The organism is Kitasatospora sp. NPDC058190, from assembly GCF_042883685.1.
GTDB lineage: Bacteria > Actinomycetota > Actinomycetes > Streptomycetales > Streptomycetaceae > Kitasatospora.
This window is the reverse complement of the sequence record NZ_JBHVVI010000021.1, coordinates 1-93,603: the sequence shown is the minus strand read 5'-3', so window position 1 is coordinate 93,603 and position 93,603 is coordinate 1. Positions and strand designations below refer to the sequence as shown.

At 72.5% G+C, this 93,603-nt stretch carries 92 protein-coding genes and 5 pseudogenes; 44 read left to right on the top strand and 53 right to left on the bottom strand.

What is annotated here, in order from left to right; genetic code table 11:
- Positions 1–29 precede the first annotated feature (29 nt).
- The 4 genes from ACFVWU_RS13230 to ACFVWU_RS13215 form a co-directional block, all read right to left on the bottom strand.
- Positions 30–3,098 (bottom strand): amino acid adenylation domain-containing protein, encoded by a 3,069-nt coding sequence (locus tag ACFVWU_RS13230; RefSeq protein WP_387619135.1) that lies wholly within the window; start codon positions 3,096–3,098, stop codon positions 30–32.
- A gap of 36 nt (positions 3,099–3,134) precedes the next feature.
- Positions 3,135–3,866, bottom strand: coding sequence for an ABC transporter permease (locus ACFVWU_RS13225; RefSeq protein ID WP_387619132.1), 732 nt, complete (start codon positions 3,864–3,866; stop codon positions 3,135–3,137).
- Positions 3,866–4,786, bottom strand: coding sequence for a hypothetical protein (locus ACFVWU_RS13220; protein WP_387619129.1), 921 nt, complete (start codon positions 4,784–4,786; stop codon positions 3,866–3,868). The genes ACFVWU_RS13225 and ACFVWU_RS13220 overlap by 1 nt, the downstream gene beginning before the upstream one ends.
- A gap of 83 nt (positions 4,787–4,869) precedes the next feature.
- Positions 4,870–5,805: an aldo/keto reductase gene (locus ACFVWU_RS13215; protein ID WP_387619126.1), complete on the bottom strand. Its 936-nt coding sequence runs from the start codon at positions 5,803–5,805 to the stop codon at positions 4,870–4,872.
- 245 nt (positions 5,806–6,050) lie between these two features.
- On the opposite strand from ACFVWU_RS13215, the gene ACFVWU_RS13210 reads away from it, so the two are divergent.
- The 11 genes from ACFVWU_RS13210 to ACFVWU_RS13160 all read left to right on the top strand — a co-directional run bounded on the left by ACFVWU_RS13210 (position 6,051) and on the right by ACFVWU_RS13160 (position 16,928).
- A complete protein-coding gene (locus tag ACFVWU_RS13210; protein ID WP_387619123.1) occupies positions 6,051–7,004 on the top strand; it encodes an aromatase/cyclase in 954 nt (317 codons plus the stop codon).
- Positions 6,997–8,574: a class I adenylate-forming enzyme family protein gene (locus ACFVWU_RS13205; RefSeq protein ID WP_387619120.1), complete on the top strand. Its 1,578-nt coding sequence runs from the start codon at positions 6,997–6,999 to the stop codon at positions 8,572–8,574. Before ACFVWU_RS13210 ends, ACFVWU_RS13205 begins: the two co-directional genes overlap by 8 nt.
- A 26-nt stretch (positions 8,575–8,600) precedes the next feature.
- Positions 8,601–8,894 carry an antibiotic biosynthesis monooxygenase family protein gene (locus ACFVWU_RS13200; protein ID WP_387619117.1) on the top strand — a complete coding sequence of 98 codons (294 nt, stop codon included), beginning with the start codon at positions 8,601–8,603 and terminating at the stop codon, positions 8,892–8,894.
- A gap of 29 nt (positions 8,895–8,923) precedes the next feature.
- Complete coding sequence (locus ACFVWU_RS13195) at positions 8,924–10,576, top strand: FAD-dependent oxidoreductase (RefSeq protein ID WP_387619114.1); 1,653 nt, start codon at positions 8,924–8,926, stop codon at positions 10,574–10,576.
- The gene (locus ACFVWU_RS13190) at positions 10,573–11,841 is read left to right on the top strand and encodes a beta-ketoacyl-[acyl-carrier-protein] synthase family protein (RefSeq protein WP_387619111.1); all 1,269 of its coding nucleotides are present in this window, start codon (positions 10,573–10,575) and stop codon (positions 11,839–11,841) included. The genes ACFVWU_RS13195 and ACFVWU_RS13190 overlap by 4 nt, the downstream gene beginning before the upstream one ends.
- Positions 11,838–13,055 carry a ketosynthase chain-length factor gene (locus tag ACFVWU_RS13185; RefSeq protein ID WP_387619108.1) on the top strand — a complete coding sequence of 406 codons (1,218 nt, stop codon included), beginning with the start codon at positions 11,838–11,840 and terminating at the stop codon, positions 13,053–13,055. Before ACFVWU_RS13190 ends, ACFVWU_RS13185 begins: the two co-directional genes overlap by 4 nt.
- Before the next feature lie 62 nt (positions 13,056–13,117).
- Complete coding sequence (locus tag ACFVWU_RS13180; protein WP_387619105.1) at positions 13,118–13,375, top strand: acyl carrier protein; 258 nt, start codon at positions 13,118–13,120, stop codon at positions 13,373–13,375.
- Between the two features lie 224 nt (positions 13,376–13,599).
- A complete protein-coding gene (locus ACFVWU_RS13175) occupies positions 13,600–14,358 on the top strand; it encodes an SDR family oxidoreductase (protein WP_387619102.1) in 759 nt (252 codons plus the stop codon).
- A gap of 42 nt (positions 14,359–14,400) precedes the next feature.
- A complete protein-coding gene (locus ACFVWU_RS13170; protein ID WP_387619099.1) occupies positions 14,401–15,630 on the top strand; it encodes an FAD-dependent monooxygenase in 1,230 nt (409 codons plus the stop codon).
- A gap of 72 nt (positions 15,631–15,702) precedes the next feature.
- Positions 15,703–16,485, top strand: coding sequence for a cyclase family protein (locus ACFVWU_RS13165; protein WP_387619096.1), 783 nt, complete (start codon positions 15,703–15,705; stop codon positions 16,483–16,485).
- Between the two features lie 2 nt (positions 16,486–16,487).
- Entirely contained in the window at positions 16,488–16,928 is a 441-nt protein-coding gene (locus ACFVWU_RS13160; protein WP_387619093.1) for a nuclear transport factor 2 family protein, read from the top strand.
- A 102-nt stretch (positions 16,929–17,030) separates the two neighbouring features.
- On the opposite strand, the gene ACFVWU_RS13155 is transcribed toward ACFVWU_RS13160, so the two are convergent.
- The 4 genes from ACFVWU_RS13155 to ACFVWU_RS13140 are packed head-to-tail and all read right to left on the bottom strand — an operon-like array spanning position 17,031 to position 22,065.
- A complete protein-coding gene (locus tag ACFVWU_RS13155) occupies positions 17,031–18,266 on the bottom strand; it encodes a nucleotide disphospho-sugar-binding domain-containing protein (RefSeq protein WP_387619090.1) in 1,236 nt (411 codons plus the stop codon).
- A 19-nt stretch (positions 18,267–18,285) separates the two neighbouring features.
- A complete protein-coding gene (locus ACFVWU_RS13150) occupies positions 18,286–19,524 on the bottom strand; it encodes a glycosyltransferase (RefSeq protein ID WP_387619087.1) in 1,239 nt (412 codons plus the stop codon).
- Positions 19,521–20,768 carry a nucleotide disphospho-sugar-binding domain-containing protein gene (locus tag ACFVWU_RS13145; RefSeq protein WP_387619085.1) on the bottom strand — a complete coding sequence of 416 codons (1,248 nt, stop codon included), beginning with the start codon at positions 20,766–20,768 and terminating at the stop codon, positions 19,521–19,523. Before ACFVWU_RS13145 ends, ACFVWU_RS13150 begins: the two co-directional genes overlap by 4 nt.
- 55 nt (positions 20,769–20,823) lie before the next feature.
- Positions 20,824–22,065, bottom strand: coding sequence for a nucleotide disphospho-sugar-binding domain-containing protein (locus ACFVWU_RS13140; RefSeq protein WP_387619083.1), 1,242 nt, complete (start codon positions 22,063–22,065; stop codon positions 20,824–20,826).
- A 204-nt stretch (positions 22,066–22,269) separates the two neighbouring features.
- Between ACFVWU_RS13140 and ACFVWU_RS13135 the strand changes: the two genes are divergently transcribed.
- Positions 22,270–23,025: an NAD-dependent epimerase/dehydratase family protein gene (locus ACFVWU_RS13135; RefSeq protein ID WP_387619080.1), complete on the top strand. Its 756-nt coding sequence runs from the start codon at positions 22,270–22,272 to the stop codon at positions 23,023–23,025.
- Between the two features lie 18 nt (positions 23,026–23,043).
- On the opposite strand, the gene ACFVWU_RS13130 is transcribed toward ACFVWU_RS13135, so the two are convergent.
- The 4 genes from ACFVWU_RS13130 to ACFVWU_RS13115 form a co-directional block, all read right to left on the bottom strand.
- Complete coding sequence (locus tag ACFVWU_RS13130) at positions 23,044–24,198, bottom strand: nucleotide disphospho-sugar-binding domain-containing protein (protein ID WP_387619077.1); 1,155 nt, start codon at positions 24,196–24,198, stop codon at positions 23,044–23,046.
- A 32-nt stretch (positions 24,199–24,230) separates the two neighbouring features.
- Positions 24,231–25,214: a Gfo/Idh/MocA family protein gene (locus ACFVWU_RS13125; protein ID WP_387619074.1), complete on the bottom strand. Its 984-nt coding sequence runs from the start codon at positions 25,212–25,214 to the stop codon at positions 24,231–24,233.
- Positions 25,211–26,629 (bottom strand): NDP-hexose 2,3-dehydratase family protein, encoded by a 1,419-nt coding sequence (locus ACFVWU_RS13120; RefSeq protein WP_387619072.1) that lies wholly within the window; start codon positions 26,627–26,629, stop codon positions 25,211–25,213. The genes ACFVWU_RS13125 and ACFVWU_RS13120 overlap by 4 nt, the downstream gene beginning before the upstream one ends.
- 129 nt (positions 26,630–26,758) lie before the next feature.
- Complete coding sequence (locus tag ACFVWU_RS13115) at positions 26,759–27,910, bottom strand: nucleotide disphospho-sugar-binding domain-containing protein (protein WP_387619070.1); 1,152 nt, start codon at positions 27,908–27,910, stop codon at positions 26,759–26,761.
- Between the two features lie 239 nt (positions 27,911–28,149).
- On the opposite strand from ACFVWU_RS13115, the gene ACFVWU_RS13110 reads away from it, so the two are divergent.
- Positions 28,150–28,896, top strand: a complete 747-nt coding sequence (locus tag ACFVWU_RS13110) for an SDR family NAD(P)-dependent oxidoreductase (protein ID WP_387619067.1) — start codon at positions 28,150–28,152, stop codon at positions 28,894–28,896.
- A 57-nt stretch (positions 28,897–28,953) separates the two neighbouring features.
- On the opposite strand, the gene ACFVWU_RS13105 is transcribed toward ACFVWU_RS13110, so the two are convergent.
- The 3 genes from ACFVWU_RS13105 to ACFVWU_RS13095 all read right to left on the bottom strand — a co-directional run bounded on the left by ACFVWU_RS13105 (position 28,954) and on the right by ACFVWU_RS13095 (position 31,908).
- Positions 28,954–29,682: an ABC transporter permease gene (locus ACFVWU_RS13105; RefSeq protein WP_387619064.1), complete on the bottom strand. Its 729-nt coding sequence runs from the start codon at positions 29,680–29,682 to the stop codon at positions 28,954–28,956.
- A gap of 2 nt (positions 29,683–29,684) precedes the next feature.
- Positions 29,685–30,602 (bottom strand): ABC transporter ATP-binding protein, encoded by a 918-nt coding sequence (locus tag ACFVWU_RS13100; protein WP_387619061.1) that lies wholly within the window; start codon positions 30,600–30,602, stop codon positions 29,685–29,687.
- Positions 30,603–30,693: 91 nt separating this feature from the next.
- Positions 30,694–31,908: a hypothetical protein gene (locus ACFVWU_RS13095; RefSeq protein ID WP_387619058.1), complete on the bottom strand. Its 1,215-nt coding sequence runs from the start codon at positions 31,906–31,908 to the stop codon at positions 30,694–30,696.
- A gap of 224 nt (positions 31,909–32,132) precedes the next feature.
- On the opposite strand from ACFVWU_RS13095, the pseudogene ACFVWU_RS13090 reads away from it, so the two are divergent.
- Positions 32,133–33,136, top strand: a pseudogene (locus ACFVWU_RS13090) (IS5 family transposase).
- An 84-nt stretch (positions 33,137–33,220) separates the two neighbouring features.
- Here ACFVWU_RS13090 and ACFVWU_RS13085 read toward each other — a convergent pair.
- The 5 genes from ACFVWU_RS13085 to ACFVWU_RS13065 form a co-directional block, all read right to left on the bottom strand.
- Positions 33,221–34,795: a PH domain-containing protein gene (locus tag ACFVWU_RS13085; protein WP_387619055.1), complete on the bottom strand. Its 1,575-nt coding sequence runs from the start codon at positions 34,793–34,795 to the stop codon at positions 33,221–33,223.
- Positions 34,792–35,283 carry a PH domain-containing protein gene (locus ACFVWU_RS13080; RefSeq protein ID WP_387619053.1) on the bottom strand — a complete coding sequence of 164 codons (492 nt, stop codon included), beginning with the start codon at positions 35,281–35,283 and terminating at the stop codon, positions 34,792–34,794. Before ACFVWU_RS13080 ends, ACFVWU_RS13085 begins: the two co-directional genes overlap by 4 nt.
- 51 nt (positions 35,284–35,334) lie before the next feature.
- The gene (gene rfbH / locus ACFVWU_RS13075; RefSeq protein WP_387619050.1) at positions 35,335–36,642 is read right to left on the bottom strand and encodes a lipopolysaccharide biosynthesis protein RfbH; all 1,308 of its coding nucleotides are present in this window, start codon (positions 36,640–36,642) and stop codon (positions 35,335–35,337) included.
- Between the two features lie 62 nt (positions 36,643–36,704).
- Positions 36,705–37,676, bottom strand: a complete 972-nt coding sequence (locus ACFVWU_RS13070; protein WP_387619048.1) for an NAD-dependent epimerase/dehydratase family protein — start codon at positions 37,674–37,676, stop codon at positions 36,705–36,707.
- Positions 37,673–38,911, bottom strand: coding sequence for a nucleotide disphospho-sugar-binding domain-containing protein (locus ACFVWU_RS13065; RefSeq protein ID WP_387619045.1), 1,239 nt, complete (start codon positions 38,909–38,911; stop codon positions 37,673–37,675). Before ACFVWU_RS13065 ends, ACFVWU_RS13070 begins: the two co-directional genes overlap by 4 nt.
- Before the next feature lie 159 nt (positions 38,912–39,070).
- On the opposite strand from ACFVWU_RS13065, the gene ACFVWU_RS13060 reads away from it, so the two are divergent.
- Entirely contained in the window at positions 39,071–40,120 is a 1,050-nt protein-coding gene (locus ACFVWU_RS13060) for a methyltransferase (RefSeq protein WP_387619042.1), read from the top strand.
- 98 nt (positions 40,121–40,218) lie between these two features.
- Here ACFVWU_RS13060 and ACFVWU_RS13055 read toward each other — a convergent pair whose 3' ends face one another.
- Both ACFVWU_RS13055 and ACFVWU_RS13050 read right to left on the bottom strand, forming a co-directional pair.
- Positions 40,219–40,824 (bottom strand): response regulator, encoded by a 606-nt coding sequence (locus ACFVWU_RS13055; RefSeq protein WP_387619040.1) that lies wholly within the window; start codon positions 40,822–40,824, stop codon positions 40,219–40,221.
- Positions 40,821–42,035: a sensor histidine kinase gene (locus ACFVWU_RS13050; RefSeq protein WP_387619037.1), complete on the bottom strand. Its 1,215-nt coding sequence runs from the start codon at positions 42,033–42,035 to the stop codon at positions 40,821–40,823. The genes ACFVWU_RS13055 and ACFVWU_RS13050 overlap by 4 nt, the downstream gene beginning before the upstream one ends.
- Before the next feature lie 182 nt (positions 42,036–42,217).
- Here ACFVWU_RS13050 and ACFVWU_RS13045 point away from each other — a divergent pair, with 182 nt between their 5' ends.
- Positions 42,218–42,979: an NAD-dependent epimerase/dehydratase family protein gene (locus tag ACFVWU_RS13045; RefSeq protein WP_387619035.1), complete on the top strand. Its 762-nt coding sequence runs from the start codon at positions 42,218–42,220 to the stop codon at positions 42,977–42,979.
- A gap of 73 nt (positions 42,980–43,052) precedes the next feature.
- Here the strand turns inward: ACFVWU_RS13045 and ACFVWU_RS13040 are convergent, their stop codons facing one another.
- On the bottom strand, positions 43,053–43,868 hold the full coding sequence (locus ACFVWU_RS13040; RefSeq protein WP_387619033.1) for a BTAD domain-containing putative transcriptional regulator: 816 nt from the start codon (positions 43,866–43,868) through the stop codon (positions 43,053–43,055).
- Positions 43,869–45,009: 1,141 nt separating this feature from the next.
- On the opposite strand from ACFVWU_RS13040, the pseudogene ACFVWU_RS13035 reads away from it, so the two are divergent.
- The 5 genes and pseudogenes from ACFVWU_RS13035 to ACFVWU_RS13015 all read left to right on the top strand — a co-directional run.
- Positions 45,010–45,249, top strand: a pseudogene (locus ACFVWU_RS13035) (LLM class flavin-dependent oxidoreductase); the annotation flags it as partial.
- Positions 45,250–45,427: 178 nt separating this feature from the next.
- Positions 45,428–45,949, top strand: a complete 522-nt coding sequence (locus ACFVWU_RS13030; RefSeq protein WP_387619030.1) for a hypothetical protein — start codon at positions 45,428–45,430, stop codon at positions 45,947–45,949.
- Entirely contained in the window at positions 45,946–46,410 is a 465-nt protein-coding gene (locus ACFVWU_RS13025; RefSeq protein ID WP_387619028.1) for a hypothetical protein, read from the top strand. Before ACFVWU_RS13030 ends, ACFVWU_RS13025 begins: the two co-directional genes overlap by 4 nt.
- Positions 46,410–46,679: a hypothetical protein gene (locus tag ACFVWU_RS13020; protein WP_387619025.1), complete on the top strand. Its 270-nt coding sequence runs from the start codon at positions 46,410–46,412 to the stop codon at positions 46,677–46,679. Before ACFVWU_RS13025 ends, ACFVWU_RS13020 begins: the two co-directional genes overlap by 1 nt.
- Positions 46,680–46,703: 24 nt before the next feature.
- Positions 46,704–46,940: pseudogene (locus ACFVWU_RS13015) on the top strand (LLM class flavin-dependent oxidoreductase); the annotation flags it as partial.
- Positions 46,941–47,015: 75 nt separating this feature from the next.
- Here ACFVWU_RS13015 and ACFVWU_RS13010 read toward each other — a convergent pair.
- The 3 genes from ACFVWU_RS13010 to ACFVWU_RS13000 form a co-directional block, all read right to left on the bottom strand.
- Positions 47,016–47,699: a hypothetical protein gene (locus ACFVWU_RS13010; protein ID WP_387619022.1), complete on the bottom strand. Its 684-nt coding sequence runs from the start codon at positions 47,697–47,699 to the stop codon at positions 47,016–47,018.
- A gap of 94 nt (positions 47,700–47,793) precedes the next feature.
- Positions 47,794–48,621 carry a hypothetical protein gene (locus tag ACFVWU_RS13005; protein ID WP_387619020.1) on the bottom strand — a complete coding sequence of 276 codons (828 nt, stop codon included), beginning with the start codon at positions 48,619–48,621 and terminating at the stop codon, positions 47,794–47,796.
- On the bottom strand, positions 48,618–49,163 hold the full coding sequence (locus tag ACFVWU_RS13000) for an RNA polymerase sigma factor (protein ID WP_387619018.1): 546 nt from the start codon (positions 49,161–49,163) through the stop codon (positions 48,618–48,620). Before ACFVWU_RS13000 ends, ACFVWU_RS13005 begins: the two co-directional genes overlap by 4 nt.
- Before the next feature lie 86 nt (positions 49,164–49,249).
- Here ACFVWU_RS13000 and ACFVWU_RS12995 point away from each other — a divergent pair, with 86 nt between their 5' ends.
- Together ACFVWU_RS12995 and ACFVWU_RS12990 are read left to right on the top strand one after the other, a co-directional pair.
- Positions 49,250–50,161: a serine/threonine-protein kinase gene (locus ACFVWU_RS12995; RefSeq protein ID WP_387619016.1), complete on the top strand. Its 912-nt coding sequence runs from the start codon at positions 49,250–49,252 to the stop codon at positions 50,159–50,161.
- A gap of 106 nt (positions 50,162–50,267) precedes the next feature.
- A pseudogene (locus ACFVWU_RS12990) lies at positions 50,268–50,504 on the top strand (LLM class flavin-dependent oxidoreductase); the annotation flags it as partial.
- A gap of 216 nt (positions 50,505–50,720) precedes the next feature.
- Here ACFVWU_RS12990 and ACFVWU_RS12985 read toward each other — a convergent pair.
- The 3 genes from ACFVWU_RS12985 to ACFVWU_RS12975 all read right to left on the bottom strand — a co-directional run bounded on the left by ACFVWU_RS12985 (position 50,721) and on the right by ACFVWU_RS12975 (position 53,196).
- On the bottom strand, positions 50,721–51,368 hold the full coding sequence (locus tag ACFVWU_RS12985) for a DUF433 domain-containing protein (protein WP_387619013.1): 648 nt from the start codon (positions 51,366–51,368) through the stop codon (positions 50,721–50,723).
- Positions 51,369–51,604: 236 nt separating this feature from the next.
- Positions 51,605–52,813: a hypothetical protein gene (locus ACFVWU_RS12980; RefSeq protein WP_387619010.1), complete on the bottom strand. Its 1,209-nt coding sequence runs from the start codon at positions 52,811–52,813 to the stop codon at positions 51,605–51,607.
- Positions 52,814–52,881: 68 nt separating this feature from the next.
- Positions 52,882–53,196, bottom strand: coding sequence for a hypothetical protein (locus ACFVWU_RS12975; protein ID WP_387619007.1), 315 nt, complete (start codon positions 53,194–53,196; stop codon positions 52,882–52,884).
- Between the two features lie 80 nt (positions 53,197–53,276).
- On the opposite strand from ACFVWU_RS12975, the gene ACFVWU_RS12970 reads away from it, so the two are divergent.
- Positions 53,277–54,164: an LLM class flavin-dependent oxidoreductase gene (locus ACFVWU_RS12970; RefSeq protein WP_387619004.1), complete on the top strand. Its 888-nt coding sequence runs from the start codon at positions 53,277–53,279 to the stop codon at positions 54,162–54,164.
- 482 nt (positions 54,165–54,646) lie between these two features.
- On the opposite strand, the gene ACFVWU_RS12965 is transcribed toward ACFVWU_RS12970, so the two are convergent.
- Positions 54,647–54,889, bottom strand: coding sequence for a hypothetical protein (locus tag ACFVWU_RS12965; protein ID WP_387619001.1), 243 nt, complete (start codon positions 54,887–54,889; stop codon positions 54,647–54,649).
- Between the two features lie 320 nt (positions 54,890–55,209).
- Between ACFVWU_RS12965 and ACFVWU_RS12960 the strand changes: the two genes are divergently transcribed.
- Positions 55,210–55,791 (top strand): hypothetical protein, encoded by a 582-nt coding sequence (locus tag ACFVWU_RS12960; RefSeq protein WP_387618999.1) that lies wholly within the window; start codon positions 55,210–55,212, stop codon positions 55,789–55,791.
- 28 nt (positions 55,792–55,819) lie between these two features.
- Here ACFVWU_RS12960 and ACFVWU_RS12955 read toward each other — a convergent pair whose 3' ends face one another.
- The 4 genes from ACFVWU_RS12955 to ACFVWU_RS12940 are packed head-to-tail and all read right to left on the bottom strand — an operon-like array spanning position 55,820 to position 59,596.
- The gene (locus tag ACFVWU_RS12955) at positions 55,820–56,302 is read right to left on the bottom strand and encodes a hypothetical protein (protein WP_387618996.1); all 483 of its coding nucleotides are present in this window, start codon (positions 56,300–56,302) and stop codon (positions 55,820–55,822) included.
- Positions 56,303–56,328: 26 nt separating this feature from the next.
- Complete coding sequence (locus tag ACFVWU_RS12950) at positions 56,329–56,871, bottom strand: hypothetical protein (protein ID WP_387618994.1); 543 nt, start codon at positions 56,869–56,871, stop codon at positions 56,329–56,331.
- Positions 56,868–59,150 (bottom strand): hypothetical protein, encoded by a 2,283-nt coding sequence (locus tag ACFVWU_RS12945; protein ID WP_387618991.1) that lies wholly within the window; start codon positions 59,148–59,150, stop codon positions 56,868–56,870. Before ACFVWU_RS12945 ends, ACFVWU_RS12950 begins: the two co-directional genes overlap by 4 nt.
- Positions 59,151–59,164: 14 nt before the next feature.
- Entirely contained in the window at positions 59,165–59,596 is a 432-nt protein-coding gene (locus ACFVWU_RS12940; RefSeq protein ID WP_387618988.1) for a hypothetical protein, read from the bottom strand.
- Between the two features lie 177 nt (positions 59,597–59,773).
- Here ACFVWU_RS12940 and ACFVWU_RS12935 point away from each other — a divergent pair, with 177 nt between their 5' ends.
- From ACFVWU_RS12935 to ACFVWU_RS12920, 4 genes are read left to right on the top strand one after another with little or no spacing between them, the layout of a single operon-like run.
- Complete coding sequence (locus ACFVWU_RS12935) at positions 59,774–60,787, top strand: ABC transporter ATP-binding protein (protein ID WP_387618985.1); 1,014 nt, start codon at positions 59,774–59,776, stop codon at positions 60,785–60,787.
- On the top strand, positions 60,771–61,670 hold the full coding sequence (locus tag ACFVWU_RS12930) for an ABC transporter permease (RefSeq protein ID WP_387618983.1): 900 nt from the start codon (positions 60,771–60,773) through the stop codon (positions 61,668–61,670). Before ACFVWU_RS12935 ends, ACFVWU_RS12930 begins: the two co-directional genes overlap by 17 nt.
- A gap of 37 nt (positions 61,671–61,707) precedes the next feature.
- Entirely contained in the window at positions 61,708–62,625 is a 918-nt protein-coding gene (locus ACFVWU_RS12925; protein ID WP_387618980.1) for an ABC transporter ATP-binding protein, read from the top strand.
- A gap of 52 nt (positions 62,626–62,677) precedes the next feature.
- Positions 62,678–63,394: an ABC transporter permease gene (locus ACFVWU_RS12920; RefSeq protein ID WP_387618977.1), complete on the top strand. Its 717-nt coding sequence runs from the start codon at positions 62,678–62,680 to the stop codon at positions 63,392–63,394.
- A 4-nt stretch (positions 63,395–63,398) separates the two neighbouring features.
- Here the strand turns inward: ACFVWU_RS12920 and ACFVWU_RS12915 are convergent, their stop codons facing one another.
- The 11 genes from ACFVWU_RS12915 to ACFVWU_RS12865 form a co-directional block, all read right to left on the bottom strand.
- Positions 63,399–64,637, bottom strand: coding sequence for a CynX/NimT family MFS transporter (locus tag ACFVWU_RS12915; RefSeq protein ID WP_387618974.1), 1,239 nt, complete (start codon positions 64,635–64,637; stop codon positions 63,399–63,401).
- A 63-nt stretch (positions 64,638–64,700) separates the two neighbouring features.
- Positions 64,701–65,432: a FadR/GntR family transcriptional regulator gene (locus tag ACFVWU_RS12910; protein ID WP_387618971.1), complete on the bottom strand. Its 732-nt coding sequence runs from the start codon at positions 65,430–65,432 to the stop codon at positions 64,701–64,703.
- 214 nt (positions 65,433–65,646) lie between these two features.
- Positions 65,647–66,480 (bottom strand): HAD family hydrolase, encoded by an 834-nt coding sequence (locus ACFVWU_RS12905; protein ID WP_387618968.1) that lies wholly within the window; start codon positions 66,478–66,480, stop codon positions 65,647–65,649.
- A complete protein-coding gene (gene serS / locus ACFVWU_RS12900; RefSeq protein WP_387618966.1) occupies positions 66,477–67,751 on the bottom strand; it encodes a serine--tRNA ligase in 1,275 nt (424 codons plus the stop codon). Before serS ends, ACFVWU_RS12905 begins: the two co-directional genes overlap by 4 nt.
- A 521-nt stretch (positions 67,752–68,272) precedes the next feature.
- Positions 68,273–69,208: a prephenate dehydratase gene (pheA, locus tag ACFVWU_RS12895; protein WP_387618963.1), complete on the bottom strand. Its 936-nt coding sequence runs from the start codon at positions 69,206–69,208 to the stop codon at positions 68,273–68,275.
- Between the two features lie 132 nt (positions 69,209–69,340).
- Positions 69,341–70,615 carry an iron uptake transporter deferrochelatase/peroxidase subunit gene (efeB, locus tag ACFVWU_RS12890; protein ID WP_387618960.1) on the bottom strand — a complete coding sequence of 425 codons (1,275 nt, stop codon included), beginning with the start codon at positions 70,613–70,615 and terminating at the stop codon, positions 69,341–69,343.
- On the bottom strand, positions 70,612–72,630 hold the full coding sequence (locus ACFVWU_RS12885; RefSeq protein WP_387618957.1) for a copper resistance protein CopC: 2,019 nt from the start codon (positions 72,628–72,630) through the stop codon (positions 70,612–70,614). Before ACFVWU_RS12885 ends, efeB begins: the two co-directional genes overlap by 4 nt.
- 13 nt (positions 72,631–72,643) lie before the next feature.
- Positions 72,644–73,180 carry a copper chaperone PCu(A)C gene (locus ACFVWU_RS12880; RefSeq protein ID WP_387618955.1) on the bottom strand — a complete coding sequence of 179 codons (537 nt, stop codon included), beginning with the start codon at positions 73,178–73,180 and terminating at the stop codon, positions 72,644–72,646.
- Positions 73,177–73,863, bottom strand: a complete 687-nt coding sequence (locus tag ACFVWU_RS12875; RefSeq protein ID WP_387618952.1) for an SCO family protein — start codon at positions 73,861–73,863, stop codon at positions 73,177–73,179. Before ACFVWU_RS12875 ends, ACFVWU_RS12880 begins: the two co-directional genes overlap by 4 nt.
- A 77-nt stretch (positions 73,864–73,940) precedes the next feature.
- Positions 73,941–74,696, bottom strand: a complete 756-nt coding sequence (locus tag ACFVWU_RS12870) for a YcnI family protein (protein ID WP_387618949.1) — start codon at positions 74,694–74,696, stop codon at positions 73,941–73,943.
- Positions 74,697–74,898: 202 nt separating this feature from the next.
- Positions 74,899–75,699 carry a hypothetical protein gene (locus ACFVWU_RS12865; RefSeq protein ID WP_387618946.1) on the bottom strand — a complete coding sequence of 267 codons (801 nt, stop codon included), beginning with the start codon at positions 75,697–75,699 and terminating at the stop codon, positions 74,899–74,901.
- A 229-nt stretch (positions 75,700–75,928) separates the two neighbouring features.
- Between ACFVWU_RS12865 and ACFVWU_RS12860 the strand changes: the two genes are divergently transcribed.
- Positions 75,929–76,567, top strand: a complete 639-nt coding sequence (locus ACFVWU_RS12860; RefSeq protein ID WP_387618943.1) for an ATP-binding protein — start codon at positions 75,929–75,931, stop codon at positions 76,565–76,567.
- 371 nt (positions 76,568–76,938) lie between these two features.
- Here ACFVWU_RS12860 and ACFVWU_RS12855 read toward each other — a convergent pair whose 3' ends face one another.
- Positions 76,939–77,757, bottom strand: a complete 819-nt coding sequence (locus ACFVWU_RS12855) for an LPXTG cell wall anchor domain-containing protein (protein ID WP_387618940.1) — start codon at positions 77,755–77,757, stop codon at positions 76,939–76,941.
- 149 nt (positions 77,758–77,906) lie between these two features.
- On the opposite strand from ACFVWU_RS12855, the gene ACFVWU_RS12850 reads away from it, so the two are divergent.
- From ACFVWU_RS12850 to ACFVWU_RS12840, 3 genes are all read left to right on the top strand, one after another.
- Complete coding sequence (locus ACFVWU_RS12850; protein ID WP_387618937.1) at positions 77,907–78,137, top strand: hypothetical protein; 231 nt, start codon at positions 77,907–77,909, stop codon at positions 78,135–78,137.
- Positions 78,138–78,200: 63 nt separating this feature from the next.
- Positions 78,201–79,502 (top strand): amidase, encoded by a 1,302-nt coding sequence (locus ACFVWU_RS12845; RefSeq protein WP_387618934.1) that lies wholly within the window; start codon positions 78,201–78,203, stop codon positions 79,500–79,502.
- Between the two features lie 144 nt (positions 79,503–79,646).
- The gene (locus ACFVWU_RS12840; RefSeq protein ID WP_387618931.1) at positions 79,647–80,258 is read left to right on the top strand and encodes a TIGR03086 family metal-binding protein; all 612 of its coding nucleotides are present in this window, start codon (positions 79,647–79,649) and stop codon (positions 80,256–80,258) included.
- Here the strand turns inward: ACFVWU_RS12840 and ACFVWU_RS12835 are convergent, their stop codons facing one another.
- Entirely contained in the window at positions 80,259–80,411 is a 153-nt protein-coding gene (locus ACFVWU_RS12835) for a hypothetical protein (protein ID WP_387618928.1), read from the bottom strand.
- A 167-nt stretch (positions 80,412–80,578) separates the two neighbouring features.
- On the opposite strand from ACFVWU_RS12835, the gene ACFVWU_RS12830 reads away from it, so the two are divergent.
- On the top strand, positions 80,579–81,400 hold the full coding sequence (locus tag ACFVWU_RS12830) for an integrase (protein ID WP_387618925.1): 822 nt from the start codon (positions 80,579–80,581) through the stop codon (positions 81,398–81,400).
- A gap of 76 nt (positions 81,401–81,476) precedes the next feature.
- Positions 81,477–81,629 (top strand): hypothetical protein, encoded by a 153-nt coding sequence (locus ACFVWU_RS12825; protein ID WP_387618922.1) that lies wholly within the window; start codon positions 81,477–81,479, stop codon positions 81,627–81,629.
- Between the two features lie 67 nt (positions 81,630–81,696).
- On the opposite strand, the gene ACFVWU_RS12820 is transcribed toward ACFVWU_RS12825, so the two are convergent.
- Complete coding sequence (locus ACFVWU_RS12820; protein WP_387618919.1) at positions 81,697–82,011, bottom strand: hypothetical protein; 315 nt, start codon at positions 82,009–82,011, stop codon at positions 81,697–81,699.
- 202 nt (positions 82,012–82,213) lie between these two features.
- On the opposite strand from ACFVWU_RS12820, the gene ACFVWU_RS12815 reads away from it, so the two are divergent.
- Genes ACFVWU_RS12815 through ACFVWU_RS12805 form a run of 3 tightly spaced genes read left to right on the top strand, consistent with a single transcriptional unit; the run spans position 82,214 to position 84,934 of the window.
- Positions 82,214–83,539, top strand: a complete 1,326-nt coding sequence (locus ACFVWU_RS12815; protein ID WP_387618917.1) for a sensor domain-containing protein — start codon at positions 82,214–82,216, stop codon at positions 83,537–83,539.
- Complete coding sequence (locus tag ACFVWU_RS12810; protein WP_383706327.1) at positions 83,530–84,174, top strand: response regulator; 645 nt, start codon at positions 83,530–83,532, stop codon at positions 84,172–84,174. The genes ACFVWU_RS12815 and ACFVWU_RS12810 overlap by 10 nt, the downstream gene beginning before the upstream one ends.
- 19 nt (positions 84,175–84,193) lie before the next feature.
- Positions 84,194–84,934: a DUF4097 family beta strand repeat-containing protein gene (locus ACFVWU_RS12805; protein WP_387618914.1), complete on the top strand. Its 741-nt coding sequence runs from the start codon at positions 84,194–84,196 to the stop codon at positions 84,932–84,934.
- 69 nt (positions 84,935–85,003) lie between these two features.
- On the opposite strand, the gene ACFVWU_RS12800 is transcribed toward ACFVWU_RS12805, so the two are convergent.
- Positions 85,004–85,246, bottom strand: coding sequence for a hypothetical protein (locus tag ACFVWU_RS12800; protein WP_387618911.1), 243 nt, complete (start codon positions 85,244–85,246; stop codon positions 85,004–85,006).
- A gap of 233 nt (positions 85,247–85,479) precedes the next feature.
- Positions 85,480–85,764, bottom strand: a complete 285-nt coding sequence (locus tag ACFVWU_RS12795) for an alpha/beta fold hydrolase (protein ID WP_387618908.1) — start codon at positions 85,762–85,764, stop codon at positions 85,480–85,482.
- On the opposite strand from ACFVWU_RS12795, the gene ACFVWU_RS12790 reads away from it, so the two are divergent.
- The 4 genes from ACFVWU_RS12790 to ACFVWU_RS12775 all read left to right on the top strand — a co-directional run bounded on the left by ACFVWU_RS12790 (position 85,763) and on the right by ACFVWU_RS12775 (position 87,812).
- A complete protein-coding gene (locus ACFVWU_RS12790) occupies positions 85,763–85,951 on the top strand; it encodes a hypothetical protein (protein WP_387618905.1) in 189 nt (62 codons plus the stop codon). The two genes, ACFVWU_RS12795 and ACFVWU_RS12790, sit on opposite strands and share 2 nt — an antisense overlap.
- 212 nt (positions 85,952–86,163) lie before the next feature.
- Entirely contained in the window at positions 86,164–86,331 is a 168-nt protein-coding gene (locus tag ACFVWU_RS12785; RefSeq protein WP_387618902.1) for a hypothetical protein, read from the top strand.
- A 46-nt stretch (positions 86,332–86,377) separates the two neighbouring features.
- Positions 86,378–87,088, top strand: a complete 711-nt coding sequence (locus ACFVWU_RS12780; protein WP_387618899.1) for a class I SAM-dependent methyltransferase — start codon at positions 86,378–86,380, stop codon at positions 87,086–87,088.
- A gap of 19 nt (positions 87,089–87,107) precedes the next feature.
- Positions 87,108–87,812 (top strand): hypothetical protein, encoded by a 705-nt coding sequence (locus ACFVWU_RS12775; protein ID WP_387618896.1) that lies wholly within the window; start codon positions 87,108–87,110, stop codon positions 87,810–87,812.
- Positions 87,813–87,839: 27 nt separating this feature from the next.
- On the opposite strand, the pseudogene ACFVWU_RS12770 reads toward ACFVWU_RS12775, so the two are convergent.
- The 3 genes and pseudogenes from ACFVWU_RS12770 to ACFVWU_RS12760 all read right to left on the bottom strand — a co-directional run.
- Positions 87,840–88,170 (bottom strand): annotated as a pseudogene (locus ACFVWU_RS12770) (ornithine carbamoyltransferase); the annotation flags it as partial.
- Between the two features lie 91 nt (positions 88,171–88,261).
- On the bottom strand, positions 88,262–89,233 hold the full coding sequence (locus tag ACFVWU_RS12765; protein ID WP_387618893.1) for a pirin family protein: 972 nt from the start codon (positions 89,231–89,233) through the stop codon (positions 88,262–88,264).
- A gap of 165 nt (positions 89,234–89,398) precedes the next feature.
- Positions 89,399–89,902, bottom strand: coding sequence for an SseB family protein (locus ACFVWU_RS12760; RefSeq protein ID WP_387618890.1), 504 nt, complete (start codon positions 89,900–89,902; stop codon positions 89,399–89,401).
- Between the two features lie 216 nt (positions 89,903–90,118).
- Here ACFVWU_RS12760 and ACFVWU_RS12755 point away from each other — a divergent pair, with 216 nt between their 5' ends.
- Complete coding sequence (locus tag ACFVWU_RS12755) at positions 90,119–91,948, top strand: acyl-CoA dehydrogenase (RefSeq protein ID WP_387618887.1); 1,830 nt, start codon at positions 90,119–90,121, stop codon at positions 91,946–91,948.
- Between the two features lie 323 nt (positions 91,949–92,271).
- Entirely contained in the window at positions 92,272–93,585 is a 1,314-nt protein-coding gene (locus ACFVWU_RS12750) for a M18 family aminopeptidase (protein WP_387618884.1), read from the top strand.
- Positions 93,586–93,603 lie beyond the last annotated feature (18 nt).

The window sequence follows — 93,603 nt, the reverse complement described above, 5'->3', positions numbered from 1 at the left end:
ATTTCGGTCCGGGCCGCCTCCGTCTGTCGTCAGGGCCGTGCTGTCGCGGAAGCGTCCTCGTCGGCACCGAAAAGGGCTTCGGGGCCGGCGGCGAGGGTGGCGAGGTAGAGCTCGGCGACGGTGTCGGCGAACCCGCCGGGCAGGACGTCGGTCCGTACGGTCACCCGGAGACGGCCGGTCGGGTGGTGGAAGGCCTCGACCGCCAGCGGTGTGCCCTGGTCCTGGGCGAGGCGGTCCTCGGCGAGCTCGACCGAGCAGCCGGGGAGCGCGAGGGCCGCGCGCTCGAAGTCCTGGAGGAGGTAGAGCGGCAGGGCGATCAGGTTGTGTACGTCGGGCCGGGCCTTGCCGAGTTCGCCGATGGTCTCGGTGAAGGGGAGGTCCTGGTTGGCGAGGGCCTGGTTGATGGTGGGGGTGGGGTTCTGGTGGGGGGCGGTGCGCAGCACGACGGGGTTGATCCGGCTGGTGACGGCCCGGTCGAGGAGGCGCTGTCCGCGCTTGGCGACGGGCGCGATGATGCCGATGTCGGTCTGGCCGGTGAGGCGGTGGAGGACGTGGGTGTAGACGGCGACGTGGTAGGCGAAGGGGGTGTGGCGGTGGGTGTGGGCGTGGGTGTTCCAGGTGTCGAGGTGGGTTCGGGGGATGAGGTGTTCGGTGCCGTGGGTGGGGCCGGTGGGAGCGAGCGGGGTGGCGGGAGTGCCGGGGAGCCGGAGCTTGGGGAGGGTCCGTAGTCGGTCGCGCCAGTAGGTCCTCTGCGGGGTGAGGTCGGGGGTGTGGGCGGCCTGTTCGAGGTGGATCTCGTGGAGGGTGGGGGCGGGGTCCCGCCAGACGGGCGGGGTGTCGTCGAGGCGTGCCCGGTAGGCGGTGTTGAGGTCGTTGACGAGGACGGTCTCCGACCATCCGTCGAAGGCGATGTGGTGGATGGCGAGGCCGAGGAGGTGGGTGTCGCGGTCGGTTCGGGTGAGGGTGGCGCGCCAGTTGTGGCCGGTGGCGGGGTCGAGGGGCTGCCGGAGGTGGTGGTCGGTGGCGCTGAGGGCGTCGTGGGGGCCGGTGGTCGGGGGGAGGTGCCGGATGTCGGGGGCGGTGGGGTGCTCCGGGACGGTGGCGGTGGGCGGGTCGGTGGGGCGGTAGTGGGCGTGGAGGGTCTGATGGCGGTGGTGGAGGTCGGTGAGGGCTCGGGTGAGGGCGGTGGTGTCCAGGGGACCGGTGATCCACCAGGTGAGGAGGCAGGTGGTGGTGGGGGTGGCGTGGGCGAAGTTGGCCTGGCCGGTGGTGAGGGGGATGCCGGTGGAGGGCGCGCCGGTCGGGGGTTCTTCCCGGGGGAGGCCGGCGCTCTGGGTGGCGAGCCAGTGGTGCAGGCCGGCGGGGGTGGGGGTGCGGTAGATCTGGGACACGGGGACGGGGTGGTCGAGGGTCCGGGTGAGGCGGCTGGCGAGTCGTGCCGCGTCGAGGCTGTTCCCGCCGAGGGCGAAGAAGTCGGCGTCGGCGTCCTGGGCTGCGGTGGGGGTGAGTTGGGCGAAGGCGTGGGTGATGTGGTCGAGGGCGGTGCGGGGGGCGTTCGCCGGGTTCTCGGTGGTGTGCTCCGTCGTGGTGTTCCGAGGACTGGGGTTGTGGGTGGCGAGGGCCTTGTGGTCGATCTTTCCGTTGCGAGTGAGGGGGAGGGTGGGGAGGTGTCGGATGTGGCGGGGGACGAGGTAGCCGGGGAGCTTCTGGGTGAGGACGGCCTTGACGGTGTCAGGGGTGACGGGGTGGTCGGGGTCGGTGACGTAGTAGAGGGCGAGGTCGGTGGGCTGGCCCTGGGAGTTGGTGATGGGGGTGACGGCGGTGCGATGGATGCCGGGGATCCGGTTGGTGGTCTGTTCGACCTCGCCGGGTTCGATGCGGTGGCCGCGGATCTTGACCTGACGGTCGTTGCGGCCGGCGTAGTGGAGGGTGTGGTCGGGGCTCCGGTGGCCGAGGTCGCCGGTGCGGTACACGCGGGTGGGGCGGCCGTCGAGGGTGAGGGTGGTGAACTTCTCCTCGGTGAGGTCGGGGTTGTCGAGGTATCCGTGGGCAAGGCCGTGGCCGGCCAGACAGATCTCGCCGGTGGTGCCGAGGGGGACGGGCCGGTCGCCGTCGAGGATGTGGACGGCGCTGTTGGTGAGCGGTGTGCCGATCGGGATGCCGGTCGGGTTGTCGAGGTCCGCTGGGGTGATCCGGTGCGCTGAGACCAGGGCGGTCGACTCCACCGGCCCGTAGCCGTTGGACAGTTCGATCTCCGGGAACCGGTCGAGCAGCCGGCGGATGTGTTCGACCGAGACGGTCTCGCTCCCGGTGAGCACCCAGCGCAGTCCCTCGAAGGCGTCGATGTCCTCGTCCACCACGACGTTGAAGACGGCGGTCGGCAGCACCGCCATGTTGACGCCGTGCTCCTTGACCAGCATGCGCAGCAGCTGCGGCTGCATGATGTCGTCGGTGAGCACCGAGGTGCCGCCGCAGAGCAGCGGGCCCCACAGGTCGAGGATCGGCCCGTCCCACTGGAACGGGAACAGCTGCGGGATCACCGCGGTGCTGTCGTACGGGGCGAAGGTGCAGTGGTCGAAGAGGCGGGCGGTGCCGTGGTGGGGGAGGACGACGCCCTTGGGTGTGCCGGTGGAGCCGGAGGTGAAGCAGACGGCGGCGGGTGCGTGGCCCGGGGTGGCAGGCGCGGTGTGGGTGTGCAGGGCGCCCTGGGGCGGTCCGGGTGCCCACGTGGGGACGGGCCAGGCGTGGGTGTCGTCGGGGGTGGTGAGATGGAGCGGTGCGTCGAGGCGGGTGAGCAGGTCGGCGCGGCGCTGGTGGGGCCACTTGGGGTCGAAGGCGGCGTAGGCGGCGCCGCGCTTGAGAATGGCCAGGAGCAGGGCGACGGTGGTCGGGGTGCGCGGCAGGCCGAGGCCGACGTGGTGGCCGGGGCCGATGCCGCGGGCTTCCAGCTCGTGGGCGAAGTGGTCGGAGAGCCGGTCGAGTTGGGCGTAGGTGAGACGCTCGTCGGCGTGGATCAGGGCGGTGCGGTCGGGGTGGTGGTGCACGCTCCACGCGAACAGTCCGTGGATGGTGTCGGCGCGCTGGTACGGCTCGATCATGTCAGGTGCCTTCTCGGTGAGTGGTCCGGTGCGGGGTCAGACCTGGGTGCGCGAACGCCGGTGGGCGAGCGCGAGTAGGACCGTGCCGAGCGCCAGGTAGCCGCTGAGGGCCAGGAGCTGGACGGTTCCCGGGGTCTCGCCGAGCTGGGTCTGGTGGGCCAGCTGGCCGAGGTGGTAGGTGGGCGTCAGCTTGGCCGGGACCTGCAGCCAGCCGGGGAAGGTGTCGACCGGCCAGAGCAGCCCGCCGAGGATGTTGAAGCCCCAGACGCCGACGAGCACCGGTAGGGCGACGGTTTTCTCGGTCAGCACGAGGCCGCAGGCGCAGCCGAGCAGGCAGTAGACGGTCGAGCCGGCCCAGAGCGCGAGCACGGTGCCGGCCAGGTGCCCCGCGCTGATGCTGATGTCGCCCAGTCGGCTGCCGGCGAGCAGGACGCCGGTGGCCGAGAGTAGGCAGAGCGGGACGACGGTGAGCAGCCGCATGGCGAGGTAGCCGCGGCCGCGGGACGGGCCGGCGGCCAGCTGGCGGTACCAGCCGCTGCTGCGGTCCTTGGCGATGGCGGTGGCGGTCCCGGACAGACCGGCGTAGACCACGCCCACGGCAGCCATTGAAACCAGTACGTAGGTCTTGGAGTCGAGGCCGTCGGGCGGCTGCCGGACCAGTTCGTCGGCGATCAGGAGGCAGGTGGCGATCGGCGAGATCAGGACGGAGATCAGCATGGTCGGGTCGCGGAGCAGCCGTAGGAGCTCCAGCCGGTACAGCAGCGTCATCAGGCGGTCTCCTCGGAGTCGGTGGGCAGCAGTGGGGCGAGCGCCTCGGCCAGGCCCGGGTCGGCGATCCGCAGCCGGGTGAGCTGGAGGCCGGCGGCGTGCACGGCGGCCACGGTGGCGTCGGAGTCCGTGCTGAGCAGCCGGAACCCCTGCTCGGCAGCGCTGGTGGCGGCGGCCACGCCGGGGAGTTCGCGCAGCTTGGCGAGTTCGGCGTCCGGGGAGTCGAAGGTGATGAGCCGACCCTCGACCCGGGTGGCGAGTTCGGCGGGGGTGGAGTCGACGCGGACGGTGTCCGGGCTGAGCAGCAGGACCCGGTCGGCGATCCGTTCGGCCTCGGTCGGGTCGTCCACGGCGAGCAGGACGGTGTGGCCGTCGGCGTGGTAGGCGCGGACGACGCCCCAGAACGCGGCCGCGTCGTCGGGGTGGAGTCCGTCGGTCGGATGGTCGAGGATCAGCAGCTCGGGCCGGTGAGTGAGGGCGACGGCGAGCCGGACCAGGGCCCGGCCGCCCGCCGGGAGCCCCTCGGTCCGTACGCCCGACAGCTCGCCGATGCCGCACAGTGCGGCCAGGTCGGACTGGTCGAGGGGGCGCGGACCGAGCCGTCGGGCCACCGCCAGCACCCGGGCGACGGTGTGGCCCGCGGGCAGTCCGCTGCCGGCTGGCAGTCCGGTGGCCGTCGCGGTGCGGACGGCCTCGGCGGGCGGCAGGCCGAGGACACTCAGGCCGGCCGCCGGGCGCAGTCCCAGTAGCCGGTCGAACAGCGCGGTGACGTCGGCGCGTGAGCCGAAGAAGGCCACGGCGGTGCCGGGTTCGACGGTGAGGGTCCAGGGCGGGCCGGTGAGCCGCACCGCGGCGGGGGTGTTCGGTGCCGCCTCCCGCGACACCTGGGCGCAGCGGCCGGGGGACGGTGACAGGGGCATGGTGCGCTCCCAGGGGTCGGGCGGGTCCGGTCCCGTCCGAGCCGGTGTGGACCGGCGGCCCGGGCCGGGCCGGAACCCTCGGGTCAGGATGCGGTCGGACGATCAGCCAGAAGGGCGGTGAGCGTGTCGAGTTCGGGCCGGTCGAGCTCCAGGTCGCCGGCGTCGGCGTTCTGCCGCAGGTGCTCGTCGCTGCGACTGCCGGGGATCGGGACGAGGTGTGGGTCCTGGGCGAGCAGCCAGGCCAGGGCGAGGGTGGCGAGCGGGACGCCGTGGCGCTGCGCGATCCGGCGGGCCGGGTCGAGCCGGGCGTGGTCGCGGGCCAGGCTGCCGGTGGCGAAGCGCTCCTGGCGGCGGCGGTAGTCGGCCGGTCCGAGCTGATCGGCGGAGGAGAGCGTGCCGGCCAGGAAGCCGCGGCCGAGCGGGCTGTGCGCGACCAGGCCGACGCCCAGCTCGCGGGTGGTGGGCAGGACGTCGTCCTCGAGGCCGCGCGACCAGAGAGAGTACTCGCTCTCCAGCGCGGTCACCGGATGAACGGCGTGGGCGCGGCGGAGCAGGTCGGCTGGGACCTCGGAGAGCCCGATGTGCCGGACCTTTCCGGCCTCGACCAGGGCGGCCAGCCCGCCGATGGTCTCCTCGATCGGGACGGCGGGGTCGGGCCGGGCCAGGTAGTAGAGGTCGATGCGGTCGGTGCCGAGCCGGGCGAGCGAGGCGTCGCAGGCGCGGCGCAGGAAGTCGGGGCTGCCGTCGAAGGCGGTGGGACGGGAGCCGTCGGTGAAGACCGCGCCGCCACGGGTGGCGATCACCGCTTCGTCCCGGCGGCCGGCGACGGCGCGGCTGACCAGGCGCTCGATCTCGCCGCCGCCGTAGAAGTCGGCGGTGTCGAGCAGGGTGATGCCGAGGTCCAGGGCGGTACGGACGGCGCGGACCGCCTCGTCGGCGCCCACCGCTCCGTATCCACCGGTCAGGCCGAGCGTCCCCAGGCCGACCGCGCCGGTGGTCAAGCCCTGACCGGTGCCCAAGGTCCGCTTCCTCAACGCCGTTCCCCCCATTCGGTTCGTACAGTCGGCCGGAACGCTAGGTGCGCCGCCTAGAGATCGGCTGGATCCCGCGAGGAAGCGGGCTGGGGGATTCGGTGCAGGAGTGTTCGACCGCTACTCCAGCGGCTGTGTAGAGCTGGTGGTCAGGGTCGTGGGGAGAAAGGTCGGGGCCGGTCCTCCGGGGACGGAAGCCTCGAGCCCCGCCGCACCCGAGACGGAGGATCCTCGTGACGGAGAAGAGCGAGCCCCTGGTGGCCGAGTACAGCATCGTGGTGAGCGCGCCGGCCCAGCGGGCCTTCGCGCTCATCGAGGACGCGGTCCGCTGGCCGCAGTACTTCACCCCGGTCGTGCACACCGAGCGGACCCAGGAGTCCGCGGACCGCGACGAGCTGAGGATCTGGGGTCTGCAGGGCGAGAACGCGGTCCGGGTCTGGACCGCCCGGCGCGTCTTCGACCGGGCCGGCCTGCGCATCTCGTTCACCAACGAGCCGGCTGTGGCCCCGCTGGCGGCCAGCGGTGGCGTCTGGTTGTTCACCGACGAGGGGGACGGCACCAGCCGGGTGACCGTGCGGCACGAGTTCGCCATGCTGCCGGACGCGGACGTGCCGGCCGAGCGGGTTGCCGAGGAGCTCGGTAAGCACCTGGGCAAGCAGCTGGAGGAGCTGAAGCTCGCCGCCGAACTGGGCGATGAACTCGACCACCTGGTGGTCGACTTCGAGGACCCGTTGTTCATCGGCGGGGCGGTGGAGGACTCCTGGACGATCCTCTACGAGGCCGACAAGTGGCCCGAGCGGCTGGCGCACGTGCACAAGCTGACGATGACCGAGGATGTCCCGAACATCCAGTTCTTCGACATGGACACCACGACGCCGGACGGTCGCGGCCACTTCACCCGCTCGGTCCGGGTCTGCCTGCCGCACGGCAGGATCGTCTACAAGCAGATCACTCCGCCGCCGCTGCTGACCGCGCACACCGGTCACTGGGCCTGGGCGGAGACGCCGGAGGGCCACCTGCTGAGCTCCCGCCACACCGTGACCATCAACCCGGCCAAGCTCGCGCTGCTCGGTGAGGGCACCACGGTCGAGGACGCCCGCAAGTACCTGCGCCGCGTGCTCAGCACCAACAGCATGACCAACCTGCGGCTGGCCAAGACCTACGCCGAGGAGCGCGCCAGTGTCTGAGCCGGTCGGACGCGGGACCGTCCCGCGGGCGTTCGGCACGCGTCCGGAGCCGGTCGTCCTCGACCGGCTCCCCCGCCGGGCGGCCGCGAACTGGCCGGACCGCACCGCCCTGGTCTGCGGTAAAAGGAGCCTGACGTTTCGTCAGCTCGATGTGGAGGTGGACCGGTTTGCCCGGGCCGTCGCCGCCGCGCTGCCCGGCGCCGGGGCGGTGGTCGGTGCCACCACGGTGCTCAGCCCGGAGTTCGCGGCGCTGTACTACGGCATTGCCCGGGCCGGCCAGGTGATCGTCAGCGTCAACCCGTACCTGCCCGCACCCGGCCTGCGGCACGTGCTGGTGGCGTCCCGGACCCGGCTGCTGTTCGCGCCGTCCGCACTGCTCGGCCGGCTGGCCGAGATCCGCGGCCGACTGCCGGACCTGGAGAGGGTGGTGGTGCTGGACGGGCCCGGCGACGGGGCCGGCGCCGAGACCCTGGCCGAGTTCCTCGCCCGGGGCGAAGGGGCCGGCGACCCGGCGCCCGCGACCGGGGTCGAGGGCCCCGGCGGCCTGCACTTCACCAGCGGCACCACGGGCGCGCCCAAGGCCGTGGTGCTGTCGCACCGCAACCTGACCGTGAACGCCGCCCAGATCGCGCACGCCCACCGGATCGACCACACCTCCGTGGTGGCCAACCACCTGCCGCTGTACCACCTGATGCACCTCAACTCGGCGGTGCACGCGGGCGCCACCCAGGTGCTCTGCCCCGGCGAGGACCCGGTCGAGGCCTTTGTCGCCGCCGAACGGCACGGTGCCGTACGGCTGTTCAGCCTTCCGATGCGGCTGGCCCGGCTGGCCGCCGACCCGCGGTTGCCGAAGCTGGGCGCCGGGGCGCTGGAGGCGATCCTGTCCGGCGGCAGCGCGCTGCCGCAGGCGGCCGCCGAGGCGCTGTCGGACCACTTCGGCATCCCGGTGCTCCAGGGCTACGGCCTGGCGGAGACCTCGCCGGTGACCCACACCGGCGTCATCGACGACCCGCGGCCGGGCTCGGTGGGCCCGGTGGTGGCCGACACCGAGTGTCGGATCGTCGATGTGGACACCCGGGTGGCCCTCGGCCCCGGCGAGCGTGGTGAGGTGCAGGTGCGCGGCCCGCAGGTGATGACGGGCTACCTGGACCCGGCGCTGCCCACCGGTGTCGACGCCGACGGCTGGTTCTCCACCGGCGACATCGGCACGGTCGACGAGGACGGCTTCCTGTACCTGGTGGACCGGCTCAAGGACGTGTTCAAGCACGACAACTGGCTGGTCTCGCCCGCCCAGATCGAGGAGGTGCTGGCCCGCCACCCCGCGGTCGCGGACTGCGCGGTGGTCGACCGGCCGGACGGCCTCGGCAACGGTGTGGCCCACGCCTTCGTGGTGATCCGCCCGGGCGGTGCGCCCGATGTGCTCGACCGGATCACCGCCTTCGTCAACAGCCGGGTCGCCTACTACGAGCGGATCCGGCACATCACCGCGCTGGACACTGTGCCCCGCTCGCCGAACGGCAAGATCCTGCGCGCCGAGCTGCGGGCCCGCTCGGCGGCCGGTGCCGCCTGACCACCCCAGACCCGAGAAGAGGAACCATGATCACTCTGATCAACCAGCTGACCGTGACCGGCAGCGAGGAGGAGTTCCGGAGCATCTCCGCCGAGCTCAACGCCTTCATGTCGCAGCAGCCCGGCTACCGCAGCCACACCCTGCTGCGCTCGGTGCGCGAGGCCGGCTCGTACGCCGAGATCGCGCAGTGGGACGACGCCGCGTCGCACCAGGCGGCCGTGCGCACTGAGGACTTCCAGGCGCTGATCAAGCGGCTGGCGCAGGTCATCGCCAAGCCGGCGCCCGGCCTCTACGAGACCGTCACCGCGCACCACGCCTGACCGGATCCGGCCCCAACACAGGAGGATCGATGAGGAATCAGCCGCAGGTGCTCGTCGTCGGGGCCGGACCGGTCGGCCTGACGGCCGCGCACGAGCTGGCCCGGCACGGCCTCGCCGTACGGCTGGTGGACGCGGCCGCCGGGCCGGCGACCACCAGCCGGGCGATCGCCACCCACCCCCGCACGCTGGAGACCTACCAGCAGATGGGCGTGGTGGACGAGATGCTCGACCTCGGTCGGCGGATCGAGGGCTTCACCATGTTCAAGGGCGGGCGGCGGCTGGTGCGGCTGGACGCCGACTACAGCCGCAACCCGACCGCCTACCCGTTCACCCTGAGCATCGACCAGGTCCGCACCGAACAGATGCTGCGGTCCGCCGTCGAACGGCTCGGGGTCAAGGTCGAGTGGGGCGTCCGGCTGGAGGAACTGCGCCAGGACGCCGACGGGGTCGAGGTCGTCCTCGCACACGCCGGCGGCGAGCGGGAGACCGTCCGCACCTCGTGGCTGGTGGGCTGCGACGGCGGCCACTCCACCGTCCGCAAGTCGCTCGGACTGCGGCTGGTCGGCGACTCCAACGACACCTGGCTGCTCGCCGACGCCAGGGTCACGGTGGACCTGCCGGCCGACAGCATCTACTGGATGCACGCTGGGGCCGGCACCCTGATGCTGGTCCCGCTGCCCGGCGACCGCTGGCGGATGCTGGACACCGCCGAGACCGCGTACGACGGCGACGGCGTCGTGATCGCCGCCCGCTTCGCCCGGAAGCTGTCGGCCGCGCTCGGCCGGCCGGTGCGGGTGGACGAGCCCGAGTGGGTCTCCGTTTTCACCGCGCAGCAGCGGATGGTCGAGCGGATGCGGGTCGGCCGGGTGCTGCTCGCCGGCGACGCCGCGCACGTGCACAGCCCGGCCTCCGGGCAGGGCCTGAACACCGGCGTCCAGGAGGCGTACAACCTCGCCTGGAAGCTGGCGATGGTGATCGAGGGCCACAGCAGGGAGGCCCTGCTGGACAGCTACGACGCCGAGCGGCTGCCGATCGGCGCCGAACTGCTGAGGTCCACCCGCAACGCGACCCGGCTGGTGGCGCTGCGCGCTGCCCTGGCCGGGGTGTTCCTGCCGGTGTTCTTCTCGGTGGTGCGGACCGTCACGCCGCTGCGCAGGAAGATCCAGCACAAGGTGCTCAGCGCCATGTCCGGCCTCGCGCTGGGCTACCCCGAGTCGCCGCTGACCACCGCCGACGCTGCCGGGGCCGAGCCGGCCGGCCCGCGGCCCGGGTTCCGGATCACCTCGGTGCTGGCGGCCGCGGAGCCGGGGGAATCCCTGGCCGCGATGGTCGAGGAGTTGCGCGACACCCGGTGGACCCTGCTGCACGTCCCGGCCGACGGCGACGCCGGCTTCGGTCGGGAGGCGCAGGCACGGTACGGCGCGTGGCTGTCGGTACGGACGGTCGGCGGCGGCGAGGACGGCGTCGCCCCGCTGCCCGACCCGAGCGGGCGGCTGCGCCGGGCCCTGGCCGCGCGGCCGGGCTCCTGGCTGCTGGTCCGGCCGGACGGGTACCTGGCCGCCCGGGGCGGCCGGAGCGATCAGCGGGAACTGGACCGGGCGCTCGACGGCGCGCACCTGGTCGGCCGCGGAGGACGGCAGGCGCCGGGTGGCGCGGCGGAGGCAGAGGAGAGGAAGGCATGAACACGCAGGTAGTCGTCACCGGGATCGGAGTGGTCGCGCCCGGCGGCACGGGGACCAAGGCGTTCTGGGAGATGATCACGGCGGGCCGCACCGCGACCCGGGGGATCTCGCTCTTCGACCCCGAGGGGTTCCGGTCCCGGATCGCCGCCGAGTGCGACTTCGACCCGGCGGCGAGCGGACTCGGGCCGCAGGAGGTCCGTCGGCTCGACCGCGCCGCGCAGTTCGCCCTGGTGGCGGGCGCGGAGGCGGTCGCCGACTCCGGGCTGGACCTCGACCGGACGGACCCGAGCCGGATCGGCGTGATGCTGGGCAGCGCGGTGGGTTGCAGCACCAGCCTGGAGCGCGAGTACGTCGTCACCAGCAACCGCGGGGCGAACTGGTTGGTGGACCACCACTACACCGTGCCGCACCTGTACGACCAGTTCATCCCCAGCTCGATGGCGGGCGAACTGGCCTGGTCGGTCGGCGCGGAGGGCCCGGTGAGCATGGTCTCCACCGGCTGCACCTCGGGCATCGACGCGATCGGGCACGCCGCCCAGCTGATCCGCGAGGGCGTGGTGGACGTGATGGTCGCGGGGGCGACCGACGCGCCGATCACCCCGATCACGGTCGCCTGCTTCGATGCGATCCGGGCGACCTCGCCGCGCAACGACGACCCGGAGCACGCCTCCCGTCCGTTCGACAACACCCGCAACGGCTTCGTCCTCGGCGAGGGCAGCGCGGTGCTGGTGCTCGAGAGCGCGGAGCGTGCCCGGCGCCGCGGCGCCCGCCTGTACGCCGAACTCGGCGGCTACGCCACACGCAGCAACGCCTACCACATGACCGGTCTCCACCCGGAGGGGCGCGAGATGGCCACGGCCATCGACGAGGCCCTCGCCCAGGCCCGGCTGGACCCGACCGCGGTCGACTACGTCAACGCGCACGGCTCCGGCACCCGGCAGAACGACCGGCACGAGACCGCCGCCTTCAAGCGCAGCCTCGGTGACCACGCGTACCGCACGCCGGTGAGCTCGATCAAGTCGATGGTCGGCCACTCGCTGGGGGCGATCGGTTCGATCGAGATCGCCGCCTGCGCGCTGGCGATCGAACACTCGGTGGTGCCGCCGACGGCCAACCTGCACGAGCGCGACCCCGAGTGCGACCTGGACTACGTGCCGCTGGCCGCCCGGGACGCCCGGCTGGACGCGGTGCTGACCGTGGGCAGCGGGTTCGGCGGCTTCCAGAGCGCCATGGTGCTGCGCCGGCCGACAGGGGTGGCGGCATGACCGTGCGCACCGTGGTCACCGGGCTGGGCGTGCTGGCGCCGAACGGCGTCGGCCTGGAGGAGTACTGGTCGGCGGTCCTGCTCGGCCGCAGCGGCCTCGGCCGGGTGGAACGCTTCGACCCGTCCGGCTACCCGGCCCAAGTGGCGGGCGAGATCAAGGGGTTCGAGGCCGCCGAGCACCTGCCGGCCAAGCTGCTGCCGCAGACCGACCGGGTCACCCAGCTGTCGCTGACCGCCGCCGAGTGGGCGATCGCCGACGCCGGCGTCGACCCGGCCGGACTCCCGGACTACGGGGCCGGCGTGGTGACGGCCAGCAGCTCGGGCGGCTTCGAGTTCGGCCAGCGGGAGCTGGAGGCGCTCTGGGCCCGCGGGCCCAAGCACGTCAGCGCCTACCAGTCCTTCGCCTGGTTCTGCGCGGTGAACACCGGTCAGATCTCCATCCGGCACGGCCTGCGCGGCCCGAGCGGAGCGGTGGTCTCCGACCAGGCCGGCGGCCTGGACGCGGTGGCCGGGGCCCGCCGGGCGGTCCGCCAGGGCACCGGGCTGATGGTCACCGGCGGCGTGGACAGCTCGCTGTGCCCGTGGGCCTGGATCGCTCACCTGGCCGGCGGCGGGCTCACCACCCGACGGGACCCGCAGCGCGCCTACCTGCCGTTCGACCGCGAGGCCGACGGCTACGTCCCCGGCGAGGGCGGAGCGATCCTCGTGGTCGAGGACGCCGAGCACGCCGCGGCCCGCGGCACGACCCGGGTGTACGGCGAGGTCGCCGGGTATGCCTCGGGCTTCGACCCGCGGCCCGGCTCCGGCCGGCCGCCCGCCCTGCGCCGGGTGATCGAGGCCGCGCTCGCGGACGCCGGGCTCGCGGCCGGGGACGTCGACGTGGTCTTCGCCGACGCCGCCGGCCTGCCGGAGGCGGACGCGGCCGAGGCGGCGGCGCTCACCGAGGTCTTCGGGGCACACGGCGTCCCGGTGACCGCGCCGAAGACCATGACCGGACGGCTGTACGCGGGCGGTGCCCCGCTGGACCTCGCCGCGGCCCTGCTGACCATCCGGGACGGCGTCATCCCGCCCACCGTCCACGTGGAGCACCCCGTCGACGAGTACGGGCTCGACCTCGTGCTGGGCGAGCCGCGGGCCGTCGAGGTCCGCACCGCGTTGGTGCTGTCCCGCGGCAGGGGCGGTCACACCTCCGCGATGTGCCTGACCGCGGCCTGAAGCCACTCACCCGACCGATACGGCAGCCCGGCCCACCGGCCGGGCGGAGAGCAAGGAGCACCATGACCGAGATCACCGTCGACGACCTGCGCCGGATCATGCGCGAGGGCGTCGGGGAGCGAGAGGGCCTCTTCGACGGCGACATCCTCGACCGCGGCTTCGCCGAGCTGGACATCGACTCGCTGGCGCTGCTGGAGACCGCCACCCGGATCGAGCGCGAGTTCGACGTCAGCCTGCCGGACAGCCTCGTCACCGAGGCCGCGACGGTCGGCGGGCTGCTGGCGATGGTCAACGAGGCGCTGGCGGCCCAGGTCGGCTGACAGCCGCTCGCCACGGATCCTCGAGCCGGTTTCGAGGCGGCGCTGACAGCCTCCTGTCCAGCCGGGGAGCACCGGCCCGCGCGGTGACGTCCCCGCGCATCAGCGACATCACGATGCATCGGTCACAGCACGGCGCATCCGGTGACACCCCCGTGCGCCCGGGACACCCACCCAGCGACACCCCGTGCGGTGACACCCGCGCGCGACCAGGAGAGGCGAGCACAGTGCAGAGCGAATCGAGCGCGGGCCGACTCGACGGCCGGGTGGCGCTGGTCACCGGCGCCACCCGGGGCCTCGGCCTGGCCATCGCCCGCCGGCTGGCGGCGGCCGGGGCCACGGTCCACCTCAACTACGCGCACAGCGAGCAGGACGCGGCGGCGGCCGAGGCCGAGCTGGCCGGGCTGCCCGGCCGGGTCGTCCCGGCCCGGGCGGACGTGACCGACCGGGCCGAGCTGGCCGCCCTGCTGAACCGGATCGGGGAGCAGGACGGGCGGCTGGACATCCTCGTCCACAACGTCTCGTCGCTGCACCCGATGACCCCCGGCGAGCCCGACCCGGTGGGCGTGCACGCGGACCTGGCGACCGCGCTGGACCCGTTGCTCCACACCGCCGGAGCCGTGGCCGGGCTGATGCCCGCGGGCGGCCGGATCATCGCGGTCTCCAGCATCGGGGCCCGCGCGGTGGTCCCCCGCTACCTGGCCGGCGGCGTCGCCAAGGCGGCGCTGGAGAGCCTGGTGCGGTACCTGGCGGTCGGGTTCGCCGCCCGGGACGTCGCAGTCAACGCGGTGTCCACCGCCAAGCTCGCCAAGGGCGGCGAACCCACCCCGCAGGAGCAGCAGATGGCCCGGCGCTCGCCGTCCGGCCGGCTCACCGTGCCGGACGACGTGGCCGGGGTGGTGGAACTGCTCTGCGGCCCGGCGGCCGGCTGGATCCGGGGCCAGACGATCACGGTGGACGGCGGGCAGGGCCTGCTCGCGCCATGAAGCCCGCGACGGGCGGGAACCTTTGACGGAGGACTGAGACGGGTGAACGGGATCGATACGGACGTCTGCGTGGTGGGCGGCGGTCCGGCGGGGCTGGCGCTGGCCCTGCTGCTGCTCCGCTCCGGCGCGCGGGTGGCCGTGGTGGAGCGTGCCAAGTCCTTGGAGCGCGAGTACCGCGGCGAGATCCTGCAACCGGGCGGCCTGGCGGTGCTCGAGGCGCTGGGAGTGCTCGACGCGATCCGCCGGCGCGGCGGCTGCGAGCTGACCGGCTTCCAACTGTGCGATCGGAAGCGGGTGTTGATGGACATCGACTACACCCGCCTGCCCGCCCCGCACAACCGGCTGCTGAGCCTGCCGCAACACCATCTGCTGGCCGAACTGCTCGCCGCCTGTGAGGAGTTCGACACCTTCCGGAACCTGGCCGGGCACCCCCTGCGGGAGCTGGTCCAGGGCCGCGGCGGCGCCGTGACCGGCGTGGTGGCCGCGGCCCCCGACGGGCCGGTCCAGGTGGACGCCCGGCTCGTGGTCGCCGCTGACGGCCGCTACTCCAAGGCGCGCCGGCTCGCCCGGATCGACGCCGGCCGGCTGGACGTCTTCAAGCAGGACGTGCTCTGGTTCAAGCTGAACGCCCCGGGCGGGGCCACCGGCAAGGTGCGGATCTTCCGCACCGGCGGCAGCGCCGTGATCGTCCACGACTCCCATCCGGACCGCCTCCAGATCGGCTGGAGCCTGCCGCACGGCAGCTACAACGAGCTGGCCCGGGAGGGCCTGCCGGCGGTGCGGGCGCGGCTGTGCGCAGCGCTGCCCGAGCAGGCCGCGCTGATCGAGGAGCAGCTCGACTCCACCAAGCAGCTGACGCTGCTGGACGTCTTCGCCGGTTCGGCCGAGCGCTGGGCCGCGGACGGGCTGCTGCTGATCGGCGACGCCGCTCACACCCTGGGCCCGCTCGGCGCCCAGGGCATCAACCTGGCCCTGCAGGACGCGGTGCTCGCGCACCCCGTGGTGCTGCGGGCCCTGGACGGTGGCGACGTCGGCGCCGAGGCCCTGTCCGCCTTCGAACGAGCTCGGCGGCCCGACATCGAGCGCGTCCTGAAGATGCAGAAGATGCAGGCCAAGGGCATGTTCGCCGAGCCCAACCCGGTGGCCGACCTGATCCGCCCGGCGGTGGCCGGACTGATCGGCCGGTCCCCGATCGGTGCCCGGATCACCCGCCGGATCGCCTTCGGCAATCCGGACATCCGGGTCCGCACCGATCTCTTCGCGGCGGCCTGACTCCGGGCCGCGGCACCACGACCGCGTCACTTCGCACGATCGACCCATTCTGACCATTCGGGAGTACCCAGTATGAAGATCATCGACATCTCGGTGGCCGTCGACGCCCAGGCCTGGGAGCCGGACCCGGTGACCCACGAGATCATGACCCCGGCCGAGGGCGCCGCGCACATGGCCGAGGAGATGAAGGAGTTCGGCCTGGAGATCTCGCCCGCCGACCTGCCGAACGGCGAGCTCCTCTCCATCGACACCCTGAAGCTGACCTCGCACACCGGCACCCACGTGGACGCCCCCTCGCACTACGGTTCCTCCGTCACGTACGGGGACGGTGTCCCGCGCACCATCGACCAGCTCCCGCTGGACTGGTTCCACCGCCCCGGCTTCGTGCTCGACCTCACCCGGGTCGAGGAGCAGGTCGCCGACGCGGAGTACGTGAAGGCCGAGCTGGACCGCATCGGCTATACCCCGCAGCCGATGGACATCGCCCTGCTGCGCACCCGCGCCTCCGAGTGGATCGGCACCCCGATGTACTTCTCGGAGTTCGTAGGCCTGGACCGCTCCGCCACCGAGCTGCTGCTCGACTACGGCGTCAAGGTGATCGGCACCGACGCGTTCAGCGTGGACGCGCCGTTCGGTGACATGATCACCCGCTACCACCAGACCCAGGACCGGGACGTGCTGTGGCCGGCCCACTTCCTCGGCCGCGAGCGCGAGTACTGCCACATCGAGCGCCTGGCCAACCTGGAGTCCCTGCCGAAGCCGTTCGGCTTCACCGTGGTCTGCTTCCCGTTCAAGGTGGCCGGCGCCGGCGCCGGTTGGACCCGCGCCGTCGCCGTCTTCGGGGACGAGGACTGATCATGGGACAGCTCTTCACCGCACCGGCCGGACTCGTCGAACTGCGGGCCGGGATCGAACAGTTCTACGCCCGGCACTTCCATCTGCTGGACGAGGGCAAGGCGGCTGAGTGGGCCGGGGACTTCACCGAGGACGGCGCCTTCTTCCCGCCGAACGCCCCCGAGCCGCTGCGCGGCCGGGCGGCGCTGGTGGCCGGCGTCGAGCGGGCGCACGCCGAGTACCGGGGGAAGGGTGAGCAGCGCCGGCACTGGCACGGCATGGTTGCGGTGTACCCGCGGGAGGACGGCACCGTCCTCGTGCGGTGCTACGCGCAGATCATCGTCACCCCGCGCGGGGGCCAGGCCCGGCTGCACCTCAGCTGCGTCTGCGAGGACGTGTTCGTCGTCGAGGACGGCGCGCTGCTGATCCGCGAGCGCCGGGTCTCCCGCGACGACCTGGACTGACGGGGCGTCAACCACCCGGAATGGCCCGCCGAAAGGCCCCGGACCACCGCTGGAGCGGGAGTCCGGGGCCTTCGCGCTGCTTCCGCCCGAGCGGCGGACGGGTCAGACGGCGGCCGCCGCCAGCAGCTCGCGCGCCAGCTCGGCCGGGCTCGGGCGGTCGGCGATCTCGGCGCTCAGCGCGGCGGCGGCCGCGCGGTGGCCGGGGGCGTCCAGCAGGGACTCGACCGCGGCCCGGATGGCCGCCTCGTCGGCGGTCCTGCCGTCCAGCGCCAGCGCGGCGCCGCTCCGCGCCATCCGGCGCGCGTTGACCGACTGCTCCACGGTGAACGGCAGCGCCAGCTGCGGGACGCCGACGGCGGCCGCGGTCATGCCCCCGCCCGCGCCGCCGTGGTGCACCACCGCGTCGCACGTCGGCAGCAGCAGACCGAGCGGGGCGTAGCCGAGCACCCGGACGTTGCCGGGCAGCACCGCCCGCTCCTCGTCGGTCAGCGCCGCCGGGTCGCAGGCCAGCAGCACCTCGGCGTCCAGCCCGCCGAGCGCGGCGGCGATCCTCGGCACGAGGAAGGAGCGCGGGCCCAGCAGCCCGGCCAGCGAGTTGCCCCAGATCACGCAGATCCGCGGCCGGCGACCGCGGCCGCCCAGGCCGGCGGCGGCCGCGGCGCCCGGGCCGTTGTACGGGACGTAGCGGACCGGCAGCCGCTCGCCCGTGAAGGGCGCGGCGATCGACGGCGGGCAGGGGTCGATGATCCGCCCGACCAGCTCGGGGCCCATCGGGCCGACGCCGTGCCGCGCGAAGCTCTCGGTGTGGTCCTGCGGGACGAGCGTGGCGCCCGGCTCGTCCTCCGCCGGGCCGACCGGCCCCCACAGGTGGCACAGCGCCGGCCGGCCCAGCACCTGGGCGGCCAGCACGCCTTCGAGGCTCATCAGGTCGTGCAGTACGAAGTCCGGCCGCCACTGCCGGGCGAACTCGACGGTGTCGTCGAGGCTCCGGCGGATCGCGGTGAGGTTGCGCTGCTGGTTCTCCCGCTTGTAGCGGGGCCAGTCGAAGTCCGAGAGCTTCTCCAGCACCCGGCCGGTGACCGGGTGCAGCGGCATGCCGAGGGAACGGTCGGCCCCCTCGCCGAGGGCGGCGAAGTAGTGGAAGATCCGGCCCCGGACGAGCATGTCGGGGCCGTCCAGGAGGGGCACCGGGACGAGGCCGGCCCGGCTGACCGAGCCCGCCTCCTCGGGGCTGCACACCACCCGGACCTCGTGGCCGGCGGACTGCAGGGCCCAGGCCATCGGAACCATCGGGAAGTAGTGCGCCGGGTAGTCGGAGACGGCGAACAGGATGCGCACGGTCGGGTACTCCAGTCGGTTATCGCAGGGACACCCGGTCGGCGGCCAACTCGGCCAGCACCGGGACCAGCTCGTCGGGGGTGGGACGCTCGCTGTGGGCCGCGCCGAGCGCGGCGGCACGCTGCCGGTAGGACGGCGCGCCGAGCAGTTCGTCGACGGCGCCGGTGATCGCCCCGGCGTCCGCCGCGCTGCCGCGCAGCGCCACGCCCGCGCCGGAGGCGGCGATGCGCTCGGCGATCAGCGCCTGCTCCTGCCCGAACGGCAGTGCCAGCTGCGGCACCCCGGCCGCCAGGGCGGTCATCGCGCAGCCCGCGCCGCCGTGGTGGATCACCGCGGCGCTGCCCGGCAGTAGTCGACTGAGCCGGTGCCCGCGCAGCACCCGGACGTCGTCGGGCACCCGGCCGAGCAGTGCGGCGTCCTCGTCGGACAGCGCCGCGACCACGTCGAGCCCGAGCCCGGACAGCGCCCGCAGGATCCGCGGGACGACGAAGGATCCGCGGCCGAAGATCCGGGTCAGTGAGTTGCTCCACACCACGCAGACCCGGGGCCGGCCGTTCGGTGCGGGCGGCGGGCCGTCCGGCCGGGCGCCCTCGTACGGGACGTAGCGGACGGCGAGCCGTTCGGCGCGGGTGCGCGGGGCGACCTGCGGCGGGCACGGGTCCACCACGTACCGCAGCAGGTCGGCCTCGGCGGGGATGCCGAGCCGCTCGCGGGCCGGGGCCGGCAGGTCGGGCGAGAGCGCCTCGAGGCCGTGCGAGGTCTCGTCGGTGCCGGTGGGGCCCCAGAGGTGGCAGACCGCGGGGGCCTGCGCCAGATGGGCGGCGAGCAGGCCCTCCGGGGAGAGCAGGTCGTGCAGCACGAGGTCGGGGCGCTCGGCTCGGGCGAAGCCGGCCACCGCCTGGGCGCGGGTGCGGCCCCGATCGGCCTCGGCGGCCGCGTGCACCGGGGCGTGGGCGGGCCAGTCGAAGCCGTCCAGGTCGTCGAGTTCGGCGCCGGTGAGCGGGTGGAGCAGCGGCAGGCCCGGGTGGTGGACCCGGCCGGCCAGCGCGTCGAGGTAGACGCCGAGCCGGGCCTGGACCACGGTGTCGACGTCGGTGCCGCAGCCCACGGCGGGCAGGCCCAGCGCCTCCACCTGGCGGGCGTGCCCCTCGCCGCACAGCACGGTGACCCGGTGGCCGGCCCGCCGGAGGGCCAGGGCCAGCGGGATCATCGGGTAGTAGTGCCCGGCGTAGTCCGAGACGGTGAGGGCGACCTTCATCGGGCCGCGCCCTCGGGGCCGGCGGCGATCCGCTCCAGGGTCTCCACCAAGTCGGCCGGGCTGGGCCGGTCGAGGTTCTGGTCGCGCAGCTTCTCGGCGCCACGGCGGTGCGACGGGTCCTCCAGCAGCGCCCGCACGCTGCGGCGCAGTTCCTCGGCGTCGGTCCGCGGGCCGGACAGCAGGCGGCCGCCGCCCGCGGCCTCGATCCGTTCGCCGTTGGCCCGGTACTCGGCCCCGAAGGCCACCACGAGCTGGGGCAGGCCGTGTGCGGTGGCGGTGAGCAGCCCGCCGGCGCCGCCGCTGTGCACCAGCAGGTCGGCGGTCGCCATCAGCAGGTGGAGCGGGCAGTGCTCGACCACGGTGACGTTCGACGGCAGCGGGCCGGTCTTGGCGAGGCCGGCGGCGTTCATGGTGAGCACCACGTCGACGTCGAGCCCGGCGAGCGCGTCGAGGATCATCGGGACGGCGAAGGAGCGGGCGCCGTACAGGTGCGGCAGGGTGTTGCTCCACATCACCACCACGCGCGGCCGCTCGGCGGGCCGGGCCATCCACGGGTCCATCCCGCCGGGGCCGTTGTACGGCACGTAGCGCAGCGGCAGCCGCTCCGCGGCGGTCGGCGGGGCGAGGTCGGCGGGGCAGATGTCGATCACCCGGTCGATCAGCGCGCGCCCGGTCGCGGTGATGCCGTGCCGCTCGAACTCACGGCTGTAGTGCTGCGGGACGAAGTCCAGCCCCCAACCGGTCTCCTCGGTGCCGATCGGGCCGGTCAGGTGGCAGAGCGCGGGCACGCCCAGCACCCGGGCGGGCACCACGCCGTCCAAGTGCAGCAGGTCGTGCAGGACCAGGTCGGGGCGCCAATCCCGGGCGAAGTCGACCATCGCGTTGATCCGGCGCCCGGCCTTGCCGGCCTCGGGGCCGCGGATCGAGCGGATGAAGGCGTCGACGTCGAACTCGTCCGGATGCCCGAGTTCGGCGCCGGTCTCCGGGTGGACCAGAGGCAGTTCGAGCTCGGCCGGCGCGGTGCCGGCCCGGACGGCCTGGTGCAGGCCGAGGCGGGCCCACATCAGCATGTTGACGTCCTCCAGGACCGGGACCGGGGAGAGGCCCGCTCCCTCGACGTGACTCTGCTGGGCGGTGCCGCAGACCACCCGGACCTCGTGGCCGGCCGCTTGCAGCGCCCAGCCCAGCGGGACCATCGGAAAGTAGTGCGGCAGGTAGTCGGAGACGGCGAACATCACACGCATGCGCTTGGGGCTCCTGTGTCGTGACGGGGGTTCTACGGGGCCGGCCGGGGCCGGCTCAGGGGATGCCGGCGGCCAGCGCCTCCAGCCGGGGCACCAGGGAGACCGGGGCTGGGCGGGCCGCGTTCTCCCGGCCGATCAGGTCTGCGGCCGCGGTCAGCCCGGGGTCGGTGACCAGCCGTCGGACGGCCTCGCGGAGGTCCTGCGGGGTGCTGCCCGGGCCGTCCAGCACCAGACCGGCACCCGCGGCGGCGATCCGGGCGCCGTTGCCGTACTGCTCGTCCGAGACCGCGATGGCGAGCTGCGGCACCCCGGCCGCCAGCGCGGTCATCGCCGATCCGGCGGCGCCGTTGTGGATCACCGCGTGGCATGAAGGCAGCAGCAGGTGCAGCGGGGTCTGCTCCAACAGTCGGACGTTGTCCGGTAGTCCGCCCAGCCGGGCGGCGTCCTCCGTGGTCACGGCGAGCAGTGCCTCCACGTCCGGGAGGCCGCGCAGGGCCTCGACCAGCCGGGGCACCAGGAAGGAGTCGGGGCCGTACACCTTGGTCACCGAGGTGCCCCAGACCACGCAGACCCGGCGCCGGTCGGTGGGCGGCAGCGGATCGCGGCGCAGCCGGTCCGGCAGCCGGCCGGGCCCGTTGTACGGGACGAAGCGGGTCGCCAGTCGGGCGGCCCTGGTCGGCGGCGCGAGGGTGTTCGGGGTCGGGTCGATCAGGTGGCGGACCTCGGCGCCGGTGCCGCGCAGCTCGAAGTGGGCGAAGTCGGCGTCGATCCGCTCGGGCCGGTAGTCCATCCGGTCCTCGGTCTCCGCGTCGGCGACCAGGCCCCACAGGTGGGCGACCGCGGGGACGCCGGCGTGATCGGCGACGATCCGTCCGTCCAGGCTGGCCAGGTCGTGCACCACCAGGTCCGGCTGCCAGCCGGTGGCCAGTTCCGCGAGCAGCCGCCCGCGGCGCTCCAGCCAGCGGGAGTTGAGCGCGGTGGCCCCTCGCAGGAAGCCGTCCAGGTCGAACTCGTCGAGGCTCGCCATCGGCTGCCCGGTCAGCGGGTGCACCGGCGGGAGCCCGGCGGCCCGGCTGAGGCCCTCGCGGGCCCGTAGGTGGTTGTTCATCCGCGCCTGCACCACGCCGGTGTTCTCCAGCAGCGGCAGCGGGACGAGCCCCGCCTGTTCGGCGGCCCGGGCCACCCCGGACGAACAGAGCACCCGTACCTGGTGCCCGGCGGCCTGCAGCGCCCAGCCGAGCGGCACCATCGGGTAAAGGTGCCCGGTCCAGTCCACCGTGGTGAACAGCACCCGCATTGGTCGGTTCCCCCTTCCGTCCTGATCGGGCCGCACCGGCCCGGGCCCAGCCTCGGGGTGGCGGCTCGAGCACCGCTGGAGGGGTAACTGCGGCTACCTCCAACCGGATTGCAGCAGCCTTCGAGGCGCGCTTCCTAGCGTCGGCCGCGGGTCCGGGCGTCCCCCGCGTGGGCCCGTCCGGGACGCATCACGAGGAGCTGTCACATGGAGATCATCGGACGGGGATTCATCGCTCAACACGTGGCCGCGATCGCCGACCGGCACCCCGGCGTCCGGCTGCTGGCCGCAGGCGTCTCTCGGACCACGACGGCCGGGGAGACGGACTTCCGGCGTGAGCGGGAGCTGCTGGAGGACGCGATCGACGCGGGCCGCCGGGACGGCCGGCAGGTGGTGTTCCTCTCCACCGCCTCCTCCGGGGTGTACGCCGCCGCGGGCTGTGCGGGGCGTGAGGACGAGGCCGTCCCGGCCACCCGCTACGCCCGGCACAAGCTGAGCCTGGAGCGGCTGCTGGCCGACTCCGGCGTGGACCACCTGGTGCTGCGGCTCTCCCACCTGGTCGGTGCGCACCAGCAGCCCTGGCAGCTGATCCCCTCGCTGGTCGCGCAGTTGCGCACCGGGCGGGTGCGGGTCTGGCGCGAGGCGCAGCGGGACCTGCTGGACGTCGACCACATGGTGTGGATCACCGACGCGCTGCTGACGGCGGGCGTGCGCGGCGAGGTGGTCAACGTGGCCTCGGGGCACCCGGTGCCGGTGGAGGCGATCATCGCGCACCTGGAGCGCCGGCTGGGGCTGACCGCCGAGCTGGAGTGGGTGGACCGGGCCGACCCCGGGGTGATCAGTGTGGCGAAGCTGCACCGGCTGGTCCCCGGGGTGCGCGGGCTCGGCTTCGGGCCGGACTACTTCCGCGCCGTGCTGGATACCCGGCTGGCGGCGGACCGCGCTGTGGTGAGCGGGAGTTGAGTGTCCTGGCGGGTCCGTTCAGCGCCGACCCGCGGCCGCCAGCCGGAGGGTCGGCAGCAGGGCCGCCGGGGTCGGCGCGTTGAGCATCTCCCGGCGCAGTCCGGCGGCCGCCGCGCGCGCGTCGGGGGTGAGCAGCCCGGCCAGGTGGTCGCCGAGCGACTCCGCAGTGGCGGTGGCCGCGTCGTCTCGGCGCACCGAGCGGTAGCCGGCGAACTGCTCGGTGGAGAACCGCTGTTCCGGCGAACCGGGCAGGATCAGCTGCGGCACCCCGGCGAAGGAGGCGTGCAGCAGCGTGCCGTTCCCGCCGTGGTGGACGACCGCTGACGCGCCGCGAAGCACCGCCGACAGGGGCGCGCCGGCCACCAGCCGCACGTGCCCGGGCAGGCCCGCGAACTGCTCCTCCTCGCCCGGCCGGACGACCAGCAGCAGCTCCGTGTCCAGACCGAGGGCCGCCCTCATCAACGGGGAGCGGGTGAACTCCGAGCCGCCCGCGAAGTGCTCCGAGCTGGTGGTGGTCCCGAAGGTCACCACCACCCGGGGCCGCTCGGGTGCCGCGTAAAGCCACTCGGGCACCTGCCCGTACGGGCTGTGCGGGACGTACCGGACGGCCGAGCGCCGAGGTCCGTGGACCGGCCAGGTGGCCGGCGGGGTCGGGTCCAGGGTCCACCAGTGCGGGTCGCCCGGGCGGTCCAGCCCGTACCGGGCGTAGAGCTCCCCGAAGGACTCCGGGAGGCGCTCGGTGAGGGTGGCGCCGCGACCGACGATGTCGACGCCCCACAGGTAGCGGACCGGGAGGGCGCCGACCACGACCGCGGCGACCGGCGCGGCGAAGCAGGCCGGGTCCCACACCACCACGTCCGGACGCCACCGCCGGGCGAGTGCCACCAGCTCGTCCAGCATGGCGGCGGCGACCTCGCAGTAGGCCGACTTCGGGTCGTAGCGCACCGCGCCGCCGCTGGTCCGGGCGCGGTCCAGCAGCTCCTGGTTGCGCCGGTCGAACTCGCCTGGCGGGCCGACCGGCACCACCGGCAGGCCGGAGCGGGCGGCGGTGGCGGCCAGCTCCGGCCCGGCCGCGACGCACACCTCGTGCCCGGCCGCCAGCGCGGCCCAGGCGAACGGCAGCATGGTGAAGTGGTGCGTGGGCACCGCCGAGGTGGCGAACAGCAGGCGCATGGTGGGGCTTCCCTTCGGTGGGGTGGCGGGCGTCAGGCCTGCGCCGCGGCGCGTACGGCGTCCACCAGCTCGGCCTGGCGCAGCAGGTCCTGGTCGGAGGCGGCCCAGGTGGCGGGCCGCTCCGGGCCGCCGGCCGCGGCGAGGTCGCGGGCGAACGCGGCGGCGATGTTGCGGAACTGGTGGTCCGCGGCGAGCTTCACGGTCTCGACGCCGTCCGGGCGCTCGATCCGGATGCCCCCCTCGTGGTCGGCCGGCGGGGTGAACGCCCAGTCCACCACCATCCGGCCGGTGCTGCCCCAGACCTCGTAGGCGTTGCGGTAGTGGTGCTCGAAGCCGAACGCGAGCTGGGCGGTGACCCCGTCGGGATTGGCGAGCAGCGCGACGCCGGCCACGTCGACGCCGTCGGGGCCGGCGGTGCGTAGGTGGGCGCCGACGACGCGCAGGTCGTCCCCGAGCAGCAGCCGGGCGGCGCGCACCGGGTAGACCCCGACGTCCAGCAGCGCGCCGCCGCCGAGTTCGGGGCGGTAGCGGACGTCCGCGGCCGGGAGCGGCGGGATGCCGAACACCGCGGTGACGGAGCGGAGTTCGCCGATCGCACCGTCGGCGAGCAGCCGGCGCACCTCGTCGTGCCGGTGGTGGTGGGTGAACATCAGGTTCTCCCGGAGCAGCAGGCCGCGCTCGCCGGCCAGGGCGACCAGCTCGCGGGTGTGCCCGGCCGAGCCGGTGAGCGGCTTCTCGGCCAGCACGTGCTTGCCGGCCCGCAGCGCCCGGGCGACCCACTCGTGGTGCAGGCCGGTCGGCAGCGGCACGTACACCGCGTCCACGTCCGGACGGTCCAGCAACCGCTGGTAGCCGTCGACGACGGGGACGCCGAAGCGCTCGGTGAACCGTTCGGCCGAGGCCGGATTCCGGCTCGCCACCGCGGTCAGTTCCAGGCCCGGCACCTCGGCGAAGGCGGGCAGGGTGCGCCGCCAGGCGATCGAGGCGGTGCCGAGCACGCCGATCCGCACCGTCATCGCCGCACCGCCCAGAGGCTGTGCAGCGAGGCGACCAGGCTGCGCGCCTGGACGTTGACGTAGTGGCTGTGCCGCAGCAGCTCGGTGAGCAGGCCGACCGGCACCCAGCGGAAGTCCGTGGACGCGGGCGGCTCGAAGGACTCGTCGACCTCGATCACCCGGTAGCGGTTCAGCGCGTGGTGGAAGCGCCCTCCCTCCTCGGAGAGCAGTGTGTCGTAGATGATCGACGCCGGGTCGGCGTCCACCGCCATGGCCAGCAGCGGCGGCCAGCTCTCCGGTGGCAGCCCGGTGTAGTTGGAGACCGTGGCCTGCACGGTCGGGGCCAGCTCGATGGTGTCGCGGTAGCCGGGCTCGACCCGGATGTGCAGTAGCGCCTGGAGCTCCCCGGCGACCCGTCGGACGTACATCGCGACCAGGCCGTCCTCGCACGGGGCGATCAGCGGCTGGGTCCAGGAGGCGACCTCGCGGCCGGTGGCGGCCACCGAGACGGCGATCACCCGGAAGTACCGGCCCTCGTCGTGGGCGATCTCGGTGGCGGTCCGGTGCCAGCCCCGGACGTCGTTCAGCGGCACCTGGTGTGCCTCCAGGAAGTACCGGGTCCGGGCCTCGGTGAACCAGCTGAGCAGTTCGGCGTGGCCGAGCGGGTTCGGCCCGGAGGGGTTCAGCGGGTCGGTGCCGGGCGGGGCGAACGGGACGCAGGACAGCACCGTGCGGGCGTCCATGTTGACCAGGTTGTCGTGCGAGAGCAGCTCGAAGAGCTGGTGGAAGGTCATCCAGCAGTAGTCGGGCCCGATCTCGATGTCGTGCTCGATCTCCACCACCATGTTGCGGTTGCGCTTGCCGTGGAACCACGCGCCCTGCTCGGACTGCAGGACGTCCACCAGGACGCGGCTGCCGGGCACCCGGTCGAGGAAGTACTCCAGGTAAGCGGTGGCCGAACCCCGGTGTGCCCGCGTGTAGTTGGAGCGGGTGGCCTGCACGGTCGGGGAGATCTGGAGGAGGTTGACGTTGCCCGGCTCCATCTTGGCGGACATCAGGCAGTGCAGGACCCCGTCGAACTCCTTGACCAGAATCCCGAGGATGCCGATCTCGGGTTGGTTGACGATGGGCTGCGACCACTCCGGGACGGGCCCGTAGTCGGTCTTCACCCGCAGGCCCTCGACGCTGAAGAACCGGCCGCTGGCGTGGGCAAGGTTCCCGGTCCCCGGCTGCGCGGTCCACTGGTCCAGCTCGGCGAAGGGTATCGGGGTGACGGCGAAGGTGTGCACGGCCATTCGGTCGGCGAGCCACGCGTGCACCTCCTCCGTCCGGTGCAGTCCGCGTCCGGCGGCGAGGGCCGAGGCGGTGAAGCGGGCGGTCGGGCTCCATGGTCCGGCCTCGGCGGGCGGCGGGGCCATACCTGCGATGGATGTCACGGGACGTCCTCCCTGGTGCGCGCCAGTGCACGCGGGCGATGGTGAGTCGATGCTGGGGCCGGGGAATCGAGGACCGGTCGAGTGCGGGCGGGTGGATCGGTCGGTCGCCGGCCCGGCCGGCCCGGTCGGTCATCCGCGGATGGCGAACCGCTCCAGTTCGCCGGCCAGCTCGGCCGGGGTGGGCTGCTCGGCGTTGCCTGCGGCGATCTCCCGGGCGCGGGCGGCGAAGCTGTCGTCGGCCAGCAGCTCCCGGCACCGGTCGAGGACGTTCTCGGTGCTCAACTCGTCCGGTTGGAGCGAGAGTCCGGCCTTGACCCCGACGATCCGGCGGGCGTTCTCGAACTGGTCGACCAGCTGCGGGGTGATCAGCTGCGGCAGCCCGGCCAGCGCCGTGGTCATGGTGGATCCGACCCCGCCGTGGTGCACCACGAGGTCGCAGTTGGGCAGCACCAGGCCCAGCGGGAACCAGCCGGCCGCCCGGACGCCGTCCGGCAGCGGCCGCCACATCCCGGTGAGGTCGTCGGCGACACCGACCACCACCTCGACACCGAGGGACGGCAGTGCCTCCGTCCACTCACGGAGCATGCCGCGGAAGTCCCGGCGGCCGTGTCGGGGCAGCACCCCGCCCAGCGTGACGAACACCCGAGGCCTGGCGCGTTCGGTGAACACCCAGTCGGGCGCGCTGCCGGTGCCGTTGTACGGCACGTACCGCATCGGCAGGCCCTCGGGCTCCGGGCCGGTGCGCAGCCCCGGCGGGCAGGTGTCGATCCGCAGGTCGGGGTCGGGCAGTGCGGGCAGGCCCAGCCGGGCCAGCTCGGGGGCCAGCTCCAGCTCCACGAACGGCCGGAACTCGGGCATGCCCATGATGCCCCAGCCGTGCTCGACCCACGGCACCCCGTGCCGGGCGGCCGCGAGCGGGCCGGCGAAGTCGTTCGGCTCGCAGATGACGAGGTCCGGCCGGAACGCCTCGACCAGATCGAGCGTGCGGTCCAGCAACAGGGCCGCCAGCCGGCCCCAGGCCCGCCCGCCGTGCTCCTTGCGGTCGCGCGGGTCGCGCGGTGGGGCGAGGGGCCGGCCCTCGCGGTCGTGCAGCATGAACCGGTCGAACTCCACCGGCGGGGCGAACCCGGCCGCGGACAGGCCGGTGCGGGCGATCGCGTCCGAGAACCCCTCGGGAGCGCTGACCAGCACCTCGTGGCCGAACGAGCGCAGCGCCCAGGCCAGCGGCACCATCGGGAAGTAGTGCCCTTCCAGGGCCGAAGTGGTCACCAGTACGCGCATTTCACGACTCCTCAGGACGGCGATGCGTCCTGCCTATCAGCGGCCCGCATGGCCTCGGCCCGAGCACTGCTGGAGAACGCGTGGAGGCTCGCTCTCGACTGTCTGACGCGCCCCTGACGGGCCTTCACCGGACGGCGGGGACTGGCTAGATTCGCCGGGAAGGCCCCTGGCCCAACGGCCGGGGGCGTGGTTGCGCCGGCCCGGTCCGGGTCGGGCCAGGGGGAAGGACGGACGCGGCCATGGGGCGTCTCACCGGCAAGGTCGCACTCATCTCGGGCGCCGCCCGCGGCCAGGGGGCCGCCGAGGCGCGCCTGTTCGTGCGCGAGGGGGCCAGGGTCGTGCTCGGTGACATCCGGCACGAGGAGGGCCGGGCGTTGGCCGAGGAGCTCGGCTCCGACGCCTGCTACGGCGAACTGGACGTCCGCGACGAGGACGCCTGGCGCGCGATCGTCACCCTGGCCCGGGAGACCTACGGTCGGCTCGACGTGCTGGTGAACAATGCCGGCATCGTCCGCCACCAGCCGTTGGAGCGCACCTCGGTGGCCGACTACCGCGAGGTGGTGGAGGTCAACCAGATCGGCGTCTTCCTCGGCATCAAGTCGGTGGTTCCGGCGATGAGGGCGGCTGGCGGCGGCTCGATCGTCAACACCGCCTCGATCGGCGGCCTTTCCGGGATGCCCGCGATGTCGGCGTACTGCGCCACCAAGTTCGCGGTGGTCGGGATGTCCCGCTCGGCCGCGATGGAGCTCGGCCCGTCCGGCATCCGGGTCAACTCGATCTGCCCGGGGCACATCGATACCCCGATGAACGACCTGCCCAGGCTCAACACCCAGTGGCTGACCCGTGGCCTGCCGCTGCGTCGCACCGGGACCGCCGACGAGGTCGCGGCGCTCGCGCTGTTCCTGGCCAGTGACGAGTCCGCGTACTGCACCGGCTCGGAGTTCGTGGCCGACGGCGGCCGGCTGGCCGGCACCCCGCTGGTCTGACCCGGCCCGGTGACACGAAGGGCCCGCCCAAGCGGGCGGGCCCTTCGTGTCACCGGCTCAGGCGGGGGTCCCTCGCCGGTAGCAGAGGCGGGCCAGCAGGACGAAGCCCGCGGTCCAGGCCAGCAGGACCACCACGTCACTCGGGTGGAAGTCGCCACCCAGCGCGATGTTCTGGCTGATGGAGGCCCAACGGTTGGTCGGCAGCACCTTCGCGACGTCCTTCAGCGCGTCGGGGAACTGGTCGACCGGGATCCAGAGCCCGCCGAGGGCGGACAGTCCCAGCACGGTGGACATCACGGTCGGCCCGGCCGACTGCGGCGAGCTGGCGTAGCCGAGCGAGAGCGCCAGGACGGCGAACGGCAGGCTGCCGATCCAGGTGAGCACGCCGATGCTCAGCCAGGTGCCGAAGCCGAGGTCCAGGTGCTGGGTGTACGAGCCGACCACGTAGACCAGCACGATCGAGGGCAGGCAGAGCACCAGCCCGCTGGCCATCTTGGCGAGCACCACGCCGCGCGCCCCCAGCGGGGTGGTACGCAGAAGGCCCGTCCAGCCGAGCGCCCGGTCGGCGGCGATGTTGCCGCCGTTGGTCACGGTGACCATGAGGGCCGCGTAGCAGGCCATGCCGATCATTGACAGGGTGTGCGCGCGGTCCGCCTCCGGGCCGGGGGGCTGGCCGCCCACCGTGCCGAACAGGAGGTAGAGCGCGACCGGCAGCAGGAGCGTCAGGACCAGGAAGCGCGGGTCGCGCTTGAGTCGCTGGAGCTCGAAGAGGAAGTAGTGCTTCACTGTCAGGCCTCCTGGTTCTCGGCGGCCGCGCTGGTGAGGGAGAGGAAGGCGTCCTCCAGGCTGCCGCCGGAGAGCTCCAGCTCGCGGACCGGGCCGCGGGTGGCGAGCAGCTCGTTGACGGTGGCGTCGGAGTCGGAGGTCCGCAGGTGGGCCCGTTCGCCGTGGATCTCGACGCTCAGCACGCCGGGCAGCCGGTCGAGGCCCTCCGAACTGTCCGTCCCGATCGAGAAGCTGACGGTCCGGGTGGTGAACCGGTGCTTGATCTCCTCGCCGGTGGAGTCGGCGGCGAGCTTGCCGTGGGTCATCACGACGATCCGGTCGGCCGCGGCGTCCGCCTCCTCCAGGTAGTGGGTGGAGAAGAGCACCGTGCGGCCGGTGGCGGCGAAGCGCCGGACGCCCCGCCAGAACAGCTGCCGGGCGTCGACGTCGAGGCCGACCGTGGGCTCGTCCATGACCAGCAGCTTCGGGTCGCCGGCCAGGGCGAAGGCGAACCGGACCCGCTGCACCTGGCCGCCCGACAAGTTGTTGACCTTGCGGTCGAGCAGGTCGGTGAGGTCGGCCGTTTCGGCCAGCAGGTCCAGCGGCAGCGGCTTGCGGTACAGGTTGCGGGCGAGGTTCAGCACCTCCCTGACCTTGGCGCTGTTCGGGTAGGCGCCCTGCTGGAGCATCGCCCCGATCAGCCCCTTGGATACCGCCTCGGCGGGCTCGTGGCCGTACACGCGGATCGAGCCGGAGTCGGGGGTGAGTAGCCCGAGCAGGGTGTTCACGGTGGTGGACTTCCCGGACCCGTTCGGCCCGAGCAGGGCGACGGTGGATCCGTGGGCGAGTTCGAGGTCCAGCCCGTCCACCGCCCGGACGTTCCCGTAGCTCTTGTGGAGTGCGGTGATGGTCACCGCCGCCTCGGTCTGTTGTGTCGGCATGTCAATCACCGTAGGTTTCCGGGCAGGCCGGGTAGTAGGGGTATCAGCCATCGATCGGCCGGGACAAATGTCCCGGCCCCGGTCGCCGGGATCAGGACTCCTGGCTCGGGTAGAAGTAGCTGAGCGGGGTCCGCTTCACCCAGGCCGGGACGGTGCCTTCGGCGTTCACGCCCTTCTGGACGAAGGCCAGGTTGTGGTAGCAGTGCAGGCCCACCACGTGCTGGTCGGTGTACGACGGCCGGTGGCCGCGCGGTTGGTTGGCCTCCTGGTGCTCCAGCCCGTCCAGCAGCTCCTTGAGCAGCCCGATGCTGGTGCCGGTGCCCGCCTGGGTGCCGCTGGTGCCGCCGTACTGCGGCCAGTACGAGGTTTGGATGTCCTCGATCGCGTACCAGCCGCCGGGGCGCACGTACGGGAACAGCACCTGGAAGGAGGCCAGGATGTGCGCGTTCACGTGGCTGCCGTCGTCGATCACGATGTCGAACGGACCGTGCTCCTCGGCGAATCGGCGCAGGTACTCGGCGTCGTCCTGGCTGCCGACGTGGGTGCGGATCCGCGGCTCGTCCGAGCCGGACTTGTCGTAGATGTCCAGGCCGTGGACGATCGCGCGCGGGAAGTAGCCGCGCCACATCCGCAACGAGCCCCCGCCGGCGGCCGGGTCGGAGTAGCCGCCGATGCCGATCTCCAGGATCCGCAGGGGCTCGTGCCGCAGCGGGCCGAAGTGCTGGTCGTAGTGCTGGGTGTACCAGTGCCAGACACCCCACTTGTCGCTGCCGTAGCGCAGCGCGAGGTCCCCGAGGTCGCGGTCGCGTCCGGCCATCGCGGCGTTCACGGTCTGGGCGGCCAGCGCGACCGGGTTGGGGCGGTCGGCCCGGCGCAGCGCCGTGGAGCCGATCCCGAACTCGCTCGGCTTCTCGCTGCTCTCCTCGGCCGCCTCGGCGCGGACGGTGACCGTCCGGGTGGCGATGCCATCGAAGGACGCCGGCCCGTAGACGCTGCGGGCGAGCGGGAGCGCCTCGGTCTCGATCACGGCGTGGCCCTTGGCGGCGTCGCCGCTCTCGTGGTGGGCGCCCCGGGCGGAGACGGTGATCAGGAACTCCGCGGCCTGCTCGCCGTGGACCACCCGCACACCGACCGGGATCTCCCGGTCCAGCGGCAGCAGGTCGCACCGGCCGGCCGTCTCCGCCACCAGGACCTCGGCGAAGGCGGCGAGCCCGTGCTCGTCGATCAGGCGGAGCAGATCCCCCTCCCGCGCCGTCGCGGCGAGGATCAGCGACTCCACGGGGAATGCGGTCGGTTCGGTGGTCATGCGCGCCTCTCCAGGTGTGGGCTCGGGGACACGGACAGCGTTTCGGGCTGTCTTCGGGTCCCGGTTGAGGCCTGCTGGAGATCCGGCGAAGTGACGTGCGGGGTCGTGTCGGGGTGCGACCGGTCGGCGTCCCATAGCCCGTCCGACCTAGGGCCTGTGTGATGTCGTGATCAATATTGCGGTTTCGTGCTTACCCGGAAGCGGGATCCGGTAGGACGTTGTGTGTGACGCGTAGGCAACTCACCGACGAGCAGTGGACGTTCATCGAGCCGTACTTGCCGATCGGCGAGTACGGCCCGTATCCCCAGCGGCTGCGGGATCAGTTCGAGGGAGTGATCTGGCGGTTCCGCTCCGGCGCCCAGTGGCGGGAGATGCCCTCCGAGTTCGGTCCCTGGCCGACCGTCTACGGTCGCTTTCGGGTCTGGAGGGACGCCGGCGTCTTCGAAGCCCTGCTGGAGGGGCTGATCGCGGAGGCCGCGAAGCGGGGTGAGGTGGACCTGTCCCTGGTCAGCGTGGACTCCGCCACCGTGCGAGCCCACCACGACGCCGCCGGGATGCACCTCGACTCCGACACCATGAACGCCCTGGAGAAAGCCGCCGACGAGGCGGACAAGGCCCGACAAAAGGGGGAGGCCCGGAAGGACAAGACGGGCGGGACACCCCAGAGGACCCGGAGCGGGAGGAACGACGACGAATCCGGCGCCGGCGCAAGCTCCGGCTGAAGGCCGCCCTGCTCGGCCGCTCCAGAGGCGGACAGACCAGCAAGATCCACGTCGCCGGCGAGCGCAAGTGCCGCCCGCTGGCGCTCGTCCTGACCGAGGGACAGGCCGCCGAGAGCCCGCAGTTCATCCCCGTGCTGAAGAAGGTACGGGTCCGGGTGCCGGTCGGCCGTCCTCGCACCCGGCCCGACGCGGTCGCCGGGGACAAGGCCTACTCGTCCCGTGGCAACCGCGCCCACCTGCGCAAACGCCGCATCAAGGCGGTCATCCCCGAGAAGAAGGACCAGGCCGCCAACCGGAAGAAGAAGGGCAGCAAGGGTGGCAGGCCCGTCAGCCACGACGCCGAGCTCTACAAGGAACGGAACACCGTCGAACGCCTGATCAACAAGCTGAAGGCCTGGCGAGGCATCGCCACCCGGTTCGACAAGACCCCCGAGAGCTACCTCGCCGGCCTCCACCTCCGCGCCTCAATGATCTGGATCGATGCCCTCCTGCCGACCACTCGTTGATCACAACATCACACAGGCCCTAGGAGTGCGCGCCGCCGTGCCGGGTCGGCACGACGGCGCGCAGGAGGACGGGCGGCCGATCCTTCAGCCCGCTGCCGGACGGGTGGCGGGTGGGCGGCCGGCGGGTGTCTCGGCCTCGCCCGGGCGGACCAGGAAGGGAGCGAGCAGCTCGGGGCTCAGCCCGCGTACCACCGCTATGGCCTGCCGATCCGTCAGGTCCTGGGCGGACAGCTTCTGACGGCCCGCCGCGGTGGTCGCGGTGGGAGTGACCAGCCCGGCCCGGCGCTGGAAGAACGAGCGGCGCAGGTTCCATCCGATGACGCCCGCACCGTCCAGCGCGTACCGGCGGCGCACCAGCGAGCCGCGCCGGACCACCAGGGTTCGCCCGACCACGGTGTGGCCCAGGGCGCGGACCCGGTCCGCCGCGAGCAGCACCGGGAGCGGCAGCAGTACCAGCGGCAGCGGCTGGGCCCACTCCGGGGCGAGCCACAGCCCGAGCGCGGACAGCACCGTCCAGCCGGCCAGTGCCCGGGAGTACCGGCGTCGTCGGGCCGCCCGGGCCGGGCGCTCCAGCGGCGCGCTCGCCGCGGACGGCTCGGAGAGCAGCGCCCGGGCGGCGGCCAGCACCTCGGCCAGCGGGGCCGGGGGCACCAGCAGCGAGCCGCCGCGTTCCGCGCCCCGGCCGACCCGCAGACCGGTGGTGATACCGATGCACCGGGCGCCGCCGGCCAGCCGCAGCAGCAGCGGTTCACTGATCTCGACACCCCGCAGCCGGGTCTCGTCGATCGCTGTGACCCGGCGGCTGACCAGTCCCCGGGAGACCTGGAGCACCCCCGCCGGCGTCCGGACCAGTCGGAACCGCCAGAACACGAGCAGGTGGCCGATCGTGGACAGCGCTGCGACCGTCAGCAGGCAGGCCGCCGTCAGCACCGCGACCCTGGCCGGCACCGCGAGCCCGTCGAGGGCGTCGACCACGGCGGAGACCGCCCCCAGACGGCGCGGGTCGATCCGCGAATCGGCGAACGTGCGCAACACCACGGTCAGCAGCACGCCGGCGGTCAGCGCCCCGGACAGGCCGTAGGGGCCCATCCGCAGCCAGCCCGGCCGCCAGTCGGCCAGCACCTCGCCCTCGGGCTCGGCGGGCCGCGCCACGTCGGTCGGCGCGCCCTCGGGCCCGGCGGGCGCCGGGGTACGGCCGAGCAGTTCGTCACGCAACCCGGCCGCGGCGGCGTGTGAGAGCGAGTCCAGGCGCAGCCCCTCGCCCTTGCGGTCGGACTGTCCGGTGCCGATGGTGATCCTGGTCAGCCCGAGCAGCCGGTGCACCGGAGGGGCACTGAGGTCCACCGAGCGCACCCGGTCGCGCGGGACGCTCACCACACTGCGGCGCAGCACCCCGCGCCGGACCATGATCTGACGTGGCGTCATCGCGTATCCGGTGGTGATCCAGCGCAGGACGCCGAACAGCAGCACCAGGGCGGTCGCCCCGAACGCCCACAGTGGCCGGTGCTCGCCCTTCCCGCCGAGGAAGACCACCATGAACAGTCCCGGCAGCGCGCGGATCAGCTCCTGCACCGGGTGGATGATCAGCATCCGGCGGTCGAGCCGGTGCCAGTGCTCGGGGGCGACCGCCGCGGTCGGCCGGGTGGTCTCCTCGGTCACGTCGCGTCGTCCTCGCTGCGCTGCGCCGCCTCGGTCAGCGAGTCGACCAGGCGCTGGGCCTCGGCCCGGTCCAGGCCGTCGATGCGCAGCGGTCCGGCCGCCGACGCCGTGGTGACGGTGACGTTGGCCAGGTCGAACAGCGCCTCCAGCGGGCCCCGGTGGGAGTCCACGGTCTGGATCCGGGACAGCGGCGCGATCCGCTGCTCCTGGCTGAACCAGCCGTACTGGAGGTACATCGCCTCGGGCGTGGCCTCCCAGCGGTGCACCCGGTACCGCCAGCGCGGCATCACCGCGAGGTGCGCCGCCGCCAGCACCGCGACGGCCGCCAGGGCCCAGCCGGGCACCGGCCCGGCCAGCGTCGCGGCCGTCGCGCCGGCCAACGGCGGCAGCCAGGCCAGGGCCGCCTTGGCCGTCCAGTAGCGGACGGCCCGTGGGCTGACCAGGTGGCGCGGCGGTCGCAGCACCGGCTCGGCGTGCGTGGGGATCATCGGGTCTCCTCGGTCCGCCGGTGCCGGGCAGCCGGACGCACCGGCATCGAATCAGGCGTGCTTCAGGGCGAACTCACGGACGGAATCCGTGACGTAGTCCAGCATTTCAGAGGTGAGCCCCGGGTACACCCCGACCCAGAAGGTGTGCTCGGTGATGATGTCGCTGTTGCGCAGGTCGCCGACGACGCGGAACTCCCGGTCCCGGTAGGCCGGGTGACGGGTCAGGTTGCCGCCGAACAGCTGGCGGGTGCCGATCCTGCGGGACTCCAGAAAGTCCACCAGGCCGGACTTGGTGAACGGCGCCTCGGGGTCGACGGTGATGACGAAGCCGAACCAGCTCGGGTCGGAGCCCGGGGTGGGCTCGGGCAGCAGCAGGCCCGGGACGCCGTCCAGGGCGGTGCGCAGGTGCTGCCAGTTGCGCCGGCGCGCCGCGCTGAACGCGGGCAGCTTGCGCAGCTGGCTGAGCCCGAGCGCCGCCTGCAGGTCGGTTGACTTCAGGTTGTAACCGACGTGCGAGAACGTGTACTTGTGGTCGTAGCCCTTGGGCAGCGTGCCCAGCTGGTACTGGAAGCGCTTCAGGCAGCGGTTGTCCTCGCCGGGCTCGCACCAGCAGTCCCGGCCCCAGTCGCGGAACGACTCGACGATCCGGGCGAGCGGCAGGTTGTTGGTCAGGACGCAGCCGCCCTCGCCCATGGTGAGGTGGTGCGCCGGATAGAAGCTGACCGTCGACAGGTCGCCGAAGCTGCCGCAGGGCTTGCCCTGGTACAGCGAGCCGACCGCGTCGCAGTTGTCCTCGATGAGGAACAGGTCGCGTTCCTTGGCCAGTTCGGCGACCTCGGCCACCGGGAACGGGTTGCCCAGCGAGTGGGCGATCATGATCGCCCGCGTCTTGGGGCCGACGGCTGCCTCGATCTGTGCCAACGAGGCGTTGTAGGTGCCGAGTTCGACGTCCACGAAGACCGGGACGAGCTGGTTCTGCAGGATCGGGTTGACGGTTGTCGGGAAGCCCGCGGCGACGGTGATCACCTCGTCTCCGGGCTTCAGCCGCATGTCGTCCAGCTGCGGCGAGGTCAGTGCGCTGAGGGCCAGCAGGTTGGCGGACGAGCCGGAGTTGGTGAGGTGTGCCTTGCGCATGCCCAGGGTGCGGGCGAAGGCCGACTCGAAGCGGCGCGAGTGCACCCCGGCGGCGATCCGCATGTCCAGGGCGGCCTCGACGAGCGCGACCCGGTCGTCCTCGTCCAGCACTGCACCCGAGGACAGGACCGGGGTCACGCCGGGGACGAACTCCTGATCCTGCGAGCGCTCGTGGTGGTACTTGCGCACTTCCTCGAGCAGCAGGTCCTTCGATCGGTCGGTCATGCCTGCCTCCATCAAGTGGGAAGTTCCTCGGGCGGGTCGGCGACATCGCGGTACCGCACCGCTCAGAGCGTGCTGTCCGGACCTTGAGAAACCATTGAGTGTGGGCCGAAAGCGACGGACTGCCAGAGGTCGGCGAGCGACGCGGTGACGGTCCGGCGCGGGCGCCAGCCGAGCAGCCGCGCGGCGAGCGAGACGTCGAGCTGCTGCCAGTTCATCGAGCGGCTGCGGGTCTCCTCCTGCTCGCCCCGCTCCACCACCCGGGTCGGTACCCCGCTGATCCGCACCAGTTCGGCGACCAGCTCCCGGACTCCGGTGGACTCGCCGCTGCCGATATTGACGACCCGGCCGACGGCCTCGGCGGCACCGGCCGCGCACAGCACCGCCGCGCCGACGTCCCGGGCGTCGACGAAGTCCCGTCTGGCGATCAGCGGGCTGAGCTCCAGGACAGCCTCCGTGTCGCCGAGCCGCGCCTGCGCGAGGGCGGCCGCCACCAGGCCGGGCAGGCTTCCGGTGGGCGCCCCGGGGCCCAGCACATTGGAGATGCGCAGCACCACCGCCGGGACGTCGCGGGCTGCCAGTACCGTCCGGGTGCCCCGGAGCTTGGTCCGGCCGTACGGGGTCTCCGGGGCCTCCGGGCGGTCCTCCGCGATCGGCTCCCCGGCCGGGGTCGGCCCGTACTCGTGCACCGAGCCGAGCTGGACCAGCCGCGGCGGGGCAGGCCGGGCGGCCGCGGTCGTGACCAGGGCGGTCACCAGCTCGGCGTTGTCCCGGGCCATCCGGTCGGGGTCGGGCTGCCAGACCGTGCCGGCCGCGTTGACCACCAGGTCCGGCCGCTCCCGGTCGAGCAGCGTGCCGAGCGCGGCGACGGTGGGCTCGGTCAGGACCCGGTAGCCGGTGTCCGGCGGCGGCGCGACCGCCCCGGCCGGCCGGCGGCCCACCGCGAGGGTGCGGTAGCCGTCCCCGGCGAGGGCGGCGCAGACGTGCCGTCCGACGAAGCCCGTCCCGCCCAGGACGAGCGCGGTGCGGGCGCTCACCGGGCGGCGCCCAGGTCGAGCAGCTGCGGCACCAGCTCGGCGGGCGTCGGCCGGGCCAGCGCCTCCTCCCGCAGGGCCTGCGCCCGTTCCCGGTGCACCGGCTCGGCCAGCAGCCGGCCCAGCCGGTCGGCGACCGCCGCCGGGTCGGCGGCGAAGCCGTCCAGCTGGAAACCGGCCCCGGCGGCGGTCAGCCGGGAGCTGTTCATCCGCTGCTCGGCGGAGAACGGCAGGGCGAGCTGGGGCACCCCGGCCGTCATCGCGGTCATCCCGGTACCGCCGCTGCCGTAGTGGACGACGGCGTCGCAGGTCGGCAGCAGCAGCTTCAGCGGGCACCAGCGGTCGAGGACCCGCACCCGCGGGTGGTCGGCCACCAGACCGGCCCGGTCGGCGTCGGCTGCGGTGATCACCACCTCGGCGTCCAGGCCGGCCAGGGCGCGCAGCAGGCCCGGCACCAGGAACGCGCGGCTGCCGTAGATCCCCGACACCGAAGTGCCCCAGGCGATCAGCACCCGCGGCCGGCCGCCGTCCGGCCGCGACCCGGCCCAGTCCGGTGCGCCGCCGGGCCCGTTGTACGGCACGTAGCGGACCGGCAGGGTGGGCCGCAGGGTACGGGACGCGGCGCTCGGCGGGCACGGGTCCAGCACCACATCGATCAGCCCGGTGGCCATCGGCGGCAGTCCGTACCGGGGGAAGGAGTCGCTGTGGTCCTCCAGCACGATGTCCAGGCCCGGCTCCGTCTCGTCGGTGCCGACCAGGCCGAAGAGGTTGCAGACCACCGGGACGCCCAGCAGCCGCCCGGCCAGCACGCCCTCGACGTTCTGCGGCTCGGTCACCACCAGGTCGGGCCGCCAGGCCCGGGCGAACTCCGCGGTCCGGTCGCAACTCTCGCGCATGGACCGTAGGTTGGCGTCGCGGTGGACGGCGCGGTAGGCGGCGAATTCGAACTCCTCCAGCCGGTCCATCGGCTCCGCGGTGACGGGGTGGAGCAGCTCACCGGGCTCGATCGGCCGCTGCCGAGCGGCGAACTCCCAGTACCGGGCCAGCCGGGTCTTGAACGCGGGGTCGGGGCCGCCGAGCAGCGGCACCGGGACCAGCCCCGACTGCCGGACCACCGGCACCAGGGAGGGCGCGCACGCCACCCGGACCTCGTGCCCGGCGGACTGCAGGGCCCACCCGAGCGGCACCATCGGGAAGAAGTGCGTCGGCCACTCCGACGTCGTGAACAGTACGCGCATGGCTGCCGAGCCTTCCGACGGGCCCTGGAGTCCCGGTCCAGCGCGGGTCGAGGTCGTCCGTCGAGCCGGGCCCCACCGAGGCTCCAGCGGGACTGCACCGGCCCTGGTGAAGGTGGCGCCCGAATCGGAGCGAGGCCGGCAGGCAGGAGGCGGTGGGGCGTGAACGGGAATCGCGGGCCCGGAGGACCGGGCGGCGAGGGACTGAGCCGCGAGCGGCTCTTCGGCATGATGGCCGGATTCAAGGCCACCGCCGCGCTGCGGGCCGCCATCGACCTGCGGATCTTCGACGAACTCGACGGCAAGGCCCTGGACGCCGCGAGCGTCGCCGCACGGCTGCACGCCGACCCGCGCGGCATCCGGCTGATGCTGCGCGCGCTCACCGGGCTCGGGCTGCTGGACGCGCAGGAGGACGGCGGGTACGCGCTCGCGCCGGGGACGGCGGAGCTACTGGTCACCACCTCTCCCGGGTACTGCGGCGGCATCGTCAAGGTGGCGGCCGGGGACATGGAGTGGCGGGCGCTCGGAGATCTCGCCGGCACCGTCCGTACCGGCGGACCGGTGCGCGGCGCCGATGCACTGGCGCCCGGCTTCCCGTTCTGGGTCGACTTCGCCCAGCACACCACGTTCGTTACCGAGCGGGTCGCGGACCTCGTCGCCGAGGAGCTCGCCGGCTTCGCCGCCGACCGCCCCGGGCTGCGCGTCCTGGATGTCGGCTGCGGGCACGGTGCCACCGGCTTCGAGCTGGCCGTCCGGCATCCGGGGGCCCACGTGTGGGCGCAGGATTGGCCCGAGGTGCTGGCGGCCGCCAGTGAGCACGCCGAGCGCCGCGGTGTCGCCGACCGGGTGTCCTACCTGCCGGGGGACGCCTTCACGGCGCCACTCGGCGGCCCGTACGACGTCGTGGTGGTGGCCAACCTCCTGTTCCACTTCGACCGGGCGCAGGCCGCGCGGCTGCTGGAACGGCTCACCGGGGTGCTCGCCCCGGGCGGACGGCTGGTGGTCGCCGGTTTCGCCCCGCAGGACGGCCAGGAACGGGACCAGGTCCAGGCGCACCTGCTCGGCCTGCTACTGCTCTCCACCACCCCGGGCGGCGAGCCCTACTCGCCGGACGACTACCGCGAACTGCTCACCTCGGCCGGTCTCTTGGACGTCGAGCTGCACACCCGCCCCGGGCTGCTCCCGGTCGCCCTGACCGCCAGGCGGCCCTGACGGCCCGTGCCGCGTCGCATTGCCTGCCGCTCCGTGCCGCCTGGCGGGCCTCGGCCCGCCTGGCGGCTTCGCGGTTCCCGGACGGGGCGGCTCCCGGCTCAGAGCCAGCCGTTCTCCATCGCCGCCCGGGCCGCCTCGTAGCGGTTGGCCGTACTGGTCTTCTGGATCGCCGAGGACAGGTAGTTGCGCACCGTCTTCTCGGAGAGGTGCACTCGGGCCGAGATGGCGGCCACCGGGGCGCCCTGAGCGGCGGCCAGCAGGACGCCGCGTTCGCGCTCGGTCAGCGGGTTGGGCCGGGCCCGCATCGCCGAGGCGGCCAGCTCCGGGTCGATCACGGTCTCGCCGGCGTGCACCCGGCGGATCGCCTCGGCGAGCTCGTCCACCGGACGGTCCTTGCCGACGAACCCGCTGGCGCCCGCCTCCATCGCACGCTGGAGGTAGCCGGGACGCCCGTAGATCGTCACGATGACGGTCCGGCACTCGGGCCGGGCCCGCCGCAGTTCGGCGGCCGCGTCCAGGCCGCTGCGGCCGGGCAGTTCGATGTCGAGCAGTGCGACGTCCGCCCGGCTCTCCACCGCGGTGCGCACGATCTCGGTGCCGTCGCCGACCTGCCCGACGACCTCCAGGTCGGGTTCGAGGTCCAGCAGCCGGGCGATGGCGTTGCGGACCATCACCTGGTCCTCCGCCAGCAGGACGCGGATCACGACGCCTCCTGACCGACGCCGGCCAGAGGCAGGACGACCCGCAGCCGGAACCCGCCGGCCGGGCCCGGTCCCGCGCTGAGCCGCCCGCCGAGCAGGGTGATCCGCTCGGAGAGCCCGGCCAGGCCGCTTCCGCCGGCGCGCTGGGGCGTGCGGACCGGCCCGGTCCCGTCGTCCCTGATCTCCAGCTCCGCCGCGCCGTCCACCAGCCCGACCGTGATGTCGCAATGGTCCGCCTTGCTGTGCCGCACGATGTTGGTCACGCCCTCTCTGATCACCCAGCTGAACGCGGACTCCACCGCGCTCGGCAGCGGGTTGGCCTCCGACCGGATCCGTACGGTGATGCCGGCGTCCGTCAGGCAGCTCCGGGCGCCGTCGATCGCCGCCGACAGGGCGTGCTCTCGGTAGCCCGTGACAGCCTGCCGGACCTCCTCGATGGCCTCCCGGCCGATCCGCTCGATTTCCTCCGCCTCGCTCAGCACGGCGGCGCTGCGCGGGTCCCGCGGCTCGGGAACGCGGCTCTCCACCCGCCGGATGTACTCGGCCTTGAGCACGATGTTCAGCAGCGTGTGCCCGAGCAGGTCGTGCAGGTCGCGGGCGATCCGCAGCCGCTCCTCGACCACCGCCTGCCCGGCCAGCCGCAGCCGGGTCGAGCGTAGGTCGGCGATGAGCGTCAGCATCCTGCGGTAGGTGGCCACCGCCAGGCCCGCGGCCAGGGTCATCACGATGGCGGGGGTGGCTTCCGAGGGCTCCACCTGCCGGGCCACGACTGCGGCGAGCAGCACCGGCGCCGCGACCGAGGCGAACAGCAGCCGCTCCGGGACGGAGAGGCTCACGGCCGCGGCCAGGTACGGCATCGAGACGATCCACTTGTCGCCGAGTTCCAGTGGCAGAGCCGTGGCGCCCGCCGCGAGGAATCCGCACACCCAGCACCGCAGCGTCCGGCTCAGCCGGTCGGTGTGGAAGGACCAGGTCACCAGCGTGTGCGCGGCGCCGAAGCCGAGCAGGCCCAGCACGGCCACCAGGTCCTGGCCCCGCGACGGGTACGAGCTGATCGGCGGCGCCATCCCGATCAGCGGGACGAGCCAGCCCAGCGAGCCCAGCAGCAGGCCCCACCGACTGCGCGGCCCGCCCGGGTCGGGCCCGAACACGCCCAGCAGACCGGTGCCCGGCACGGCCAGGACCGGTTCGTCACCGGTCGTCCGCCACCCCATGGAAGTCCCCTCCTGCGTTCATCCCCGCTCCGCCCGTCGGCCCCGGTGCGGGTCCGCCGGAGCCCTCCGCGATCTTCGAACCGCTCTGGACCCACATTCGAGGTGCCCGCCATAGCGTGCACTTGCCCGACGGTGAACGTCCGCCGCCCAGGGGCGTGGGCTGGAAGACAAGGAGCTGTCTGATGGAGATTATCGGCCGGGGATTCATCGCCCGTAACCTGGAGCCGCTCGCCACCTCCCATCCCGATGCGCTGATCCTGGCCGCCGGTGTGTCCAGCACCGCGGGCACCTCGGTGGTGGAATTCCGGCGCGAGGCGGAGCTGTTGGAGTCGGCGCTCGCCAAGGCCATCGTCGACGGCCGCCGGCTGGTCTTCTTCTCGACGGCGTCCTCGGGCGTCTACGGCGCACTGGGTTGCGGCGGCCGCGAGGACGAGCCGGTGGTTCCGAGCACACCCTACGCGGCGCACAAGCTCCGGCTGGAGGAGACCGTCCGCCGGTCCGGAGCGGACCACCTGATCCTGCGGCTGAGCCACCTGGTGGGCGAACACCAGCGCGGCCACCAGCTGATCCCCGCGCTGGTGGCGCAGATCCGCGCCGGTGTCGTCCAGGTGCGCAGCGGTGCCAGCCGCGACCTGCTGGACGTGGCCGACATGGTGCGGATCCTCGACGTGCTGCTGGCGGCGGGGGTGAGCCGCCAGGTGGTGAACGTGGCGTCCGGCCATCCGGTGCCGATCGAGGCGATCCTCGACCACCTCGAACTCGCGCTGGGCCTGCGCGCCACCCGCGAGGTCACCGAGTCCACCCCCGGCAACGGCTACGTCAGCACCGAGCGGCTGTCCCGACTTCTGCCCGACATATCCGAGTTGGGGTTTGGTCCGGACTACTACCGGCGCGTCATCGATGCCCGGCTGCTGGCCGGCCTGGTCGAGCGCGAGGCCCAGTAGCCCACCCGGTGTCCGGCGCCCGCAGCCGTCGGGGTCGCGCTGTCCGGTGCCCCCCGACGGCTGCGGGCTCTGGTCAGGCCGCGCCCAGCGCCAGCAGCGAGTCGGGCGAGCTCTGCCACTCGTCGAGCGACGGGTCGGATCCGAGGATCGCCTGGTGCAGGCGGTACATCCGGGCGGACGGCTCCAGCCCGATCTCCTCGATCATCAGGGCGCGGAACTGACGGAACGTCTCCAGCGCGTGCGCGCACCGGCCGGACCGGTAGAGCGCGAGCATGAACTGGGCGCGGATGTTCTCGCTGAACCGGTGCTCGACGGTCAGTGCGGCGAGCTCACTGAGCAGCATCTGGTGATGACCGAGCCGCAACTCGGCCTCGATGCACAGCTCCTGGACGTGCAGCCGGGACTCCTCCAGACGGATCGCGTGGGCCTGGAGCGGGCGGCCCTGCTCGACGTCGACCAGGCTGGTGCCGCGCCACATCCCGAGGGCCTGCCGGAACAGCATGGCCGCCTGGGAGCTGTCGTCGACCCGCAGCGCGGCGTGCCCGTGGTGGACCAGTTGCTCGTAGCGGTACTGGTCGAGTGCCTCGGCCGGCCCGCTCAGCATGTAGCCACCGGACATCGTGACCAGGATCCGCTTCGCGCTCTCCGGGTCGTTCGGCCGGGCGTTCGCTATCAGCTTCCGCAGCTGCAGGATGTAGGTCTGCATCGTGGTGGAGGCGCTGACCGGCGCCTCCTCGTCCCAGACCTCCTGCATGAGCTGGGAGATCGGTGTGATGCTGTTCATCCTGGCCGCGAGCAGGGCCAGGACCTTGCGAGGCTTCGTGGCGGATGGCACCACGGAGACCCCGTCGATCGCGGCTTCCAGCGGGCCAAGAATGTTGATCTGCATTTAGTTCAACCCCTCCCCGGTCAAATGATTGCAAAAAATTGCAGCATTTAGAGGTATCGCCGCACCGGTCCTGCTGGACCGTGGCGTGTGCAGTTTTCCTGCTTGGCAACGGTCGGTCGGGATTGTTGAATCCGATACGGACTGCCGCAGTGCAGTCCAGTCCTCCGCCCAGAGTGCAAGGAGGGCGTGAAAGCATGCCCCCCGTGGGGCCCGAATTTGTTCGCGGGCCGCCAAGCCATTGATGAGTCTATCAGTCAGGGTGTGCTCAAGCTGCTTTCCTGTTGACATCTGAGCTTTTTTTGAGGAATGTAAAATGACGCGGTCATGACAATACTTTTTCTAGCAACTACCGATCGGATTGTTCCCCTGCCGGTCGGAGTGATCTCACTGTGGTTGCACTGCTCTGACCTGCTGATTTATCTGATCCCGGCTGAGCTGTGCCGATTTCCATCAGGGGTATCGAGGGGTGCCGCAGGTGAATTCACGGCCTGGCCAGCCGGTTGTCCTGGGCATATTTCCGAAAGAATCTCCGGGTAGGCTCCGGTGCTCGCCGACCGTCGAACGGTGGTCGATGGCGCGGGAGGTGGATGGGAGATAATCCGTGCGGTTAACGCCGTTAGCCGGTGGCGCCTGCAAGTGCTGCGCTATCGGTGCGGCCGGAGAACTTATCTTGGATAAGTCATCTAATCCCTGTGGGGTCAGTGGTGTCAAGGTGAAAAGTGGGTAAGACCCGGTGCTGCTCCGGACCTTTGCGTACGCCCTTCAGGTAGGCGGCCGCGGATGCCCGGAATATCCCGGATGAGTGCCTCCGGTGACCGGACCGGCGACGGGAGAAACCGCAGGTCGACGGCCCGGTACGGTCCGATTCGGCGGCCTCACGACACAGGTGGAGCGGCCTTCACCCCACCGCGGTCCGGGCGCCCGCGGCAGGTCCGGTCCGCCTCCCCGCCCTCCTGTCACACCCGTCCCTCGCGCTGCGTCCCGCATCCCTCGGACGCACCGACGGGTAGAACACCAGCCAGTGTGCTACGGGGCTGTGACAGGACATGCGAGTCCTGCCGGACCATCGCTACCCTGGCCTCGATCCTGCCGCGGATCCGGCCCCCGGAAGACGACCCTCGGGTCCACTAGGGTCGATGACATGCGTCTGAGCACAGTGATCCTCCCCATCCACCGATGGAGCGAGGGTCAGAAGATCTGGCAGCGGGCCGAAGAACTCGGCTTCCACGCCGCGTACACCTATGACCACCTGTCCTGGCGGTCGTTCCGGGACGAGCCCTGGTTTGGCTCCGTCCCCACCCTGACGGCAGCCGCCTGCGCCACCGAGCGCCTGCGCCTCGGCACGCTCGTCACCTCGGTCAAGCCTCGTTCACCCATCACAGCCTGACCTGCGACGACGCGACGGCCGGTACGGCGCGCATGGCTCCACCTGACCTCGGTTCACTCGAACGAATTGAAATCGAGGGCCGAACGGTGGACGTTTTCCTCTCCCGGCCCCTCGTGCCCTGAAGGACTGGGAGCCTCGGTGCGGTCGTACACGACGGGAATGGAGCGCGCTCATGAAGCCCCGGGCATTGCTGCGTCGACTGTTCATCGGGGCGAGCACCCTTGTCCTCCTGAACCCGACCCTTGCCGCAGCCGCGCAGGGCGAGGATTCCAGAGACCCTTCGCCCTACTGCCGGCCTGTCGTCAACAAGCCCCTTCCGACATCTCCGAAGAGCTTCGGCAACGACACGTGGGGGTTCACGGCCAGTGTCCAGGCCAGTTTGAGCTGCAATGGACCGATCTACGCCGGAAGCATCACTGCGGTGCTGCACTACTCCACGTCGCCGGCCGCCATCGGCGCAGCAGCATCAGGCGCGCAGGCCGGAAGCGGCACCAGCTGCGGTGGCGGGTCGTGCACGGACACCGCCTACTACAGCAGAACCCTTGAGTGTCACCGGGTCTATGAGTTCGACGACCACGGTCAGGTCACCGGGTTCTGGCAGCGAACCAGCAGCAGTCCCAGGGAGACCATCAGCATCCTGGGCGAGCACAGCACGGGTAACGCCTACAACGGCGTCGTCGAGTGTCTCCGGTGACCCTCGCGCATCCGCCAGTCGACGAACTCGGCACGTTGCTGGAGGCGGATGTCCTGCTGGCACGTAGCGCGAGGGGAGCCGTGCTGCTCACCGGACTTCGGGTATACAGCACGGGCCTTCGGGTCGGTCTTGCCTTCCTTCGCCGTGACGTGGAGGCCGAGGACTGGTCGCAGACCGCTACGGGTGCCACTGATGGCGGGCCCCGAATCGGTCTTGCGCACGGCTCCGAGGCGGCCGTCATGACAGCCCCCATCGAGCCCCAGCTGGCAACACCCCCGCTGTGGACACCGGTTCACGCGGGAGGAGGAGACCGCCGCTACGACGTCGAACTCTGGACCGCCCCTTTGCCGGAGCGTGAGTTGCACGTGCACTGTCGCTGGCCCGACCACGACATCCAGCAAACGTCCAATCGGTTTGCCTGCCCGCGCGTCACCCGTCGTGGCGTCTGGGACGAGAACTGATGAGAGGACCCGCCGTTTCGGAGCCGACCGAGGAGCCCGAGCAGGCGCAGCGCATCGGGGACACCGATCTCGCGGACGTCATCCAATCCGGAGGCGAGCGGTTCCGGCCGGTTGTGCTGTCCTTCTCGCAGCACCGGGTGATCTTCCGCATCGCCGTCTGCGCCGTCTTCACCCTGGCTCTGCTCGCGGCTCCCGTGGTGACGGTCTCCGGAGGCCAGGAACGCGGGCACTTCACGTACGAGGGGATCGACACGCGTCTGCACGGGTGACGGGCGGCCCGTAAGGTCGCAGGCCTGCGACTCAGTACCGTGATCCTGCCCATCCACCGGTGGAGCGAGGGGCAGAAGATCTGGCGGCGGGCCGAGGACCTCGGCTTCCACGCCGCCTACACCTACGACCACCTGTCGTGGCGCAGCTTCCGGGACGAGCCCTGGTTCGGCTCGATCCCCACGCTGACGGCCGCGGCCACCGCCACCGAGCGGCTCCGCCTCGGCACGCTCGTAACTTCGGTCAAGCCCCGTTCACCCATCGCGACCTGACCTGCGAGAACACACTGCGGACGGGCCCCGCTCCGCTCGGCGGCGCGGGCGGAGCGGGGCTGCCGTTCAGGAGGAGAGGCGGTTCAGTGCTGCGGTGGTGATGCCTTCGACGTAGGTCGGGGCGTCGGTGGGCTGGCCGGTGAGCTCGACGATGGCGACCCTGGTGCCGCTGCGCAGGACCGCGGTCCCGCCGCTGACGGTGCCGTCGCCGTTGTAGGCCGGGTACCAGCGGGCGGTGCCGCCGGTGACGGTCAGGGTGTGGGCCGCGCCGTAGTGCCAGTGGCCGGCGGGCTCGTCCTGGCAGTCCTGAACGAGTGCGACGAGCTGCTTCTCCCAGGTGTCGGCCGTGGTCGCGGTGGGGGCGCTCGCGGCCGACTCGATCAGCATGCCGTGGGTGTCGAAGGTCCAGTTCACGGACGCGTACGCGGTGGCCTGGCCCTTGGTCAGGTCGCGCATCGTCTCCTCGCCGGAGCACGCGGACAGCCCCTGGCGTCCGGTCAGCGCGACGGTGGCGCCGACCGGGTTCATGCCCTTCTTGAAGTCCTCGCTCTGGACGAGGTCGGCGGAGCCGAGTCCGGGCGCGGCGACCGCGGCCGCAGCCGGGCGCGCGGTGTTGTGCGCGGCCGCGTCGGCGGTGGCCGACTGGGTGCCGACGACGCTGACGGTGATCAGTGAGGCGGCGAAGCAGGCCGCGGCGGCGAGCCGGTTGCGGCGAACGGACTTCTGCTGGACGGTCTGGTTCTGGGTCATCTGGTCCCCCTGTTGGTCGGGACGCCTGCTGCGTCCTCGTACAACCGGGGAGATGCCGCCGGTGGAGGGGAAGTTGGAGCCCTGACCGGCTGTTTCACAGCTGTGACAGAGCGGTCCGGACGACGTGGTCCATCGCGGCCGTCCCCAGGCAGGCGTCGACCTCCAGCACCCCGTAGTGGTTGCCGCTGCGCAGCACGGCGATGCCGCCGCAGGGCTCCTTGCCCTCGGGCGCCCTGCCGTTGGTGTTGAAGTCTCCCGGGTAGACGCCCATCCAGCTCGCGGTGACGTCCGGGGCGAGCTGCAGCGTCGTGGTCCTTCCGTAGACCCAGTGCCCTGGCGGTTCCTCCTTGCAGGGCACCTCCTCCAGCAGCAGGCGCTCGGTGAGGTTCTGCGCCAGGGAAGGGCTCGGGGCCTCGGCGACGACCTCGCGGGCGACCTGGTCGACGCGGTCGGCGGCCGGCGGGGGGTCGCCCGGGTTGGTACGGGGGCTGGTCACCAGTTCGCGGGAGTGGGCGCCGGGCCCGCCCAGGGTCTTCTTCTCGCCGGCGCAGGCCGAGTTGGCGTAAACCCCGTCGCCGTACCGGTCGGCGACGTGGATCTGCCCGATGCCCACGTCCGGGCTGAACGCCGCGGGTTCCAGGAGGTTCGCGGTCGTCACCGGCCCGGTCGCATCGGTCGGCGAGGCGGAGTCGGAGCCGGAGGCCGAGGACACGGGCGTAGGGACGGACCCGCCGGGCGTCGCGGGAGCGGACGCGCCCTGGGACGCCCCGCCGACCGCGGCACCCGACCGCGCTGCCGGGTGCGCGGTGGCGCCAGCGGGCGGTGGCAGGACGAACCGGCCGGTCGCCAGCCCGAGCGCGGCGGCTGCCACCAGGGCGACGACGGCGGACCGGGGCCGGACGACGGCGTGGCCGCCCTTCACCGACCGGTGACCAGGCGCTCGCGCATGAAGCGGCGGGCCTGGTGGATACGGTCCTTGACCGTGCCCAACGGGGTGTCCAGCACCTCGGCCACCTGGACGTAGGTCAGGTCGCCCAGATCGCGCAGCACGAAGGCCTCCACCAGGGCGGGGTGCTGCTGCTCCAGCGCGGCCAGCGCCTCCATCAGGTCGAGCCGGGTCCCGGCGATGACGCTGGTGGTGCGCGGGTCGACGGACTCGGGGAGGTCGGCGTGGCTGTCCTCGGCGCGCCGGCGCATCGAGCGGTAGGTGGACCGGGCGGCGTTCGAGGCGATCACCGTCACCCAGCCCAGGAAGGAGCCGCGGCCGCCGTACCCGCCCAGGTGCGTGCTGATGGACAGCAGCGCGTCCTGCGCGGCCTCCTCCGCGTCGGCGTGGTGGGGCAAGAAGCGCGAGCATCGGCGCAGCACCACCGGCCGCAGCTTGGCCAGCAGGTGCTCCATCGCCCCCGGGCCCCCCGCCTGAGCAACCGTCACGAGCCGTTCCAGCTCGCCTTCCTCGAACATCCGGATCCCCCCGTTTCGTCCCGCCTGCATCCCACCCGTCGAACGGGAGTTCCGCACACGCCCTGACTCCGGCAGAATGCTGCCACATGCGCAAGCTCGGCCGTTACCTCCTCCTGGACCGGCTCGGAGCCGGCTCCTTCGCCACGGTTTGGAAGGCCTACGATCCGGAGCTCGACACCGAGGTCGCGGTGAAGGTGCTGGCCGAGAACTGGGCCGCCAACGCCGATGTGCGCGAGCGGTTCCTGGCGGAGGCGAGGCTGCTGCGCCGGATCGCCAGCCCGCGGGTGGTCCGGGTGCACGACGTCGGGGTGCAGGAGGACCGGCCCTACTTCGTCATGGACTACGTACGCGGCGGCACCCTGGCGGACCGGGTCGGGGAGTGCGACCCGCAGGAGGCGCTGCGGCTGGCCGCGGAGGCGGGCTACGCGGTCCAGGTCCTGCACGAGGCGGGCGTGGTGCACCGCGACGTCAAGCCGTCCAACCTGCTGCTCGCCACCGACCCTGAGCCCGCCGCGGTGCTGGTGGCGGATCTGGGCAGCGCGAAGCAACTGGCCGACGCGTCCGGGCTGACGGTGACCACGGGCACGCCCGCGTACATGGCACCGGAACAGGCCTTTCAGACCGGCGGGTTCGACGGGAGGGCCGACGTGTACGCGCTGGCCGTCGTGACCTACGAGCTGCTGACCGGGCAGAAGCCGTTCGGCCCGGGCGGACGCGCCACGGCCCTGATGACCGACCAGCCGACCGCCTCGACGCTGCCGGCGCTCCCAGCCGGAACGGAGCTCCCACCGAACGTCGTCCTGCTGCTACGGGCCGCGATGTCCGTCGAGCCGGCGGACCGACCGCCGACCGCCCAGGCCTTCGCGGACGCGCTGCTGGCTCCGGTCCCGCAGTCCCAGCCCCTGGAAGGCCCCAGGTGGCTGACCCCGCGCGCGGTCTGTCTGGCGTCGGGCACGGTGTTCACGGCGACGACCCTGCTGAGCTGGCTGCCGCGTTGAATCCGACAGGGAGCCGGTCCGCACCGGCGGTCGTGTCCTGGAGAGGAATCCGGCCGCAAACGCGTGAAGGATCCTGGCCGCTGACGGCTACCGTAGGGTCGGGAGTATGCGACTGAGCACGGTGATCCTCCCCATCCACCGGTGGGCCGAGGGGCAGAAGATCTGGCGGCGGGCCGAGGACCTGGGGTTCCACGCCGCGTACACGTATGACCACCTGTCCTGGCGGTCGTTCCGGGACGAGCCGTGGTTCGGGTCGGTGCCGACGCTGACGGCGGCGGCGTGCGCGACCGAGCGGCTGCGGTTGGGCACCCTGGTGACCTCGGTCAAGCCTCCTTCACCTATCGCGGCCTGACCTCGCAAGACTGCACTCGAGCCTGTTCGACGAAGAGCTTGTCCGGAGGCGGCCTTGCTCCTCAGGCACCGCCGGATGTGGGCCAGTGCTTGTCCTTGGTGCCTGCCCAGCCGACGATCTCTGCCACGTGCTGAAGCTCGTGTTGCTTCAGCAGCAATCGAGCCATATGAGCCAACGGCAAGGGGACATTCTCGTCGAGCAGGATCCTCAAGAGGCGGCCTGCCGGGGGCCCTCGTCCGAGTAACTGTCGACGTAGTCGGTGAAGTCGGCCGCATCACGAGCTGCTTCGGGGGTGACGCCGGGGTAGAAGTCCGTGATCGACTCCGGTCGGATGCCGTCCCCCAGAAGAGCCGCGACCTCCGAAGCGGGAATCCGCGTTCCTTCGATCACCGGCTCACCACCCCGGACCAGGGGATCGGCGGACAGATGATTCCTAGGACGCAGCAGGTTCGGAATCTGTCGGCCGTTTCGATAGAACGGCCGAAGGACATCGACCATCTCGTGGATGATCACGTTGCCTCGCTTGCGCACGAGGTCGACAGCGTGGTCTGGATCTGCCAGATAGATTGTGCCGTCACTGGCCACGAGCCGGTAGCTGGACAGATGCTCCCGTTCGTCGAGATCGTCGCGCAAGGTGCCCAGAGCACGGCGGATCTTCTGGAGCGACGCTTCCTCCCGCAGCCTCACGCAGATGCGAAGCGCGACCACATCCCGGAATGAGTAGAGGATCGGCCGGGAGGCGGAGGTCTCCGGTACGAGGACGGCACCACGCGGGCCTGTGGCCCTGCGCCAGTGAGACAGCTGGCGCAGGGTGGCGCCGGACAACGCGGCAGCGAGCTTGGGCTCGTAAGACACGGCGGCACCTCCCATAGCTCATGCGACGATGTACGGAACCTACTTCATGGTCTCTTACAGCCGGCACACCCGCCAGGATTTCACCCGAACGGGGACTCGCCAGAGACCGGAGCTCCGCCGGTCATCCCCGAGGAGGTCAGGGGAGAGCTGCCGAAAGCACTGGCGATCACCGAGTTGGCGGAGAAGGCCATGCCGAATACGGGTCGCTACTGATCACCGAAAGCCCGCGTTCGCGATTACGGATGGTCGGGTCGACGCGGCACACGCCGTGCCCTGGTGAACCTCTGGCGTCCGGTGCCGGCGGCGAGCTCGCTGAGGCGCTCGCCGATCACGGAAACGCCCGGACGGGACTCCTGCTCGTAATGCCAGGCCTTGCGTCGGCGGAGTAGTTCCTCACCGTGCTCGCTCCAGGTGAATCCGGGCTTCCGCAGCAACTTCCGGAACACCGCGTCGACCGTCTCCGGGTGGGCGTCGGCCAAGCGGCGGATCGGCAGCGGCGCAATCGACTCCTCGCGCAGGTACACGCGCAGCACGTCCTGGTAATACCTTCGGCCCGCGAGGGCCGGATCGGCGAAGAGGTCACACAGCATCCCGTAGTCCGGGTAGAAGTTGAGCCCGTCGACTTCGTCGTAGATGACGCCGACTGTGTCCGATTCCGCGAGTCCTCGCGGTAGTTCGAAGGCTGGGAAGTCCAGGCCGGGCAGCCGCCTGCCCCGGGCCCGGTCGGGATGCTCGGCGACGGCGGCCTCCTGCCGGTGCCGGTAGTAGGCGTTGAGCCGGTCCTCGACTTCGGCAGGGGGAAGGACCAGTTCGTCGCTGCCGCAGAACTCGATGAACGCGGCCCGGTCCTCCCGCATCGACTCCCATCCCTGCTCGATCTTCTCGGGGTTGCGGAAGACCAGTTCGGGGTGGCTGGTGGCCAGTTGGAGTGCGGCCCGGGCGATCTCGGTGGCGCTGGACTTCGGGTAGGACGACATCATTCCGGAGATCAGCCACGCCCCGTCGGCCGAATGGACGGGCACCAGGCAGGTGTGCAGGAATCCCCCCTTGGACACTCCGCGGAAGGCCACCCGCCCGACGTTCGAGTACGTGCGGTACTCCAGGTCGTCGATCAGGTTCAGCAGGACGACAGCGTCCCCGTCCTTGCGCCGGATCTCGAAGATGCCCTCGACGGGGTCACGCCAGCCGAGCAGCATCTCCCGATCTGCCTCGGTCAAGCCCCGTCGTCCGGCGACGAACCGGTCCACCACGGTCGAACCGTCCGGCAAGCGGTACCGGAGGATGAAGTTGTCGATGATCCGGATCGCATCGCCTTCCTCCAACTGCCGCTGGGGCCCGGCGGCCTCCAGGAGGAGGGGCGTCAACCACCGGTCGAAGCGTGCGCTCTGGGCGAAGGCGACGAGTTCACCCTTCAGTTCGGAGCTTCGCTCGATCAGGTCTCGCAACGACGCCTCATCCTCGTTCCGTACCACGACAGCCATGCAGGCCCTCTCGATCTTGAAGGTTCCGACGCTCACTGCGTCCAGTAGTAGCGGTACGCCTCGACCCACTCCGCTCCGTCCGGAGCCGGTTCCGGCAGCGGAAGGTCCAGCAACCCGATCGTCTGCCGGAACTCACCGCGGGTGCACAGGGCGACGATCCTTCCGTCCAGTGAGAGGTCGATGCCCCGCACGGTCACCTCGACGCCCAGCATCAAGGTGCTGAACGGCACCGCCAGGTTCTCCTCGACGGCGGTGAACAGAGCCGACAGCTCCTCGTGCTCGTCGTAGGTGTCGACCGTCGCTTCCTCGACCAGCGCGGCCAGTTCTCGCCTGCTCAACGTGCCCATGGCGCCACGCTAGCGGACCTGCTCGTGCCGACTTGCGGGCGGTCCGAAGTCCCGCCGATCCGCGCGCGTATCGTCACTGCATGCGCTTGAGTACCGTTATCCTGCCCATCCGCCGGTGGGGCGAGGGGCAGAAGATCTGGCGGCGGGCCGAGGAACTCGGGTTCCACGCCGCCTACACGTATGACCACCTGTCGTGGCGAAGCTTCCGGGACGAGCCGTGGTTCGGGGCGATCCCGACCTTGACCGCTGCGGCGTCAGCTACGCAGAGTATGCGATTGGGCACCCTCGTGACGTCGCCGAACTTCCGCCACCCGGTGACGCTGGCAAAGGAGCTGATCACGCTGGACGACGTGTCCGGCGGGCGGCTGACGCTCGGCATCGGCGCCGGCGGCACCGGCTTCGACGCGACGGCGATGGGCCAGGAGGCCTGGTCGCCGAAGGAGCGGGCGGACCGGTTCGGCGAGTTCCTGCCGCTGCTGGACGAGCTGCTGCGCGAGGACGCCACCACCCGCGAGGGCACCTACTACTCGGCGGTCGAGGCCCGGAACATCCCCGGCTGCGTGCAGACCCCGCGGGTGCCGTTCTACGTCGCCGCGACCGGCCCGCGCGGGCTGAGGCTGGCGGCCGAGTACGGCCAGGGCTGGGTGACGTACGGCGACCCGCGCGGGCCGGCGGACGTACCGGTGGAGCAGGCGCCCGAGGTGATCGCCCAGCAGATCGGGAAGCTGACGGCGGCCTGCGAGGCGAAGGGCCGGGACGTCGCGACGCTGGAGAAGATGCTGCTCCAGGGCTCGACCGCGGAGCGGCCGCTGCAGTCGCTGGGCGCCTTCGTCGACTGGGCGGGGAAGTACCGGGAACTGGGCATCACCGAGCTCGTGATCCATTGGCCCGTCCCGGACTCGATCTTCGAGAACGACCTCGCCGTCTTCGAGGAGATCGCCACCGAGGGCCTCGCCCAACTCGGCTGAGGCCGAAGGACTACGGCCCATCTCGAAAGTCGGGATGGGCCGTAGTCGGTTCGGTCGAGTACCGGTTGGTTATCGGAACGGACATCACGGCCGTCTCGCCAACGTGCAGTGGGATTTGGGAGCTTGGGCACATATTCGCGCTGGTACGTTCCGTCGACTGCAAGCATCGCAGTCACTTCAATGCTTGCCCGTGGGGGCTGCCGGTGATCCTCGGGAGGTCCCGGACTGCTGAGCATGGTGAATGCCAGGGCTGCGGCTAGTGCGACGGGCATGGCCGCCACCACGAGTCCGACTGCTGCACTACTCGTGCGGCGGCATTATCGATCAGGCCTCTCGCTACATCTCCTGGAATGCGTCAGCGGTTGATCCGGCTACCGCCAGTTTGATGGACGCGGGAACCCTTTCCGCTTGCAACGGCCATCGCGTGCTCCATCGCTTTCCCCCTCCTGAAGTTCGCAGGACTGGGCCCGCGTGGGCGTGCTTCAGCCGTGCCACGGAATTGCGCTGAATCGGTGCAGGTTGAACCGGCGTGTAGCGGGTGGTGTCGCGGTGGTTCCGGTCGGGCGAATGTGAAGGAATTCAACGGGAAGAACTCCATGGTCGCCACGTCTCATCGACCGGCGCACCAGGGCCGGCTTACGCGTGTAAATCACCGCCAAGCGCTCGTCTCCGAGATTTCTGCCATGGTGCCGCTCATTCATTGATGCGGGCTTGATCTCCAGCATGCGCGAGCGGTCCTCGACCGTCGAGGATCTTCTGAAATATCTGACCGACTGTAATTCAGGTCGCTCTGGCGGGGCATTGGCACCACTTCGCTACAAGCGGTCGGCGCGCATTCTGATTTCATTTTACCGGCGCGTGAAACTATTCATTCCCGATCTCGTTGAATCTATTCCCCATATTCCGGAGGGCGGAAAACGCCCGCGGCCCGAGGGGTGGTGTCGGCGCTCGGCCGGACGGTGATCTCCGGGGGCCGTCGGGGCGAGGCGCTAGTCTGTCCGCCGCACCTGCAACTGATCATGCGTCAAACGGGGGTTCTTTCGTCATGTCTGCTTCCAGGAGGCTGCTCTCCGCCGCTCTGGTCACCACCGCCGCGTTCGCCCTGGCGGCCTGCGGCCCGGACGACCCGTCGGACCAGGGCGCGGGCGGCACCACCGCCACCGCCGCGCCCGCCACCGGCGGCGCCGCCTCGCCGACCGCCGCCCCCGCCACCGGCACGGCAAAGCCGGCCCCGACCGGCAAGCCCACCGACGGAGGCCCGGAGGGCTTCTGCACCCACGACCCGCTGCCCGCCGGGCAGAAGTGGATCATCCCGGTGAAGGGCACCAGCGCGACGACGCTGGCCTACAAGGACACCAAGGACGCCTGCGGCATCGACGACGTCAACTTCGAGGCGGTGGGCGCCGAGAAGACCGCGCCGTTCGCGCCCGCCGCCAAGGGCCACCTCAAGTCCGTCGTGGCCGCGCCGAAGGACGTCAACGCGGCCGACCTCGCGAAGCACATCAACGAGTGCATCGCCACCCCGGGCAACCAGAAGGGCTCGTACCCCTGCTCGGCCGGCGCCTACAAGGTGGCGATCGACGCTTCCGGCAAGGTCGTCGAGATGTGGGAGCGTCCGAGCTCCTGATCCGACGTCGGGTACGGCGCCGGGGCGCTCACCGCACGGTGAGCGACTCGGCGCCGTTGGCGCAGCCGAGCTTCTCGGCGGCGCGCGCGGCGAAGCCGGTGACGAGCTCGTCGGCGCGTACCCGGGCCGGAGTGTCGGCTTGGGGGAGTCGCCCGACTCTGAGGCTCGCCCGGTAGGGCTCGGCCTTGCCCTTCAGGGTGCAGTTGAAGGTCGCCTGCCCGTCTTCGAGGTCGGTGGGGCGGTCGACGCTGACGGCGAGCGCGTACAGCGTCCGCCCTCCCTGTCCTTCGACCGTGCATCTCAGGCTGGGCTTGATGCCCCGGTCCGGGATGTGGAGTCCCGTCTCCACGAAGACCCGGGGGGTGTGCCCCAGCATGGCGGCGATCCCCGGATCGCCGAGGGTTCCCTCGCACTCCCCGTGCGACAGCGAGACGGCCGACGGTCGGTACTCGGTGCGATCGAGGTACAGGTGCCAGCCGAGCAGGCCGCCCCCGAGTGCCAGAACCGTCACACCCGCGATCACTGGTCCGGCGGGTTTCACTCGCAGGCCTCCTTCATGCTCCGCAGCAACCTCTCCCGGGCGATCCGTTCCAGGTCCGCCTGCTGGTCGGTGCTTGTCCGGGCCGCTTCGCCGGGGGTGACGACCAACTGGACGTGGCCGACCGGTCCACCCTTGCAGTAGTCGGAGACGGTCGCGCCGCCGGGCCAGGAGGCCGCCGTTGTGCCCGCGGTGAAACTGCGGGAGTCCGGGTGCTTGGCGGCCTCGGGGGAGAGGGCGACCCTGCCCTCCAGGAAGGCGGCGGAGAAGGTGACCGCGGTCCGTCCGTCCACCCGGACGGTGCAGGACACCGGTTGTCCGAAGCCGTCGTCCCGCTTCTCCTCCACGTCCTGCCCGGCGGACGGCAGCAGCCGTCCGAGCGGGGTGTCGTCACCGGTCGGCAGCCCGCAGAGGTAGGCCTCATGGCCGGGTTCCTCGACCGGGCGGTGGCCCTTCCAGTCCAGGTAGCCGACGGTTCCGGCGCCCGCCACGGCTGCCGCCAACACGGCGGGCAGCACCCACCGGCCGTCGATCACTCTCACGCGTTGCCCTTCGCATGGGCGGCCATGTCGCTGGAGAGCCCGTCGATGAAGCCGTCCTTGGCCCGGTCGTGGGCGCTCCTGGCCAGCCGCTGGATGTCGTCGTAGCTCAGATTGGTCTGGTGGGCCGCGTCCTTGATCGCCCGCGCCGCCGCGTCGCCCGCGCTGTTCTTGTCCTGGTTGAGGTAGTAGCGGGCCTCCTGCTGGCCCTGCGCGGTGGTGTCGCGCGTGTTGGCCTCGATCACGCTCTCGGCGATCGAGTCCACCAGCGCGCCGGATATCTCGCCGCCGAGCGGCACCTTCTCGGTCACTGACCCGATGACGGCGTTGAAGGCGTCCTTCCCGTATCCGACGTTCTTCTCCAGTGCGTCGTTGAACTCCTTGTCGGACGCGGCGTGCTGGTTGTGGACCTCGTCGATCCGGGCCTCGCCGAGGACGCCGTTGACCACCCCGCCGGCCCGGGCGACGTGGTCGATGTCCGCCTGCAGCCGGGAGAAGTCGGTCTGTCCGCTGTCCAATTGGCCGCGGACGAGGGCCGTGGTGTAGGCCTGGTTGGCGTTGGTCACCGCGCCGTACGCCTCGGGGTCGCGCCCGAGCGCGTCCAGCAGGCCGTGCACCGCCGGGCCGTTGAGGCCCGCGGGGGTGCCGTTGACCGGCAGGTCGGTGATGTCCGAGAGCGCGTTCTGCATGTCTCCGATGTACTCGGCGCTCATGTGGCCGAGGCTCAGCCGCATCGCCGCGAGCTTGCCGTCGTCCTTGATGTCGTCCAGCACCCCGTCGCCGCCGTGGGTGCCGAAGGTGTCCACGACCTTCCGCATCAGGTTGGCCTGTTCGGCGGTGTGCTTGAGGGGCGGCTCGGTGGCCGGCTCGTCGTACGGGTGGCCGGTGGTGGCGGCCTCCAGGGCGCGGCCGAGGGCGGCCGGGCCGGCCTGCTTGCTCGCGTCCCAGACCTTCGAGTCCCGGGAGGTGGTGTCCGGTATCCAGTCCTTCTCGTGGACGTAGTAGTCGAAGTAACCGGCCGGCTTCGCCCTGCCGTTCGGGTTGACCGTCCCGTCCTCGTTGTAGGCGGTCGGCTGCTCGGTGAAGAACTTGGTGGACGCCGCCGGGCTGTGCGCGAGCGCCTCCAGGATCGCGGTGGTGGGCCGGAAGCCGGAGCCCGCCTCGTCGCCGCCGATCAGGTTGAAGCCGTGCACCTTGGAACCGGGCGGCGGGGCCGGCCAGTACCTGTCCTGGGTGTCGAGCTGGGTGACGTGCTCCGCGATCGGGTTGATGAACCTGGCGTCGTAGTTCCCGTTCATCAGGATGCCGGAGAGCACCTGGTAGCCGTACGGCTGGTAGTCCAGGCCGGAGGCCCGGTACGGCTTGTCCCACACCTTCTGCGCACCGGCCTTGCGCAGCGCCGCCGCCCACTCGTCCGACAGGTGCGGCTCGTTGCTGCTGCGGGTCGCGGTGGCGAGGTTGAGCCCGAGGTTCTTCTGCAGGTCCTGGTACGCCTTCCAGCGCGGGTCCTTGGGGCCGACGGAGTGCGCCGGGTCGCCGACCATGCTGTTCCAGGACTTGATCAGGCCGTCCGGGCCGAGGTCCTGGTAGAACCTGGTGGCGAACTTCGGGTCCCCCGAGTGGGCCGCCAACAGCGAGTTGAGCTCGGTGAGTTCGGGGTCGGTGATGTTCCCGCCCTTGCCTGCGAGCTGGGCGGCGCGCTTGCCGTCCGCCTCGGGGCCGCCGCCGATGGCGTTGCCGTTGAAGGACTTCTGCTGGTCGGTGTTGCTGTCGGAGCGCAGCGCGAAGGCCGTTCGCTCGTCGGCTGCGGTGGCCTCCTGAACCGCGGAGTCGATCGCCTTGCGGGCGGCGGTGGCCTTCTCCTCGCAGTCCTTCTGGTATTCCTGGAATCCCTCGGGGTCGTGCCGGGTCGCCGCGTCCGGCGGCGGCCAGCTGACCGTCCCGTCGCCGGTGACGGTCAGTCCGTCCGCCCGCGCGTCCGCAACCGCCTTCTCCAGCTTCGTCCTCGCCGCCTGGAACTCGCTCGCCGCGTCCTTGAAGATCGAGGCGAGCGCGTTCGCCTCCGTCACGGCGGCGCTCAGCTGCTCGTTGGTGCGCTGCAGTCCGGGTCTCGCCAGGTCGGCCGAAGGGCCGCTCCAGCAGGCCGAGTCGACCTTGGCGATGACCGTGCTGTCCCAGTCCTGGTCCATCGACTTGAGCTTGAGGGCGACCTGTTCCCAGGCGGTGGCGGCGCTCTCCAGGGAGTCGAACTTGGCGTTGCTGAGCTCGTGGAAGTCGACCATGTCCGTCCGTCCCCTCAGGCGCCCATGTCGGTCTTCACGGCCGACTCGTTCCGCTGGTAGTTGGCGGCGGTGCCACGCAGTGCCTGGGTGGTCTGCCCGATGGTGCCGCCGAGGGCGGCGACGCACTGGTCCCAGGCGGTGGCGGCGCCCTGGGCGGCCTTGCCGGTGCTCCAGTTGGCGAGCGAGGTGGAGACCTTGGCGGTGGCGTCGTCGGCGCCCCGGCCGTCGGTGTTGAGGCGGGCGTGGATCTGGTCGGAGTTGTTCCCCGCGGCGGCCAGCGCGTTGGTGTCGGCGCTGAAGCCGCCTGCGCCGCCGCCCGGCCCCTGGGCCGAGTTGATCCGGGTGCGAGCCGCCTCCTGAGCCCGGGCCTGGGCGGTCAGGTTGCCGTCCGCGTCGTAGGCCCATGGGTTCATCATCCGGTCGAACGCGGTCGCCCGATCAGACACGTCGATCGTTCCCCCTCCGTGCCGGCACGCCGCGCCGACACCCCCGTTGGTAAAAGAATTGGCAGATAAGTCTAAAGAGTTCGACAAGAGTACAGGTCGGTTCCGAGTTCGCGCCCCCTAGGGGAGATCCGGCCCGGTGTCATACCGCAGGAGCAGGCGGGTTCGTCATTCACGCTCATGGCCCTTGCCGCGCAAGCCCGTTACGTTGAGCGTGTGTCCACTGCTGTCATCAAGACCGAGGGTCTGACCAAGAGGTTCCCCCGGGTCACCGCCCTCGACCAGCTGACCGTCGAGGTGCAGCCCGGGGTCGTCGGGCTGGTCGGGGCCAACGGGGCGGGCAAGTCCACCCTGATCAAGATCCTGCTCGGGCTCGCCCCGGCGACCTCCGGCCGCGGCGAGGTGCTCGGCCTGGACGTCGCCACCCAGGGCTCCGAGATCCGCGAGCGGGTCGGTTACATGCCGGAGCACGACTGTCTGCCACCGGACGTCTCCGCGACCGAGTTCGTGGTGCACATGGCCCGGATGGCGGGACTGCCCGCCACCGCCGCCCGTGAGCGCACCGCGGACACCCTGCGGCACGTCGGCCTGTACGAGGAGCGGTACCGCCCGATGGGCGGCTACTCGACCGGCATGAAGCAGCGGGTCAAGCTCGCCCAGGCGCTGGTGCACGACCCCAGGCTGGTGCTGCTGGACGAGCCGACCAACGGCCTCGATCCGGCCGGCCGGGACGAGATGCTGGGGCTGATCCGCCGGGTGCACACCGACTTCGGGATCTCGGTGCTGGTCACCACCCACCTGCTCGGCGAGCTGGAACGCACCTGCGACCACCTGGTCGTCATCGACGGTGGCAAGCTGCTGCGCTCCTCCTCCACCGCCTCCTTCACCGAGGCGACGGCCGTCCTCGCCGTCGAGGTCGGCGACGACCCGGAGGACGCCGTCGCCGAGCCCGGCACCGAGGTCCGCGAACGCCTCGCCGCGGCCGGCCTCACCGTCCAGTCCGAGGGCTCGCACCTGCTGCTGGTCCGGCTGGCCGGCGAGGACACCTACGACACCATCCGCGACACCGTCGCCGAACTGGGCCTGGGCCTGGTCCGGTTGGAGCAGCGCCGCCACCGGGTCGCCGAACTCTTCACCGACACCCGGCAGGACCAGGACAGCAGGGGAGGGACGGACGATGCCGCAGCCTCCTGACACCAGGCCCGCCGACACCGGTGTCATCCACGACATCGGCTACCGCGGCTACACCGGCCCCCGGCTCGGCCGCGCCTACGCGACCCGCTCGCTCTTCACCCAGAGCCTGCGCGCCGCCTACGGCCTCGGCCGGTCCGGCAAGTCCAAGGTGCTGCCGATGCTGATGCTCGGCGTGGTCACCGTCCCCGCGGTGATCTTCGTGGCGGTCGCGCTCGCCATGAAGCGGGACGAACTCCCGGTCGAGTACGCCGGCTACCTCTCCAGCCTCGGCCTGGTGGTCTCGGTCTTCCTGGCCTCCCAGGCACCGGTGCTGCTCTCCCGGGACCTCCGGTACCACACCGTCCCGCTCTACTTCTCCCGCCCGATCACGCGCACCGACTACGTCCGGGCCAAGTTCGCCGCCATGGCCTGCGCCCAGCTCCTGCTGATGGCGGCGCCGTTGCTGGTGCTGTACATCGGTGCGCTGCTCGGCGGGATGGACTTCGCGTACAACACCGGCCACTTCCTGTACGGTCTGGCGGCGGCCGCGCTGTACGCCCTGGTGCCGACCTCCGTCGCGCTGGTGATCGCGGCGAGCACTCCGCGCCGGGGCTTCGGGGTGGCGGCCATCATGGGCTACCTGGCGGTCAGTTCGACGGTGGCCGCGATCGCGGTGGGCATCAGCAACCCGACTCCCGGCGGCTCGGACGCCGCCCAGTGGACCGCGCTGATCTCGCCCAACGGCCTGGTGGAGGCCGTGGTCAACGAGGTGTTCGACCTCGGCACCGGACTCGACCGCCGGCACGCCCCGGGCGGGCTGGGCCTGGTGGTGTTCGCACTGGTCGCGGTGGCGATGGTGGTCGGCTCGTACCGCCTCCTGCTGCGCCGCTACAGGAACGTCTGAGCAGGAACGTCCGAGCAGGAACGTCTGAGAGGGCGGCATGGCCACCATCAGCATCGACAAGGTCTCCCGCTGGTTCGGGAACGTGGTCGCGGTCAACGACATCACCATGTCGATCGGCCCCGGCATCACCGGCCTGCTCGGGCCCAACGGCGCGGGCAAGTCCACCCTCATCCACATGATGAGCGGTTTCCTCGCCCCGTCCAGCGGCGCGGTCACCCTGGACGGCGCGCCGATCTGGCGCAACCAGCAGGTGTACCGGCAGATCGGTCTGGTCCCGGAACGGGAGTCGATGTACGACTACCTGACCGGCTGGGAGTTCGTCCTCGCCAACGCCGAGCTGCACGGCCTGCCCCAGCCCGGCGCCGCCGCCCGGCGCGCCCTGGACCTGGTCGAGATGGCGTCCGCCAAGGACCGTCGCACCGGGACGTACTCCAAGGGCATGAAGCAGCGGGTCAAGATGGCCTCGGCCCTCGTCCACGACCCGGCCGTGCTGCTGCTGGACGAGCCCTTCAACGGCATGGACCCGCGCCAGCGGCTCCAGCTGATGGAGCTGCTGCGCCGCTTCGGCGCGGACGGCCGGACGGTGCTGTTCTCCTCCCACATCCTGGAGGAGGTCGAGCAGCTGGCCCGGCACATCGAGGTCGTGGTGGCCGGGCGGCACGCCGCCTCGGGCGACTTCCGCCGGATCCGGCGGCTGATGACCGACCGCCCGCACCGCTACCTGGTCCGCTCCAGCGACGACCGCCGGCTCGCCGCCGCGCTGATCGCCGACGGCTCCACCACCGGCATCGAGGTGGACGAGCGGGAGCGGGCGCTGCGGATCGAGGCGGTGAACTTCCAGGGCTTCACCACCCTGCTGCCCCGGGTCGCCCGGGAGGCCGGCATCCGGCTGTACACCGTCTCCCCGGCGGACGAGTCGCTGGAGAGCGTCTTCTCGTACCTGGTCTCGGCATGACCCTCCACCTGATCCACGTCACCAACCGGACCCAGGAAGGGGCCGACCGACCATGAACCCGACCGTCGCCAGGCTGACCCTGCGCGGCCTGCTCGGCCGCCGCCGCGGCGCCCTGCTGCTGGTGGCCCCGGCCCTGCTGCTGATCGTCTCGGCGATCGCCGCCGGGTCGAGCGGCGACGCGCACAGCCTGACCGTGAAGATCCTCGGCCAGCTGGACCTCGGCACCCTCGTCCCGATCCTCGGCCTGGTGGTCGGCACCGGGGTGATCGCGACCGAGATCGACGACGGCTCGATCGTCTACCTGCTGGCCAAGCCGCTGCCGCGCTGGCAGATCGTCACCACCAAGCTGTCCGTCGCGATCGGCACCGTGTGGGTGTTCGCCGCCGTCCCGACGCTGGTCTCCGGGCTGCTGCTGTACGGCACGAAGGACGGCGTGGCGCTCGGCTACACCGTCGCGGTGATGGTCGCCGGGGTCGCGTACAGCGCGCTGTTCCTGCTGCTCGGCGCGGTCACCCGGCACGCGGTGGTGGCCGGGCTGGCGTACGCGCTGATCTGGGAGTCGCTGATCGGCAACTTCGTCGAGGGCGCCCGGACGCTGAGCATCCAGCAGTGGGGCCGGGCGGTCGCCGAGGCGGTGGCCGGGGACACCGCGGTCGGTGCCGACGTCTCGTTCGGCGTGGCCGTGCCGCTGCTGCTGGTGGTCACCGTCGCGGCGGCCGTGCTGGCCTCGGTGAAGCTCGCGGGGCTGACCCTCGCCGCGGAGGAGTGACGGTTCAGAGGGTCCGGTTGCGCCCGGCGCCCCAGCCGGCCGCGCCGACCACCAGGACCAGCACCAGCATCAGCATCAGCGTGGCGTCCCAGCCGCCGGTGAGCTGGTGCAGCGCACCGGCGCCGACCGGGCCGGCCGCGGCGACCAGATAGCCGATCGCCTGGGACATCCCGCCCAGCTGGGCGGCGCCGGCCGCGGTGCCGGTGCGCAGCACGATGAAGGCCAGGCCCAGGCCCAGCGAACCGCCCTGGGCCACGCCGAGGACGGCCGCCGACGCCCAGGCGGCGGAGACCGGCGCGACCAGCAGCATGGCGATGCCGAGCCCGTTCAGGGCCGCCATGGTCACCGCCAGGGTGCGCTGGCTGGTCATCCGGCCGGCCATCAGCGGCACCAGGAAGGCGCCGGCCACCTGCACCAGGTTGGAGAAGGCGAAGACCAGGCCGGCCTGGCCGCGGTCCATGCCGTGGTCGGCCAGGATGGTCGGCATCCAGGCGACCAGGATGTAGACCAGCAGCGACGAGATGCCCATGAACAGGCTGATCTGCCAGGCCAGCGGGGACTTCCAGATGCCCTCGATCGGCTTGCCCGGCTGGGCGGCCGCGGCCACCGCCGCCTTCTCCTGCCGGGAGCGCAGCACCTGCGGCAGCCAGGCCACCGCCGCGACCAGGGCGAGCAGCGACCAGGCGCCGAGCGAGGCCCGCCAGCCGCCGCCGAGCGCGTGCTCCAGCGGGACGGAGGTTCCGGCGGCGAGGGTCGCGCCGACCAGCATGGTGGTCGAGTAGACGCCGGTCATGGTCGCCGCGCGGTCCGGGAACTCCCGCTTGACCAGGCCCGGCATCGACACGTTCAGCACCGCGATGGCCACGCCGATCACCACGCAGCCCGCGTACAGCGCGTACACCGAGGGCAGCACCCGCAGCAGCACGCCCGCGCCCAGCACCAGCACCGCGGCGAGCACCACCCGTTCGGCGCCGAAGCGGCGGGTCAGCCGGGGGGTGAGCGGGGCGCCGACGCCCTGGAACAGCACCGGGACGGTGGTGATCAGCCCGCTCGCGGTGGCGGACAGGCCGAAGGTCCGCTGGATCTCGCCGACCATCGGGGAGATCGCCGCCAGGCAGGCGCGCATGTTCAGCGCGACCAGCACGATGCCGGTCAGCAGCAGGGCGGGGTGGGCCAGCCGGGAGCGCGGGGGGAGCGGGGCAGGGGTGGTGACCACCGGCTGCTGGGCACGGGTGACGGCCATGGGTGTGCTGTTCTTTCGTGAATCAGTGAGGACGCGGACGGCGGGAGAGGGGCTCGCGCCGTCCTACTTCCGGGCCGCGATGGCGGCGAGCAGCTGCTCGACGGCCGCGGTCGGACCGGCGAGCAGCGCACGACACGCCGCCTCGGCGCGGTCCGGGTCACCGCTCTCGATCGCGTCGACCAGCGCCTCGTGGGTGGCCACGACCGCCTCGGGCATGTCGTGGTCGCCGAAGGCGGAGGTCATGGCCTCGCGCACGGAGGCGCCGAAGTAGCGGTACACCTCGGTCAGCGCCGGGTTGTGCGCGGCCTCGACGACGGCGGTGTGGAACTCCAGGTCGTGCTCGACGGTGGCCTCGCGGCTCGCCCGCTCGGGGTGCGCCGCGAACACTTCGGCCTCACGGGCCAGCGCGGCCCGCATCCGGCGGACGTCCTCGGGGGTGTGCCGCAGGGCGGCCAGTCGGGCGCCCTCGGTCTCCAGCGCCGCGCGGACCTCCAGGACGTCCCGGATGCCCGAGCGCTGGACGCCGCGCAGCACCGACGCCGGGTCGCTGGTGGACCGTACGAAGGTCCCCTCGCCCTGCCGGGAGACCAGCATTCCGGCGTGCACCAGCACCCGGATCGCCTCCCGCACGGTGTTCCGTCCGACCTGCAGCCGCTCGGCCAGCTCGTGTTCGGTGGGGATCTGCGATCCCACCGGCCAGGCCCCGCCGGCCAGCTGCTCGCGCAGTTGGTCGATCGCGGTGTCCACCAGGGAACGCCGCCCGGCCGCCTGCAGGCTGTTGCCGTCGCCGCTCATTCCGGGCCTCCCTTCGCACACCGCCGATCAGTCATCGGTCATCCTACAACCGCTTGCCCGGTCATCCTACAACTGCCGGGGTGAACCCTCCCGGGTCCCTCCTGGTGGGGGTACCGCCCGGCCGGAGGCTGGGGGAAGGTCGGTCCCGGTCCGCCCACGAAACCACCAGGTCGACCGGGCCGCCGGCGTAGGCGATCGCCGCGGCCTCCGGGCCTCAGCGCGCGGGGTAGAGGCGCTCCAGGACGGCGGCGACGCCGTCCTCGTCGTTGCTCGCGGTGACCTCGTCGGCGACGGCGAGCAGCTCCTCGTGCGCGTTGGCCATGGCCACGCCGTGCGCGGCCCAGCCGAACATCGGGACGTCGTTGGGCATGTCGCCGAAGGCGATGGTGTCGGCGGCGCGCACGCCCAGGCGGCGGGCGGCGACGGCCAGGCCGGTGGCCTTGGACAGGCCCAGCGGCAGCAGTTCCACCACGCCGGCCCCGGCCATCACCACGCCGACCAGTCCGCCGGCGGCGTGCCGGGCGGCCTCGGCGAGGGCGTCGTCGGTCAGGCCGGGGTGCTGGATGTAGAGCTTGCTGACCGGGGAGGCGAGCAGCTCGTCGCGCTCGACCCGGACGACCGGCAGGTCGGAGCCGATCAGCAGTTCGTAGCCGGGGCCGGCCAGCACCTGGCCGTCCAGGCCGTCCTGGTTGGCGGCGACGGCCAGTGGGCCGGTCTCGGCCTCGATCTTCTCGATCGCGAGCGCGGCGAGTCGGCGGTCCAGGGTGAGCGAGGTGAGCAGCTTGTGCGCGCCCGCGTCGTAGACCTGGGCGCCCTGGCCGCAGACCGCTATCCCGGTGTAGCCGATCTCGTCGAAGACCGGGCGGGCCCAGACGGCCGAGCGCCCGGTCACGATGATGTGCAGCGCGCCCGCGCCGACGGCCGCGGCCAACGCGGCGCGGGTGCGCTCGGAGACGGTCTCCTCGCTGGTCAGCAGGGTGCCGTCGAGATCGGTGGCGACCAGCCGATAGGGCAGGTCGCCACCGTTCGGGTGTGCGCTGGAGGTCACTTGACCGGCTCGATGACGGCGCGTCCGCCGAGGTACGGCCGCAGCGCCTCGGGCACGACGACCGAGCCGTCGGCCTGCTGGTGGTTCTCCAGGATGGCCACGATGGTGCGCGGGACGGCGACCAGGGTGCCGTTCAGGGTGGCGAGCGGGCGGGTCTTGCCCTCCTCGCGCATCCGGATCGACAGGCGGCGGGCCTGGTACTCGGTGGTGTTGGAGGTCGAGGTGACCTCGCGGTACTTGCCCTGGGTGGGGATCCAGGCCTCGATGTCGAACTTGCGCGCGGCCGAGGAGCCGAGGTCGCCGGAGGCGACGTCGATGACCCGGTACGGCAGCTCCAGCGCGTTGAGGAAGTCCTTCTCCCACTGGAGCAGGCGGCGGTGCTCGTTCTCCGCGTCCTCGGGCGTGGTGAAGACGAACATCTCCACCTTCTCGAACTGGTGGACACGGATGATGCCGCGGGTGTCCTTGCCGTAGGTGCCGGCCTCGCGGCGGAAGCAGGACGAGTAGCCGGCGTAGCGCAGCGGCAGCTTCTCGGCGTCGATGATCTCGTCCATGTGGTACGCCGCCAGCGGGACCTCGCTGGTGCCGACCAGGTACTTGTCCTCGTCGCCGAGGTGGTACACGTTCTCGGCGGCCTGGCCGAGGAAGCCGGTGCCGTCCATGGCGGCCGGGCGGACCAGGGCCGGGGTGATCATCGGGATGAAGCCGGCCGCGGTGGCCTGGGAGATCGCCATGTTGACCAGGGCGAGCTCCAGCAGCGCGCCGACGCCGGTCAGGTAGTAGGAGCGGGCACCGGCGACCTTGGCGCCGCGCTCGGTGTCGATCGCGCCCAGCAGCTGGCCCAGCTCGACGTGGTCGCGGGGCTCGAAGCCCTCGGCGGCGAAGTCGCGCGGGGTGCCGATCTCCTCCAGGGTGACGAAGTCCTCCTCGCCGCCGACCGGGGCGGCCGGGTCGATGAGGTTCGCCAGGGAGCGGAGCAGGCGGTCCGCCTCCTCCTTGGCCGCGCTCTGCTCGGCGTCCGCGGCCTTGACCTCGGCGGCCAGGTCCTTGGTGCGCTGCAGCAGGGCGGCCTTCTCCTCGCCCTTGGCCTGGGCGACCTGCTTGCCGAGCACCCGCTGCTCGTTGCGCAGTTCGTCGAAGCGGCTGCCCGAGGACCGGCGCCGCTCGTCGGCGGAGAGGAGGGCGTCGACCACGTCGACGTCCTCGCCACGGACGCGCTGCGAGGCGCGTACTCGGTCAGGGTCCTCACGGAGCAGGCGAAGGTCAATCACAGGGCCTAGCGTACCGGGCGGGCGTTCCTCCACCGGTACCGGTTTCCCCTGGGGATAACTCGCCCGAGCCTGTGGATAACTCCTGTGGGGAACTCTTCGGTGGCGGGTTATCCACAGCTCTGGAGCCGGGGCTGTGGATTGATGGGGAGGATCGGCGTCCGCTCGCCGGAACCGCGGAATTGAGGTTTCAAACCTCATTCGACCCTCTCGAGTGAGGGAATTGAAGCACTCGGACGGGTGATTTGCAGGCAAGCGGGTGACTCTGGTCCGATTAGTCATCTCTGCGACGTAAACCGATGGTCCGACCAGTTCTGTGCAATGGCTATACCGGTTTGTCGACTCATCCCCAGGCCTGTGGATAACTTTCGCCTGTGGACAGTGGGGAGGCCTGTGGACAGCGGGCCTCCGGCTCCGGGTGCCCCTGTGGACGGCGGAACGGCCGCCCGCCCTGGCTGATCGGCCCGGTCGATAACAGTCGGAAAAGGTCAGAAAGACAAGAGATGTCGCCCGGATGTCCGGACTCAGATGTCCCCGCGCCCGTCGAGCGCGCGGGAGAGCCAGTCCGCCGCCGCGGCGAAATCCTCGTCCGAGGTCCCCGGCCGCCGGTGCTTGGACCCCTGGCGGTCGGCGCGCGGATAGGAACCGAGGAACCGCACCTGCGGGCTGATCCGCTTGAGGCCCATCATCGCCTCGGCCACCCGGCGCTCGGACAGGTGGCCCTCGCAGTCGATCAGGAAGCAGTAGTTGCCCAGTCCCTCGCCGGTCGGCCGGGACTCGATCCGCATCAGGTTCACCCCGCGCACCGCGAACTCCTGCAGCAGCTCCAGCAGCGCACCCGGGTGGTCGTCCGGCAGCCAGACCACCATCGAGGTCTTGTCCGCGCCGGTCGGCGAGGAGACCCGCCCCGGGCGGCCGACCAGCACGAACCGGGTGGTCGCGCTCTGCGCGTCCGCGATGTCCTTGACCAGCGGGTCCAGACCGTAGATCGGCGCCGCGAACTCGCCCGCGAACGCCCCGTCGTACCGGCCCTCGGCGACCAGTCGGGCGCCGTCCGCGTTGGAGGCGGCCGACTCCCACCTGGCGTCCGGCAGGTTGGCCGCCAGCCAGCGGCGCACCTGCGGCTGGGCCACCGGGTGGCTGGTCACCGTCTTGATCCCGGACAGCTCGGTGCCCGGCCGCACCAGCAGCGCGAAGGAGATCGGCAGCAGCACCTCGCGGTAGATCATCAGCGGCGTGCCGGCGGCCAGTTCGTCGTTGGTCGCGGTGACCGCGCCCTCCACCGAGTTCTCGATCGGCACGAACGCCCCCGACGCCTCCCCGCCGCGCACCGCGTCCAGCGCCAGCGCCACCGAGGACAGCGGCACCAGCTCCCGGGTCGCCGCCTCGGGCAGCGTGTGCAGTGCCGCCTCGGTGAAGGTGCCGGCCGGGCCGAGATAGGTGTAGCGGGTGGCCGACATGACGCCTCCGTTGCCAGTGGGACGGTTCCTGAGCGGGGTGCCGCATGAGCGGGGTTTGCCGAAGCAGTCACCATAACGATTCCGCGGCCCCGGCATGAAAGCGTTTCAGTGGCCGGGACCGCGGTTGCCGAACTACCCCTCCAACAGCTGCTGCCCGAGGTAGCCTCCGGCCGGCACACCCGGCGGCACCGCGTACAGCCCGCTCGCCTCGTGCCGCAGGAAGCGGGAGAGCCCGTCGCCCCGGGAGAGCTTGCGCTGCACCGGGGTGAAGCCCTTGCGCGGGTCGGCCTGGAAGGCGAGGAAGAGCAGCCCGGCGTCCGGCGAGCCGTCCGGCAGCAGACCGTCGTGGTACGAGAAGCCGCGCCGCAGCATCGCCGCCCCGCCGTTGCCGGCCGGGGCCGCGACCCGCACGTGGGCGTCGGAGGGGATCGCCAGAGCGCCGTCCTGGCCCTGCGCGGAGAGGTCCACCGCGGTGCCCTCGCCGGAGCCGGCCGGAGCGCTCAGCGGCGAACCGTCCGCCTTGCGCCGCCCGATCACCCGCTCCTGCCGCTCCACCGGCAGCTCCTCCCAGTGGTCCAGCAGCATCCGGATCCGCCGGAACACCAGGTACGAGCCCCCGGCCAGCCAGGCCGGCTGGTCCCCGCCGGCCGCGCAGAACACCTTGCCGGCGAAGCCGTCCTCGCCCGGCTTGGGGTTGTTGGTGCCGTCGATCTGGCCCATCAGGTTGCGCCCGGTCATCGGCCGCGCGGTGGCCCCGGGGGTCCGGGCGAAGCCGGCCGCCTGCCAGCGCGGCGCCGCCGTCCCGGCCGCCAGCTTCTGCAGCGTCCGCAGCGCGTGCACCGCCACCAGGGCGTCGTCGGCGCCGATCTGGACGAACAGGTCGCCGTCACCGCGCGCCGGGTCCAGCGCGTCGCCGGTGAAGGCGGGCAGCGGTTCCAGCGCCGCCGGGCGGCGGTCGGCCAGCCCGGCCTTGTCGAACAGCGCGGCGCCGAAGCCGACCGTGACGGTGAGCGAGCAGGGCCCGGCGTCCAGCGCGACCTGGTTGTCGAACTCCTCGGCCGGCTCCCCGGCGGTCAGCCGGTCCACCGCCTTGGTCCAGCGTTGCAGCAAGGCGCGCAGCCCGTCCCGGCCGGCCCCGTCGGCCAGGTCGAAGGCGGCCAGCTGGACCCTGGTCTGCTGCGGGTCGAGGATGCCGGCCTGGTGCTCGCCGCGGAACGGCACCCGGCCCGCGCCGAGCGCGCCGCCCTGGCCGGCCCGGCCCGCCTGGCCGTCGGACGGGCGGTCGTAGGCGACCGCCCCGGCCGCCCCGGCCCCGGCGCCGACCAGCAGTCCGGCGCCGGCCGTGCCGAGCAGCGCCCGGCGGGTGAAGCCCGCCGCGCCCTTCTCCTTCTGGTCCACCGCGCTCACCCGACCTTGAACTGCTGGGTCGGGGTGGTCTGGTCGATGTCCGAGGAGCGGATCTGCACCGAGACCACCCAGATGCCGGCCAGCGGCAGCTGGGTGGTGCCGCTCCAGCGGCCGGTGCCCTCCGGGGTCAGCGCCACCGGCAGCGGGCCCAGGTCGCGGTCCGGCAGGGTGAAGGCGAGCTGCACCTCCGGGACGTCCACCGGCTTCCCGTCCGTACCGTCCAGCGCGAGCTTCACCTCGTTCGGGCCGGTCCTGGCCGGGTTCAGGGTGACCGTCGCGGTGCCCTTGGCGTTCGGCGTCCGGCCCTTGGTGTCGTACGGCAGCTTGAGCTCCACCGTGCGGCCCGGCTCGGTCTGCGGAGCCGCCGTGGATCCGCCGGCCACCGGGGCGGCGTTCCCGGCTGCCTTGATCTCGCCCGCCACCCGCCCGGGCGGGGAGTTGGTGAGCATCGTGGTGACCACCAGCACCGCCACCGCGGCCAGCGCCTCGACCAGCACCGAGCGGCGCAGCCCGGCCCGGGTCGGGGTCAGCCCGCGGTCGCGCCCGGCGCTCGCCCGGGCGGCCTGCTGCCGGGCCAGCTGCGCCTGCCGGACCGGGTCCCCGTCGTGCGCCGCGACGGCGACCGGCTCGGGCACCTCGGCCCGCTCGACCTCCGCCGCCTCGGCCGGGGCCGAGCGCAGCCGGGCCAGCCAGGTGCGGGAGATCCACGCGACGCCGAGCATGACGACCACGCAGCCGGTCTTCACCAGCAGCAGCTTCCCGTACTCGGTGCCGGTCAGCGCGCCCCAGCTGCCCAGGCCCCGCCAGGACTGGTAGATCCCGGTGACGACCAGCACGGCCACCGAGCCGAAGGCGACCTTCGAGAAGCGGTCCACCACCTCGGCGCCGACGCCCTCGCGCAGCCCGACCAGCAGCGAGGCCAGCCCGCCCAGCCAGAGCGCCATCGCGATCAGGTGCAGGACGCCGAACGGCAGCGCCAGCCAGACCTGGATGCCCACCGAGGCGTGGTCGGCGCCGACCCAGGTCGCCGCGAGGGCGACCGCCAGCACCAGCCCGGCCACGCCCAGGCCCAGCCGGGCCTCGCGCTGCGGGCGCTCGGCGGCCCGCTGCTCCAGCTCGCGCAGCTCGGCGGCCTCGGCGTCCTCGTCGTGTTCGTCGTGGTCCCCGGCCTTCGCGGGGGCGGGCCGCTGCGGCAGCCCCAACTGCCCGACCAGCAGCGACAGGAAGATGCCGCCCGCCGCGAGCAGCAGCAGCCGGGCGGCCAGCGCGGTGCCGATCCGCTCGTCCAGCGTGGCGCGCACCAGCGACAGGTCGAGCGCCTTCCCGATGCCCGAGCCGCGCTCGTACGGGCCGCGCAGCATCAGCACCGCGACGGTCGAGGCCAGCAGCGCCGTCCAGCCGGTCATCAGCAGTCGCTGCACCGGACGCCGGGTCGCGCCGGCCGGCCAGCAGACCAGCACGAACGCGGCCACCCCGGCGAGCAGCGCGAACGCCGCGTACGCGACGGTGCGCCCGGTGCCGTACAGCGCGGAGACCAGGCCGTCCGCCTTGGCGCCCTGCAGCGCGGTGGCGGACACCGAGGTGTCCGAGGGGGCGCCGATGGAGAAGGTGAACGCCCCGCCGACCGGGTGCGAGTCCTCCGAGACGGCCCGCCAGGCCACCGTGTACGTGCCGTTGGCGAGCCCGCTGTTCAGCGCGACCCGGGCGGTGTTGCCCTGGCCGTCGGCGTGCGCCGGGTTGCCGGCGTCCACGGCCTTGCCGGCCGGGTCCAGTACCCGGACCGAGTCGCTGGACAGCGACACCGTCTCGCTGAAGGTCAGCGTGACCGCTTGCGGGGCGGTGGCGACCACCGAGTTCTGCCGCGGGTCGGTGGAGTCCAGGGTGGCGTGCGCGGAGGCCGGCCCGGCGCCGACGAGCATCAGCGCGAGCAGCACGCCGAGCGTTCCGAGCGCTCCGACGATGCGTCGGGGGGCGATGCGTAGGGGGGCGGTCCGGCGGTGCGAGGCCTTCTGCATGCTGGCGGATTCCCTAACTCTGGCCGGGCCGGTAGGTGAGCTCCTTGACCGGCACCTTGACCGAGATGGTGCCGGACTTGGCGAAGGTGAGGTCGAGCTCCAGCTCGTCGCCCAGGGCGGGCGCCTTCTGCCATCCCATGATCATCAGGTGGGTGCCGCCGCGGGCGAGCTGCAACGCGCCGTGCGCGGGCACGTCCAGGCTGCTCACCTGCTCCATGGTCGACGCGGTCGAGCGGTGCATGGTGACCGAGTCGGCGGCCGGGCTGGTCACCTTGACCAGCTGGTCCGGCCCGCCGTCGTTGCGGACGGTCAGGTAGCCGGCGCCCATCCCGCCGGCCGGGGGCAGCGGGATGTAGGAGTCGGCCACGCTCAGCTTCGCCGGGCCCGCGTCGCCGGCGCCGCCCTGGCCGCCCGTCCCGCAGGCGGCCAGGATGGCGCCGCCGCCGAGGGCGGTGGCGACCACGGCGCCCACCAGGGCCGACCGGCGGAACCGTCGGCTGCCCGTCGTCGACACGCTCCTCTCGATGGTGACCTCGCTTCGCTCGGTCACGCCGCGACCCCCTTGGCGAGCAGCGGCAGGTCGTGCTCGTAGGTCTTCTCCTCGGTCCCGCTCATGTAGAGCACGTGCGCCTTGTCGTCCGAGGGGAGGAAGGCCAGCACCTGGGCGCCGTGGGTGGAGGTGACCGTGCCGTCCGCGTTGACCACCGGGTCCTCGATCATGATGCCGAGCGACTTGGCGGCGGTCTTCACCTTCTCCAGGTCACCGGTGAGGCCTATGAAGTCGCTGCCCATCGAGTCCAGCCAGGTGCGCAGCACCTTGGGGGTGTCGCGCTGCGGGTCGGTGGAGACGAAGACCACGTTGATCTTCTTCCGGTCCTCCGCCGAGAGCGCCTTCATCGCCACGCCGATGTCGCCCATGGTGGTCGGGCAGACGTCCGGGCAGCTGGTGTAGCCGAAGAACAGCAGCGTGGTCTTGCCGTTGGTCTGCTGCCGCAGGTCGTAGGGCTGGCCGGAGGTGTCGGTCAGCTGGAGGTCGGGCTTCTCGAAGTTCTTGGCGAGCTTGGTGCCCTGGTACGGGGTGTCCTCCTTCTGCTGGGTGACCTTCGCGGCGGTCGAGCCGCCGCCGGAGGAGCCGCAGGCGGAGAGGGTCAGGGCGGCGGCCAGTGCGAGGGCGGCGGCGCCGGCCAGCCGGGTGGTGCGGATGGCGCCGTTCGTACGGGCGGTGCGGGGCATGGGGTGTTCCGATCGTCTGCGGTGGACCGCCGGCGGGGCCGTACCCGGGCACGGGCACGGCCCCGCCGGCGCGGGGATCAGGAGGCGGAGCCGCTGTTCTTGCGGCGCAGGCCGAGCACGCCGACGGCGGTGCCGATCACGCCGACCACGATGCCGACCACGCCGAGGGTGCGGGCGGTGCTGTCACTGGACTTGGTGTCGCCGGAGGCGGCGGCGTGGTCGGAGCCGTCCCCGTGGGTGCCGGCGGCCGGGGAGGCGGAGGCGGTGACGCCGTGGTCGTCGCCTCCGGCGGCCTTGGTGAGCTTCAGGACCGGGGCCGGGTGGGCGGGCTCGGGCTGGCCGGCCTGGGCCTCGTCGATCCAGCGGACGACGTCGCCGTTGTCGTAGGTCTGCAGGGCCTTGAACGCCATGCTGTCGGCGTCGGTCGGCAGCGGGCCGAGCGAGACCCGGAACTCCTGGAACTGGCCGGGGGCGATCTTGGTGCCGGCGTCGGCGGTCCAGGTGATCTTGGAGACGGCCTCGGTGACGTCGCTGCCGTGCACCTTGATCGGCTTGTCGAGCTTGGACTTCTCGACGTTCGCGGTCCAGCCCGGCAGCGGCAGGGTCCGGACGGAGGCCAGCGGGTGGTCCATCGGGAGGTTGACCTCCAGCTTCACCGTGCTCGCCGTGTCGTTCTCGTTCGGCACCCGGAAGTCGACGGCCGTGTAGCCGCCCTGGGCCGCCGAACCCGGGTTCACGGTGACGTGCGCGAAGGCGGGGCCGGCCAGCGCCACCACGGAGGCGGCGGCGGTCAGGGCGACGGCGGCGAGACGGCGGGCGGGAAGGGAACGCATGATGCGGGGTCTCCGATCGGAGCTCGGCGGCCCGCACTGCCGGGCGACGGGGGAACCGTGCCTCGGCGGGGGCCGCGCGTGGGACGTGGGGGGGGGCAGAGCCTGGGGCCGCCGTCCCTGTGGCGGACGGGAACGGCCCGGACACCGCGCACCTCACCGCGAACCCGGTACGGCCCTACGGGCACGCACGGGGAACACCGGGTCAGTACGCGAGGGCCCCGCACGGCGGACCGCGCCGCACCACGCTGTGCCGCAGCACCGCACCGGCCGGAAGCAGGCCCTCGCCGCCCCTGGCCCCGAACCGGCGGGCCGGACCGGCCACGCCGAACAGACCGCGCAGCAGCGCGGCCACCAGCACGAACGCCGAGCGCAGCGGCGCCGCCCAGTGCTCCCGGGCCGCCGACGCGGCCACCCGCACCAGCCGCCACAGCGCCGCCTCGCCGCGCCGCAGCCACCAGCCCGCCACCAGCGCGGCGGCCAGGTGCCCGGCCAGCATCGACGGCGTCATCCCGAACACGCCGCCCTGCCACCAGGGCGCGACGGCGTACGCGTGCGGGTCCAGGCCCGCCGAGGAGACCAACTGCTCGGGGGACACGCCGCCGGGCAGGCCGACCAGCGTGCCCGGGCGGGCCTCGTTGCAGATCAGCCGGCCGGCCGCCTGCGGCATGGTCATCGCACCGTGGTGCATGCCGCCGCTGCCGAAGCCGTGGAAGAGGCAGTGCAGGCCGAGCTGCCCCGTGCCGAGCGCCCCGGCGATGGCCGTCAGCGAACGCTCCCGTCCACCACAGGCCACCGCGAGCCCCAGCACCGCTGCGAAGCCCGTCGCCAGCGCGGCCGGCGGCACGTCGCCGCCACCCGCCAGGGCGTGCCCGGCGGCCGCGATCAGCGTGCACACCAGCGCGAACGGGACCGCCCGGGCAAGCCGCAGATCCCAGGCGGCGACCCCCACCGGCCGGACCGGTACGGAGGCGCCCGGGACGGGGGCGGCGGGGAGGGCAGTCATGGCCGGGCCATCATCTCATCGCGTACACCGCCGATACCGGCAGGGTGGGAAATCCCTACGAATGCCCCGTTCAGCGGCGGCGTGCACCACCGGGTGTGCGCCCTTCGGCACACACCCCGTCCCCAGTCCATCCGCCGAACGGGCGGTAGCCGACCCCGGGCACGGTTCACCGCCGAATCGCCCGGAGATACCTAGTTGTATGTGGAGCCGCAGCCAGGAGGGACCTCCCGTGGACATCTGGTGGACTCTGCACCTCAAGCGCGACCCGGCCAGTGTTCCGCTGGCCCGGCGCATCCTGCTCGGTGCCATGGCGACGGCCGGCGTCGACCCGCAGATCGCCGACGACCTCGGCGTCGCCCTCACCGAGGCCTGCGCCAACGCCGTCGAGCACGGCGCCACCGGCCGGCCCGACGACGGCTTCCAGGTCACCGCCTCGATCAGCGGCGACCGGCTGCGGATCGAGGTCACCGACTCCGGCCCCGGCCTGCCGGCCCCCGCCGCCCCGCTCGCCCGCCGCCCGGCGACCCCCACCCCGGTCCGCCCCGCCGCGACCGGCCGAGGGCACCGCCGCTCCCGCCGCGGCCGCGCCACCGTCCCGGCCCGCGTCCTCACCGCCCACCGCCCCCGCCGCGACGGCCACCCCTACGACACCCACGTCCTCCCCTGCCGGCCCCCGGCCCCCACCCTCCGCCCGGTCGACCTCGACACCCTCCCCGACCTCACCGCCGAATCCGGCCGCGGCCTCTTCCTCATCCACGCCCTCACCGACCACGTGCAGCTGCGCAACCACCCCCTCCGGGGAGCCATCGTGAGCTTCGACAAGATCCTCAAGTGGCAGGACGGCGCCTTGCTGAGGGCCGCTTCCTGACCCGCCGCCGCTTTGCGGCGAACCGGCGTTTCGGCGGCGGATCCGCGTCCGCGTACGGGTTCGGCTCCGGCCCGGGCGCAGAGCAGTGGTCCGTCGGTCGTCGCGCTGCTGCGCTGCGCCTTTCCGCCCTGCGGCCGGAGCCCGCAGCCACCCGGAGCGGCGCTCCGGCCCTCCGCTGTGTCGTAGGGCCGGTCCTCACATTCCCGCCTGCGGGGCGACGACCTCCCAGCCTTCGGCCGGGAGGTACCGGTGGGGGTACCTCCTCCACCTTGCGATGCACGCACCCCGACGCCGCCCCGCCCGCCCTCCGGGCGGACGACGGGAGTTCGAAGACCGGCTGCAGGGGCACGCGGCTCCGCACCGCCCGGCGGTCAGTCCTCGGTGGGGCGGCGGCGGGTCAGGAAGACGAGGGTGGCGCCGAGGAGGACGGCGGTGGTGCCGGCGACGGCGAGGGGGCGGCTGGCGGTGCCGGCGCCGGTGTCGGCGAGGTGGGCGGGGCCGGCGGGCGGGGTGGTGGGGATGCGGTTGGTGGCGGCGTAGGTGAAGGCGGCGGTGAGCTGGGGGCAGGTGTACTTCTTCGCCGGGGCCGAGCCGGACGGAAGGACCTCGGACTTGGCGGTGAAGGTGAGGCGGTGGTCGCCGAGGCCGGTGGTCCGCAGCTGGAGGGTGAGCTGCTGGCCCGGGGCGAGCTGGTAGGTGCCGGCGTTGGTCGGCGTCCCGGAGACGGTCAGGGGCTTCCAGGCGCCCTCGGGGGCGCGCAGTTCGGCGCTGAGGTCGCTGCCGCCGTCGGCGAGGGCGACGGTGGTGGCGAGTTCCTTGACCGTCGTGGTGCTGATGTTGTCGAAGGTGACCGCGAGCTGCCCCGGGGTGGTGCTGCTGCCGGTGACCGGCATCGTGACCGCCATCGGGCCCTCCGGGCACTCGGCGGCGGAGCCGGCGCCGGTCGGGGTGGCCGAGGGCGTCGCGGTGGGGGCGGCGCTGCCGGACGGGGCGTCCGTGGGGCCGGTCGTGCCACTCGGGGCCGGGGCGGACGGCGTCACCGAGGGCGTCGGTGAGGCCGTCGCCGAGGTTGCCGACGGCGCCGACGTGGGCGAGGAGCCGGCGGCGAGGGCGGGGACCGTACCGAGGGCGACCGGGCCCGCGGTGAGCACGAGGAGGGTGCAGGCGGCGGGAAGGCGGGCGGGTCGCATCGATGGCTCCAGCGGTCGGGTCGGGTGTGCGCTCTCCGGGGGAAGACCACCGAGGGGCGCGAACGGTTGTCCGCGCCCCTCGGGTTCATCCCGTGAGGGACGCGAGCCCCCGGTTGCCGGGCTCCGGAGGCGGTCGGACGATGGGGTGCATGATGCACCAGATGCGAGCCGAGTACGGCGCCGACGGCGAGGCCGGCGGGGTGCGGCTGTGGCACATGGTCCGGGGTGCGCAGAGCGTGGCGATGTGCGGCCGCGAGCTCGATCCGGGGGCGCCGGTGCGGGAGGCGGTGGACTGGGGGAGGACCCCCGAACTGTGCTGCCACACCTGCGGGGCGTACTTCCTGCGCGAACAGCCCTACCTGGCGGCCGAGCACCCCTGAGGCCGGCGGGCCGGTGAAGCCGGTGAGGCCGGCGCCGTCGTGATCGGCGCTACCGTGCTCGGCATGGAGCAATCTCTCGTCCGGCCGCGGCCGTTGACCCGTGCGGCCGCCGGGCTGCGGTCCGGTGCGCCGGGCCTGCCCGAGTACGTGGACCGTTTCTGCGCGCTGGTCGAGCGGGTGGATCCGCTGATCCACGCCTTCGTGTCGGAGCCCGGGCGGCACGACCGACTGCGGGCGCGGGCGCGGGAGTTGGCCGCGCGGTACCCGGAGCCGGCCGGGCGGCCGCCGCTGTACGGGGTGCCGGTGGGGGTCAAGGACATCGTGCACGTGGACGGGCTGTCCACGCACGGTGGATCCGCCCTGCCGCCGGGGGTGTTGGCGGGCCCGCAGGCCGTGGTGGTGGACCGGCTGCTGGCGGCGGGGGCGATGGTCGCGGGCAAGACGGTGACCGCCGAGTTCGCGGCGAGCGCCCCGGGCCCGACCCGCAATCCGCACCATCCGGGGCACACCCCGGGCGGTTCGAGCAGCGGTTCGGCGGCGGCGGTCGCGGCGGGGCTGGTGCCGTTGGCGATCGGCACCCAGACGGTCGGTTCGGTGATCCGCCCGGCCGCGTACTGCGGGGTGGTGGGGTTCCGGCCGACGTACGGGCGGATCCCGATCGCGGGCGTGATCCCGAACGCGCCGAGTTTCGACACCCTGGGGGTGTTCACCGCCGATCTGGCGGGTGCGGCGCTGGCGGCCTCGCTGCTCTGTGACGACTGGCGGACCGGCCCGGTGCCGGACGCGCCCGTGCTCGGCGTGCCGGACGGCCCGTACCTGGAGCGGGCCGAACCGGCCGCGCTGCGCGTCTTCGAGGAGCGGGTGGAACGGCTGGAGCGGGCCGGTGCGACGGTGCGTCGGGTGTCGTTGTTCACCGACTTCGCCGAGATCATCCGGCAGTTGCAGACCGTGAACCGTTTCGAGCTGGCCCGCAGTCACGCCGACTGGTTCGCCCGGTTCGGCGGTCTGTACCGGCCGGAGACGGTGGCGAGCATCCGGGTCGGCCAGGGCGTGGCGGCCGAGGACCGGGCCGCCGCGCTGGACTTCCGGGAGCGGCTGCGCGAGCGGGTGGAGGCGGCGACCGCCGAAGCCGGGGTGGACCTGTGGTTGGCGCCCTCGGCGACCGGCGGTGCGCCGGAGGGCCTGCACAGCACCGGGGACGCGGTGATGTCGCTGCCGTGGAGCTTCCTCGGGCTGCCCGCGCTGAGCCTGCCGGCCGGCCGGACCGCGGCCGGGCTGCCGCTCGGCCTGCAGGTGGTCGGCGCGGCGGGTGGCGACGAGCGGCTGCTCGCCCAAGCTGCCGCGCTGGAAGGGACGTTGGACTGAAGGGCGTTGGACTGAAGGACATTGGGCTCAAGGGCGTTGGGCCGGCCCGCTGCGGGGGCTCGGCCACCGGCGGATCATCGGGGAACCGGCCGTCGTTGATCAGGTGATCGGATTCATTTCCGCGGGACTGGGGGTAACTGCCGCATGAAGATCGTCGAACTGCACGCACGGGCCATGGAGTTGGCCGCCGAGGTGGTGGACACCGTACGGCCGGACCAGCTGGACCTTCCCACCCCCTGCGCCGGCTGGACGCTGCGTCGGCTGCTGGAGCACTGCGCCGGCCAGCACCAGGGCTTCGCCGCGGCCGCCCGCGGCGCCGGGCCGGACCTCGCGCTGTTCGCGGACGCTCCGGTCGACGCGGACCCGGCGGGCGTCTTCCGCCGGACCGGCGTCGATCTCACCGCCGCCTTCCAGGAGGCGGCCGCCGTCGAGCGGGCGCTCTGGCTGCCCGAGATCCGCGACGGCGGCCCGTTCCCGTTCGCCCAGGCGGTGGGCTTCCACCTGCTCGACACCCTGGTGCACGGCTGGGACGTCGCCGCCGCGCTCGGCAGCCCGGACGCCCTGGTCGCGGCGGTGGACGGCGACGACGCCCTGGCCGACGCCCTCTCGGCGGTGACCGAGGCCGTCCCGAACACGCCGGAAGCCCGGGCGCCCGGCCGGGCCTTCCGCCCGGGCCTCGAACCCGGCGGCGGCGCCGGCCGGTTCGACCGCGCCCTGGCGCTGCTCGGCCGCGACCCGGCCTGGCGGGCCTCCTGACTAGGCCTTCCGCTCCCGCTTCTCGTCCGGGAAGCGCGGACCGCCGATCAGGAAGAACAGCGCAGCGGTCGGAAGGCCGAGCGAGGCGGCCAGCAACACGATGAACTGCCAGAACATCTTCCGCTCCTCGTCAGTCCCGGGTCGGTCGGACACCCGAAGGTGCTCCTAAACCCGACTGGCCCTGATTGGCTGAATTGTCCGGTCGCTATCCGACGGTATGGCTGAATCGCCCTTGATGCCACCGGACAACGGGCCCCGGCCCGCGCCACACCGACGCACGGGTCTGGGCGCGGGCCGGGGGCGGCGGCCACACTGTCGGGATGCAGCTACAGCTCGCAGGGGAAGCACGACGGCCCGACCGGGAGAGCGAGGACTTCGCGGCGGCCTCGCCGGAGGCGCTGGTCCTGCTGGACGGCGCGAGTTCGCCGGCCGGCCTGGAGTCCGGGTGCCGGCACGGAACGGCCTGGTACGTCCGCCGGCTGGGGGTGCACCTGCTCGCCCGGCTCACCGACCGCGTGGACCGCTCGATCGCCGAGTGCCTGGCCGATGCCATCGTGGAGACGGCCGCGCTGCACGGCGGCCGCTGCGACCTCGCCCACTCCAATACGCCCGCCGCGATGGTGGTCGCGGCTCGGCGGCACGGCGAGTCGCTGGAGTACCTGGTGCTCGGCGACTCGCTGCTGGTCCTGGAGTTCAAGGACGGCCCGCCGAAGGTGATCGGGGACAACCAGCGCTTCCCCGGCGGGGAGGGGCTGCGCCGCCAGGTCTGGGCGACCGTCCCGGGCTCGGTCGAGCGGACCGCGCTGCACCTGGAGTACGCGCTGGCCGTGCGCGCCGCCCGAAACCGGGACAGCGGGCCGTGGATCGCGGCCGCCAGCCCGCGTGCGGCCGAGCACGCCGAGACCGGCTTCGTCCGGTTGGACCGGCTGCACGCGCTGGCCGCGCTCACCGACGGCGCCTCGCGCTACACCGAGCGCTTCGGGCTCGGCAGTTGGGGCGATGTGCTGCGGCTGCTCGCGGAGTCCGGCCCGGGTGAGCTGATCGCCCAGGTCCGCGAGGTGGAACGGGCGGACGCCACCTGCGAGCGCTGGCCGCGCGGCAAGACCCACGACGACGCCTCGGCGCTCTACGCACTGCTGTAGCCGGGCCTACGGGTGGAGACGAAACGGCAGGAGGGCCGCAGGTCGGAACCTGCGGCCCTCTCGTCGCGACGGATCAGTGGGCGTCGGTGGGGATGGTGCCGAGGCGGCCGGCCGGGAGCTGATCAGGCACCTGATCGCCACCGAGCTGTCCGGGCGGACCCGGCTGACCGGTGAGTGGCAGCGGGCCATCGAGGAGGCCGTGGGCCGGGAGCGGGGTGGGACCGCGTAGCCGCCTCCGGTGCCGTCCGTCCGGGGCGGTCGTGACCGAGCACGCGGTCGCGGCCGCCCGCGGCCCGTTACGAGCGGCGCGGGATCCGGGCGGTCTGTGACAGCGACGCGCAGATGACGGAGGTGGCGGCCCACACCGGGGGGACTGTCCACGGGCTCCACCACATGAGCGCCAGCGAGACGGCGGCGGCCGCCAGCAGCGCGACGATGACCGGCAGCACCATGTCGCGCCGGTGCCGCCGCAGCTGCTCGCCGAGGACCTCTTCGACGATCTCGGCGACCCGGTCGTCGATGGTGTCCCCGTAGTGCACGAGGAACTGCTCGATGTCGTCGGTCCTGCCGGTCGGGCAGTCGCGGCCGGCGCTCGGGTGTCGATCGGTCATGTCTCCACAGTGCCGCACCGGGCGGGCCCGGGTCGGCAGCGTGAACCCACCGGCCGTCGGGGGGTAAACCCTACCCCCCGCTGGTGGGCTCTCCTCGCTGCTGACGCGTGGTCATGTTGGATAGCGTCCCCTCTGTCGGATCGAGGCGCGGACGGTGAGCCACTCACTGCCCGCACTGCCCACGAGAGCGGGACTGAAGCAGTTGACCGAGAACATCGCCGGCCGTGCCACCGGCAACGCCCGGACGGGCGCCCGGCCACCCCGCGAGGTGGTGCCGGGCAATCCGCTGCGCGCGCTGGCCTCCCCCGTGCTGTTGCGGGCGTCGATCCACCTGGTACTTGACGGTCTGGTGGCGTTGGCGGGACTGGCCGTGCTGGTCGTGCTGGTCGTCGCCGTCTGCCTGGCGCCGGCCGGCCTGGTGGGCCTGCCGCTCACGGTGGCGGCGGGGTGGGCGCTGTTCCGGCTGGCCGCCGTCGAGCGCGCCCGGTTCGCCGTGACCTGCGGGCTGGAGCTCGACGAGCTGCTGGCGCCGGTCTGTTCGTGGCGGTTGGCCAAGTCGCTGCAGTCGCTCGTCCACAACCCCTGCACCTGGCGGCTGATCGGCTACTTCGTCCTGCTGATGCCGGTGGCGGTGGTGACCGTGGTCGGGGTGGCGCTGGTCTGGGCCGTGCCGCTGACCCTGTTGCTGCTTCCGGCCTACTACCGGGGCCTGCCCGGCGGGCAGGCCCAGCTCGGGCCGTTCTTGGTGGATTCCCTGCCCCGGGCGCTGCTGGTCGCGGCGGTGGCGCTGCTGGTCGGCGCGGTCCTCTCCCCACTGATCGTCAAACTCCTGCTGGCGCTGGACACCGCACTGGCCGTCGCACTGCTCTCCCGGCCCCGCGGCATGGAACTGGAGCAGCGGGTCAACGATCTGACGGAGAGCCGAGCCCGGGTGATGGAGGCCGCCGAGGCGGAGCGCAAACGGATCGAGCGGGACCTGCACGACGGTGCCCAGCAACGGCTGGTGGCGATGTCGATCACCCTGGGCCGGGCCAGCTCGCGGTTGAAGAAGTCCGGTGACCACGAGACCAACAAGCTGGTCGAGGACGCCCGGCGGGAAACCCTCGGCACCATCGCCGAGTTGCGCAACCTGGCCCGTGGCCTGCACCCGCCGGTGCTGACCGACCGCGGCCTGGAGGCGGCGCTCTCCGCCGTCGCCGCGCTGGCTCCGGTGCCGGTGCGCCTTGACGTCCTGGTGGAGCCGCGCCCCTCCTCCACCATCGAGGCGGTCGCCTACTTCACGGTGACCGAGGCGCTCACCAATGTGGCCAAACATGCTCATGCGACCCGCGCTTGGGTGGAGATCCGGCGGGAGGGCGCCCGATTGGACGTTAAGGTCGGCGATGACGGGCGTGGCGGAGCCGACCTCGCGGCCGGCACGGGTCTGACTGGTCTGGCGGACCGGGTGTCCGGGGTGGACGGGCGGTTCCGGCTCAGCAGTCCGGTGGGTGGACCGACCGTGATCGAGGTGGAATTGCCATGCGGGTAGTGCTGGCCGAGGACTCCGCGCTGCTGCGCCAGGGCATCGAACTGCTGCTCAGCGAACAGGGGATCGAGGTGGTCGCCGCGGTCGGCGACGGGGAGCAACTCCTGCGCGCGGTGGCCGAACACCGGCCGGACGCCTGTGTGACGGACGTCCGGATGCCGCCCACCTTCCTGGACGAGGGCCTGCGCGCCGCACTGGCGGTACGCGCCCGCTGGCCGGAGACCGGCGTCCTGGTGCTCTCCCACTACGTCGAGGAGCGCTACGCCATCGACCTGGTCAACACCAATGACAACGGGGTCGGTTACCTGCTCAAGGACCGGGTATCGGACGCCGAGGAGTTCGTGGACGCGCTGCGCCGGGTCGCCGCGGGCGAGACGGTCCTCGACCCGGAGGTGGTCAAGCAGTTGCTGGCCGGCAGCCGGCAGCGGGATCCGCTGTCCACCCTGACGCCGCGCGAGCGGGAGGTCCTCACGGCCATGGCGGGGGGCCGTTCCAACGCCGGGATCGCGGCCGATCTGGTGATCGGCACGGCGGCGGTGGAGAAGTACATCCGCAGCATCTTCGTGAAATTCGATCTGCAGCAGGAGGCGGGAGACCACCGCCGCGTGCTCGCGGTTTTGCGCTACCTGGGAGCTTGAGATCAGTACCACACCGAAGATGCGCCGCGGATGCCTCCTCGTAGGGCTGGCCGTCCTCGTCGCGGTCGTCGCCGTGGCCAGTTGGGCCGTGGTCGCCTCGCTTCCGGCGCACCACCCGTACAGCGGCAACTGGCAGCAGGACGCGGCCGGCGCCGGCCAGGTGACGGTCCAGGCCGACGGGCTCGGTGTGACGCTGAGTCAGGACGGCTCCTCGCAGGTCACGGTGGCCATGAGCGGCAGCTACACGGGCCATGTCCCGCAGGTCTCCGTCACCCGGTCCGGGTCGGACGTCACGGTCACCGCTGGCTGCTCCAACGACTGCTCGGGGCACCTGCGGATCACGGTGCCGGCCGGCCTGGCCGCGCAGGTGAGCACCGGGGACGCCGGGATCCAGGCGAAGGGCCTGACCGGCCGGCTGGATCTGACCACCGGGCTGGGCGGGGTCGAGGTGGACCAGTCGTCCGGCCCGCTGACCGTGCGGAGCACGGACGGCGCGGTGACCCTCGCCGACAGCAGCGCCCCGAACGCCGAGGTCACCACCGACGGCGCGGTCAGCGGCTCCTTCACGGCGGCACCCGCCTCCCTGAAGGTCACCACGGGCTACGGCGGGGTCGACCTCAAGGTGCCTCACGACGCCACCTACCACGTCGACGCGCAGAGCTCCTGGTCGTCGCCGAGCGTCTCGCTGCCGAACACCGCCACGGACGCGCCGCACAGCGTGGTGGTGAAGACCGCGCGCGGCGACATCACGGTCCACTGAGCACGCCCGTGCCGCGAACGACGGTGGCGTCCCCGGGAGATCCCGGGGACGCCACCGTCGTTCGGACGGTCAGCCGGCGACCACCCCGGGGTACTCCGCGGCCATCCGGTCCGGCATCCCGGGGATCACCCCGAGCGAGGACCAGCGGTCGTAGGGCGACTCGACGGCCGGGTCGATCGGGATGTCGGCACCCAGCCGCTCGGCCGGCGCCCGCCGCTTGGGCGAGAAGTCGACCGCGACGACCGGGCCGTGGCCGCGCGCCTTGAGCACCGCGACGACGCCCAGGCCGATCGGGCCGAGGCCGAGCACCACGGCGACCGAACCCGGACCGGGCTCGCCCCGCCGGACCGCCCGGGCGGCGACCGGGAACGGCTCGCCGAAGCCGCCCGGAAAGGCCGGGGTGCAGCCGACGATCCCACCGCTCTGCGGGCCGAAGCCGATCGGCGGGCCGCAGACGGTGCTCCCGACCGGCAGGGCCCTCGGGGGCCGATTCCATGGACGTGGTCATGAGGGTTTCCTTCCGAAACGGGGTGTCGGGGGGTGGATCACGGATGCCGGGGTGAGTCCAGCGAGGAGGCGAAGTCGGCCAGCGCGGCGGTGACTTCGGCCGGTCGCTCCTGCCGGGTCCGGTGCCCGCAGCCGGGCAGGATCATCGTCCTGCGCAACTGCGGTGCCCACTGGCGCAGTTCGGCGTCCAGTCGGGCGTGGTCGGTGCCCTGGACGACGAAGTCGCGGTCGCCGGCCAGGTAGAGGGCCGGGACCTGGATCCGGGCCCGGTTCAGCGGCGCGGTGAGGTCCCGGTTGCACACGATTCGGGGGAGCAGCAGCATGAACACCCACGCACGACGGGCCAACCTCGTGGCCGCGGCGGCCGCCGCACTGGCAGCGATCACCCTCACCCTCGTCACGCCCGCCATCGCATCCGGAGTCAGCGCCGCCGTGCAGCCGCGGGCCGCTGCCGCCCCGGCCGACACCACCGGCACCACCACCCCGCCCGACAACAACGGCTGGGACTGACAGGTGGGTTATCCCTACCCCGGTTCGGTGGGCTGGCCACGTGTCCGGCCCGGCCGAACTGCTGTTGGCTGGAGGGCAGATGGTCGGTGCGGGGCGGCGCGGGTGCGCCGCCCCGCAGCGCCACCGCGAACCACCGGTGAAGGCCACCGGCCTTCCCGAGAACGAGGAGCGGAACGATCAATACCTCAAGCCGCACCGCCCGACGGTGCACCATGACGACCGGCGCCGGCGCGGTCGACCTCGCGGTGCCCTCGAGCACCGGCTACCGGATCGACGCCCACAGCAGCAGCTCCGCGCCGCAGATCGACCTGCCGAACTCCGACGGCGCGTCGGCCTCCCTCACCGTGGCCGCCTCCAACGGCGGCATCCACATCCACTGAGCGGGCACCACCGCCCCACGCCGACGACCAACGTTGGAGAAGAACCATGCGCCACCCCTCCTCACCCCTGCGCGCCCCGTTCGGCAAGGCCGGCGTCTGGGCCCTTGCGGGCGCCTCGGTCACGGCCGCGGCCACCGCCTGGTGGGTGACCGACTCCGCGCCGTACCCCTACGCGCAGCACCGACTGCTCGACCTGCCACTGCCGTTCCTGTCCTGGGAGCGGCTGGCCGAGCAGCTCCAGCCGCTGCCGGGCGAGCGGATGCTGGAGATCGGTCCCGGTACCGGGCTGCAGTCGCTCCAGGTGGCGCCCCGGCTCGGCGCCGACGGCCGGCTGGACATCGTCGACATCCAGCAGGAGATGCTCGACCACGTGATGCGCCGGGCCGCCGGATCCGGCCTCGACACCATCGTCCCCACCCTGGCCGACGCGCGCGAACTCCCCTTCGACGACGCCACGTTCGACGCCGCCTACCTGGTCACCGCGCTGGGCGAGATCCCGGACGTCCCCGCCGCCCTGAGCGAGCTGCGCCGGGTCCTCAAGCCGACCGGTCGCCTGGTCGTCGGCGAGTTCTTCGACCGCCACCAGATCCGCCCGGCGACCCTGGCCCGGCACGCCAACGCCGTCGGCCTGCACGTCATCCGGCAGTCCGGACCGGCCCTGGCCTACTTCGCGCTGCTGCGGCCGTGCACCTCGGGCTCCGACGGCCGGCCGCACGCCGGTGCCGCGGACCGGTGTGCGGCCACCATCGACTCCTGATCGGGACTGGAGGACCGTCGTGAACAATCCCGGCATCCGGCGCGCGGCCGAGAGCGAGTGGGGCCTGCTCTACCGCCGGGCGCGCGCCCGGCTGCGGGCCAGGGGCGCCGCCGCACTGACCCTCACCGTGGTCTCCAGCTGCCTGGTGCTGCTGTTCGCGGCGGTCGACGAGTTCCCGAGCGGGGCGGCCTTCGTCTCCCGGATAGGCGTCGTCCGGGCCACCGAGCCGTGGGACGTCACGCTGCTGCGCTTCCCGGTCTCGATATTCGTGCCGGCCCTGGGCCTGCCGGTCTGGGGGGCGCTGGCCCAGGTGTTCGTGGTCTTCGCGATCGCCGAGCTGACCCTCGGCCCGTGGCGCACGCTCGCCGTCGGGTACGCCTGCTCGCTGGTGGGCACCTGCTACGCGCGCTTCGGGGTGTCCCGGCCGCCCGGCCACCTGCTCCACCTGCCCGCCGCGTTCGCCCAGGTCCGGGACACCGGGCCGTCGGCGGCCGTGATCGGGCTGGGCCTGCTGGTCGCCTGGCGGTTCGGGGCGCGCTGGACGGCGCTCGGCGTGGTGCTGCTGACGGCCGCGATCACGGCGGTGGACCCGGAGTTGGCGGGTTACGAACACATGGCCGCGCTGGTGACCGCCGCCCTGCTGCTGCTCGCGGACGGGGTCGCCCGCCGGCTGGCCGCCCGCGGTGCGCACGGCTCCGCCGCCGTGGCACCCCAGCCGCGGTGACCTGACCGGCGACCGGGGCTGCGACGCTCACGCCCGGCCGGCCGGCTCGCCCCGACCGCGCAGGCACCACTCGAGCACCGCCATGGCGCTGTGCAACTTGTGACCGGCCTGCCGGAACGCGATGCCGGACGGGCCGTCGAGCACATCGGCGGTGACCTCCTCGCCGCGGTGGGCGGGCAGGTCGTGCATGAAGACCGCCGCCGGGTAGCGGGCCATCAGCTCGGCGTTGACCTGGAAGGGCGCGAAGACCTCCCGCCAGTTCGGGTCGGGCTTGCTGGTGCCGGTGGTCTGCCGGCGGGTGGTGTAGACGACGTCGACCCGGTCGGGGCAGGTGGGCCAGGTCGTGCCGCGCGGAGATCACTGGCAGCGTGTCAGGGTCATCCAGTGAGTTCTTTGGCGCGATTGGGGCCCGGACCGGTCGTACCGGTCCGGGCCTCTGCGTCGTGGGGTCAGCGTCCCAGGGTGGTGTCGGCCGGGATGGTGCCGAGGCGGCCGGCCTGGAAGTCCTCCATGGCCTGCTGGAGCTCGCGGTGGCTGTTCATCACGAACGGGCCGTACCAGGCGACCGGCTCGCGGATCGGCAGGCCGCCGAGGAGGACGACCTCGAAGTTGGCGCTGCGCGAGTCCGGCTGCTTCTCGTCGGCGCGGATGGTGATCGAGTCGCCGTCGCCGAAGACGACGGCCTGGCCCATGTGGAACGGGCGCCGCTCCGTGCCGGCCGAGCCGCTGCCGGCCAGGCCGTAGGCGAGGGCGTTGAAGTCCGAGCGCCAGGGCAGGGTGACCTGGGCGCCGGGGTTGACCGACGCGTGGATCATCGTGATCGGGGTGTGGGTGGCGCCCGGGCCCTGGTGGCCGTCGATCTCGCCGGCGATCACCCGGAGCAGCGCGCCGCCGTCCTCGGAGCCGAGGAGCTTGACGCTGCCGCCGCGGATGTCCTGGTACTTCGGGGCGATCATCTTGTCCGAGGCGGGCAGGTTGACCCACAGCTGGAGGCCGTGGAACAGGCCGCCGGACATCACCAGCGACTCCGGCGGGGTCTCGATGTGCAGCAGACCGGAGCCGGCCGTCATCCACTGGGTGTCGCCGTCGGTGATGACGCCACCGCCGCCGTGCGAGTCCTGGTGGATGAAGGTGCCGTCGATGATGTAGGTGACCGTCTCGAAGCCCCGGTGCGGGTGCCAGGGGGTGCCCTTGGGCTCGCCGGCCGCGTAGTCCACCTCGCCCATCTGGTCCATCATGATGAACGGGTCGAGGTACTTGGTGTTGATCTTGGCGAAGGCGCGGCGGACGGGGAAGCCCTCGCCCTCGTAGCCCTCGGGCGCGGTGGCCACGGTGAGGACGGGCCGGGCGCTCGCGACGGCCGGGTCCGGCGTGGTGACACGCGGAAGGGTCAGCGGGTTGTCGACGGTCACGGCGGGCATGTCGGCCTCCTTCGGGGGGTCTCTGGCCTACGTCCACGAGGATAGTTCAATCCTCAACAACAAGCAAGTTGAAAATTGAACTACGTAGCGACAGAGGAGCCCGGGGGCTCCTCTCCAGGATGGGTCAGCGCCGCGCGTCGCGCATCGCGTGGGGCGGCTCGGTCGTCAGCCGTACATCCGGCGCATGGTGAAGTCGACCATCTGCTCGACCGCCTTGGCGTCGAACACCATCCGGTGCTCGCCCTCCATGTCCAGCGCGAAGCCGTAGCCCGTCGGCAGCAGGTCCAGGACCTCGGCGCCGGTGACGGTGAAGTGCTTGGAGTCCTTGCCGGCGTAGCGGCGCAGCTCCTTGAGCGAGCTGAACATCGGGATCACCGGCGTCGGGGTGTTGTGCAGCGCGAGGAAACCGGGGCGGTCGCCGCGCGGGCAGTGCACCTTCGAGGTGATGAAGATCGCCTGGAAGTCCTCGACCGCCATCGAGCCGGTGGTGAAGGCCCGGACGGCGTCCGCCAGCGACGGCGGGGAGGGTTCGGGGTACAGCGACTGCTGGGACGCCTGCCCCTGTGCGCCGTACGCGTCGGGTCCGGGCATGCCGCTCATGCCCGGCTGCGGACCCGCCTGCTGCTGGTAGGGGTCACCCGGGTATGCGTTCTGGTCATATCCGTACACACGGACAGGCTAGCGGGAGCGCACCCGCCCGCGCTGGCGCCGATCCTGACAAGGAGTGGTCGTCCCGGCTTGTGGGACGTGACCACGTTCATAGGTGATTCATCCCCAGGGGCTTGCCCAAGTTACCGCTGGGTAGCATCATGATGCCTACTGGTGGGTACGGGGCGCCCGAAACGAGGCGGTCACCCGGAAGCGACGAACCGGAGAAAACAGGCCATGGGTCACTACAAGTCCAACCTGCGGGACGTGGAGTTCAACCTCTTCGAGGTGTTCGGTCGCGACCAGGTGTACGGCACCGGACCGTTCGCCGACATGGACGTCGAGACCGCGAAGAACATCCTGAGCGAGATCTCGCGCCTCGCCGAGAACGACCTCGCCGCGTCCTTCGTCGACGCCGACCGCAACCCGCCGGTCTTCGACCCGGAGACCAACACCGCCCCGATCCCGGCCACGTTCAAGAAGAGCTACCAGACCTTCATGGACGCCGAGTGGTGGCGCCTGGGCATCCCGGAGTCGATCGGCGGCCAGGTCACCCCGAACTCGCTGATCTGGGCCTTCGCCGAGCAGATCCTGGGCTCCAACCCGGCCATCTGGATGTACTCCTCCGGCCCGGCCTTCGCCGGCGTCATCGCCGAGGAGGGCACCGAGGAGCAGCTCGAGGTCGCCAAGCGGATGACCGACCGCCTGTGGGGCTCCACCATGGTCCTCACCGAGCCCGACGCGGGCTCCGACGTGGGCGCCGGCCGCACCAAGGCGATCAAGCAGGAGGACGGCTCCTGGCACATCGAGGGTGTGAAGCGCTTCATCACCTCGGGCGAGCACGACATGTCCGAGAACATCATCCACATGGTGCTGGCCCGCCCCGAGGGCGGTAAGCCGGGCACCAAGGGCCTGGGCCTGTTCATCGTCCCCAAGTTCGACTTCGACTGGGAGACCGGCGAGCTCGGCGAGCGCAACGGCGTCTACGCCACCAACGTCGAGCACAAGATGGGCCTCAAGGCCTCGAACACCTGCGAGATGACCTTCGGTGCCAAGCACCCCGCCAAGGGCTGGCTGCTCGGCGAGAAGGTCGACGGCATCCGCCAGATGTTCAAGATCATCGAGTTCGCCCGCATGATGGTCGGCACGAAGGCCATCGCCACCCTCTCCACCGGCTACCTGAACGCCCTGGAGTACGCCAAGGAGCGCGTGCAGGGCGCCGACATCTCGCAGTTCCTGGACAAGACCGCCCCGCGCGTCACCATCACCCACCACCCGGACGTGCGCCGCTCGCTGCTGACCCAGAAGGCCTACGCCGAGGGCATGCGCGCGCTGGTCCTGTTCACCGCGTCCACCCAGGACGACATGATGGCCGCCAAGCTGCGCGGCGAGCGGGACGAGGCCGCCGAGCGCCTCAACGACCTGCTCCTGCCGATCGTCAAGGGCTACGGCTCGGAGAAGTCCTACGAGCAGCTCGCCCAGTCCCTGCAGACCTTCGGTGGCTCCGGCTACCTGCAGGAGTACCCGATCGAGCAGTACATCCGCGACGCCAAGATCGACACCCTGTACGAGGGCACCACGGCGATCCAGGGCCAGGACTTCTTCTTCCGCAAGATCGTCAAGGACGGCGGCCAGGCGCTGACCGCCCTGAACGAGCAGATCCAGAAGTTCCTCGGCTCGGAGGAGGGCGGCGACGCCCTGGCCGCCGAGCGCAAGCTGCTCGCCACGGCCGCCGGTGACCTGGAGGCCATCATCGGCAAGCTGCTCGCCGACCTCTCCTCGGTCGAGCAGGACGTCAAGAACATGTACAAGGTGGGCCTCAACACCACCCGCCTGCTGATGGTCTCCGGCGACGTCGTGGTCGGCTGGCTGCTGCTGCGTCAGGCCGCGGTGGCCCTGGCCAAGCTGGAGGCCGGCGCCTCCGAGAAGGACGTGCCGTTCTACCAGGGCAAGGTCGCGGCGGCCCGCTTCTTCGCCAAGAACATCCTCCCGACCGTCGCTCCGCAGCGGGCGATCGCCGAGGGCATCGACAACGAGATCATGGAGCTGGCGGAGGAGGCCTTCTAGGCCGCGCCCACCCGCCGCCCGCCACCACCCTTCCTGGGACGCTCCCCCAGCCTCCGGCTGGGGGGACCCCCACCGCGCGGCACCTCTTTGACCGCCTGACGAAACCCTCACACCGAAGGGCCCGGCTGCCACCGGGCCCTTCGGTGTTCTCCATGCGCTCCGTAGTGCCCCGGACAGCGGGGAGTTGGGGGCGTGCGGATGCCGGGTGTGCCCGGGTTCCGCACGGATGAGCTTCCGAATGCCATGTCCGTGTACGGGCATATGCTCAAGGTGCGAAGCCGACTCCCCATCCGGCTTCGGCCCTCCCTCGACCCAGGAGCAGTATGTCGACCGCCGCCCGACGGGCATTCTTCGACCGGACGCACACCGACGATCTGATCGCGTTCCTCGGCACTTCGCCGTCCCCGTACCACGCGGTCGCGAGCGCCGCCGAGCGCCTGGAGAAGGCGGGGTTCCGTCAGGTCGCCGAGACGGACGCCTGGGACGGGGCGGCCGGGGGGCGCTTCCTGATCCGCGCCGGCGCGCTGATCGCCTGGTACCTGCCGGAGGGGGCCGGCCCGGAGACGCCGTTCCGCATCGTCGGCACCCACACCGACTCGCCCAACCTGCGCGTCAAGCCGCTGCCGGACACCGGTTCGGCGGGCTGGCGGCAGGTCGCGGTGGAGATCTACGGCGGGGTGCCGCTGAACACCTGGCTCGACCGTGACCTCGGCCTGTCCGGCAGACTCGCGCTCAAGGACGGCAGCGCGCGGCTCGTCCAGCTGGACGAGCCGCTGCTGCGTGTCCCCCAGCTCGCCATCCACCTGGACCGCCAGGTCAACGACGGCATGAAGCTCGACCGGCAGCGCCACGTCACCCCGATCTGGGGCCTCGGCCCGGTGGACGAGGGCTCGCTGATCGGCTACGTCGCCGAGCGGGCCGGCCTGGCCGTCGAGGACGTGGTCGGCTGGGACCTCATGACCCACGACGTCCAGCCCGCCTCCTACCTGGGCCGCGACCGGGAGCTGCTGGCCGCCCCGCGGCTGGACAACCTGCTGTCGGTGCACGCGGCCACCGCCGCGCTCGCTGCCGTCGCCACCGCGGCCGCCGAGGGCACCGTCGAGCTGCCGTACATCCCGGTACTGGCCGCCTTCGACCACGAGGAGACCGGCAGCGAGTCCGACACCGGCGCCCAGAGCCCGCTGCTCGGCAACGTGATCGACCGGACGATCCACGCCCGTGGCGGCAACCCGGAGGACCGCGCCCGGGCGCTGGCCGGCACCGTCTGCCTCTCCTCGGACATGGGCCACGCCGTCCACCCGAACTACACCGAGCGGCACGACCCGGGCCACCACCCGATGCCGAACGGCGGGCCGATCCTCAAGGTCAACGTCAACAACCGCTACGCGACCGACGGCGTCGGCCGGGCGGTGTTCGCGGCCGCCTGCGAGAAGGCCGGCGTGCCGTGGCAGACCTTCGTGTCCAACAACGCCATGCCCTGCGGGACGACCATCGGCCCGATCACGGCGGCGCGGCTGGGCATCAAGACGGTGGACTGCGGCATCGCGGCGCTGTCCATGCACTCGGCGCGCGAGCTGTGCGGGGCGGAGGACCCGTACCTGCTGGCGAGCGCGATCAAGGCGTTCCTGGAGGGCTGAGGCTCCCGGTGAAGAGGG

Excerpts from the sequence above, each read along its gene's own strand:
- ACFVWU_RS13230 (WP_387619135.1), bottom strand. The coding sequence starts at position 3,098 with ATGATCGAGCCGTACCAGCGCGCCGACACCATCCACGGACTGTTCGCG.
- ACFVWU_RS13225 (WP_387619132.1), bottom strand. The coding sequence starts at position 3,866 with ATGACGCTGCTGTACCGGCTGGAGCTCCTACGGCTGCTCCGCGACCCG.
- ACFVWU_RS13220 (WP_387619129.1), bottom strand. The coding sequence starts at position 4,786 with ATGCCCCTGTCACCGTCCCCCGGCCGCTGCGCCCAGGTGTCGCGGGAG.
- ACFVWU_RS13200 (WP_387619117.1), top strand. The coding sequence starts at position 8,601 with ATGATCACTCTGATCAACCAGCTGACCGTGACCGGCAGCGAGGAGGAG.
- ACFVWU_RS13195 (WP_387619114.1), top strand. The coding sequence starts at position 8,924 with ATGAGGAATCAGCCGCAGGTGCTCGTCGTCGGGGCCGGACCGGTCGGC.
- ACFVWU_RS13190 (WP_387619111.1), top strand. The coding sequence starts at position 10,573 with ATGAACACGCAGGTAGTCGTCACCGGGATCGGAGTGGTCGCGCCCGGC.
- ACFVWU_RS13185 (WP_387619108.1), top strand. The coding sequence starts at position 11,838 with ATGACCGTGCGCACCGTGGTCACCGGGCTGGGCGTGCTGGCGCCGAAC.
- ACFVWU_RS13180 (WP_387619105.1), top strand. The coding sequence starts at position 13,118 with ATGACCGAGATCACCGTCGACGACCTGCGCCGGATCATGCGCGAGGGC.
- ACFVWU_RS13165 (WP_387619096.1), top strand. The coding sequence starts at position 15,703 with ATGAAGATCATCGACATCTCGGTGGCCGTCGACGCCCAGGCCTGGGAG.
- ACFVWU_RS13160 (WP_387619093.1), top strand. The coding sequence starts at position 16,488 with ATGGGACAGCTCTTCACCGCACCGGCCGGACTCGTCGAACTGCGGGCC.
- ACFVWU_RS13150 (WP_387619087.1), bottom strand. The coding sequence starts at position 19,524 with ATGAAGGTCGCCCTCACCGTCTCGGACTACGCCGGGCACTACTACCCG.
- ACFVWU_RS13145 (WP_387619085.1), bottom strand. The coding sequence starts at position 20,768 with ATGCGTGTGATGTTCGCCGTCTCCGACTACCTGCCGCACTACTTTCCG.
- ACFVWU_RS13140 (WP_387619083.1), bottom strand. The coding sequence starts at position 22,065 with ATGCGGGTGCTGTTCACCACGGTGGACTGGACCGGGCACCTTTACCCG.
- ACFVWU_RS13135 (WP_387619080.1), top strand. The coding sequence starts at position 22,270 with ATGGAGATCATCGGACGGGGATTCATCGCTCAACACGTGGCCGCGATC.
- ACFVWU_RS13130 (WP_387619077.1), bottom strand. The coding sequence starts at position 24,198 with ATGCGCCTGCTGTTCGCCACCTCGGCGGTGCCCACGCACCACTTCACC.
- ACFVWU_RS13125 (WP_387619074.1), bottom strand. The coding sequence starts at position 25,214 with ATGACGGTGCGGATCGGCGTGCTCGGCACCGCCTCGATCGCCTGGCGG.
- ACFVWU_RS13115 (WP_387619070.1), bottom strand. The coding sequence starts at position 27,910 with ATGCGCGTACTGGTGACCACTTCGGCCCTGGAAGGGCACTACTTCCCG.
- ACFVWU_RS13110 (WP_387619067.1), top strand. The coding sequence starts at position 28,150 with ATGGGGCGTCTCACCGGCAAGGTCGCACTCATCTCGGGCGCCGCCCGC.
- ACFVWU_RS13100 (WP_387619061.1), bottom strand. The coding sequence starts at position 30,602 with ATGCCGACACAACAGACCGAGGCGGCGGTGACCATCACCGCACTCCAC.
- ACFVWU_RS13095 (WP_387619058.1), bottom strand. The coding sequence starts at position 31,908 with ATGACCACCGAACCGACCGCATTCCCCGTGGAGTCGCTGATCCTCGCC.
- ACFVWU_RS13080 (WP_387619053.1), bottom strand. The coding sequence starts at position 35,283 with ATGATCCCCACGCACGCCGAGCCGGTGCTGCGACCGCCGCGCCACCTG.
- rfbH (WP_387619050.1), bottom strand. The coding sequence starts at position 36,642 with ATGACCGACCGATCGAAGGACCTGCTGCTCGAGGAAGTGCGCAAGTAC.
- ACFVWU_RS13065 (WP_387619045.1), bottom strand. The coding sequence starts at position 38,911 with ATGCGCGTACTGTTCACGACGTCGGAGTGGCCGACGCACTTCTTCCCG.
- ACFVWU_RS13050 (WP_387619037.1), bottom strand. The coding sequence starts at position 42,035 with ATGGGGTGGCGGACGACCGGTGACGAACCGGTCCTGGCCGTGCCGGGC.
- ACFVWU_RS13045 (WP_387619035.1), top strand. The coding sequence starts at position 42,218 with ATGGAGATTATCGGCCGGGGATTCATCGCCCGTAACCTGGAGCCGCTC.
- ACFVWU_RS13040 (WP_387619033.1), bottom strand. The coding sequence starts at position 43,868 with ATGCAGATCAACATTCTTGGCCCGCTGGAAGCCGCGATCGACGGGGTC.
- ACFVWU_RS13030 (WP_387619030.1), top strand. The coding sequence starts at position 45,428 with ATGAAGCCCCGGGCATTGCTGCGTCGACTGTTCATCGGGGCGAGCACC.
- ACFVWU_RS13020 (WP_387619025.1), top strand. The coding sequence starts at position 46,410 with ATGAGAGGACCCGCCGTTTCGGAGCCGACCGAGGAGCCCGAGCAGGCG.
- ACFVWU_RS13010 (WP_387619022.1), bottom strand. The coding sequence starts at position 47,699 with ATGACCCAGAACCAGACCGTCCAGCAGAAGTCCGTTCGCCGCAACCGG.
- ACFVWU_RS13000 (WP_387619018.1), bottom strand. The coding sequence starts at position 49,163 with ATGTTCGAGGAAGGCGAGCTGGAACGGCTCGTGACGGTTGCTCAGGCG.
- ACFVWU_RS12995 (WP_387619016.1), top strand. The coding sequence starts at position 49,250 with ATGCGCAAGCTCGGCCGTTACCTCCTCCTGGACCGGCTCGGAGCCGGC.
- ACFVWU_RS12975 (WP_387619007.1), bottom strand. The coding sequence starts at position 53,196 with ATGGGCACGTTGAGCAGGCGAGAACTGGCCGCGCTGGTCGAGGAAGCG.
- ACFVWU_RS12970 (WP_387619004.1), top strand. The coding sequence starts at position 53,277 with ATGCGCTTGAGTACCGTTATCCTGCCCATCCGCCGGTGGGGCGAGGGG.
- ACFVWU_RS12965 (WP_387619001.1), bottom strand. The coding sequence starts at position 54,889 with ATGCTGGAGATCAAGCCCGCATCAATGAATGAGCGGCACCATGGCAGA.
- ACFVWU_RS12960 (WP_387618999.1), top strand. The coding sequence starts at position 55,210 with ATGTCTGCTTCCAGGAGGCTGCTCTCCGCCGCTCTGGTCACCACCGCC.
- ACFVWU_RS12945 (WP_387618991.1), bottom strand. The coding sequence starts at position 59,150 with ATGGTCGACTTCCACGAGCTCAGCAACGCCAAGTTCGACTCCCTGGAG.
- ACFVWU_RS12935 (WP_387618985.1), top strand. The coding sequence starts at position 59,774 with ATGGCCCTTGCCGCGCAAGCCCGTTACGTTGAGCGTGTGTCCACTGCT.
- ACFVWU_RS12930 (WP_387618983.1), top strand. The coding sequence starts at position 60,771 with ATGCCGCAGCCTCCTGACACCAGGCCCGCCGACACCGGTGTCATCCAC.
- ACFVWU_RS12925 (WP_387618980.1), top strand. The coding sequence starts at position 61,708 with ATGGCCACCATCAGCATCGACAAGGTCTCCCGCTGGTTCGGGAACGTG.
- ACFVWU_RS12920 (WP_387618977.1), top strand. The coding sequence starts at position 62,678 with ATGAACCCGACCGTCGCCAGGCTGACCCTGCGCGGCCTGCTCGGCCGC.
- ACFVWU_RS12915 (WP_387618974.1), bottom strand. The coding sequence starts at position 64,637 with ATGGCCGTCACCCGTGCCCAGCAGCCGGTGGTCACCACCCCTGCCCCG.
- ACFVWU_RS12910 (WP_387618971.1), bottom strand. The coding sequence starts at position 65,432 with ATGAGCGGCGACGGCAACAGCCTGCAGGCGGCCGGGCGGCGTTCCCTG.
- pheA (WP_387618963.1), bottom strand. The coding sequence starts at position 69,208 with ATGTCGGCCACCCGCTACACCTATCTCGGCCCGGCCGGCACCTTCACC.
- ACFVWU_RS12885 (WP_387618957.1), bottom strand. The coding sequence starts at position 72,630 with ATGCAGAAGGCCTCGCACCGCCGGACCGCCCCCCTACGCATCGCCCCC.
- ACFVWU_RS12875 (WP_387618952.1), bottom strand. The coding sequence starts at position 73,863 with ATGCCCCGCACCGCCCGTACGAACGGCGCCATCCGCACCACCCGGCTG.
- ACFVWU_RS12870 (WP_387618949.1), bottom strand. The coding sequence starts at position 74,696 with ATGCGTTCCCTTCCCGCCCGCCGTCTCGCCGCCGTCGCCCTGACCGCC.
- ACFVWU_RS12865 (WP_387618946.1), bottom strand. The coding sequence starts at position 75,699 with ATGACTGCCCTCCCCGCCGCCCCCGTCCCGGGCGCCTCCGTACCGGTC.
- ACFVWU_RS12855 (WP_387618940.1), bottom strand. The coding sequence starts at position 77,757 with ATGCGACCCGCCCGCCTTCCCGCCGCCTGCACCCTCCTCGTGCTCACC.
- ACFVWU_RS12850 (WP_387618937.1), top strand. The coding sequence starts at position 77,907 with ATGATGCACCAGATGCGAGCCGAGTACGGCGCCGACGGCGAGGCCGGC.
- ACFVWU_RS12845 (WP_387618934.1), top strand. The coding sequence starts at position 78,201 with ATGGAGCAATCTCTCGTCCGGCCGCGGCCGTTGACCCGTGCGGCCGCC.
- ACFVWU_RS12840 (WP_387618931.1), top strand. The coding sequence starts at position 79,647 with ATGAAGATCGTCGAACTGCACGCACGGGCCATGGAGTTGGCCGCCGAG.
- ACFVWU_RS12830 (WP_387618925.1), top strand. The coding sequence starts at position 80,579 with ATGCAGCTACAGCTCGCAGGGGAAGCACGACGGCCCGACCGGGAGAGC.
- ACFVWU_RS12820 (WP_387618919.1), bottom strand. The coding sequence starts at position 82,011 with ATGACCGATCGACACCCGAGCGCCGGCCGCGACTGCCCGACCGGCAGG.
- ACFVWU_RS12810 (WP_383706327.1), top strand. The coding sequence starts at position 83,530 with ATGCGGGTAGTGCTGGCCGAGGACTCCGCGCTGCTGCGCCAGGGCATC.
- ACFVWU_RS12805 (WP_387618914.1), top strand. The coding sequence starts at position 84,194 with ATGCGCCGCGGATGCCTCCTCGTAGGGCTGGCCGTCCTCGTCGCGGTC.
- ACFVWU_RS12790 (WP_387618905.1), top strand. The coding sequence starts at position 85,763 with ATGAACACCCACGCACGACGGGCCAACCTCGTGGCCGCGGCGGCCGCC.
- ACFVWU_RS12795 (WP_387618908.1), bottom strand. The coding sequence starts at position 85,764 with ATGCTGCTGCTCCCCCGAATCGTGTGCAACCGGGACCTCACCGCGCCG.
- ACFVWU_RS12785 (WP_387618902.1), top strand. The coding sequence starts at position 86,164 with ATGACGACCGGCGCCGGCGCGGTCGACCTCGCGGTGCCCTCGAGCACC.
- ACFVWU_RS12780 (WP_387618899.1), top strand. The coding sequence starts at position 86,378 with ATGCGCCACCCCTCCTCACCCCTGCGCGCCCCGTTCGGCAAGGCCGGC.
- ACFVWU_RS12765 (WP_387618893.1), bottom strand. The coding sequence starts at position 89,233 with ATGCCCGCCGTGACCGTCGACAACCCGCTGACCCTTCCGCGTGTCACC.
- ACFVWU_RS12755 (WP_387618887.1), top strand. The coding sequence starts at position 90,119 with ATGGGTCACTACAAGTCCAACCTGCGGGACGTGGAGTTCAACCTCTTC.
- ACFVWU_RS12750 (WP_387618884.1), top strand. The coding sequence starts at position 92,272 with ATGTCGACCGCCGCCCGACGGGCATTCTTCGACCGGACGCACACCGAC.